Raw genomic sequence first — 108,807 nt, 5'->3', positions numbered from 1 at the left:
GCAGGAACGGTCATCGCGCGTCAGTCGATCGAGCCGCCGCTGTGGTGACCACCGCTGTCGGGATGGCCACCGTGCGCTGGCGGGATGCCGGAATGGGAAGTGCCGGAGGAGATTCCGAAGTCGTCGAATGAGCCGCGGCGCCGGCTGCGCGGCCGGCGGTCACGATGCGCCACCGCGGTGACCATGACGTAGCCGAACAGCACTGCGAAGAATCCGAGCACGACCACCAAGAAAATCGTCACCGGCGCAGCGTGCGTCGCGACCCGGCCGGTGTCAATGCCGAAAATCCGGTCGACCGCGGACGGCACCCGCGACACGCCACAACCGACAACTTCGACTGCCTTGACAAATATTTTTGTCGGTGAGATTCTGGGTTCGTGCTGGACGTCGCTGTGATCGAAGAAGCCGCCGCGGCCGAGGCTTCCCTGGACCCGACCCGGTCCCGGATCCTCGCCGCTCTCGCCGAGCCGGGCTCGGCCGCCATGCTCGCCGTTCGGCTCGGGCTGCCCCGGCAGAAGGTGAACTACCACCTCAAGGAGCTGGAACGACACGGGCTGGTCGAGCTGGTCGAGGAGCGGCGCAAGGGCAATGTCACCGAGCGTGTATTCCAGGCCACGGCAGCCTCTTATGTGATCTCCCCCAGCGCGCTGGGTGCGGTCAGTCCGGATCCGGCGCGTTCGCCCGACCAGTTGTCGGCGCGGTGGCTGCTGGCGCTGGGCTCGCGGCTGGTGCAGGAGGTGGGGGCGCTGCTGACCGGCGCGGCCCGGGCGCAGCGGCGCGTCGCAACCTTCGGGATCGACGCGCAGGTGCGGTTCGCCTCCGCGGCCGACAGGGCGGCGTTCGCCGGGGAGCTGGCACAGGCGGTGACGACACTGGTCAGCCGCTACCACGACGAATCCGCACCGGGCGGGCGCGACCACCGGGTGGTCGTCGGCATGCACCAGATACCCACGGAGCGGAAAGACGCCGAATCCGAAGCAGGACAGGAGAACTGACCATGGGGCATCCGTTCGAGATCGAGCTGGAGGCGACCCTGCCCGCGAGCCCGGACCAGGTCTGGGAGGCGATCGCGACCGGGCCGGGGATCGACTCCTGGTTCATGGGGCGCAATGAGGTCGAGGCGCGGACGGGCGGCATCGCCGCCATGGATACCGGTGGCCGGCGAGAAGAGTCGGTGATCACCGCGTACGAGTCGGGCAAGCACTTCGCCACCCGCACCGGGACCGACGAGGACGGCCGGTTCATGGCTTTCGAGTATCTGCTCGAGGGGCGCGAGGGCGGCAGCACCGTCCTGCGGGTGGTCCACAGCGGCATGCTGGGCGACGACTGGCAGGACGAATACGACGCCCTGCGCCGCGGCTGGCCGTTCCACCTGAACACGCTGCGCGAATACCTGACCTACTTCCCGGGCCGGATCGCGGTTCCCGTATTCGCCGTCGCCACGGGCTCTTCCGGGCAGGCGGTGCGGTCCGCGCTCATCCGGGCGCTGGCGCTACCGGACCCCGTGGCGGTCGGCGTGCGGGTGCAGGCCGAACCGGCGGGCCTGCCGGCACTGGACGGTGAGGTGGTGTGGGCCGACGACGAGCGTTTCGAGATCCGCACCGCCGACGGGCTCTACACCTTCCACCACGCCCCCGCCGGACTCGCGCTGATGTTCCATCACCTCTTCGGTCCCGCCGCCGGGGCCGAGGCCAGGTGGCAGCAGTGGCTCACCAATCTGCTGGGCTGAACCAGCCCCGGCCGAACCATTCGAATCACGAACCGACACACCACATATCAAGGAGCAGAACAATGCGCACTCTCATCAGCACCGCCTTCATTTCCCTCGACGGCGTCGTGGAGGGCCCGGGTGGCGAACCCGGCTACCGGAACTCCGGCTGGACCTTCAAGGACGTCGAATTCGTTCCCGAGGCCTACGAGATCAAGGGACGGGAGCAGGAGGAAGCCACCGCGATGCTGATGGGCCGCGTCAGCTATGAGGCGTTCAGCCCGGTGTGGCCCGACATGGCGGATTTCGCCGGGTACAAGGGCATGCCGAAATTCGTCGTCTCCACCACCCTCACCGATGCCGACCTGGTGACGAACTGGGGCGAGACCACCATCCTGCGCTCCATCGACGAGGTGGCCGCCCTGAAGGACACCGACGGCGGCCCGATCATCATCCACGGCAGCGCCTCCCTCAACCGTGGCCTCTCCGACGCGGGCCTGATCGACCGCTACCACCTGCTGGTCTTCCCGCTCCTGCTCGGCGCGGGCAAGCGCCTGTTCTCCGAGTCCGACAAGGACGCCCAGAAGCTGAAGCTGGTCGAATCCGCCACCTACTCCAACGGAATCCAGAAGAACATCTTCGACGTCGTCCGTTGAGGCATCCAGCCTGATCGGGCAGTTCTCTGAAGGACTCACCGGTTGGCCCACGGCATACACGGGCCGACCGGGCCTCACTCCACCGTTGCTCGGACGGAGCGTCGAAGTTCGCCGAAGATGCTGACTACGAGGCGAATTCGCCCCACCGGGCGGAAGGCTGCCCGATGGGGCGGGGATAGGGTGTGTGGATGACTGAGACTCCCAGGTTGCCGGGTTTGGCTTTGGCCGAGGCTGATTGGTTGGTGGCGGCTGCGCTGCGAGTTGGGGCCGAAAGTGAGTTTCCGCCACTTGCAGTGGCGGTTGTCGATGTCACCGGGTCGGTGATCGTGTTGCGCCGCGCGGACGGCGGGATGCCGATGACGAGCCGGATTGCGGTGGCGAAGGCTCGCACGGCGTTGCTGACGCTGCGGGCGTCGGGGGTTGTCGAATTGCCGGGGGCGATCACCGGCAGCATCCAGCATCTTTATGGCGGTGATTTCGTGCCGTACGCCGGCGGCGTTCTCGTGACCGAGAACGGGCTGATTCTGGGCGCGGCGGGGGCCTCGGGTGCGCACGCCAAAGAAGATGAGTTGGCTGTGCGAACTGCTGTCGAGCAGTGGCACGAAGACCGTTCTCACCCGGCCTGACTGGGCGCCGGGCCCGCACCGAGGGTGATTCGACGCGAGCCCGGCCGGCTATTTCCGGCGGATCTCGCGCAATCCGTTGTTCGGTGTCCACCACCGAATGACCAGTTCGTCGCCGTCGACCGTGGTGTGCACGGCTTCTCGGATATCGAGCCGGAACGAATTGCCTTCCCTCACCGGGATTTCGACCGCGACGCCCGAAACTTTGCCGTCGCCGCCGTCCATGGAACCGTCGCCGGGGTTGGCGTGCAGGGCGCAGCGGCCGTCGCGTTGCAGGTCGCGGACCTTCACGGCGTCGGCCATCGATCCGAATTTCAGGTCCTTGTCGGTGAACTCGACCTCGGTGCCGCTGACCCGGGGTGCGCCGTCGCGGCGGATGGTCGCCAGCACGTGGTGTTTGGTCGCCTCGAACCTGGCCCGCACGGCGGCGGCCAGTTCGGGCGTGGCATGCTCGAACTCTCTCCAGGTGGCCATCGGTCCACCATGTCACATCGATCGGCTAGTGTCTCGCGCCAGGAATCCGTTGAAGATGGGGTTCCGGACTGGTGAGATCGCGTATTCAACTGTCGCGGGTTGTTGATGGTTTCCAACCGGTGGGTGACCGGAATCTGGGGGCGGTGACGTAGCGGCTCCAGGTCGCTGCTGCTTCGGCGGCGAGTTTCGTCATGGTGACGTGGTGATAGCTGAGCGCGTCGGCGACGACCGGGGCGGGCATCTGCTGGACGTGCTGGCGCATGGCGGAGGTTCGGCCCGGAACATTGTGGATTCCAAGCACTTTCAGCAGACCGCCCAGGGTTTCAGGGTGCATCGGTGGCTAGACCCGGGACTTCGCCAGCGAAGTGTGCGCCCCTCGGGCGAATTTGAGGCGGCTCTCAAAGCCGACGCCGCGGAAACCCACCTAGTGTCTCGCGCCAGGAATCCGTTGAAGATATGAGGCGAGTCGTTCGAGAATGTCGTCGGCGGTCTTGGTCCAGGTGAACGGTTTCGGGTCGGTGTTCCATCGGGTGATCCAGTCGCGGATGTCGCGTTCGAGGGCCTGGATCGACCGGTGGGCGCTGCGGCGGAGTTTCTTGTCGGTCAGCAGGCCGAACCAACGTTCCACCTGGTTCAACCACGACGAGTAGGTGGGGGGTGAAGTGCATGTGGAAACGGGGATGTGCCGCAAGCCATTTCGCGACTACGGGCGCCTTGTGGGGGGAGTAGTTGTCGCAGATCAGGTGCACGTCCAGCTCGGGTGGCACCCGCTTGTCGAGGGTGATGAGGAACTTCTTGAACTCGACCGCGCGGTGACGTCGGTGGATCTCGCCGATGACCTCGCCGTTGGCGATGTCGAGCGCGGCGAACAGGGTGGTGATGCCGTGGCGGATGTAGTCGTGGGTGCGGCGTTCGGGCATGCCGGGCATCATCGGCAGCACCGGCGCCGACCGGTCCAGGGCCTGGATCTGGGACTTCTCGTCCACACACAGCACCAGCGCCTTCTCCGGCGGATCCAGATAGAGCCCGACAACGTCGCGGACCTTGTCCACGAACTGCGGATCGTTGGAGATCTTGAACTCGTCGACTCGATGCGGCGCCAGCCTGAACGCCTTCCAGATCCGGCCCACCGTCGACTTCGACAATCCACTCTCGGCGGCCATCGACGTCCGCGACCAGTGGGTGGCGTCGGCGGGCTGCCGTTCCAGCGTGGCTACCAGCACCGTCTCGACCTGCTCATCGGTGACCGTGCGCGGCGCGCCCGGCCGCGGTTCGTCGACCAACCCCTCGAGCCGGCGGGCGATGAACCGGTTGCGCCACTTGCCCACCGTCTGCGGCCAGATCCCCAGCTCGGCCGCGACTTCCTTGTTGGATTTGCCTGCCGCACAACCCAATACGATGCGGCACCGCTGCGCCAGAGCCTGCGACGACTTCGCTCGCCGCGCCCACCGCTGCAACGTCTGCCGCTCCTCGTCGGTCAACACCACCTCGGCCACCGGCCGACCCGTCCGCGCCACCAGAAGAGCCTACAACTCAGTTATTCAACGAATTACTGGTTCAGCACACTAGTTAGGCGGTGCTAGTGATCTACGACGCCGGCGAGGATGCCGAATTCGCGACCCCACGCGGCCATTGCGGCGATGACAGGTTCGAGGGTCCGCCCAGCGTCGGTGAGTTCGTATTGGACCCGGGGTGGCACTTCGGCGAATGCCTCACGTGCCACGAACCCAGCAGCCTCGAGAGACCGGAGTCGATCTGTCAGCGTTTTCGGGCTGATCCCGCTCAAGGAGCGGCGCAATTCGGCGAAGCGCTTGGTTCCCGATAACAGGTCCCGGACGATCAGAATCGTCCACTTCCCCTCCAACACGTCGAGGGTGGCCTCCACCGGACAGAGCTCGTCGCCGCAATAGACAGCTGCGCTGTTCATGGCCAATAGTATAGGGCGGGAACTAGATTCAGATTGACAACCGATCCCGCTCGCGACCTACCGTCCGGGTATGAGGTCTCTTCGCGTGATTCTGATGGTCATCGCCGTGTCCCAACTTGTTCTGGGTGTCTTGTTCGTGGCCGCTCCTACCCTGGTGCACACCATCTTTCAGTTCACTCCCGCCGAGCCGGGGTGGGCCGATTGGCTCATGGTCATGATGGGCGGCCGGTTCCTCGGCTTCGCCTACGGTATGTTCCTTGCGGCCCGAGATCCGCGCAAACACGTCGCCTGGATCAACGCCATGATTCTTGTTCAGGCAATCGACTGGATCGCCACCATGGCCCACCTGGCTACGGGCGACGTCCGTCTGATGCAGGTCCCGACGACCGCCGTGATGCCTGTCGTGGCTGTCGCGGCCTTGTTGTGGCTTCATCCCCGACGCATCCGCGAGCCCGCCGCCATCGAGACCCAGCAGGTCTATTAACGGAACCCGACTGTGACCCGCTATTGCTGGCCTTCGGGCCGCGCGCGGAGCGGGACATCGGGGGCAGCGATGAGCTGAGGAGCGGGCTCCCTAACGGGGTCAGAACATTCCGCCGCTGGCGTGGAGGGCCTGGCCGGTGATCCAGCGACCGGCACCCGACGCGAGGAAGGCGACCACGTCGGCGGCCGGCGGGCTCGGCGAACCTGCCGAGTGGGATGTCGGCGGCGATCGCGGAGATCTTGTCGTCGGGAAGTGTGGCCGCGACCGTCTCGGTGCGGGCCGGGCCGGGCCGCACACTGTTCACGGTGATTTGGCGTCGGAATTCGGGGTTCCGATCTAGTGAGATCTCGTTTTCAACTGTCGCGGGTTGTTGGTGGTTTCCAACCGGTGGGTGACCGGAATCTGGAGGCGGTGACGTAGCGGCTCCAAGTGGTTGCTGCTTCGGTGGCAAGCTTGGTGGTAGTGACAGGGTGATAGCCGAGGGCGTCGGCGACGACCGGGGCGGGCATCTGCTGGACGTGCTGGCGCATGGCGGACGTTGCCGGGACGTTCGAGACACCCAGCGCCTTGACCAAACCGCCCAGCGAGTCTGGGTGCATGGGTTGCCCGGCGCGGCGGCCGGGGAACAGCCAGCGCGCGCCGCGGTTGGTCGCGGTGTTCATGTTGGTGCGGTTGTCGATCCAGACGAGCAGGATGTGGGCGACGGGTTCCGAGACCGGAGACGGAGGTTCGCCGAGCCGCAGGAACATGTGGTCGCCGTCGCGGATGACGTGATCGACGGTGAGTCGAGTGACGCGACTGAGGGGCTGGGCGTAGAGCAGAACGATCACGGCCGCCGCGCGGGAACGCAATGGCTGGCCCTCGTCGGCGAGCACGCGCCCTATCAAGTCGATGCGCTCTTCAGGCGGCATGGGTGATGCCCGGTAACGCTCTTTGGTGGGCAGGTGGAAACGCTGCGTGAGCTTGCTGTCGATGCACCACAGCAGAAAGGTGCGGAGGAGCTGACGGCGGCCCGCGCTGTTCTCGACGTGCCAGGATACGATGTCGGACTGACGGCAGGCGGAAAGCGAAAGCCCTTGATCTGCAAGCCATTCCATAAACCGGGTTGCGTGCATGACCTGGTCGTGAGCATGGCGGCGGTTCGTCGGGTTGATCGGCTTGCGCCCGGCCTTGGCGCGCAGCTGAGGCAGACGATGCCAGGTCGCGAAGCGGCGGACGATCTGGGCATGGTCCGGGTCGGCGATGGTGGCAAGGTGGCCGATCAGCCAGCGTTCGAACCCGCAGATCTGTTTGTCGACGGCGGGCAGAACACCGCAGGCCATCAGCATCTCCCGCAGATGCGCGGCGGCGCGCCAGGGCTCGAGTGTATCGAATGGACCGAAGCGAAGCCGAGCTCACCAACCAGGCGCCCGACGCCCTGTAGCCGCGTACCGCGCTGACCGAACCGGCCAGCGCGACCCTTCTGAATGCATGTGGGACTGTCGTTTTGGGGTACCCCCTGGCGACGAAGCTCGTCAACGAACTGGTCGAGGCCGCCGACGAGAAGCAGCTGACGCTATGGCCGTGTCGACCTTTTATGCATCGACGAACTCGGCTACATGGAGCTCGACAAGCACGGTGCAGAACTGCTGTTCCAGGTTCTGACCGAGCGCGAGGAGAAGAACAGCGTGGCCATCGCCTCCTACGAAGCTTTCGGCGGCTGGACCAAGACCTTCACGGATCCCCGGCTCTGCACGGCGATCGTCGCCGGTTGACCTTCAACGGCACGATCATCGAGACCGCCACCGACTCCTACCGCCTCGCTCAGACCCGGGCCAGGGCAGAACAGGCCGCCGCGACCTGAGCAAACCCGGGGACCCGTGCGGGAGAACGGTACTCAGCGTCCGGTCCCCGGCCCTGCTCGGTCTTCGTTCCAGAACTCAGTCTGCGTTCACAGCTCGCGTTCCAGCAGCGCGGCGACCTGCCGATACCGGCTGACCGGCACCAGATGCACGCCATCGAACGCGCCGCTGTCACGGATGGCCAGGATCTGTTCGCATGCTGCTGCGACACCGGCGTCGCGGTCGCGTTCAACGTCGGCGACCAACTGCTCGGGGATGTCAATGTCGGGGATCTTCGCCGCGAGGTTACGGGCCATGCCGGCGCTGGCCAGCACCATCACCCCCGCATACACCGGCACGCTCAGCGAAACACTGTCACGCCAGCGCAGCAGACCCTCCAACGAATAGCTGACCTGCACGAACACGAAGTCGGCCGCACTCTTCCACCCCGGGAGCGGACGCAGCCCGGAGGTGACCCCGGCCCGGAAAGGATCGCAGCCGCGGAATGCCGGGTCCTCCGCCGCTGCCCGCGTCTGTTCGATCATGGCGCGGACGGTCAGCTCGCTGGTCCGGCCTCCCGCGCTGGGCTTGTCGCCATGAACGAACAAGAACCGCTCCACCCCATAGGCGGCGGCCGTCAGCAAGTCCCGCTGAAAACCCAGCAAGTTGCGATCCCGTGAGTTCAGACAGGCGATGGAACGTGCGCCCATGGCCCTGGACGCGGAACAGAATCAGCGTCCGAGACCCGCTGGCCGCCAACAACCTTCCGCCTCTGAAAGACGACGACATGCGGATGGGCGACATGCTCCATGTCAGCGGCACCCTCGACAAGACCAGAAACTACCAGCCCTCCGCCATCGTCGACGACCTACCCGCGCTAGCAGGGGGTAGTGGCGCACCCGGCCAGGAACCGGCGCTAACGCAGCGATGCCCCGCGTGTAGATCCCAGGGCATCGCGAAAATGGTTGTGGTTGTTGCTATTTCTTGCCGGATCCGCTGGCGTTGGTCGCGGCTGCGGACTGGGCCCGGCTGGCGAACCCCGATGTCGCCGTTGCGTTGCTCGGATTGCGAGCACCGGCGCTCTGGATCGCGAGGCCCTGCTGGCGGTCATCCTGCCGCCGCTGGCGTGACTACCGCCTTTGCCGCTGGACTTCGACATCGCGCTACCTCCTTCGGACTTCTCACCCCGCCCAGGATCAGATCTCATCGTCCCGGTAGCCGAGGAAGCCCCGCAGGCGCTGACCTGGCGATTCGGTCCTCAGTTATCAATAAACTCCGGCCTCACTCGGGCTCGGTCCGGGCCCGGTGTACCGGTGAATTTTGACGTCACCCGGCGTGTCCGGGCTCGGGCGTGTCAGAAGGGCGCGTGGTCGAGTCCGCGCTACTGAGCCGAATCGATCTGTCCGCCGACGATATGACCTCGGTCACCTCCGCCGTCGACGGCCATTTGATCGGCGCCGCACCGCAACTCGCCGAGGAACCGCGGATGCGCGACCGCACCGGCCTGCGCACCGACGAACAACGGGCCGAGGCCGCGACCCCGATCATGGCCAACCTCCTGGGCGATGACCGCTATCCGGCGTTCCGGCACCGACGCGACAACCGCACCTCGACCGGTTCCGCCGATCCGATCGAAGGGACGCCGGCCTGCCTCCTGGACGGCATCACTGCCCGGCTCAGCCTGCCGAAGTAAGGCGACGCCCCCGAAACTTGGGGCGGGTAGTCGCACTCCGCCTGTGGGACGGTCGTTTTCGGCCCCCTTGATGGGGAATTCTGTTGGCACATGAGGAGATTCGCCATGATCGACTCGAAGAAGTTCGCCGCGGCGGCACTGACATCCGGTGCGCTGATCGCCGCCATCGGCCTCGCGGCACCCGCCGCACAGGCCGACATCAGCAGCGTGGACGTCGCACCCGGACTCAGCTTCGGTAGCTCGGGTTCCTACGGCACCGGTTGCTCGTACAAGGTCACCGCAAGCGCCCCACCGGACGACGCGCTGATCTTCGTGGACGAAACCGCGAACGATCGCACTACCCAGACGCTCAACCCGCACTACCTGGCCACCGATGTGGACGGCAAGGCGACCGTCACCTGGACTCCGACAACAACGGGCGCGCACCGCATCTGGGTGATCGAAAACCACCAAGGCGCAATGCCGGTCACCGCATCGGTGACCGTAGGCACCGGCATCCAACTCGGCCCTGTCTGCCTCGTACTCCCGTAACCACACCGTGCCGATGCTCGCGCCCGCTGCGCCCCGGACCGGGCCGGGCCGGGGTGAAGTATCGACGACGACTCGCTCGCCCTCGCCCTCGCCCTCGCCCTGAAAGAGCGAGGCATCCCGATTCCCGAGATCGCGAAGAAGCTCACCATCAAGACCGGGAAGAACACGGGCAAGCACCCCTCGGTCGCTTCGCTCTCCCGCACATTCGCAGAGGACGAGCAAACCACCGACGACAACCAGCCGATCCGGCCCTCCCCTGCCCGGATCCGCCGCCCCGGTGACACCCGAGGAAGCCGACCTCCGTCAAGTAGGCGAAACTACTTTGCGGCTCGGGCCAGCTTCGGGATTCCGGTGCCGTTTCTGGCTGAATACGCTGGGCAGTCGCTGCTGTGCGGGTTCGACGAGCGCGGCCTGGCGGACGGCTTCATCGGCGAACTCGACCCGCTGCCTCCAGCGGCGATCGCCGAGATCGCCACCGGCTACCTGCTCGCCCCGCCCGCACCCGGCCCTGGGCCGGACCTCGACGAGGGATGGCTCGACCGTGGAATCACCTTGGCGGGCGGGCCAAAAAGGTTCTCGACGAGCTCGATGACCGTGCCGACCGAACGCAGTGACATAGGTCAATGCCCGGCAGGCACGGCTTCGGTGTCCATCTGGACATATTCGAAGAGTCGGCCGTCGGGATGACGAACGAACATAAAGGTCCCCACTGGTTTTCCGCCGCTCATCGGGCCTCGCGTGGGTTCCTCGATCACCGTGCAGCCGCGGGCGCGTAGTTCGCCGCGCCAAACGGTCAGATCGTCGACGATGTAGGTGGCCTCCAGGTCGCGTCGTGTGGCCAACGCATCGGTCCCACCGCCGATCAGCAGCATGGAGCCTATGAGGACAAGGTCGAGAGTGCCCGCCGGGTTCCTCAGTCGCGCCCGCACCGGTACACCGAGAAGATCGGTGTAGAAATCGATGGCCGCAGGCAGGCTCACGGATTCCACCGTGAGTACCGGTGCCGTGGTTGCGAGTATGCGCATGATGTCCCATCCGTTCGGCGATGCAGATCCGCCCTTGCAGCGTACATTTGTACGCTCATTGCCGTACAGATGTACGCTGGGTGCATGATGTCATCGGAGCGCGGGCGACAAGCGGTGGTGAATCGAGCGGCCGATCTGGCATCGATGGTGGGACTCGAGGGCCTGACCTTCGGGAGCCTGGCCTCGGAGACCGGCTATGCCAGAAGCGGCGTCTCCAGCATGTTCACCACCAAACAAGAGCTCCAGATCGCCACCATCGCGGCTGCGGAGAACATCTTCATGAACGGCGTGTTCCGCGACGCCGCCATTGAAGAACCGGGACTGCAGCGGCTCACTGACATCCTCGACCGCTGGCTCGACTACCTCGGCTACTTTCAAGGTGGTTGTTTCTTTGCCGCCGCGGTCGCCCAGAACCAAGGACTCACCCCCGTGCGTGAGGCGCTGATCGCCGCCATTGGTCGCATCCGCGACGCCTTGATCGCGGAAATCGCGCTGACCCAACGGCTGGGTGAACTGTCCTCTGACATCGCCGCACCTCAACTGGCCTACGAACTTCACGCGATTATTCAGGAGGCCAACTACCTGTGCCGACTCGACCAATATGACGACGCCATCCAGACAGCCCGGCTTGTCATCGGCCGACGACTAGCAAAGCCGCGTCATTGACGGCAGCGGTCAACCACACTGGCGAACAGACCCTGCACCGAAGATGGCCCGGCGACCGGTTCGGATTGCCGGAGCACCGATGTATAGGTCGCTACATGTGTCAAATGCCCGTGGCTCCAACATATTTCGGGTCTGGACGGCGGATCCATATCCCATACCATCGTTGGATGTCCCTCGATGTCATCCTGGCAAACGTGTTGGCTCACTGCGGTGGTGATCGTGAACAGGGCGCCCGCCACCTGTCTCGTGCGATCGCATCCGCGCCGTCCGACGCCGAGGTCTACGCAGCTGCGGTCGAGTTGCTGCCCGCGTTCGGTGAGTTGTCCGCCGACGACTCGACGGTCGCGCCGATCCTGGCCTTCGCCCACTTCTTGGACGGTCGGATGGACGATGCCGCGCTTACCCTCGGTGCACTCAGCGGCGTCAGCCCGCATATCGCATGGGCTGACGCTCCTTGGTTCGCCAACGCGTCCTTCCTGTCAGGGGTAAGCATCGAAGCCGTGCGCGAGGCGGTGTATCTACTCTTCGACCATGCGGCGGTGCCCGATGACGCCGCCGCCCGCCCCTGGTTGCGGGCGGTCGAGACGATTACGTCTCGACCGGGTGCTGTCGAGCGATTCGGAAAGAGGGTTGGCGGATGAGTGCGCCTCCCTCGAGTGCGCCTCGAACATGAAGTCAGCGGCGCGGACGTCGGCCGGATAACGTTGAGCCACGCCAACTTTGGTTGTACAGACCCGGCCAATCAAGTATGTGCCCGGTTCACACCCCCAGTGGCCGCTTCGACCGAAACAGGAAACCTGGAGCATGCCCAGCCACACCGTCAGCGGCGCCCCACAGGTCGGCCTTCTCAACCGGTCGGTGCCTGATCGTGGCCGACTGACGATGAGGTCGTTACCGGCTCCCTCATCCTGTCCGCCTGCCATCGATTTACGACACCTCACCCGCCGAAGGCGAAGACCCTGGTCGAGTCGATCGAGCGTGTGTCGGAAAAAGTGTCGAAAACCCTTGGTGTCCAACAAGTCCTGTCGGACCTTTCTCGTACGGTCACGGCCATGACCGACACCTTCGCCGCGGCGCCGGCGCTCGTTCTCGACGGTGATGCCCTCGACCCGATCGGTGGAGGCGGCGCGCTCGTCGGCTACGCGCGGGTCTCGACCACCGGCCAGCTGCTCGACCGCCAGCTGCTCGCCCTGCGCGAGGCCGCATGCCAGAAGATCTTCTCCGACAAGAAGTCCGGCAAGAACGTCGAACGCGAGGAACTACACAAGTGCCTCGACTACCTGCGGCCCGGCGACACCCTGGTGGTGCCCGCCCTGGATCGGCTCGGCCGCTCCCTGCAGGATCTGATCGCGATCGTCGCCGGGCTCCGCAAGCGCGGCATCGGATTCCGGTCCCTGCACGAAACGCTCGACACCACCACCCCGGGCGGGCGCCTGGTCTTCCACGTCTTCGCCGCGCTGGCCGAGTTCATCCGCGAGCTGATCGTGGACGTCACCAACGAGGGCCTGGCCGCCGCCCGCGCCCGCAGGCAACGGCTGGGCCGGCCGCCGGCCATGAACGCCGAGCAGATCCGCCAGGCCCGCGCGCTGCTCACCCGCCCGGACGAATCGGTATCCTCGATCGCCCGCATGCTGGGCGTCTCTCGGTCCACGATCTACAAGTACGTGCCCGAGATCGGCACGGGCCGAGGCCAACTCGATGCCGGGGAGGCGTAGCGGTTCAGCTCGTCCGGAACCCCTGCATGCGCGACCATCGAACGTCGCCCCCATCGTCGCGGATCTCGCAACCAGCGCTTAAACAAGACTCTGAGCGACTCGTGTGCGAGCTGTCCGCTGACGTTCCGTTTCGCCACCCAACTCGATCGCGCGGCGTAGGTCGTTGACGTAAGCCGCGGGCTGTTCCCAGGCGGCGAAGTGGCCGCCGGCTGGGTGTTCCACGTAGTCGCCAATGTTCAGGAAGGCTTCGGCGTAGCTGCGTGGCTCCGGTTTGAGGTCGTGCGGGAACACGGAGAGCACGGTCGGTGTGTCGATCCGGACGGGAAGCGTGCCCGGTTCAGCGTAGGTGGCGAACGACGTGCCGATCGTGCCGGTGATCCAGTATGCGTTGACCCAGGTGAGCAGCTCGTCCGTGGTGAAGGCGGATGCGTCGGACCAGGATTCGAGTTTCTCGATGATCCACGCCGCGAGCCCGGCGGGTGAGTCGCCGAGGGCGACGGCGAGGGTGTTCGGACGCGTCGACTGCGTCGAGATGTATCCACCCTCGGTCCGGAACCATTGCGCCGCACGGTCGAGGTAGGCGACCGCGTCGGGCGAGAGCTTCGCCCGGTCGGCGGTGAGCGCACGCAGCGGGGCAATGTTGGTGAGGTGCAGGGCGGCCACTCGATCCGGATGTTCGCCGGCCAGGATTTCCGCGACCGTACCGCCCACGTCGCCGCCGGACACCGTGTATCGGGAGTAGCCGAGCCCATCCAGAGCGTTCGCGACGATCCCGGCAATGCGATTGACCGACATACCGGCTGTGGTGAGCGGGGTGGCGAACGGGAACCCCGGCAACGCGGGAACCACCACGTGCATGTCCGCGAGCAACGGCAGGACGCGCTCGAACCGCAACACCGAATCCGGCCAACCGTGCAGCAGCACGACAGCCGGGGCATCGGCGTCCGCGGACCGCTGGTGGATCACCCGCAGTTCGGTATCGTCCACTTGCACTGTCACCCAAGGGAACTCGCCGATGCGGCGTTCGTGCGTACCCCAGTCGTACCCATTCGCCCAGCGGTCGAGCAGTTCATCGAGTCGAGCGCCGGTGATACCGCGCGTTCCGTCGTCATTCCACGGCGTCGTGACCCGCCGCGTCCGCCGGAGTCGTTCCCGCGCCTCATCAATCATGTGTATCAGCGTACACATAATGTGTATCCTCGTACACATGACTCTTCGCAACGCGGCCGCTACCAGGCAGCGGATCCTGGAGCACGCGCAACGCCAGTTCGCCGAGCACGGGTTCACGGCGATCACGGTCAAGGGCGTGGCCGACGCGGCGGGTGTGTCACCCAACCTCATCACCCGCTATTTCGGCGGCAAGGACGGCCTTTTCCTTGCGGCAACCCAGGTGGAGATCCCGGTCTTGGACTCGTTCGACGGCGACCGCGCCACCCTGGGTTCGCGCCTCGCGGCGAGCATCGTCCAGCGCTGGTTCGATGCACCAGGGCAGGATCCGCTGCTTGTGCTGCAACGCGCGTCCGGCGAACGCCCCGAGGCGGCAGAAGCATTGGCCGCGTTCCTCGATAGCAACTCGCTGGAGCCGCTGCACCGCTACCTGCGCAACAGCGGCCTGGACGACGCGGACGCCCGCAACCGCGCCGCCGCGATCGATGCCTTTGTGCTCGGCGTCTCGACCCGCCGCCGAGTCCTGCGAGCCGAACTCGGCGACCCCGCCGATCTCCAGGCTTGGCTCGGCTCAACCATTCAACGCCTCGCTGACGGGTGATGCTGCACAACAGTCGGATTCACACGCCTGATAACCCCGGTCAGCCGTCGGCTGGACTCCTCCGACAACTCGCGACAGTTGAATACGAGATCTCACCAGTCCGGAACCCCCACTAACACGGCATTTCGGCCGTTATGAACAGCACAGCAATCGCGGCCTCGGGGCTGCGGAAGGCATACGGGGACAAGACGATCCGCGACGGTATTGATCTGAATATCGGTGCGGGAACGATCTTCTCGCTGCTCGGGCCGAACGGCGGCAAGACCACGACGGTGAACGTGTGGACCACGCTGCTGAAGGCGGACGGCGGGACGGCCCGACTCGAAATCGGGCCTTGGGCTTGTTGGATTCCCGCCCGAAGGGGAGTCGGCCAGGGCTAGCATCGGAGTCGAAATCATCACCATAGCAATCGATTTGGATCATGTTGGTCCCGAGGAGGGGTGCTTCGATGAGTGATAGGTCCGACGTCAGCATGGGCGCGGCGGTCAGCGCCTACGTGTACACATATCCACTGGTTTCTATCGAGGTGACGCGGCGGCAGTCGACGAACGTGCCCTACCCGAACGAGTACGGATGCGCGCCGATGAACCAGTTCGCCAACATGCGCACCGTTCCGGACGCGTCGTTCACCAGCGTGGTGCGCCCGAACGTCGATACCTTGTACTCGTCGATGTTCTACGACGTGTCCGTCGAACCGCTGATCATCGGCGTGCCGGACATGCGGGGTCGCTACTACTTGTTCCCGATCCTGGACATGTGGACCAATGTGCAGGCCTCGCCCGGCACACGCACGCTCGGTGACCGAGGCGGCTATGAATTCGCCATCACCGGGCCGAACTGGCATGGCACCTTGCCCGAGGGGGTGCTCGAGTACCCGATGCCCACCGACAGCGGCTGGATCATCGGCCGCATCCAGGTCGACGGGCCTGCGGATGTCGCGATTGTGAACGACATCCAGGATCGGCTCACGGCGGTGCCGCTGAGCGCTTACGGGACCGCCTATGTTCCGCCGGAGAACACCGACCTGCACCCGGATTGGCCCACTGGACAGGAGGTCCCCGCCTATATCGCCGGCCTCACCCCGCAGCAGTACTGGGACCTGTACTACTCCAGTCTGTCGCACCGACAGCCCCTCCCCGATGACAAGGAAATACTCGCGCAACTGGCCGAAGCAGGCTGGACACCGGAACAGAAACTGAACCTGAACGAACTGCCCGCCGCCGATCGTGCGGTGTGGGAGTTGGCCTGGCCAGAAGCGCTTTCCAAGATCGAAGTGCCCTTCGATGCCGCACCCGAGAACGGCTGGCAGACCACCCGGTCCGGGATAGGCTTCTATGGCACGGAGTACCTGTTCCGCTCCACGGTCGCCTACGGTGGTCTGGGCGCGAACCTGCCCGAGGACGCGATCTATCCCGCCGCGTACGTCGACGGCCGATCAGCGCCGCTGTCCGGCGACAACGACTACATTCTGCGGTTCGACGCCGATCAGGTGCCGCAGGTAGGTGGATTCTGGTCATTGACCATGTATGACGAGAACGGCTACTTCATCGCCAATGATCTGAACCGCTACGCGGTGCGCGGCGAAGACCTGGGGGTGAACTCCGACGGGTCGGTCGAGATCTACATTCAAAGCCAGAACCCTGGCCCGGAGCAGGAATCCAACTGGCTGCCCGCACCCGGGGCAGGCGAGTTCAATCTCATGTTGCGTCTTTACTGGCCCGGCATCGAAGCCCTCGACGGGATCTGGAACCCGCCGGCTGTGCACATCGCACCCTGACACCGGCGTCTCCCAGCAATGCCAGGCCCCGTACTTCGGAGCCTGGCATCGCCATTCGCGACGGGCAGCCGACCACCGTGTCCGTCGCTCGGCACACCATCGAGGCCGTGTTGCCGGGAGGCCGCACAGGAGACGGTGCTGGCGGTCGCGCACGTGCTCGAGCAGCAGAGATACACCGCTGGTCAAGCCATTGTCGTTGTCTTTCACGCGCAGTCCGGGACCCCATCCGACAAATCGGTCACTTCCACCGGCCGACCCGTAACAGAAGAGCCTGCAACTCACTTGTTCAACGAATTACTGGTTCAACACACTGGACGGAGGAGATCACGCCAGCGCGCCCACGGGCGAAGAACAGCGGCGTGGATTACTGTGGCCGCGTGGGCTTTACCGAATATGGTCCGGGCGATGTCGTGTACTTCCCGGAGGGGCCGTTCATCGGAATCTGCGGCGTCGTGCGTACCGTCGACAAGGGCCGGGAAGAACTACGCATCGATTTCAGTGAGGGCCTCCTCCATCGGGAGGGCGGCGTCCTGAGCGAACGCCGCCACAGCTTCACCGTCCGGTTCGACGAGGTCGAACTCGTCTGACCCGCAGCGCGCAGTCCGCCGAGGCGGGCTCGGAAGGCCGGTGTTCGGCCTGGTGCGTCGGGAGCCAGTGGCTGCCCGAGCTCGCTTTCGCATCGATCTCGCAGCGGCCTCGCACGGCGCTAGCTCTTCAGGAACCTGAAGTAGAAGGCTGCGAAGATCAGGACGATGCCGATGTTCACCATCAGGCGTTCCCAGAAATGGTTTCGGAAGAAGAGGATGTCCACGCCGACGACCACGACTATCAGTGCGAGAACGTAGAGACCGACCGTTGGCGCTCTTCCCATGCGGTAGTTGTACTACGCAATGCCGCCGCGGGGGTGGACGCTGAGCTTCGGGTCGGCGAATTCTCGAGCCCGGGTCGCGGCCAGCAGTTGCGGGCGGATGGCGGGCCATTCGGCGGCGAGGATGGAGTAGTACGCCGAATCCCGGATGGTGGCGTCGGCGCCGGCGAAGTCAGCGCGGAGGATGCCGTCGAGGCTGGCGCCGAGTCGTTCGATGGCCCGGCGGGAACGGGCGTTTCGGACGTCGGTGCGGAAGCGGACCCGGTGGACCTGCCAGTCGGTGAAGGCGTGGTCGAGCATCAGGAGTTTGGCTTCGCGGTTGGCGCCGGTGCGCTGGGCAGACTGCGCCAGCCAGGTGGAGCCGATCTCGACGGCGTCGGGGGTGTCGGGCCGCGCGGTGACGTGGGCGGGCCAGGGCCACTGTTCGAGGTGGAAGCTGCTGGTGCCGAGGACGTCACCGGAACCCGCCCGGCGGATCACCAGCGGCACTTGCCGATCGGCCGCGCGGGCGGCCAGCGCCTGGTCCACCCAGCGCCGCATACCCGCCCTGTCGGCGGGGACATGGGCGTGGGTGTAGGAGGTGCGCGATTCGCCGGCCGCCGCTGTCAGCGGCGCGACATCGTCCACTGTCAGCTCGGTCAGTTCGACGATCGTCCCCGACAGCATCAACACCATACCCACCCCTGCACGATTGCCCCACATGACTTTTCGCCGCTCGCCCCAGCCCTACGACCCCCGGACCCGTAGCTCTCCAGCGGCCCGTCGGCCGAGATCCTTCGCCACGTGCACAGCCCGGTCCGGAGCGGCGGGATCGGGTCAGGCGGGCGGCGTGCCCAGGATCGTCGTGGGTTCCTTCTCGTCGTGCCCCTCGCGGTCGGCGTCGTGGACCGCCTCCTTGCGGGCCACCAGACCGGATACGTCCGCCAGGGGAACATGTGGAATCAGCAGGGCCACAACGAAAGCGATCGCCAGGCCGGGGAGCAGGTACGCGAACACGGGAACCAGCGCATGGGCGTAGGACCCGACGATGGCATCGCGCAGCGCCGCCGGAAGCTGGTTGACGACCGCCGGCGGCAGGGCCGCCGGGTTGACCCCGGCGGACAGCACGTCGCCGGGGTGCTCCCGGAAGGCGGCGTCCAGATTGCCGGTGAGCCGGTGGGTGAAGATGGAGCCGAAGATCGCGACGCCCAGCGCACCGCCCATCTCACGGAAGTAGTTGTTCGCACTCGTCGCCGTCCCGACATCCGTTGCGGGAACGGCATTCTGGACCAGCAGCACCAGCAGCTGCATGACCATGCCGATCCCCAGTCCGATGACGAACAGCATCGCCGATACCACCCACGCCGGCGTGTGCGCGTCCAGGCGCGTCATCCAGATCATGCCCGCGGCGATGATGACCACGCCCAGTAGCGGATACACCCGGTAGCGGCCGGTGCGCGTCACCGCGCCCAGGGTGACGGACACGGTCAGGAACATGCCGATGGTCATGGGAATCGACAGCAGCCCGGACGCCGATGCCGAGACGCCCGTGGCCATTTGGAGAAACGTCGGCACGAACGCCACCGACGCGAACATGATCAGCCCCATGGTGAACCCGAGCAGCGAGGTGGTCGCGAAGGTGCGGTTGCGGAACAGTCCCAGCGGGAGCATCGGTTCGGCGGCCCGCGATTCCACGCCGATGAATACCGAGATCACCACCGCCACCGTCAACATCATGGCGAGCATGGTCGGTGAGCCCCACCCATAGCGTTTGCCGCCCCAGTCGCTGATCAGGATGAGCAGGGTGGTGCCCGCGCTCATCAGCGCCGCCCCGAGATAGTCCGGCCGCACGGTCGGCCGTTTGCTGGGCAGGGTCAGATATCGCGCGGCAATGATCAAGGCCGCCAACCCGATCGGCACATTGATCCAAAAACACCACCGCCAGCCGAGGTGATCGGCGAACTCGCCCCCGAGGATGGGCCCGCCGACCGCGGTGAGCCCGAAGATCGCGCCCATCGGCGCACCGAATTTGCCGAGTTCCCGGGCCGGCACCACATCGGCCATGGTGGCCTGGGCGAGAATCATCAGCCCGCCGCCTCCCACGCCCTGCAGTGCGCGGAAGGCGATGAACTCCCAGAACCCGGTGGACATCGCCGCCCCGAACGAGGCCGCCGTGAACACGGTGATGGCGAACAGGAAAAGCCAACGCCGCCCGAACAAATCGCCGAATTTGCCGTACAACGGCATGACGAGGGTGGTGGCCAGCAGGTAGGCGGTCGTGGTCCAGGCCATGTGCGGGACGCCGCCGAGCTGACCGACGATGGTGGGCATGGCCGCGCCGGTGATCATCTGATCGAGGCTGGCGAGCAGCAGTCCGGCGGACAGGGCCGCGAAGATGAGCCAGATGCGCCGCTGCGTCATGACGAGGGGCGCGGAATCGGTGGTGGCGAGAGCCATATCGTGAGTCCTCGGTGCTGAAGGGTGGTCACCAGCGCACGGGCAGCGCGGTCAGTCCGCCGGTGAAGACCTCGTCCCGCTCGGCGAGGGTGGCCGGGTCGACGGCGAGGGTCAGGGTGGGGAATCGGCGCACGAGTTGCCCAAAGGCGACCTGCAATTCGAGCCGGGCCAGCGGCGCGCCCAGGCAGTAGCGGGGGCCGTAGCCGAACAGGAAGTGCGCGGCCTCCTGCCGGGTGATGTCCACGCACTCGGGATCGGTGAACAGCGCCCGGTCGTGATTGGCGGAGGCGATGCCCAGCAGCACCAGATCGCCGGCCGCGATCTCCACATCGGCGACCTCGAGTGCGCTGCGCGCGTACCGGGGCAGGCTGCTGGCGTCGCAGGCGCGTAGCAGCTCCTCGGCGGCGGATGCCACCAGTTCGGGCCGTTCGTGCAGCAGCCGCCACTGGCCGGGATTCTCCAGCAGCATGCGCACCCCGACCCCGATCTGCACCGCCGAGGTCTCGTGCCCGGCGAACAGCAGAACCATGGCGTGCGTGGCGATTTCGGTGTCGTCGACGCCGTCGATCGCGCACAGCCGGGACACGACGTCGTCGCCGGGATCGCGCCGCTTCTCCCCGACCAGCTGCAGGCAGTAGGCGAACAGCTCGGCCACACCCTGCTCGACCTTGGCGCGGTCGGTGACATTGCCGACCGCATCGACCCAGTCCCGGAACAGGTTCCGGTCGGTGTACGGCACCCCGAGCAGCTCGCAGATCACCAGCAAGGGCAGCGGCAGGGCGAGCGCGGCCTGCAGATCGGCGGGCGAGCCCCGGTCCGCCATCGCGTCGAGCAGCTCCGAGGTGAGTTGCTCGACCCGCGGCCGCAGCTCCCGCATCCGCCTGGGCGAGAAGTGCGGTTGCAGCAGGGTGCGCATGCGCGCGTGATCCTCGAGCTCGGTGTCGAAATTGCCGATCGGCCCGCCCGAGAAGGCCGACTCCCCCAGCCGCGCCGCGGTTTCCGGCGTGCGATGCGCGCGGCCCAGCCGCGGATCGGTGAACAGGTCGCGCACCAGCTCGTAACCGGTGGCCAGCCAGGCCGGATCGCCGGTGGGCGTGGTGACCCGGGTGACCCCGGATCCGACGATCCCGGTCACGGGGCAGATGGACGGAGGGGGCGGCATGGTCATGGCGGTGCTGTCCTCAGGGGAGTTCGATCAGAACGGCGTGGTGTTGAACGGTTGCCGAGTGGGGGTGAAGGCGCGGTCCAGGGCCTCGAGGGCACCGGTGGTGATCTCCTCCACGCGGCCGGCGCGCGCCAGCTCGCCGAGGGTGTGCGCACCGAAATAGGCGGTGGTGAGTTCCAGCGGGCCGATGCGGACATCGGCCGCGGCCTTCTCGACGGGCGACCAGCTACCGTGACCGCCGGCGACGTCGAGCAGGTAGGCGCCGGAACTCAGGCCCCACGGGTCGGCGACCTCGACCACCCCGTGGAAGTCGCCGCGGAACTCCCGCGACGCGATGGCCTTGGGCAGGTTCAGGATCCACATCCACAGGCCCGCGTCGATCCCGGTCACCGCGGCCGCGCGGGAGTCCTCGAGCAGCAGCGGGGTGGGGTCGTCGAGCGCGGCGTCCATCCGGATCTCCGTGTACTCGCCCTGTCCCAGCAGGCACCGCAGCAGTTCCCGGTGCGCGGCTACGGTCAGCGCACAGAAGTCCTTGACCAGCACGGTATTCCCGGCCAGGTCGTAGATCACGTAGCCGTCCGGGTGCACGATGATGAAGGACTGCGGGCTGATGGCACTGGCCCACCAGGATTCGCCGCGATCCAGTGCGCCCGGGGTGGCCTGCTGCCACAGCGCGTAGATCTGCCGCAGCTCCCCCACCGATTCCGCCAGCCCGACCTCCCGCACCGAGGCCGAATCCCGCTCGGAGACCCGCAGTTTCGCGCGCCCCCGGTCGATGCGGAGGTGCCGGGTGTGCGTCGTGACCCCGACATAGGCGTAGCTGCCGCCCGGGCCGGGCATGGCGGCCAGCACATCCGCTTCGGTCTCCATGGCGATGGTCATGAGTTCGGCCTGGACCTTGGCGTAGATGCCGCGCTTCTGGTGGGTGGTGGCGACCATGCCCTGCGCGCACGCCGCGACCGACAGCTGCGCACCGCCGGGCACGGTCACCGTGGTGCGGATGATCGCGGCGGTCCCCACGATGCGCGGTTCCCGCGCTACCGAGACGTCCTCGACCACGGCGATGTCCTCGAGCCGGAACTGCCGCTTCCACGCCTCGAAGTCGTGGGTCTTCACCCCGCCGAACGCGCGGGCGTAGCGGCCGCGCAACTCCTCCCAGTCCGATTCGACGGCCCGGCGGGTGATGATGCCGTCGATGATGCGGCTCTCCCAGTCCGCCATGAGTTCCGATGTCATGCCATGCCTTTCGGGTCGGGGGCCGGGTGTGCGGGCAGGTCGGCGGCGTGGGCGCGCACCTTGTCGAGCGCGGTCAGGATGTCGTCGACGTCGCCGCGCCGGCCCAGCAGCACGCTGTGGTGCAGCAGCAGGGTGTGGTCGCGGTAGTCGTCGGCTCCGGGGAAACGGCGACCGGCGGCGCGTTCGACGGCGTCGGCCCACCAACGCGCGAAGCGGGGTTTGGTGTGCGGGCGCAGCAGAGAGCTGCGGTGCAGGGGCACGCGCGGCGGGTAGACCTTGGTGCCCAGTTCGGCGGTGAGGGCCGCGGCCACCTGGTCGACGGTGGCGTCACCGAAAGTGCCTGGCGTGAATCGGATTCCGTATTCGTAGACGGCACGCCGGTCCACCGGAGCGGGCACCGGGACGGGTGCCAGCCCGGGGATTCCGGGCAGCCCCGCTTCCAGTTCCTTGGCGCGCGTCTCGCGGATCGTGTGCTGGTCGTCCAGGCGTGGCAGCTGGTCGAGCAGCAACGCCGCGGTCAGCTCGGACATGCAATAGTTCGCGCCCATGACCGTGCCGTCCTCGACGAGTTCGTACTCCCCGGGCGCGGGACCGGAGTCGGTGTATCCGCGGGAATCGGCGCGCAGCATGAGCATTCGCCGGTAGAGCTCGTGGCTGCCGGTGATCGCGGCCCCGGCCTCCCCGGCGGCCAGGGATTTCGCGGCACCGAGGCTGAAGACGCCGATCTCACCGAAGGTACCGACCGCGCGTCCGGCCCATCGGGTGCCGTGGGCCTGCGAGCAGTCCTCGATCAGCGCCAGCCCGGCGGCGTCGGTGGCCGCGGTGATCCGGTCGAGTTCGGCTGCGGTACAGGCCAGGTGCACCACGATGACCGCTCTGGTGCGTGCCGAGATCGCGGCGCCGAGGTGGTCGGCGGTGAGGCAGCCGGTGGCGGGATCGACGTCGACGAGCACCGGGACCGCGCCCACCCGCAGCACCGCGGTGGCCGGGGCGACCCAGGTCATGGCGGGGACGATCACCTCGTCGCCGGGGCCGATGCCGAGCGCTTCGAGCGCGATGACAAGGGCGCTCGAGCCGTGGTCGACGCTGACCCCGTAATCCGCGCCGTTGTAACGGGCGAACGCCTCCCCGAACAATCGTTCCCGGGACTTGCCGCCGCTCGGGCTGTACCAGGTGACCGACCAGCGCGACGAGTGCAGTGCGGCAAGCAGTTCCGCGGCGGTGCGATTGTCGTACTGGGGCCAGCGCGGCCACGGACGCGCCGAGCGCACCGGTGTGCCGCCGTGTATCGCGAGCATGGCGGGCCTACCCGACCACGACCGGCGCGGACGCCGACGGCTGGGCGATCACGTCGAGGGCGGCGCGGATCTCGCGCACCGCCACCGGCACCAGCGGCAGGTCGCCGGTGCACTCCGGGCGACCGAGCGCGCGCAGCAGCACGAACGGCACCAGATCGGGCCGGGGCGGCAGATAGCCCTTCTTGTTGTCGTCGGCGACCACCGTGAGCACATCGTCGATGCGTACTGAATCCGGCAGCGCGGGCTCCACTCCCAGACCGGTGACGATCTCGTAGTGGACGCTCACCTCGTCGTCGGACAGCCACCCGCGCGCGTGCGAGATGTGCGCGGCCACCAGCATTCCCAGCGCAATCGCAGCGCCGTGCGGCAACCCGGCCGCGCCGCGCACGCGATGATCGCAGATCTCGATGGCGTGGCCGACGGTGTGCCCGTATTCGAGGACCAGGCCGGCGCCTCGCTCGTACGTGTCGTCGCGGGTGACCGCGGATTTCGCGGCAATGCTGGCGTCCAGCAGCCACAGCAGCGAATCGGGTGCGGTCATATTCCCGATGACCTCCCGCAACCCCGCCAGGGCGGACGGGTCGATCGCGAGGCAGTTCTTCGCCATTTCGCACAGGCCCGAGCGCAATTCACGCTCAGGCAGGGTGGTGAAGAACTCGACGTCGGTGAATACCGCCTCCGGCGCGTAATAGGTGCCCAGATGGTTTTTGCCCACGCCACTGTTGATGGCCTGCTTGAGCGAGAGCACCGAATCCATCGCGGCGATGGTCGTGGTCGGCACGTGCACCAGCCGCACACCCCGGAACAGCAGATTCGCCATCAGCCCCGCCAGATTTCCGGGCACGCCACCACCGAAGGACACCACCACCGAACGCCGCGTGACGCCCGCGCGCAAAGCGGTTTCCAGGTGGCCGGACAGGCATGTCAGCGTTTTCATCGACTCGCCGGACGGATGCGAAAGGATCAGGGACGGAATCGATCCGGCCAGCCGGTCGATATCACGGCGGTAGCGGGACAGCACCTCGTCATCGGTGATGAATACCAGCCGGTCCGCGCCCAGCGCGGCGATGGCCGCACCGATCTCGGTGACGCAGTCGCGGCCGAAATAATAGGGAAACGATTGTTCCCCGATCACTATCGGGCGCGACCGCAGCCCCGATTCGTCGCCCGACAATGAATTACTGGCCATTTCCGGTGCCGCTCCTCGCTATTCGCCGATACCGCCCCATCGACTCCCCGGCCGGCGCCGCTGCCGTCCCTCGCACGGCCAATATCGAATGCGAGCTCGCCGTTTGGCAACCGCTCGGATACCCCAGTCATGAGCACGCGAATTCGCGAGCACCACTGCGCGAAACAGGCTTCCTCACCGCGACCACCGGCGGTGGTACCGCCGAGTCAGGGCACCCCGGCTCGTCGTTCCACCGCACCCGGCGGCGGGCGGGCACCTAGGGTGGAGGCACGCTGATCTGTTCGAGGGGATGCCGTTGGCCGACAACGAATTCGGGCTGCTGACCGCCGAGGGGCTGCGCGCGCCCACGCTGGCCGAGTTCGTGCGCGAACGGCGCGCACGGGCCACCGGCCGGCATCCGGCGGGCCTGACCCGGAAGCAGCTGGCCGAAGCCACCCACGCCAGCCTGGGCTATATCGCCAAGATCGAACAAGGTGAGGCGCTCAATCCCGGCCCGGCCATTCTGGATTCGCTGGCGGCCGTGCTGGAACTGGATGTGGCCGAGCGCATCCACCTCTACCACCTGGCCCAGCAGCGCCCGGCCGTGTCGTCCGTGCGGGCGCTGCGCGGCGGGGATCCGGCGGTGCGCCCGATGCGCACAATTCTGGACGCGCTGCTGCCGCATCTGGCGGCGGCCCTCGACGACGGCTGGCACGTGGTGGCATCCAACAGCGCCTTCGACGCGGCCCTGCCGGGATTGTCGCGGCAGGGGCACGTGCTGCGGTGGATGTTCACCGACCCGCGGGCACGCCTCGTGGTCGAGGAGTGGGAGCGCGAGGCCCGGCTGATGGTCGGGCGCTTCCGCGCCTACGCCGCCGGGACCCGCGACCGCGACGGTATCGACCGGCTGCTGCGGGAACTGGGCGAGCAGCCCGACTTCCGGCGGCTGTGGACCGCGGGGCATGTGCACATCGGCCGCCACGACCCCACCTTCACCCTGCGCGATCCGCGCACCGCCACCGTGTTCGACGTGCGGGTGCAGCGCTATCGCGGGACCGCGCCGGGCCCGGCGCACCAGCTGTTCCTCGGGCTGGTCGAGACCTGATCAGGACGGCAGGGCGGCGAGGAACTCCCGCAGCAGCGCGTTGACCTCGCCGGGGTGGGTGAGGTTCGGTGTCATGGCGGCCCCGGCGATGGTGTGGACCGGGGCCGGACTGCCCAGCGCGGCAGCCAGTTCCGCGACCTCCTCGGCGCTCGTGGCCTGATCGGCCAGCCCGCGGATCACCAGCGCCGGACAGGCGATGTCGCCGAGCAACTCGCGCACCGAGTCACGGTTGACCAGGCATTCGCCCGCCAGCCGCATCCGATTACGCGGTGCGGTGGCCCATTTCGCCCGCCACGGCTGCTGATCGTCGGCGGTGGCCCCGATCATGAGCGAGCACACCATCTTGATGGTGGGCCCCGGTGTCGCGCTGCTCGCCCACATGTCGAGCACCTCGCGATACCCGGCGCGCCGCTGCGGCGTCATGGCCTCCGCGCTCGACCCGATCACGATCAGCCCCGCCACCCGTGGCCGCGCCAGCAGCGCCATGCGCACGGCCGTGAACCCGCCGTGCGCGACCCCGCCCGCCACGACGCGCTCCAGGCCCAGCTCGTCCACCACCGCCCAGGCGTCACGGGCGAGATCCCAGTAGCTGAACGGGGTTTCGTCGTCCTCGCTGGCCCCGTGCCCACGCGAATCGATGGCGATGATCCGGTAGTCGGGCGCGAGCGCGTCCATCTGCGGGGCGAACATCTCCTGGTCCATGAACAGGCTGTGCCCGAACACCACCGCCGGCCCCGGCCCGCCGGTATCGGTGTAGTGGATCTTGACCGATCCGCGGCTCGCAAACGGCATTCCGAAACTCTTTCGCTTCACCCGGCAGGAAGCGCTCACCGTAGCGCAGATTCCAGCTCGGATGGATGGCGTTGCGAGATGCGTCACGCAGGCGGCCGGGCCGGGCCTTTCACCACGAATGATGTTCTGCCCGTGGAAAATACGGCTAGACGCGCGGCTCCAACAGATACTCGACCAAGGTGATCAGCGATTGCAGGCACGGATTGCGGTCCCGGGCGTCGAGCCGCATCAGCGGCGTGCCCTGGTCGAGGTCCAGCGCATCGCGGACCTCGTCGAGCGAATGCTTGGGCGCGCCCTCGAAGTCGTTGACGGCCACCGCGAACGGCACACCGCGCTCCTCGAGGATGGACAGCGATTCGTCGGCCTTCTCCAGCCGGCGGGTATCGACCAGCACCAGCGCGCCCAGCGCGCCGACGGCCAGGTCCTCCCAGATGGGCACGAAGCGGCGCTGGCCGGGCGTACCGAACAGGTACAGCGCCAGACGCGGATTCAGGGTGATGCGGCCGAAGTCCATGGCCACCGTGGTGGTGGTCTTGCCCGGCAGCCCGGCCATATCGTCGACGCCGACGCTGGCCTCGGTGATCGTCTCCTCGGTGCGCAGCGGCCGGATCTCCGACACGCTGCCCACGAACGTGGTCTTCCCGACGCCGAAGTTTCCGGCCACCAGCAACTTTACGGTGCGGGTGACGGTCTGCGGCACATAGTCGACGACGCGCTCATGCGGAGAGAGCGCGGAGTCCATCGAGTACCTCCTCCAAGAGGGCTTTGCCCGGCAGCGCTTCCACCGGGGTCGGGACGGCCAAATGGCCGCTGTCCAGCAGATCCGCCACCAGGATCTTCACGACCGACGGCGGCAGGTCCAGATAGGCCGCCAACTCGGCCAGCGTCAGCACGCCGCGGCGGGCGAGCTGGATGATGCGGCGGGCGTCGGGCGACGCGCCGGGAGCCGGATCGGCCACCGCGACAACCAGACTGACCAGATCCAGCACCCGCGTCGGGCGCGATCGGCCGCCGGTGCGCACATACGCCCGGACCAGATCGGGGTCGCGCCGCGGCCGACTCATGAGCGCGGCAGATCCGCCCTGGTCCGCGACATACTGCCGAGCTCGCGCCCGACCCGCAGGGCCAGTTCGTTCATCCGGTGCGCGACCAGGCTGACATCGACGTCCTGGGTGGTCGAAACACCCAGCAGCGCACCGGCTCCGGCGGCGGTGATGAAGATCATGCCGTCGGCGTACTCGGTCATGTTCTGGCGCACCGCATTGTCGGAGGTGCCGCCGCAGAACTCGGCGAGCGCCTTGCCTAGGGCCCGCAGGCCGGAGGCGGCCGCGGCGAAACGCTCGGCGTCGTCGATGCTCACGCCACCCGTGTGGGCGATGCGCAGGCCGTCCTCGGATAGCAGGACGGCGAACCGGACCCCCGGCGCTTCGAGATCGTCCAGCAACCAGGCCAGCCGGTTGGTGTCACTGACGGCCGTCGCGGGCGTACCGGTCACGATGTCATCCCTTCGGAGTGCTCGAACGCGGCCGCTCGACCGCGCTGGGAGCCGCTGTGCCAGGCAGCGGCGATGTCGGGTCGCGCGGATGTCGAATCCACGACGACCGGGCGCACGGGTGTCGCCACCGACACCGACGCCGAGCGGCGGCGCCGCTTGGGCAGGCCGCCGGGAGTGAGTTCCTGAGACACCGAATCCATCGCCACCACCGTGGGTTCCGGGTCGGGTGCCGGAATCCGGGCGGGCGCCGGCACGGGGGTCGGGGCAGCAACGGCCACGGGTGTCGGGGCGGGCGCGGCCAGCAGGGTCTCCGGAATGAAGACCATGGCGCGCATGCCGCCGTACATATTGGGGCCGTCGATGTAGACGGAGAAGCCGTAGCGGCGCGCGAGTGCGGCCACGCCGGGGAAGCCGACGCGCGGGGTCGGGCCCAGCGCATGGATGTCGACGAGCTGGTCGCCCGCGAGGACGCGGCGGGTCTCCTCGAGCTGCTCGGGATTCATCCGCACACCGGCGTCGTCGATGATCACCGTGATGCCGTGGTGGCCCTCCTGGAAACCGATGTCCACGTAGGAGGTCGGCGGCGAGTAGCGCAGCGCGTTGTCGAGCAGCGTCGCGACGGTGTGCACCAGCGGCTCCACCGCGCGGCTCACGACCGGGCGGTCGAGTTCGGTGGCGCGCACCCGGGTGTAGTCGCGGACCCGGCCGGTGGCGCCGCCCACCACGTCGGTGAGGGTCTGCTGCGGCCAGCGGCGGCCGGGCAGGCCACCACAGACGATCACATAGGACTGCGCCTGGCGGATCATCTGCTGCACGGAATGGTCGATGCGGGTGAGCGTTTCGAAGGTCTCGTCATTGCGGTGCTGACGCAGCGCGGCGCTGAGCACCTGGCTGACGTCCGCGCCGAGGCTCACCACCGAGGCGCCGAAGGCGCGCACCGCGGCCGAGGTGGCCTCGCGGGCGGAGCCCTCCACCTGGGCGCGGGCGCTGTCGGCGGCCTCGGCGACCGCGCTGCGCGAGGCCTCCCCGGCCTGCGCGACGGCGACGCGGGCGGCCTCCTCGGCCTGGGCGATGGTCAGCTGAGCCACCTCCTCGGCCTGGGCCACCGCGGTCTCACGCTCGGATTCGGCCTGCGCCACCGCGAGCTGCGCTTCGGTCTCGGCCTCGCGCCGGACCCGGTCGCTGGTCTCGGCGGCCACCTTCTGCAGCTCCTCGCCGCAGCGGGCGGTCCACTGCCACACCAGCTCCGCGATGCGCGACTGCTCGAGCACGATCGGCAGGTCCACGGTGGGGTTGTCGGGGTCCGAGCGACGGACGGCCGCGCCGATGGCGGGCACGACGTTCTCGGTCAGGTTCACGATCATGTCCTCGACCGCGACATCGCGGTTGGCCTGCTCCTCGCGCAGGGCGGCAACCCGCCCGCGTTCGGCGCGCATGGCACGCCACAGAAACAGCAGCCCGACCACGGCGAATAGCAGCGCGGCAGCAAGAACCCAGGAAAGCAGCACGGCGTTGTCTTGATTCATCAATTCTCTTGTCGTCCGGCCGATCCTGAAATCGGCGGAGCCACCATAGCAGAATCCTCTGTCTCCCCTAACCTTTCGGTATCTCCGAGCAAACCGCAACCCGGAGCCCCTGCAGCTCACAGCATTTCCCCCGATTTGCATCCTGAAGCCCCGGTGCGGAAGGACCCGTTCAGCCGGGCGACCCGAACCCGAGGTCCACGGCCTACCAACTGGTCACTCGACCACCGCCCCGGGTTCCGCGCTCTCCCCGCCCCTGGTGCGCGCCCCCAGCCCTGCTCGCACGCCAGCAACCTCCCGGTTGCGGCAGCAAAATGGCCAATGGCATTCGGTGGAGACCGCTTCGGCAAATCGTCTCTGCCGGATGCCACGCGGCGACGGGCGCTGCTCGTGCGGCCTCAGCCCGCGGCGGCCGCCGTCGTGGCAGTGACAGCATCGGCGATCCAGGGAACGACCGCACATCGATCCGCCGGGGCAGCAAGCCGTTGGCCGTCAGCAGGTCCGCCGCGCGCTGTTGCTCATCGAGGAACTCCGCGGTCACCGGACCGACGCCGAAGGGCCGGCCACGCGGGGGCGGCCTCCCGGGCGTCGAGTTCACCGCTGCGCAGCAGGTTTCCACCATCGTGGATATCGGTGTCCACCGGTTCGATTTCGGCCCAGCCGAGACCGGGTCCAGGGCGAACAGCAGCAGGGTGGTCTGCCGGGACCCGTGGGCGATGCCCACCCGCTTGCCCTTCGGGTCCGCGACGGTCTCGATGCCGCTGCCGGCCAGGGCGACCAGGCGGCCGTTCTCGATGCGCGCCCTACGACGAGGGCACCACCCGATCCGCCTCCACCCCGGCCGAACTCCGGCGCGAGCTGGTCCGCACCCGCGAACGCGGTTACGCCTACAACGACGAGGAACTCGACCCCGGCTTCCGCACGCTGGCCGCCCCATCCAGACGCCCGGCGCGCCCTGCCGGTTCGCGCTGAGGCTGCGCGGAACGACCACGCTCATGAGTCCCGAACGGCTCCCGTTCCTGGTCGATCTGGCCAAGATCACCGCCGCCGACTGGCAGGTGCGCCGATCCATCTGGCAATCAATGGATTTCATTCGAATTCGGATTGGTCGGTGGCGGGCGCGGCTGACACGATGGGCGGCATGCGTGAACAGCGGCTCGGGAATGGTGTGACGGTGTCGGCGATCGGCCTGGGGTGTATGGGGTTCTCCCAGGGGTACGGGGCGGCCGACGACGGCGAGTCCGCCGCGGCCATCCGGGACGCGGTGGACGCGGGGATCACCGTGTTCGACACGGCGATGAGCTATGGGCGCGGGCACAATGAGCGGCTGGTCGGACAGGCGCTGGCGGGGACGAACGCCCTGGTGGCCACCAAGTTCGGGATCGTGCGGACCGAGACCGGCGTGGGACTCGACGGCAAGCCCGAGCATGTGCGCGGCTACTGCGAGGAATCGCTGCAGCGGCTCGGGCGCGAGGTGATCGACCTGTACTACCTGCACCGGATCGACCCGGAGGTGCCGGTGGCCGAGACCGTCGGAGCCATGGCGGAATTGGTGAAGGCCGGAAAGGTGCGGCACCTGGGCATCTCGGAGGCCACCCCGCAGCAACTGCGGGAGGCGGTGGCGGAGCACCCGATCGCGGCGGTGCAGTTCGAGTGGTCGATGCTGTGGCGCGCACCCGAACGCGATATCGTCCCGGTGGCACGCGAACTCGGGGTCGGGATCGTGCCCTACAGCCCACTCGGGCGCGGATTACTCACTGCCACACTGGATTCTGCCACGGTCGCCGACAGCGACTTCCGGCGCAATGACCCGCGCTTCCAGGGCGAGCATCTCGACGAGAATCTCGCGCAGGTGGCGGCGCTGCGGGACCTGGCCGCGCGCCTGGGCATCTCGGCCGGGCAACTGGCGCTGGCCTGGCTGCTGGCGCAGGGACCGGACATCATGCCGATTCCCGGCAGCCGCCGCTCGGCGCGCATTCTGGAGAACGCCGCTGCCGCCGCGGTCGAGCTCAGCGCCGAGGATCTCGCCGAGCTCGACAAGCTGGTCCCGCCCGGAGGCTGGTCGGGCGACCGCGCCTCCTTCGCGGTCCCCTCGACGACGCGCCACCCCTAGTCGGTCCCGGCCGGCCGGTACAGCAGGGTCATCAGGCTCGAACCGGCGAGGCCGCCGACGATCTGGGCCGCGGCGAACGCGGGCACCGAGGCCGGGGCGATGCCCGTGAAGGAGTCCGAGAGCATGCGGCCCACGGTGAGTGCTGGGTTTGCGAAGGAACCCGAACTGGTGAACCAGATGGCCGAGCCGAGGTACGCGGCCAAGGCCGCGGCGCTCGTACCGCGGCCTTGGCGGGCGGCGGCGAAGCCCACGGTGATCAGCCCGGCGGCGGCGAGGATTTCGCCGAGCAGGTGGCCGCCGGTGACACGATGGTGCGTCGCGATCTGGAGTGGAGTGCGGTCGAACATGGCGTTGGCCAGCAAGGCACCGACGATCGCGCCCGCGCACTGCGCCGACATGTAGGCTCCCAGTTCCCGGATGCCGAGCCCGGTGCGCTGCCGCCGCCCGCCGAGCCAATCCGCCAGTGACACCACGGGATTGAGGTGGGCGCCCGAAATCGGGCCGAACGCCAGGATCAGCACGGCCAGGCCGAGGGCGCTCGCGGTGGAGTTCTCCAGCAGCTGCAGTCCGAAATCGCCGGGCGAGAGCTGTTCGGCCGCGATCCCGGAGCCGATCACGACCGCCGCCAGCTCCGCGGTTCCGGCGAACTCGGCTGCCGAGCGCCGCGCCAGCGACAGTCCGGCCTCGGCGGGCGCGGTGTCGGAGGCGGGATCGATCAGCGGACGTTCGTGGTTCGGCACCCGGACACGGTGGCAGACCAGCGCTTGCGCAGGACCGCATCGCCGCAAGATATTTCGTATATCAGGCGCGGCCGGGTTCGGCGATCAATCGACCCCGCCGCCGACCTCGGGCAGACCCTCGGTGACGCGCAGGCGATCGGCCATGGAGGTCAGCAGGTTCTGGGACTCCTCGCTCAGATCGAAGGCCCGCGTGGACAGTTTGCGCAGGCCGTGGAACTGCAGCCCGGCGATCAGTTCGGAGTCCCGGTCGGCGGCGGTGGTGTAGGCGTCGTCCGCGAAATAGGCCGACCGGACCCGGAAGAAGCGGGCCAGCGCGGCAATCGTCTCGCGAGAGGGGTCGGTGCGCACGCCCGAGCGCAGCTGGCTCAGATAGGGCTTGGAGATGGGGTGGCCCCACGCGGTCAGCTGGGCGGCCACCTCGGAGTTGGTGTGTGGGCGCTCGCCCGGGGCGGGCACGACCTCGAAGAGCCTGTTGAGCCGGGCCGCGAATCCGGGCGCGGGGACGGTGGTCGGGGTGGCGTGCAGTTCGGCGACGCGGTGCGGGATGCGGGCGTAGAGCCGTTGCAGCGCGGGCTCGTTCAGCGACGACCGCTCGAGCAGCTCGGCGATGCGGGCCACCGGGTCCGGGGCGCGGTCGGGGCTCATTCGGCCGCCTCCTTGCCGTCGAGGCCGGTCATCCAGCCGTGGTCGCCTTTCAGTCGGGCCCAGCGCTGTTCGACCGCCTTCACCGACGGGAAGTCGAACAGATGCTGGACTTCACGGCCGGTCAGGCCCATGGCCTTGCCCCACACCAGCCCGCGGTCGCGGTCGCCGAGCTCGGCCAGGCGGCTGCGGAACGCCAGCCGGTCCACCACCGAACCGGCTACGTCCTCGGCGGAGGCCAGCACCTCCATCAGGTCAGGGCCATCCTCGGTCACGATGGTCACCGGGGCCGCGGCCTGGAACTGGTAGAGGTCGCCCGTGCGGCGGCTGCGGCGGAAGTGCTCGACGAAGGCCAGCACACACGCGCCGATGAAGTAGCTGCCCAGGCTGAGGCCGCGGTCGGCATTCCAGCCGTCGCCGTCGCGGGCATTGCGGCGGAAGCGCTCCAGCGCGCGGGTGATGGTCTCCTGCACGAAGTCCTCGGTGAAGCGGGTCTCCACCAGCAGTCGTTCCTGCGCGGTCGGGCGAAGCGGCATGCGCTTCTGCTCGGCCACCGAGAAAATCCAGCCGCTGCGTACCCACGGCCCCAAAACGGCCAATGCGTGGCGAACCAGACTGTCCGCCAGCAGTTTCCAGGCCGGCCCCTCGAATCCGGCCTTGCGGACCAGCTCGAACAGCTCGTGCTCGGCCACGCATCTCTCGGGATCGGTCATGTCGTCGGTGTCCTCACCCAGCACCTCCTGATCGCTGACGACCACGTTATAGGTGCGGCAAACCCGCCGCCCCCCTTTCAGCTAATGGCCAGTATCCGCGAGTGTGTAAATCCTTCCTTGACAGAAGTTCTCGCGTAAAGGCAGCATTTACACATGAGTGATCCCCGACACAGAGACCCCGCCGACGAGCGCGCGGTCCTGGCAAAACTGTTGTCCACCAATGCCGAATTCGTCGCCGAGGTGCTGCGGCCCGGCGACGGCAAGCCCGCACCCTCGGTCATGGCGGCGCTGCGCGCGGCCCGCAGCCTCGACGGCGTCGTCGACGACGTACTGCGCTCCCTGGTCCGCCAGGCCCGCGACGAGGGCCGCACCTGGGCCGAGGTCGGCGAAATCTTCGGCACCTCACGCCAAGCCGCATTCCAGCGCTTCGGCGGGCCCGCCGCGGGTATCCAGATCCCGCCGGTACCGCCGGTCCCGCCCATGCCCGAGATGCCACCCATGCCGCAGCCGCCCGACTGGGCGAAAATGCCTGGCATGCCGAAGATTCCGGGCTGGCCCTTCGGCGGGCCCGGGCAACCGGGCGGTCCGGACCACCCGCAGCACCGCGGCCCCGGCCGACCGGGCTGGGGCCCGAACCCGCGCGGCGACGAGCCCGCCGAGTGAGCGTCCTCGCCGTGTCCGCCACCGAGACCGCGCGCGCCCGCCTATACGACCTGCGGGAATCCGGAGCGGCCCAACGTGTCTCGTGAACGATCGTTCCCGAGACATGGGTGCCGTGCAGGCATTGCACCATGAACAGCGTGGCCCGTGCGAGTTGCCAGGTGGGGCTACTTCCTCGCCGGAGTCGTAGGCGCAGTGGCGCTTCGTGATTTCCTCAGACCGGCACGCACGAATGCGTCCGGTTCGGCCCGTCCAGTCTCGCTGAAGCTGAGGCAGTCTCGTTGATCTGAGGTATTCGCCGATTCGTCTCGTGTGCTCGAGGCGCCCCGGTCGAGGAGTCGGCCGCTTCGTGTAGCGACGAGGTCCGGTCTGCCATTGCGGCTGGTGATCCAGCGGCGAGCGTGATCCAGGAAGACTGCCAGGGCCGGCGAATCGGTTTCCGGCAGCCAGGCCAGGACCGCGGTGGTCAATTCGGCATCTGCGACCGGCAGGCAGACCAGGCTGCGCGGGACCTGGCCTGCGGCGGACTCGGGAAGAAGTGCCGTGGCGCGGTGTGCGGTGACGAGGTGAGTGAGCTCGCCGGTGTCGCGGATCAGAGGGCGATCTTCCGTGCCCGGTCCGGGAGTCGTCTCCGGCCACCGGGCGATCGGTTCGCCCGCGAGATCGGACATGGACACCATGTCCCGCGACGCCAGCGGATGATCGGGGGCCAGGATCGCGATCTGGGGCTCGGTGATCAGGTCGAGGGTGCGCAGCCCGGCGAGATCATTATTCGGTCGATGCAGCAGCGCCACATCGGCGCGGCCGCCGTGCAGCATCGCTATCCGCTGGTCGACACTGTGCACGGTCTCGACAGGTACTGCGGAACCCACGCTGCGCACGATCTCGCCGATCACCCCGGCGCCGGTGCCCGCCTTCATTGCCAGTACCAAGTGGGTGTCCGTGCCTGCGCGCCGCGTGCGGCAGACGGCCGCGGTGACAGCGTCGAGCGCGCGAGTTCCCTCCCGCAACAAGACTTTTCCGCCGTCGGTGAGCTCGACATGCCGGCTGTTGCGGTGCAGCAACGCCACGCCCAAGCGCCGTTCCAGCCGGGCAATCGCCCGTGACAACGCGGGCTGGGCGATACCGACTCTTTGCGCGGCCCGCCCGAAATGCAGTTCCTCGGCGACGGCGACGAAATAGACCAGCTCCCGAGTCTCCAGCAGATCCATTCCTCCAAGGTATCGGTGCAGACCAACTCGGTCCTGGTGCCTGCGGCGCTGCTGTGTTGAGCTGGCGATATGACATCAGAACACACGCCGATCGCATTGATCACCGGCGCCAATCGCGGTATCGGCTACGAAATCGCCGCTGGACTGGGACATCTCGGCACGGCAGTGCTGGTGGGTGCTCGTGATTCGGACCAGGGCGAACGAGCCGCTGCCCGGTTGCGTAGCGACGGCATCGACGCCCACGCGATCCGGCTGGATGTCACTACAGCTGACGACCCCACCGCCGCGGCCGAGTGGATCGCCACGCGACACGGGCGCCTGGACGTGTTGGTGAACAACGCCGGTATCGCCGGCCCTCGCCGAAACCAGCAGCCCGGCTCAGTCGAACTCGACACACTCCGAGCGGTGTTCGCCACCAACGTTTTCGGCGTTGTCGCCGTCACCGAAGCAATGTTGCCGCTTTTGCGACGTTCACGCCGCGGCCGCATCGTCAACGTCAGCTCCGGCCTCGGCTCGATCAGCCGCATGTCCGACCCGGAGGACTACTTCACCGGCCTGCCCGCGAATGTCGCCTACTCTCCGTCCAAATCCGCTCTCAACCACATCACCGTCCAATACGCCAAACACCTTGATGGCGACGGCATCAAGGTCAACGCCGCGGATCCCGGTCCCTGCGCGACCGACTTCACCAAGGATCTCCCCGGCGTGACCCGCACCGCCGCCGACGGCGCCCGCATCGCGATCCGCCTGGCGACTCTCGACGACGACGGGCCCACCGGCGGATACTTCGACGACGCCGGCCGGGTTTCCTGGTGAGCGGCGACGAGCCCGGTGCGCGGTCAGCTTGGCGCGCTGGCCTCCCGCTATCTCGACGTCGTGCCCGGACCGGACTATTCGGCCGAACCCCGGGTCGTGTGGGCGCGCGTCGGCAATAATGCCGGACGCCTGCCCGATTCGCTGCCTGCCGAATGAGGAGACCATGCGTACGCACGCCCGCCGCCATGCCGTCGCCGCCCTCGCCGTGGCCGCCACCGCTCTGCTCGCGACCGGCACCCCGGCCGGAGCGGCGCCCGCCCCGTCGGACCTGCCCGCACTGGGCTCCGACTTCCACTGGGGTGTGGCCGCGGCGGGGTTCCAGAACGAAGGCCATGCGCCCGACAGCAATTGGCGCCGGTACGTGGACACCCACCCGGATTACGACCGCTACGGCGACAGCGTCGACTTCTACGACCGGTATACCTCCGATATCGCGCTGGCTGCGAATCTGGGCGTCGACACCTACCGGCTCAGCATCGAATGGGCGCGGGTGCAACCGCAGCCGGGGGTGTGGGACGAGGACGGATTCGCCTTCTACGACACGGTGATCGCGGCCATCCGGGCCGCCGGAATGCGGCCGATGATCACCCTCGACCACTGGGTGTATCCGGGGTGGGAAGCCGATCGCGGCGGGTGGGCGAATCCGGGCATGGTCGAGGACTGGCTGGCAACCATGCGCACGGTGGTCGACCGCTACGCCGGCGACGACCCGATGTGGGTCACCATCAACGAGCCCTTCGCCTACATCATGAACGAGGTCCGCAACGGGGGGCTGCCCGCCGCCGACGTGCCGGCCATGCAGGCGCGACTCGCGCAGGCGCACAACAGCATCTACGACTACATCCACGCCCGCCAGGCCGACGCCATGGTGACCAGCAATGTCGCCTACGTGCCCGCCGCGGATCCGATCGTCAACGGCGCCATGCTCGATGCGATCGCAGCCAAGCTGGATTTCGTCGGCATCGACTACTACTACGGCCTGTCCCCCGACACGGCCGCCGAGTACACCAACTTCGCCTCGTCGGCGCTGTGGAAGCTGCCGCTGCAGGCCGATGGCCTGTACTACACGTTGCGCCACTTCGCCCACCGGTTCCCCGGGAAGCCGCTCTACATCGTGGAGAACGGCATGCCCACCGAGAACGGCGCGCTGCGCACCGACGGCTACACCCGCGCCGACGACCTGCGCGACACCGTCTACTGGCTGCAGCGCGCCAGGGCCGACGGCATGAACGTCATCGGCTACAACTACTGGAGTCTCACCGACAACTACGAGTGGGGTTCCTACACACCGCGTTTCGGCCTCTACACCGTCGACGTGCTGACCGATCCGAGCCTGACCCGCCGCCCCACCGATGCCGTGGACGCCTACCGCGCCATCACCCACGACGGCGGCGTGCCCGCCGGTTACCTGCCGACCCGCCCGCCCGCGACCTGCTCGCTGGTGGACGCCTTCGACAGCTGCGCCGACCCGGTCGCCCTGCCCCGCTGACTCCGTGACACGCTCGAACGCCGGCTGGTTGCACCGGACTGTGACTCCCCCTCGTGGAACTGCTTGGGCCACAGGCCGGTACGACTCGAACGGTAGGCGTGTACCGACCGGCTCCGACACCGCGGATCGCGCGCAGGCGGGTAATGTGGCTGGTGACGGCCCCGCACGGCTTTTCCGGACCGGAAAACCGGACGCCGACCGGGGGTCGGGGAGACCGGTCCCACACCGCGACACGCCCGCCGCTGCCCCGGAATTCAGTTAACCAGCAGCTACGCTCCGATTCGGGACATTCCTACCACCCGTCCCGGAGGAGGAGCCCCGATGCGCAGACGACTGCACCGCCTCGTCCTGGCCTCGCTCGCGGCCGCCGCGATGCTGCTCCCGGTGGCGAGCATCGCCCACGCCACCCCGGCCACGCCGCCGCCCGCGGCCGGCACGCGCGGCAGCCTGGGCCCGGACTTCCTGTGGGGCGTGGCCGCGTCGGGATTCCAGTCCGAGGGGCATGCGCCCGACAGCAACTGGATGCAGTACATCGACGCCAATCCCGGCTGGGACCGCTACCGCGACTCCATCGACTTCCGCTCCCGCTACCCCAGTGACATCGCCCTGGCCGCGAGCCTCGGGTCGAAGGTGTTCCGCATCGGCATCGAATGGGCACGGCTGCAGCCCGAGCCCGGGGTCTGGGACGAGGACGGGTTCGCCTTCTACGACCGGCTCGTCGACGACATCGTGGCCAATGGCATGGAACCCATGCTGACACTGGACCATTGGGTGTATCCGGGCTGGGAGGCCGAGCGCGGCGGCTGGCGCAATCCGGGCATGGTGGACGACTGGCTGGCCAATGCCCGCAAGGTGGTCGACCGCTACACCTCGCGAAATCCGGTGTGGGTCACGGTGAACGAGCCGGTCGCGTACATCATGCACGAGGTGCGCCACAACGACACCGACGCCGACCAGATGCTCGACGATGTCGCCCAGGTGCACAACCAGATCTACGACTACATCCACCAGGTGCAGCCCAAGGCGCTGGTCACCAGCAATGTCGGGTATGTGGCCGGTTCGGAGTCGCAGGTCAACGGCCCGCTCATGGACCGCATCGGCGGCAAGCTCGACTTCATCGGCGTGGACTACTACTTCGGCCTCGAGCCGCCCAGGTCCAATGCCGTCAACCTGCCCGACGGTTCGGGCGCGCCGCCGGCCGGGATGTGGGAGCTGCCCATCCGGCCCGAGGGCATCTACTATGCGCTGCAACACTATTCGCAGAAGTTCCCGGGCAAGCCGCTGTGGGTGGTGGAGAACGGGATGCCCACCGAGAACGGCAAGCCCCGCGCTGACGGTTACACCCGCTCGGATCACCTGCGCGACACCGTCTACTGGCTGCAGCGCGCCAAGGCCGACGGCATGAACCTCGTCGGCTACAACTACTGGAGTCTCACCGACAACTACGAGTGGGGTTCCTACACACCGCGTTTCGGCCTCTACACCGTCGACGTGCTGACCGATCCGAGCCTGACCCGCAAACCCACCGACGCCGTGGACACCTACCGTCAGATCATCACCGCCGGCGGCGTGCCCTCCCGTTACGAGCCGGTGCGCTTCCCCTCGGACTGCCATCTGGTGGATCCGCCTGCCAGCTGCGATTCCCCCGTCACCGTCCCCAGCGCGGCCCCGGTCCCCGCGCCCTGATCCGGCCGCCGCGGCGGGGTTCAGCGGCGCGGTTCACGCACCGCGCGTTCGATCTCCTCCACCAGGGTGACCCCGCCGACCTCACGGGCCGCGGCCCGGAACCGGTCGCGGAAGCGGTCGAGATCCAGGTCCACGCCCTCGCCGCTGTACTCCGCACCCGAGGCCTCGCGAATGACGCGGATCATCTCGTCGGCCAGGGTCGCGATATGGGTGCGGATCAGCTTGCGCAGTACGCCCGACAGGGCGATGTCGGTGCCCACGTCGTAGAGGATGAGCGCCCCGGTGAGCATGGCCGGTTCGGGCACCCGCCAGCGCTCGCCCACGCACTCCAGGTAGCCCGCGGCGAGCAGATCGTCGAGGATTTCCGGGCGGCGATCGCCGAGCAACTTGGTCAGGGCCTCGTCGTCGAGGATCGTGCCGGTGTCGACCTCGGCGCTGTAGCGCGGATCGAAGACCTCACGCCAGTCGCCGTCCGCGGGTACCTCGGCCTCGAACACCTCGCGGATCGCGTCCAGGCGCAGCCCGCGCGCCTGCATGGCGGTGATGGCGCGCAGCCGCTCGAGGTGTTCGGGACCGTAGACGGCTTCCTTACCGGCCCGGCCGGGCCGGGGTAGCACGCCGACCGAGTGGTAGTAGCGGATGGTGCGGGCGGCCACACCGCTGAGTTCGGCGAGTTGCAGACGGCTGTATCGATCCACCCGAACAGCATAGATACCGCTACCAATGGACGTTGACAGTTACAACTGTCCGCATTAGCGTAACCGCCGCCACACTGTCGACGACGACAAGGGAGATTCCATGACCCAACGCGACACCGATTTCGACGTGCTCATCGTCGGGTCAGGATTCGGCGGCAGTGTGAGCGCACTGCGCCTGACCGAGAAGGGCTACACCGTCGGTGTACTCGAGGCCGGTCAGCGTTTCGCCGACGACCAGCTCCCCGACACCAGCTGGGACCTGCGCAAGTTCCTGTGGGCGCCGAAGCTGGGCTGCTTCGGGATTCAGCGCATCCACCCGCTGCGCGATGTCCTCATCCTCGCGGGCGCGGGCGTGGGCGGCGGCTCACTGAACTACGCCAACACCCTCTACGTGCCCCCGGCCCCGTTCTTCCAGGACCCGCAGTGGCGCGAGATCACCGACTGGCACGACGAACTCATGCCCTACTACGACCAGGCCCGCAAGATGCTCGGCGTGGTCACCAACCCGCACATGACCCCCGCCGACGAGGTGTTCAAGCAGGTCGCCGAGGACATGGGTGTCGGCGACACCTTCGTGCAGACCCCGGTCGGGGTGTTCTTCGGCGAGGCGGGCAAGACCGTGCCCGACCCGTTCTTCGGCGGCGCGGGCCCGGACCGCACCGGCTGCATCGAATGCGGCGAGTGCATGACCGGCTGCCGCCACAACGCCAAGAACACCCTGGTCAAGAACTACCTGTACCTGGCGGAAAAGGGTGGCGCGCAGGTGTTCCCGATGACGACGGTCACCACCGTGCGCCCGCTGCCCGACGGCACCTGGGACGTGGAGACCGAGCGCACCGGCGCCTGGCTGCGCAAACAGCCCAAGACCTACACCGCCAAGCACGTGGTGCTGGCCGCCGGCACCCGCGGCACCCAGCAGCTGCTGTTCGCCATGCGCGACCGTGGTGTGCTGCCACAGCTCTCGCCGCGGCTGGGCGTGCTGACCCGCACCAACTCCGAGTCCATCGTGGGCGCGGCCACCCGCAAGGTGAACCCGGATGTGGACTTCACCCGCGGCGTGGCCATCACCTCCTCCATCCACCCCACCCCCGACACCCACATCGAGCCGGTCCGCTACGGCAAGGGCTCCAACTCGATGGGCCTGCTGCAGACGCTCATGGTCGACGGCGGCGGCAAGATCCCGCGCTGGCTGCGGTTCCTGTGGACGGTGCTGCTGCACCCGCTGACGCTGCTGCAGTTCCTGTCGGTGCGCAACTGGAGCGAGCGCACCATCATCTCGCTGGTCATGCAGCATCTGGACAACTCCATCACCACCTACACCAAGCGCGGCCTGTTCGGGCGCAAGCTGACCTCCAAGCAGGGCCACGGCGAACCGAATCCGACCTGGATCCCGGTCGGCAACCAGGTCACCCGCGCGGTCGCGGACAAGATCGGCGGTGTCGCCGGCGGTTCCTGGGGTGAGGTGTTCAATATCCCGCTGACCGCCCACTTCCTGGGCGGCGCGGCGATCGGCGCGGACGCCGACCACGGTGTCATCGACCCCTACCACCGCGTCTACGGCTATCCGACCCTGAGCGTGGTCGACGGCGCGGCGGTCTCGGCGAACCTGGGCGTGAACCCGTCGCTGACCATCACCGCGCAGGCCGAGCGCGCGGCGGCACTGTGGCCCAACAAGGGCGAGGCCGACACCCGCCCGTCCCAGGCCGCGGGCTACACCCGTATTGCACCCGTTGCACCGGTACAGCCGATGGTCCCGGCGAGCGCCCCGGCGGCGCTGGTGCTGCCGATCGTCGAGATCCGCAGCGGCGGGACCGAATCCACCCCCGCCTGATCCGACACCGGCTACAGCACAGGCCCGTCGATCGTTTCCGATCGGCGGGCCTGTGCCGTCGCGCTGGTCAGCGCCGTGACACTGCGCTGGTGAGCGCTGTGACACCGCGTGGATCACCGGGCGTGGATGTGGGCGAATCCCATTGGGGAGGTGGGCGGCGGGACGTCGCCGACGGGCGCGCGGAATTCCTGCAGCGCGGCAAGCACATCCACGTGGCGGGCGGCGTAGCAGCGCACCTGTGGCAGGGCGTGGGCGACCTCGCTGCGCTCGAGCGGTTCGGCGTCGATGTAGCCGACCTGGTCCAGGCCCACGCCCAGGGTTTCGGCGATGCGGGTGATGGCCGCGGACTTGCGGCCCCAGCCGACCTCGACGGCGGCGAAGCGCTCGGCCACGCCGTGACGGCGCAATTGCTCTACCGTCCAGGCCCATTCGCCGCGGGAGGCGACGGCGTGCATGACGCCGCGCTCGTTGAGGATGCGCAGTGAGCGCGCGGCCTCGGCGCGCAGCGCGCCGGCGGTGGAGTCGCAGACCACCCCGTCCCACAGGGTGTTGTCGCACTCCCACACAAGCAATTTCACAGTCGCGGCGTTCATTGTTCCCCTGCCAGTCAGCAACCATCCGGTACCAAGGGTGCCGGGCGGTCCCCTCTTTCACGAACCGCCCTGCGCGTGACATCGTAGGTGCTGTCTGGGCCAATGCACCAGCGCAGGCGTACTCGGAACGCCGACGTTCCTAGCTACCCGCGAGTACGGTATGCGCGTAATCGCCGCTGGTAGCGTCGGATCCAGGCAGGACCGATCGGAAGGAAGGGGCGAATGCCCATGCGGCGGCGCTGGAAACTCGCGGGTGGCTCGCCCGTGCTCGCGCTGACACTGGTACTGACCGGTTGCGGGGCGGCCGAGGATTCGCCGCCGGTGGTGGTGAGTTCGCTGACGCTGGCGCCGCACCCCTCGACGGTCGCCGTCGCCCCGCCCTCCGCGTCGTCCCCGGCCACCGGCACACCCCAGCCCACCGGTTCGTCCGCGCCGATCACACCGGGGGTGCCGACGGTGGACCCGTTCCCGGATCAGGCGCTCATCGACCACACCGAATGGACCGACGACTCCGACGGCCGCCGGTTACGGGTCTATCCGACGCAGGCCGGGCGCGCCGACACCTTCCCCGCCGCGCTGGGGCGGGCCTGGCAGGAGGTGCTCACCTCCGCGCCCGACGCCGACACTCCCGGCATGTACGACCAGTTCCGCTGCCACTGGGAGTGGGCGCGGGTGGTCGCACCGGACAAGACCAGCTGGAATCTCGAACCGTGGCGGCCCGCGGTGGGTTACGACGCGACCGTGGCGGCCCTGTGCAATCCGGGCGGACCCGACCGCTGAGCGGTCGTTCGATGCGGTCACGAAGCCGTACCGACGAAAGCTGTTGCCCGCGAGAACCTTCGAGCGCACCGCAAATGTGCGTATCGTTGGTGGCGTCCAGCGCGAACTCCTGGGAGGGAGGGTTCTGGTGCGCGCCTCCGCATCCGCGACCTCTACGCCCACGCCGCCGGCCGCCGCCCACGGACCGGCGCGCCCGCCGCTGCGCGGGCTCTTCCCCGCGCTGACCGAAACCTCCGACGTCTACCTCGATTCGGCGTCCACCACCCAGAAGCCGCTGCCGGTGATCCGCGCGGTGCACCGGTATCACAGTGAGCGCACCGCCAATGCCGGACGCGGCACCTATCCGTGGGCGAACAGCCTGACCCATCGCATCGAGGCGGTACGCGAGCGGATGGCCGAATTCATCGGGGCCGCACCGGATGAGGTGGTGTTCACCGGCGGGTCCACGGCCGGTCTCAATGCGGTGGCACTGTCGTGGGCGCTGACGGCGCTGCGCGACGGCGACGAGATCCTCTACAGCCCACGCGATCACGCCTCGAACGTGTATCCGTGGCATCACCTGCGGCGGTTGCTGGGCGCGTTCGGGCGCACGATCCGGCTGGTGCCCTACCGGGTCACCGAGCTGGGCGAGGCCGATGTCGAGGATGTGGCCGCGCGGATCACCCCGCGCACCCGGCTGATCACCGTGGGGCATCTGCATCACGTGTTCGGGGCGCTGACCACACTCGAAGAGTTGCGCGGGCGCATCGATCCGGCGATCGCACTGTGTTTCGACTGCAGCCAGTCCGGCGGGCATCTGCCGGTGCGAGTGGCGGAGTTGGACGCGGATTTCGCGGTGTTCTCCGCGCACAAGATGTTCGGGGCGCCCGGGACCGGTGTGCTGTACTGCCGCCGCCGGCGCCATGGTGAACTGGCACCGTTCCTGCCGGGCGGCAATTCGGCGGTGTCGCTGGGTGATTCGGGGCTGCTGGCCGGTTCCATGCCGCGGTTGCTGGAGGGCGGCACCCACAATATCCCCGGCATTCTCGCGCTCGGCGCGGCCCTCGAGGTGCTCGACGACCTGGGCCTGGACGCCGTCGCTGCCCACAATCGGGCGCTGACACAGCGGCTGATCGCGGGCCTGCGCCCGATACCGGGCGTGGAGTTCCTGCCGGGTCCGGCGCACGCGCCGTGCGAAACCGGCTACGGGATCGTGTCGTTCACCCTGGAGGGGATCAGCGCCACCGATCTCGGGTTCGTGCTCAGCGAGCTCGGGTTCCTGGTGCGCACCGGCGCGCACTGTGTGCCCGCCGACGATGTGCCGAGGGACGAGGACTCGGTGCGGGTCAGTACCCACGTCTACAACACCGTCGACGAGATCGACCGGTTCACCGAGTGTGTCGCCACGATCGCCGAGGAGGTCTCTTGACCATGTCCGGCCCCGAACCCCGCTACGACCGGCGTGCCGCTTCCCGGGTGCTGGCCGCGCTGGCCCGGCCCGGCCTGGGCGCGCCCCCGGTGCTGCCGCCACCGCGGCGCGTCGAATACACGTGCGCGGCACTGCAATCGGAACCGGGCTCGCATCTGACGCTGTCGCAGCGGCTGTACCTGGAACGGTTCATGCGCCCGTGCCGCGCCGACCAGGTGACCAGCGCGACCCATCGCATCGCCTGGACCGACAGCGACGGCATCCCCAATACCGGACACTACCGCGTGGGCGGTCTGGGCCCGATCGTGCCCATCGCCATGCGCGAGACGGTGCTGACGCTGTGGCATGCGCTGCAGGCCGATACCGCACTGGCCCGGCGCATGTCGGAGCTGACGCCGCGTAACCAGGCGGTGCTCGAGGGCACCACCACCGATCACGAGCCGTCCGACATCTTCCGGGTGGGTATCGAGGCGGCGGGGCGGGCGCTGGCCCAGCACGCGCTGCTGGCGCGGTGGACGCCGTATCGGACGCCGGCCGAATTCGCCGCCGGCATGCGGGATTCGGGGATATACGGGGCGGTGGCGACGCGCTGGTATTGGGAGCTGCAGGCCTCGAGCTACCGGCGCGGCATGATCGCGGTGACGTTGACCACCCAACCCGATGGGACCGTACGGTATTCGGCGGAGACGGTGGCGACGCTGCGCGCGATGAAGGACATGACCATCGCGGACGCGCACCGGGTCATGCGCCGCGCCACCCACACCGAGGGTTTGAGCGTGGCCGCGGCCATCACCAAATACCACGACGAGCTGGATCTGATCTCGCGTCAGTACGCGCTGCTGCCGCCCGGGACGCGCCCGGCGTGCCTGGCGGCCATGCCGCATCAGCTCGACGGGGAGCACTACAGCATCCTGCCGGTGGTCATCGATACCTTCACCAACGTGTTCATCCGCATCGTGGACCGGGTCACCGTCGCCGAGGTGGCGGCCGACACCGGTTCGGACACCATGGAACTCGCCGCCGAGGACCGGGTGTTCTATGTGCCCGACATGACCTGCAAGCACTGCATCCGCACCATCAGCGGGGTGCTGGAGTCGATGAGCGTGGGCGTGCAGGACATCGACTTGAGCAGCAAGCGGGTGGTCGCGGAGTTCCGCAGTCCTCGCAACCGCCATCGTGTGTTCGAGGCCTTGCGCGACAGCGGCTACAACCCGACCGCGGTCACACCCGCGACCACCGAATCCGCCGTATGACGGCTGCCGCACCGCCGGGGTTGCCGGCGAAGATGCATGCGCTCGTGCGGGAGTTCGTGGCCGCGCCGGACGCGGTGGCCGACGCGGTGGCCGAGTTCGGGTCGCCCGCACATCTGGTGTTTCCGCAGGTCTTCGCCGAGAACCTGGCGCGGTTGCGGGCGGAGCTGGCGGACCGGGTGCCGGGGTTCCGGATCTGCTACGCGCACAAGGTGAATCAGTCGCGGGCGTTCGTGGAGGCGGCGCGGGCGGCGGGCGCCGGGATCGACGTGGCCTCGGCGGCCGAGCTCGACAGTGCGCTGAAGGCCGGGTTCGAGCCGGAGCGGATCGAAGTGACCGGGCCCAAGGGCGAGGGGTTCGTGCGGGAGCTGGTGGGTAGCGGGGTGACGATCAACGTGGACAATGCGTGGGAGCTGGAACGCGTTGCGGCGCTGGCACCGACGCGGGTTCCGGTGCTGGTGCGGGTGTGCGGGTTCGCGGGGACACCGGTCAGCCGGTTCGGGGTGCCGCTGCATCGCATCGATGCCGTGCTGGCGCTGTTGGCGGCGCAGCGGGAGCGCATCGATTTCCGCGGGTTCGCCTTTCACCTGGATTCGGGGGAACCGGCCGAGAGGGTGCGGGCGGTGGAGGGTTGCCTGTCGTTGACCGAACGCGCCTACGGATACGGGCTAGCGCCGTCGGTGCTCGATATCGGGGGCGGGTTCCGGCAGGTGTTCACCGCGGACGCGGATGCGTTCGATGCGTACGTGCACGCGCTGCGGGAATCGCTGGTGGGGCGCGGGGAGCCGATGACCTGGGGCGGCAACACCTTCGGGTTCCATCTCGAGGACGGCGCGGTGCACGGGACACCGGTTTTTCACAAATATGCCAACATTGTGAGTGCCGACCGGATGCTGACAGATCTGCTGGATACGGGGTTGGAATCCCAGGGGGGCCGCACTTTTGCACAGCTGGCTGGGGAGAACTCGATCGAGATCTGGCTGGAGCCGGGCAAGGCGCTGGTCGACCATGCCGGAATCACGGTGGCGCGGGTGGAATTCGTGAAGGAGACCGCGGACGGCAGCACGCTGGTGAATCTGGATCTGAGCCGCGATACCGTCACCCCGGCCGATCAGGAGGTGATGGTGGACCCGATCCTGGTGCCCGCCCGCGATTCGGCCGACGCGAATTCCGGTGCGGTGGGAGTGTTCCTGGCCGGGCGGTTGTGCCTGGAGCGGGATCTGATCACCAATCACAAGGTGTGGCTGCCGAGGCTGCCCGCTCCCGGGGACTTCGTCGTCTTCCCCAATACCGCTGCCTACCACATGGATTTGTCGGCAGCGCGTGCATCCATGCATCCGGTGCCGCCGAAACTGGCCGTGGTGCAGCGGTCCGGGACGTTTTCGGTGGGCCGCGACGTCGACTGGTACGAGGTGCACTGATGCGCTACGACCACATCACCGAGCTGATCGGCAATACCCCTCTGCTGCGGCTGGATCCGGCCGTGCACGGGCTCGCGCACGTGGAGCTGTACGCGAAGCTGGAGTTCTACAACCCGTTCGGGTCGGTGAAGGACCGGGTGGCGTGGGGCATGATCCGCGACGACCTGGACGACATCGTCGCGCAGAAGAAGACCCTGATCGAGGCCTCGAGCGGCAATACCGCCAAGGCGCTGCGCATTCTGGCGGCCATGCACGGGATCGGGTTGCGGGCGGTGACCAATCGGATCAAGGTCGCCGAGGTACGGGAGTTGTTGCAGCTGCTGGGCACCGACATCGAGGAGCTGCCCGGATTATCGGAGTGCCCGGATCCGACCGCGCCCAACGACGTGTACTCGATCATCGAATCGACCATGGCGCGCACGCCCGGGGGCTGGTATCACCCATCGCAGTACACCAGCGAGAAGAACATCGAGGCCCACCATCACGGGACCGGGCGGGAGATCCACGAGGATCTGGCGCGCGACGGCATCACCCGGGTCGACTATCTGGTCGGCGGGCTGGGCACCACCGGGTCGACGCGCGGCACGGCGACGTTTCTGCGCAAACACAATCCGGAGTTGAAGACCATCGCGGTGGTGTCCGAGCGTTCCGATTTCATTCCCGGTATCCGCTCGGAGACCGAGATGTGGGATGTGGGCCTGTTCCAGCCCGATTTCTACGACCGCATCATGGCGATCGAGGCCGGCCGCGCGGTCGACGCGACGCTCGAACTGGCCACGACACACGGTGTGCTCGCCGGCCCCACCAGCGGCGCGACCTATGCCGCGGCCCTGGAGTTCCTCGGGTCCCTGGAACAGCCCGCCGCCCAGGCCGATCCGCTCATCGCGGTCGTCATCGTCTGCGATCGCCTGGAACCGTACCTGACCTACATCCGCAAACGTCGCCCGGAGCTGTTCGGCAGACCCGGGCGCGCGCCCGCCCCGACCGCGGACGAATTGTCGGCCACCCCGGCCCTGTCCCCCGATGAGCTCGAGCAGCTCGACCGCACCGCCCGCCCGACCATCGTCGATACCCGGGGCGCCATGGCCTACCGGATCGCGCACGTGCCGGGCGCAGTGAACATCCGCGACGATCACCTCGACGACATGCTCGCCCAGGGCGTCCCGTTCTCGCGTTCGCGCCCCGTGGTTTTCGTCTGCCCGGTCGGAGAGGTGTCGCTGCGCTTCGCGGCCCTGGCCCGCCGCGCCGGATACGACGCGCGCAGCCTCGCGGGCGGCATCACCGCGTGGCGGGATGCGGGCAAACCCATGGAATCCGCGCCGCGTCCCGAATGAGCTACGGGGCAGCCGATTCTCGGGCGGCCCCGACCGGTGCGGGCGTGTGCCGTAGTCGCAGCCGAGGGCGACCAGGACGGCGATGACGAGGGCATCGACCGCGAGTTGCCCGGCCCGGTCGCCCATTCGGGCGCAGCCGCCGATGGCCGGTAGTGCTCGGCATCCACGCGCATCGGTCCCGACCCGCGAATCATGTTGAGCAACACGGTAACCGGGATCGGGCCGCGGTCCGGTGCGAAGTCGGTGAACTCGTGGAATCTGCACTTCGGCATGCGGGGCGCTAAGGTGCCGGGGGTCGAATTCACCAGCGTTGCCAGGAGTTTCACCATCAGCATCGAGCCAGCCGCCGGTCCGGACACCGACCTGCGCATCACTCTGACCGTCTGTCATGCCACCACCGTCGTGTGTTTCTCGGCGGGTGTCGTCTCCATCCTGATCGGTGCCTATACCGATGCCGGGACCGTGTTCAACCTGGTCGGCGTGGTGCTGTGGCTGGTGGCGCTGGCCGCCCGGTTCGGGGTCTTCGCGATCACCCGGTCGCGGTCCGGGCACGCGGAGTAGCTCCGGTCTCGCGATGAGGTGAGTCCCGGCCGGGTTCGTTCCGCGCCGGTGGCCGGGGCGGGGTTGTTCGCCGGTGGCGAGCCGATGGCGGAATCGAACACGGCGGCTGGCACGATGATCTCGTGGAGTGGGCGTTCGGACTCGTATTGCTGGTGTCGGTAGCGGTCGCATTGGCGGCCGGCGCGCGCCGGCTGGGGCTCGGTGAGCCGTTCGTGCTCACCGTGGCCGGGGTGATCGGCTCGTATCTGCCGCTCGTGCCGGAGTTCGATGTCGAACCCGAACTGGTGTTGCTGGGGTTGCTGCCGCCGCTGCTGTACACGACGGCGATCCGCACGTCGCTGGTGGACTTCCGGCCGAAGAAGACCACGATCACCCTGCTGTCGGTGGGATTGGTGCTGTTCACCGCGTTCGCGGTGGGCGGGGTGGTGTATTGGTTGCTGCCGGTGCCGTTCTCGGCGGCGGTGGCGATCGGCGCGATCGTGGCCCCGCCCGATGCGGTGGCGGCCACGGCGGTGGCGCGCCGGGTCGGAATGCCGCGCCGGATCGTGACGCTGCTCGAGGGTGAGTCGCTGTTCAACGACGCGACCGCGCTGGTGACCCTGCGCACCGCGGTGGCCGCCATGGCCGGCAGCGTGACGATGTGGGAGGCGGGCGCGAGTTTCATCGGCGCGGCCGGTGGTGGCGCGCTCATCGGCGGGGTGGCGGCGATGGTGCTGGCGTTCCTGCGCCGCCGCATCAGCGATCCGGTGCTGGACACGAGTGTGTCGCTGCTGGCGCCGTGGATCGCGTACCTGCCCGCCGAAGGGGTGCACGCCTCGGGTGTGATCGCGGTGGTGACCTGTGGCCTGATCCTGGGTCACGGCGCCCCGCAGTGGCAGAGCGCGGCCTCGCGCATCGCCGAGCACACCAACTGGCGCACCATCCAATTCCTGCTCGAGAGCGCGGTTTTCCTGCTGATCGGCCTACAGGTGCGGCATCTGGTCGAGAATGCCTGGCACAGCGGGCTGTCGCATTCGACGCTGCTGTGGACGTGTGCGGCGGTGCTGGTGACGGTGATCGTGGTGCGCCCGGTGTGGGTGTTCCCGGCGACCTACGCTGCCTGGCGGGTCGAAGGGCGGCGGCAGGGAAAACCCAAGCCGGAGTGGACCGGTCCGGCGGTGGTGGCGTGGGCGGGCATGCGCGGGGTGGTGACGCTGGCCGCGGCGCTGCTGCTGCCCGGCGATACCCCGGAGCTGGCGACGCTGCGGCTGCTGGCGGTCGTGGTGGTGGGCGGAACGCTACTGCTGCAAGGCTTGTCGCTGCCGTGGCTGGTGCGGGTGCTGCGGTTGCGCGGGCCCAGTCAGGCCGAAGACCTCCTGCAGGAAGCGAATCTGCTGCAACAGGCCACCGTCGCGGGATTGAAGGCGCTCGAGGAGAACATCGCCCCCGAAACCCCGCCGGACGTGGTCGACGCCCTGCGCAATCGCGTGGTGGTGCGCGCCCAGTCGGCGTGGGAGTTGCTGGGCCGCTCCGAATCCCAGCGTGTCACCCCCAGCGGCGAGTACCGGCGTCTGCGTCTGGCCATGCTCGCCGCCGAACGCGAAGCCGTGCTGCGCATCCGTGATTCGGGCCAGGTCGATCAGGAGGTCCTGCAGGCGGTCATGGCCACCCTCGACATCGAGGAGTCCACCATCGATCGTGTCGCCGAGGCCGACGAGGACGACGGCACGCCGCTGCGCTCCCCCGTCACCGCCGGCGCCTGCGAGCACCTGCGCGAGGCCCCCTGTGTCCGCACCCCCGACACCCCCGATGCCTGCGGTGAATGCCTCGACGAGGGCCTGGTCTGGGTCCACCTGCGCATGTGCCTGGACTGCGGGCACGTCGCCTGCTGCGACTCCTCCCCCGGCAATCACGCCACCAAGCACTTCGACAGCACCGGCCACCCGGTCATGCGCAGCGTCGAGCCCGGCGAATCCTGGCGCTGGTGCTATCTGGACGAACTGCTGGGCTGACCGCGAGGTCGACGGCGGGCTGAGCCGCCGAAGGCCAACGGCACGAACAACATCAGTGCGACCGCCTGCGTGGCGAGGGTGAACACGACGACCGCGGTCACCGAACGACCGTAGAGCACGCCGATCAGCGTGGAGCCGGCCAGCCAGGCCAGACCGTAGACGGCGGTGAATGCGCCGTATCCGGTGCCGCGGCGTGCGGCGGGGACCATGTCGGCGACCGCGGCGCGCAGGGTGGATTCGTGGATGCCCATCGCCGCGCCCCACACGATCGCTCCCGCCCACACCGGACCGGCATGGGTCGAGAACGACAGCAGCGGCACCGCCGCCGCGAGCGGCAGCGCAATCACCAGCCCCCGCAACCCGATCCGGTCGTAGAGGTGCCCCGAGGCGAGTGCGGCCAACGCCGCCGCACCCATGGCGGCGGCGTAGGTGACCGGGATCAAACCGTCGGGGAGCACGTGACGGGCCTGCAGATGGAACGACAGCACCCCGAACGTCGCGAACCCGGCCATCGAGGTCGCGGTGAACGCCGCGTAGAGCCAGAATCGGCCCGGTAACCGGCCATCGGCGCGCACGGCGGTCCCGGCGTCGTGATGCCCGGTTTCATAGGCCGCCGGCCGGGGCGCCGCGCGCCGCAGCCAGGCCAGGGTGAGCAACGCCAACGCGCCGGGAATGGCGAGTACGGCGAATGCGAGCCGGAAGCCGGAGAGCACGATCATCCCTGCGACCAGCAGCGGTCCCAGCAGCGCCCCGGATTGGTCGAGTGCCTCGTGCACCGCGAACGCCTTCCCGCGCCCGATGCCCGCGCTCGCGGCCTGGGCGAGCATGGAGTCGCGCGCCGGGGTGCGCACGGCCTTGCCGAACCGTTCGGCGACCACCAGCCCGGCGGCGGGCCACAACCAGGTCGCCAGCGCCATCAGTGGCACCGACACCACCGTCAGCGCGTACCCGGCGATCGACAATGCCCAGTGCCGGCCGGTGCGGTCCGACAACGGGCCTGTCACGAGGCGGAACACCAGCGCGACCGCCTCCCCGGCTCCGGTGACGAAGCCGACCAGCGCGGCCGAGGCGCCCAGGGTGGCCAGATACGGGCCGGTGATCGACCGGGCCCCCTCGTAGACGATGTCGGCGAGCATGCTCACCACACCGAACGCCGTCACGAACCGCAGGGGCGACAGCCGGTTCACCCCGGCCGGCCGATCCGCCGGCCCCCACTCGATCTCGTCCGCCATGAGCGACAGTCTCCCCTGCCGGCCGCCCTCAAGCCGGGCGGTCGCGGGCGGGTCGGTTGGGAGAAGGGTGGTCGGCGCTTCGGGCCGGACGTCGCAGCATTCGATCGGGGGCGGCGATGTGGCGACCGCCCCAGCGGGTGCTGTGAATCATGTTCGTGCGCAATGCTCTTCGCGGTGCCGGACCCGGAATGCCCAGTCGGCCACCAACCATCCCTTGACTTTCCTAGTAGGAAAGTAGATGCTTACTTTCCTACTAGGAAAGTGAGGGGTCGGCATGGACGGCATTACTCCGGATCAGGCCCGGGCGGCGCTGGATGCGGCGGGGCGGGCGCGGCGGCAGGTGGCCGAGGAGGTTGGGTTGCCGCGGGGGTACTGGTGGGGAATGGGTTGCGGCTGGGTGGTTTTGGGGGTGATCGGTGATTTCGGGCCAGGGTGGCTGACGGCGGTCGCGACGCTGGCGTTCGGCGCGGGGCATTCGGCGCTGGCGTCACGGTTGCTGGATGGGCGGCATCGCACCGGTCGGGTTCAGGTCAGCACGGAGGTCGCCGGGCGGCACACACCATTGGTCGTGATCAGCATGCTGCTGGTCCTGGCCGCACTGACCGTGGTGGCGGCCCTGCTGCTGGACGCCGATGGGGCCGGGCATCCGCGGACGTGGTCGGCGGTGTTGATCGCGGCTGTCATCGGGTTCGGCGGGCCGGAGATGCTGCGGGTGGGGCGTCGGTGGGTGCGCACATGAGCGTGGCCCGCTTCGATGAATTGATCCATCCGAGTACGCGATTGACTCTGGTGGCGACATTGGCCGCGGCGGATTGGGCGGAGTTCGCCTTCCTCAAAGAGCGGTTGAATCTGTCGGATTCGGCGTTGTCGAAACAGTTGGCGACGCTGGAGGACGCCGGGTATGTGGCGACCGAACGCCGCCTGGAGGGCAGTCGCCGCAAGGTTCGGGCCCGCCTGACCCGCGCCGGGCGTGACGCCTTCGACGGGCATGTCGCGGCGCTGCGCGAGATCGTCGCCGGGGCGACGCCGCCGGAGAATCCCGCCGGCTAGGCAGCGCCGGCCGGGGATCAGTCGGTGATTCGCCATTCGTTGCGGTCGGCCATGGCGCGCGCCGACCAGCGGATGGCGTAGCCGATCACGAAGCAGGGCAGCGAGGTCAGCACGAACACCGCCGTCGCGACCACGAATCCACTGACCAGCCCCATGATCAGCGACTGCCAGCCGGGGTCGCAGCGGCTGGTGAACCCGCTGACCGCGGCGCAGTCACCGAAGGTGGCCTGCCCGTAGAGGCGCGCCCACAGCGTGATCGCGGCCCAGATCGACAGCGCCAGCAGCACATTGGCGATGTACCAGCAGCGCACCAGTTTCCGGACGAAGATCAGTGCGCCGAGTTGCCCGGCGTCGAGACCGTCGGCGACATCCTCGTTGATTCCCAGATGGCGGCCCCAGCTGGAGGGCTCGGGCACGTCGGCGACGACGGGTTTACTGGCGTACCGGCTTGCGGTCATACAGGGCGATCCTTCTGCACCTCGAACAGTCCACGGGCACAGGTTGATTCGCGGTGCCGACCCGAACTGAAGACAAATCCGGATCGATCATTGCAGCACCGGCCGGTTTCCGATGGTTTTGCGGCGGAATCGTGGTCGATCACTGTCACGATGCCGGGGAGGTGTCGCGGCCTCGAATTGCGGTGCGGCGGCGCCGAGGCCGGGATCGGGGGTGGCCTCGGCGCCGCCGTGTTCGCGGCGCCGCCTGATGCGGGGACGCGGGTGCGAGTCCCGGGGAAGAGACTCGCGGGCATCCGATGCCGTGGGCGTCTGCGCGTGTCCGCCCAGGCACGATTCGGATATCCGAAACGGTAGCGACAAGATAGCTGTATCGCTCGACGAGCACGCGAATTAGGGGATCGTTAGGGGCATCGAACTTTTCGGGCCGATCGGTCGCAGCTGGACGATAACCGCTGATCATGAGGCCGGGACGACCACCCGGACGGCCGGAACGAGTAGCCCGATACGCGCGTGCCGGGGGTCCTGAACACCGACACTGGTGGAATGCGCCATTGGCGCGAAAGATCCCATTCCTCCGTTCATCTGGGGAGATGATCGACGATGATCCGGTCACGGAAGTCGGCCCTCACCGCATTCACCACCTTCGCCGCCGCAGCCGCGGCGCTCGTGCTCGCCGCGCCGCAGGCGTCGGCGTATGTCACCAGTGTCAGCGTGTCCAGCGGGTCGAGCATCGGCGGTGGCTACGGCACCAACTGTTCGTACACGGTCACCGTGAACGGCAGCCCATACGAATACGTCTGGCTCTACGACAGCAATACCGCCACCTTCGGTCAGCAGCAGTTCAGCCTCGGCAGCGGCGGCACCGGCACCTCCAGCTGGACGCCGACCTCGACCGGAGTCCACTACATCCAGGCCTGGACCTACAACGGCTCGCAGTGGGCGTTGGTGACGGTCAGCACCGGCATCAATCTCGGCAGCGCCTGCGTGGTCACCGGCTAGCGACGCGGGCGGGTCCGCGCGAGTCCCCGGTAGTCCGGTGCCGGGTGTGCGATCACATCCGGCACCCGGCGAATGGATTCGGCCCTGCGCCAATCAATCACGCGGAAGCGGGTAGTCCCGGTGATCGGACCAGATGCCGGCCACCGCGCGGACGGTCGGGCACGGCCACACCGCCGGTTCGTGGTCGCCACGGGAGTCGGGCTGCCGGCACACCGAGCAATGCCCGCCCGCATCGGGGGTGTGCTGGCCGAGGATCAGCCGCAGCGCCGCTTGGTTCCGCAACAGTTCCTTCGGGGTCGGTGCGCCGGGCAGGAACACCGACGACGGGGCGGTGCGGCTGCCGCGGCGGCGTACGTGACGCACCCATTCGTATTTGATCACGCGGCCGGTGTCCCGGAAGTCACGCTCGAGTTTCAGAGCGAATTCAGCGGCTTCCTGCTGCTTGTCGAGGCGGCCCGCGATGAACGCGCTGATATCCATCTACTCACGGTAGTCGGCATTGTCGACATCGCCGCGAATCGGCCCGGCACCGGTCGGACCGCGTCGATCAGCGCCCGGAACGGGCACCGATGCCGCGCCCCTCCGCGGGTCGCACGGCTCACGCACCGAACACCCGCCGATGCCGGGTGCGCGATCCCGCCCGGCACCGGGCATTACTCTTGACCCGGTGCACACCGAGCAGCCTCCCTCCGACGCCGAGCCCCGTATCTGGGGTGGAACGACCCTCACCGAACGCCGTGAGGCGCGCCGGGCCGCGCTGCTCGAGGCCGCACTGGACCTGATCGGCGAGTCCGGGGCGGGCGCGGTCACCATGCGCGCGGTGTGCCGGCGCGCCAACCTGACCGACCGCTATTTCTACGAATCCTTCGCCAGCCGAGACGAACTGCTCGATGTGCTCTATCGCCAGATCGCCGAGGAGTTCCTGGATCCGATGACGGCCTTCGCGGTCGTCGACGATCCGGACCGGGATCGCGCGCTGTCGGAGACGCTGGTGGAGAAGGTGCTCGAGGATCCGCGCAAGTCGCGGCTGTTTCTGGTGGAGCCGTATTCCTCGACGGGGCTGGGGCAGACGACGATCGCGGTGATGCCCGCGTTCACCCGGTTGATCCAGGATCACCTGTTCGCCCACATCGAGGATCCGGTGCGGCGGCGGCTGGCGGCGGTCACCATGGCCAGCGGTAATGCGGGCATGTTCTCGGCGTGGCTCAATGGCACGCTGCGCGCCACACGCGAGCAGATCGTCGATCATCTGGTGGAGACCATCGACGCCTACCGCGGCGTGTATCGCGGCTGAGCCTGGTCGTCGCCCCCGCCGGGTCCGCTCGCGGCGCAGCGGGTTCGGATCGTCGGATCAGGCGGCCGGTATACGTACGACATGGCTGCCGAAGCGCATGCCGAACTGCGGCAGACCAGCGAATGCCGCTACGCCCTCGACCAGTCCGCGGCCCTGGTCGACGCGGCCCCCGACACCGCTTTGCCCGCCTACGTCTATGATCGGGCGCTCGCGGCCGGATTCGCCGCCGAGTGCCTGATCAAGCTCGGTGCCGGCGGTCCTGCTGTCGCGGCCGCCGAACGCTGCTGCACGCTCATCGACCCCGCGTTCAGCCTTTCCAGGGGTTTCGCCGATGTCGGCCACGCCCTCGCCCTGGCCCTCACCGACGAAATCGGCGAAGCCGCCGCCATCATCACGGCACGTGGGGTCCAGTGGCGCGAAAAGTCGCGCTGAGGACCCGATGGGGTCAGATCGACCGGGATTCGGGTGATTGCTGAGCGTTGTTGCGGCGCTGGTGGTTTCATGAGCGGCTGTGCGGGATGAGAGCGCGCGCGGGGGCATTGGCTCTCAACTCTCTAGTCGTTGCGTTCGGGCCATGCCAGTCCAGCCGTAGTGAGTGCATCCGGGACCCGCCGCATCTGCGCGAGATCTACGCCCGCGATGGCCGCAGATAATGGGCCGTTATCTGCGGTAGGTCCTTAGCGTGACTTTTCGCGGACCTGGACCCCACATGCCATCCACGGGCGCTGAACCTACCCGGCTTCGGTCTCGGCGGCAGAGGTCTCGCGTGCTGAACCCACGGCGGACTGATCAATCCGGTTGAGCCGGGTTTCGCGTATCCGGGGGGGGCTCAGGCTGGACGGGCGAGCGAGGCGATGACCCGCTGGACGTCGGCCAGTCGCACGACGGCGCCGGTGCCGGCACCGGTGACCCAGGCTTGCAGGATCTCCCGCATCAGCGTGGTCGCTCCGATGCCGCGTTCCTCGGCCAGATCGCGCAGTTGCCTGTCGAGGTCGAGGATGCGCAGCGAGCGGGTGATCATCGCCACTCGGCTCAAATCAGCGCCCATCTCGCACACGGCGAGCAGGCCCAAGCGGGCCCGCGAAACACTCACCGCCGCCGCAGTCAAGCCCGCTCCCGAGGTAGCCGCGAGCAGCCCGCACAACCAACACCCGGGAAGTCCGGCTGGGGTTACTGGTTGGCTAATGGGGTGTGTTCGGGACCCATTGGCTGATGGAGGGTTCGGTGCCGTGTCCGCTCTGGTAGTGCTCGTAGTTCAGGGTGAACATGGTGCGCCATTGGTCGACGATCATTTTGGCGGCATTGGGGTGCGTTGCTTGTTGGTCTGTGCCGTCGGGGGTGCGGGAGAGCCATGCTCCGGTCGGTGAGTAGATGTCGAGGAAGTAGTCGGACTGTTGGGGCGTGTGGCCGCCCGAGTGCCCGAGTATGTAGATGTAGCCCTTCATCTCGGCGGCGATGTCGAGGTAGGTGACGTTTGGGTCGGGGTCGTTCAAGGCCGTGGTGGCGTTCCAGTAGTGCACGTTCAGGCGGGAGTAGTCGTGCTGGTCGACGGTGATGCGGAAGGAGGTGTCGCTGACGGTGTCCGTGAGCAGCCATGTTGCGCCGGATTGCAGCACCCGCACCGTCACGGTCGGGGTCAGGGTGCACATGGCGGGCAGCGTGATGCCGCGATCGTTTTCCAGGGCTGACCGGAGGCTGTCGGGGATCGTGCCCTGGGCGAGGCTGGTCTCGACGCTGCTGTCGATCTGGTAGCCGTTTCCGGTGACTTTGACGTCCGCGGCTTCGGGCAGGTAGTAGCCGTGCTGTTTGAACTCGTCGAGGATGTCGGTCGAGACCGCGCTGATCCGCAGCATGCTGAGGTCGCCCGCGGCCAGGTTGAACAGGACTTTGGTGTCCTGGCTGACCGGCAGCGCGCCGCCCTCGCCGAGCGAGACCTGGTAGACCGCGCCGTTGGTGGTGTCGTCGATCGTCCACTGGGTCGAGAGGTCTTCGCCCGTGCCGAGTGTGACGTCGAATGAGCCGTTGGTGTGGGAGAGGATGTAGTAGGTGTCACCGGCGTCGATCCGATACCCGGACGAGAGGGCGACACCGGCGTTGCTGAATGCCTGACGCAACGGTAGCGGGGCCAGCCCGGCGTCCAGTGTCGTCGCGGTGTCGGCGGATGGTGACAGGTTGGGCAGGACGCCGCCGTCGAAGCAGTGGACCGGGTTGCCGTTGATGTCGAGGGCCTGGATGCGCTGGTTGATGCTTTCCAGGATCAGGATCCGGCCGTCCTCGGTGACCGCCAGCCCGCACGGGCCCGACATCAATCCCTGGCGGGTGCCTTCGCCACCGAGCGTCAGCGCCGGCATGGCTTCGGAGTCGTCTACTGGTGAGGCGGGTAGCTTCAGTACCTGTATTTTGCTGTTGGCCCAGCTTGCCGCGATGACATATCCGTTCGGGTGCACGGCGAAGGCGTCCATGTGGGGGATGGTGAAGTAACCGAACGTTTTTCGGTTGGGCTGGCCCACGCCGAACGGGGTCGTGTCGTCGAGAACGATCTGTCGTAGGAAGTAGTTGATCTCTTCGTTGACCAGCTTGGGCTCGGCGTAGAAGTTGTTGGGGCTGAAAGGCGGTTGTGGCCAGGGGTAGACCTGTATCTGGTCGGTGACGCGCCTGATGTCGTAGGTGGTGGTGTCGCCGATGGCGATGCTCCATTCGGCCGAGGCGGTGATCACCGTGATGGTCGCGAGGGACTCGTCTTGGCTGTTGGTGATCGGGTAGTTCGCCGCGGCGAACGCGTTCTGGATGGTTTGGCTGACTGTGCTCGCGTCGAGGTCGGACTCGGTCTCGGTGGGGAGGGTGAACAGCGGTGCCGGACCGAATTGGTCGTAGACGATGAACGGTTGGTCGCTGAAGCCGCATTCGGAGAATTTGTAGCCCACCGAGAGGTCGGCCAGGGTGCTGATGTTGGCGAAGCTCCACGACTGGCCGGTCTCTGCGCACCCGGGGCCGGGATAGTTCTGGCCGGAGGCGCTCCAGCAGTAGCCGAGCATGTAGGCCTTGTCGTTGAGGGTGACATCTGCCAGACCACACAGGTTGTCGCCGGTGTTGGAGCAGTTCAGATCCCCTGCTACCGCGGTGGGTTGATCGCCGGTGTGCCACACGTAGGAACCTTGCCCGGCGTCCCAGGTGGTTTTCTGCTTGTAGTGGTACTGGGTCTGAGCGGTCAGCGGTACCAGGTTCTCCTGGATCGATCCCTCGATCGTCAGCTGTTGTTGCTGCTGCGGCACGACGGCATCGACCCAGGCGCTTTGCCAACGTCCGGCCAGCCAGTCGCTGTCGGAGTACACGCCGAAAACGACCTGCAGTTTACTGCCGGCCGGCAGGTCGGTGAAGGTGGTCACGACGGGGTCGCCGGCGTGCCCGGCGACTGGCAGCGCACCGGTCTGGTGGTAGTTGGTGCCGTCCTTGTATTGCACGATCGCGACCCAGTGATCGGCCTCGGTGGGCCAGACCGCGTCCTGCGCCGTCCGACCGTGTGTCGGGTCGGGGTGGACGGTGAGCTGCAGCTGGAATTGACGCTTGACTTCGACGGTGTAGGTCGCGGGAGATTTGAGCACCTCGACAGTGGTTTCGGTGATCTGAGCACCGTCGATGGCCATGTCCACCGCCCGGACCGCCCACCCCACGAACGGGATGGCGTCCTCGACCTCAGCGACCACGATCTGGGTGAACACCCAGGTAGCGAGCTTCTCCACCGCTTGGTCGACCAGGATGCCGGAGAGCTTGTCGGCGAGCGTCGCCAGCGCCTTCTTCATCCCGTCCTCGGCCCACTGGTAGCCGACATAGCCGGCGAACACGAACGCGGCCGCCGCCTTGAGCGCCCCCATCAATTCCTTGTCCGCGGCCAGAGCCTTGTACCAGCCGCTACTGGTGATGGCGGCTCCTGCCGCGAGAAACAACACCGGCACCCCGTATTGGAAGATCCCTGTCGCGACGGCCCCCACGAGGTCGATCTCGGTATCCCAGTCCGACCTGCCGATCCCGCCCCACAGCAGATCGGCTGCGCTTGCCTGCTCAGGCCAGGAGAACGAGAACTTGGTCGGGTCTGTCGGCGTCGGTATGCCCAGGACGGCGTTGACCGCTGACACCGTGCCGCAGAAGTACTTCCCGTTGTCAGGGTGATCGAACATACCGCCCCAAATTCCGGAGAAGCCATCGACATTGGTCAGCACCGCGCCGGCGTCGTCCCGGAACCGCACATATGTCGAGACGGTGCGCAGGTAGTCGTTGCGGGCGGCGATCGAGAACGTGCCGTCCTGGAACGAGAGCAGGTCAGGAGGAACATCCAGGCCGTGTCCGGGTGTCTTGTTGTCGAGGGTGAACGTGTAGCCGTCGGTGCCCGCGGCCTCGCCGAACGCACCGGCGGCAGCGAATCGCGGAGGTGTGACGCCGGCGGCCTGGGTTGTCGCCGGCCGTCCCGGGTTGACCGACCACTTCAGGTTGCGCAGCCGAAGATCGTCTTTGGTCTTACGGATCGCTTCGCACATGGGCCCCTGCCCGCTCGCGCCCGCAGTCTCGTCACTCAACTTGTAGTGGTAGACGGTCTTCCCGGCCTGGGCCCAGGGCCCGTTCGGGTTGTAGGTGTAGGGCTGGTCGTGTCCATCGGTGGAAGCGGTGATGGTGGCGAATCCACCCGTTGTCGTGGCGGCGCCCTGGCTGGAAATGGTGAGCGCGAAGTCGTGGATGCCGCCGGTGTTCGCGATCGTGTCGATCACGATCGCTGCCGTGGCGCTGTCGAGGCTGGCCAGTTCGGGATGATGGAACAAGATCGACTTCGCCGTCTCGATCGGGGTCATCAGACAATCGGCGTCCAGTGACATCGACAGCGTCGCCTCCGGCACACCATAGGCAGCCAGGGTGGCGTTCGGGATGGCGATCTGCTCAGCGATCTTCCCGAGGGCCGGTGTCGTGGTTCGTGCCGCGACGCGTGCGCGCTGCGGGACGTGGATTGTCATCGCCACCAATGCGGGCAATGCCGTGTCGCCGTCCTGGTAGTGGACGCGCACATGATGCGGTGACTCTTCCGAGACCACCACGTCCTCGGCGTAATGAGTGAACCGCGCAAGCTCGTTCTCGGGCATCGCGGCCAACGCCGCGTTCTGCCTGCGGGCCTGCGCGAGCGTCTGCGCGGTGTGCGCCCGGACCGGATGCCTACTGCGATAGCCCTTGACCCAGTACTCACGATGCCCGGCCCCGGAATCGTGGCTCAGATCGAGGTGGAACGTGACACGCGTGGTGGAGCGCACGGGAAGTCCTTTCATCAGCAGACGGTTTGCACTGTCCGATCCGACCCCGCCGACGGCATCACCCGCCCGTCTGCCCATTCCCGACGGTCGTGGAGCATGGCGAGATCATATTTCGACACCAACGCTCGATTTGCGATGCGCGGAGTGCGGCGGGGCCATTGTCGCGGCTTCGCCTGGACTCGCAGCGTTGCATTGTTCGCTGGTTCCTATCCAGCTGTGATGATGGTGGCGTGCACGACGCACCAGAAATGCTGATTCGCCGCCACGCCCATCCGGCTGCCGGTTACCTGAGATAGCACCAGTTGTTTTCTGATGGCACGCATGCCGGAGGATGGGGTGGCTCTGCGGCGGTCATCAGTGTCTCGACATCGACCCCATGGTTGCGCTGGGACCACCGCATACCATTGGGACATGTGGTGTCATCGTCGATCGCCGCCGTGAGTCCGACTGTTTCGCTGAATTGGGGTGCCTGCTGTATTTGCTCGTTGTCTGCGTCATAGGCGATGACCAGCAGCGGCGGGCTCCCGTATACACGGATGGTATTCGGTTGACCGGTGGGCAGGATGAGAGAGAAAGTGCCGTACGTCGACTGCAGACCGGATGTTCCGGACTGGTCGTAGTTGTCGATCGACCACTGCTGCCCGGTTTCGACAACGGTGATGGTGGCCGTGGCGATCAACGCGAACCCGGCGCTGGAGAACGCGTTCTGGACGTCGGTGCTGAGTTTTCGCTGGTCCAGGTCTGAAACCAGGGAGGTATCGGTACTGTCGAACAACGGCACGCCGACAAACGTCTCGGCCGGGCCCTGGATGCTCAGTGCGACAGCCGCGTTCGTGAGATCGGCACCGGGCAAACTCGCGCCGGTCAGGTCCGTACCCTGCAGCGACACGAATGCCAGCGATACAGCCCGGTCGTTGTCGCCACGACCCAGTGATGCCCCCCTGAGGTTGGTGTTGACCAGGTTCGCATACGACAGAGCAGCGCCGTCCATGTTCACCTGACTGAGGTCCATCGTGGCGAGGTTGGCCTTGGCGAGGTCGGCGTTGCGCAAGTGGGCGGAATCGGCCTTGGCATTCGACCCGTACAACTGCACGCCCGACAGGTCGACCGACACAAGGTTCGCCGAGGTCAGATCCGCATTGGGCATGAGTGCATTGACCAACACGGCAGCCGGTAGCCCGTCGTCGGCAGCGAACCGGGCACCTTCGAGTTTGGCGCTCTCCAGAATGGAGTTGGACAGATCGCAGCCCACGAACGACACTCCTTCCCCGCCGGCGAGCGCGCTGACCTCGCTCAGATCCGCACCCGCGAAGTCGGCGCTCCTGATCGTTGCCTGGTTCATGTTCGCGCCACGCAGGGTAGCGCCGGAGAAGTCGGCCCCCGACAGGTCGGCGCCGGCGAAGTTGACGCCCTTGGCCATGACCTGGCGCAGTTTCGCGCCCGAAAGGTTGGCGCCGGACAGGTCCGCGTCGGTCAGCACCGCACCGGAGAGATCGGCATTGGACAGGTCGCACGCCGGCAGTTTGATGCCGGTCAAATCGACACCCGCGAACGATACCCACCGCAGGTCGAGCCCCTGGCCACCACCGGAGGCAAGCAGATCGGCCAGGCCGGGGGTGAGGACCTGGTTTTCGAACAGCATGCTGTCGTTCGTGGACTCTCCGTAGTACACACCCACCAGGGTCATCCCCTGCGCGGACATGTTCATGCCTCCGCTACCGGTGGAGCACTGAACGAGAAAGGCGCCGTTGCCTTGGTCCAAGATAAGGAAGGGCGAGTCCAACTCCGGGTCCAGGTGGGGTTCGTCGGCGAGCCAGTATGTCGGCGGCATCCATGTCAGGTAATTTCCATTGCCAGCCTGAAGCAGGAACCCCCAATCACTCGGGTCCAGTGAGCCATACAGATTGAGTCGCTGCTCGTCATTCGGTGACGAATCGAAGCCGGACATGCACATCTGCTGCGATCCGAGGTCCACGGTGACGGCGTTGCCGGAATTAGTGAGCGCCCACTTGCCGAGAAACGGGAGAGATGAGCCGCTCATAACCCCGACGGTCCCATGCTCGCGAAGCCATTCAATGCGACGGTAACCATACGATAAGTCCCCTTCGTTTTCGTTGGATAATTCCCACATCCGATGTCCGTACTTCTCGAACTTCACCGATAGAGCAACCGGCGGCGCGCACACTCCGTCGGTCTCGTCATGAGATTCCATGGGTCTCGCGCGCATAGCGTCGATATGAGATGGGGGATGCGGTCAAGTAACTGTGCCCACGATGCGACCGCGTTTCCGACTCGACTGACCCACGGCCGACAGTAGTGAGACCCAGCGAGATCCTGCGCTGGAACAGCGCAGATCCCGCGCATTTGGCACGAATCGAGAGTGTTGACGGCACGAAAAGTCGCAGGTTTCTACAAATTTGCTACTGCTCGAGCTGGGCGGAATGGCACCGATCGTGTGGGCATTACCGCGGCTGTCTCGAGCCCTGCAGCGCTGGGACACGAGGAGACCGATGCCGTGATCGCGCTGGTGTCGGCCGAACCCGATCCGGCGGTCGGCCTGCGACGCTGCTGGGCGCGGCCCTGTCGCATCCGCAGCGGAAGCTCGCGGTGCTGCTGGCCGGCGCGGCGGATCCGCTGGTGGAGCCCGTGCCGACCCGGGTCACCCTGCGCCGTATCGAGTATCCGGCCGAACTGTTCACCCCGCTCGGTTTCGACGACCCCGTGGCCGAAACATCGCGCGGCACTGGCATATTCGGCGTATCTGGGCACGGGTCCAGCTGTGGCGGACGATGCGTGGCACGCTACCGGCCGACCAGGAGGCCTGGAAGTCCTACGTCGACGAGATCCGGCGGGTGCTGACCGCCCCGAGTCCGAGCGGGCACGAAACCGGCGTCGACCGGCCCGGAGTCGTCGCGACATTCGGGTTAGGCGCTCAGGGTCGCACCGCGACCGTGGGTGATGACCAGGTCGAGCAGGCCGGGGAAGCGGGCTTCGAGATCCTCGGTGCGCAGCCGGTTGAGGCGGCGGGTGCCCTCGTCGCGCTGACGGATGACGCCGGCTTCGCGCAGGGTCTTGAAGTGCCCGCTCTGGGTGGATTTGCTGATCGGCAGATCGAAGGTGGTGCAGGCCAGTTCGCCGTTCTCGGCGGCGGCCAGGCGGGTGACGATGGTGAGCCGGACGGGGTCGGCGAGGGCGGCCAGCACGGTGGTGAACCGCAGTTCGTCGCGGTCGGGGTGGACCAGTTCGGTCGCGGTTCGGCTCGCCATGGTGTCCAGACTAGTCCGCATGTTCACAAATTCCGAACATCCTGTTATGTTCGGAAATACCGAACATGTCTGTGCCGGGAGGACGCCATGACCATCGAGCAATCCACCGCAGCCGCTTCCGATCGCGCTGCCGCCCCGCAGGATTCACCGCCCGGGAGCGCTGCGCGGTTCCGGGGCACCGCCTACACGCTGTTGATCCTGTTGACGGGCACGAATGTGGCCACGCCGCTGTATCACGGTTATGCGCATCGGTTCGGGTTCTCGCCACTGGTGATGACGCTGGTGTTCGCGGTCTACATGGGGGTGCTGATTCCCGCGCTGCTGATCGCCGGTCCGGCCTCGGATGTGCTGGGGCGACGCCGGATTCTGCTGCCCGCGCTGGTGCTGGCGGCGCTGGGCACGCTGGGTTTCGCACTGGCCACCGATGTGGCGTGGTTGTTCGCGGCCCGAATCCTGCAGGGGCTGGCGGTCGGGGCGGCCTCGGGTGCGCTCACCGCCGCACTGACCGAGCTGGAGCCGCACGGTAGCCGCCGCCGGGCCGCGCTGGTGTCGGCGGTGGCCTCGGCGGGCGGTATGGGTCTGGGTCCGGTGCTGGGAGCTGTTCTGGCGCAATATCTTCCGGCTCCGTACGTGACACCGTTCATGGTGGAACTGGCGCTGCTGGTTCCGGCCGTGGTGGCGATGGCGGCGCTGCCCGAGACCGCGGTGGTCAGCCGGTGGCGGCCGCGACGGCCGAGTATCCCGGCCGGGATGGGTGCGGTCTTCGCGGCCGCGGGCACGGGCGCGTTCCTGGGTTTCGCGGTGGTCGGCGTCTTCCTCACCCTGATCCCGACCTATGCCGCGACCCTGTCGGGCAGTACGAATCTGGTGATCGGTGGTGCGGCGGCCGCGCTGCTGCCCACGGCGTGGGCGGTGGCGCAGCTGGTCGGCTACGGAAAACCCGAACGGGCCCTGGACTTCACCGGCTTCCCGCTGCTGGCGGTGGGTCTGGTGCTGCTGGCGGGCGCGGGCGCGGTCTCCTCGCTGCCGTTGCTGTTATTCGCGACCGTGCTGGCCGGGGCCGGTCACGGCCTGGTGTTCCTGTCGGGATTGACCGCGATCAATGCGGCCGCGCCTGCCGATCGTCACGCCGATGTGCTGTCGACCTATTTCGTGATGGCCTACTGCGGCAGCGGCGGCCCGGTCATCGGTGTCGGCCTGCTGGCGGGCGCGACCGGTCTGCTGGCTGCGGTGCAGATCTTCGCCGTGTCGGTGGCGGTGCTGTGTGTGGTGCGGCTGGTGGCGCGGGTCGCGGTCGAGGCGCGACGCTAGCGGCTGCACGAATGCGACGGCGCTCACGTCGGGTTGCCGATCGTGGCGGGCCGGTGTTTACTTCTGGGCGCAAGGTGCCGTCGTTAGCTGAGGCTCCTTCACGGATACAGGCCGGCGATCCCGAACGTCGAGAGACGCCCCGGATCAGGACAGGTTTCCCCGAGCTAAGGGGATGCCCCGACCGGCTCCCGCCATCCGTGGCGGGTTTACGCCGTGGAGTGCTGAAGGTCTTACGAGGGGTGGTACCCGTACCGGCGAGTTCACGCCGGTCCCACTCCCCCGGCATGCGTGCGTGTGGCGTCGAGGAGGTGGTGGTCGTGCCCGATGGACCGGAGCGCGTTCCGTTAGCCAATCGTTCACTCGGCGACACTCCTGCAATCCTCTGGCCGCTACCTGTACCCCGGTAGCGTCCGAGTCCGGAGTGCGCCGTCATGCGCTGGGAGATCGAGATGACCACGTGGGAAATGCTGCTGCGACTCGGCACGGGTGTCGGGTTGGGCGCGGTGATCGGGTTCGAGCGTCAGTTCCGGGCCCGGATGGCGGGACTGCGCACGAATTCGCTGGTCGCCGCCGGGGCGACCTTGTTCGTGCTGCTGTCCGCGCACGGCTTCAACGGTGCGTCGGCGGATCCGACTCGTGTTGCGGCGCAGATCGTTTCGGGTATCGGGTTCCTGGGCGCGGGTGTGATCCTGCGCGACGGGTTCAATATCCGCGGCCTGAACACCGCGGCGACGCTGTGGTGTGCGGCGGCGGTGGGTGCGCTCGCGGGTGCGGGCATGTATTCGACCGCGGTGGCGGGCACGGTGGCGGTGGTGGTGGTCAATACCGCGCTGCGCACGGTGGCGCGCACGGTGGATCGCCCCGGTATCGACGAGGTCGAGGTGCAGGAGGCGTTGTACGGCTTCCACGCCGACACCGACGACGCGCACGAGGCGCATGTGCGGGCACTGCTGGTGCAGTCGCTGACGCGCACCGACTTCCGGCTGGTGTCGATCTCGAGCCACGACACCTCCCCGGGCCGGGTGCAGGTGCGGGCGGAGCTGACCGGTGACCGCCGCGACGACCGGCAGATGGAGGCCGCGGTGAGCCGGTTGAGCCTGGAGCCGTCGGTGACCAGCGTCGGGTGGCGCACGGTGCCGCAGCTGGCAGCGGCCGAGGAGTGAACCTCGCGCTGCGGTCGGATACGCCGACCCCGCTCGCGGTGCCGCTGCCGGATGCGTCGGTGGGGCGCGATCGCGGGTCCGCCGGAGCTGGTGTACGGCAACGACGGTCGCGCCGACCTGCCGGTGGTGGCCGGCGAGCTGAATTTCGAGACCGCCGACCTGCGCGCCTGCTGATTCACACCATCGCCGACGGGACCACCGTGGTCAGGCCGCCATCGACGAGCAGGTCCTGACCGGTGATGTAGGACGCCTCCCCGGAGGCCAGGAACGCGACGGCGGCGGCCACCTCGTCGCTGTCGCCGACCCGCCCGAGCGCCACCCGCGCCCCCGCGGCGGCCTGCGCTGCGGCGGAGGCCTCGGCCCGGAAGGCGGGGGTGTCGATGTAGCCCGGGCTCACCGAGTTCACCCGAATCCCGCGTGGCGCCAACTCCGCCGCCAGCGTCCGCGTCAGACTCTGCACCGCCGCCTTCGTCGCCGAATACAGTGCGGCGCCGGGCGCGCCCCGATACGAGGCGAAGGAGGCGTTGAGGACGATCGCACCCCCGTCGACCAGCATCGGCAGCACCTGCCGCACGGTGAAGAACGCGGCCTTGAAATTGATCCCCACCACCCGATCGAATTCGCCGGCGGTGACCGCCGAAACCGGCTGGAACGCACCGATTCCCGCATTCACGAACACCACATCCAGCCGCCCGAACCGCTCGGACACCACCCGCGCCAGCGCCTCGAGATCCTCGGCCACGGTAGCGTCCCCGGCCACCCCGACCGCCCGCTCCCCCAGCTCGGCCACCGCGGTATCGAGCCGGTCCTTGTCACGCCCGGTGACGATCACCCACGCCCCCTCCCCGAGGAGCCGCCGCGCAGCGGCCAGCCCCATCCCACTGCTACCGCCGGTGATGAGCGCGACCTTGTCCTGGAACCGAAACCCGTTGTGTGTCATGACTTCAGCCTGCCGGGCCGCACTGTGGGTAAACAGTGCGCATCTATCGTGGGTGTGCCACCACCACCTTGCCGAGCGATGTGGCCGAACCGGGTCCAGGGCGCCGTTGCCTTCGACGATGGCCGCCAGAGTCGAGTTAGCGCTGCATGCATCACCGGAAATGTGAGCAGGGCCAACATGGCTCGGCCGTGGCCCACGAACGCGATACAGAACGTGTGCTCTGCGGGATCCACACGGCCGGAACAACATTCGAGACCATTCGGCGATTCCGATACAAAGCGACGCTCACCCGCCGGGAGCCACGCGATCAGGATCAGGGAGTCGTCACTGCCGGCTCAGGCGGGTGGGGCGAGGCGGAGACGGTGGAGCTGGTCGAGGCGGGCGGCAGTGTCGGTGCCGGCGCGGGGGTTGTAGAGGACCAGGTGGCGGTCGGATCGGTCGGCGAGGGTGAGGGTGGTGGCGTCGAAGTGGAGTTCACCGGCCTCGGGGTGTTGCAGGGCGTTGACCGCCTGCCGGGCCGGGCCGACATCGTGGCGGGACCAGAGGCGGGCGAATTCCGGGCTGCGGGAGGCGAGTTCGGTGATGACGGAGTCGAAGCCGGGGTCGCCGGGGCAGAGTGCGGAGTCGGCACGGTAGGCGGCCACGACAGCGGGGGCGGCCTCGGACCACGTCTGTGGCACGGCCAGGTAGCGCGGGTTGGTGAAGTAGGTGACCAGGCAGTTGTGGCCGGGACCGTCGTAGCCGAAGACGGCGCGGGCAGTGTCGTTGTAGGCCAGCACGTTCCAGTAGCGGTCGCGCAGGACGGCGGGGCGGGGGTTCCAGGCGTCGAGGAGGTTGCAGGTCTCGACGGTGATGTCGGTGCCGCTGTCGGTGGCGGGGCAGGGTGGGTTGAGGCCGGCCAGGACGTAGAGGTGGGCGCGTTCGGGGGCGGTGAGCCGCAGGGCGGCGGCGATGGCGTCGAGGACGTCGGTGGAGACGGTGATGTCGCGGCCCTGTTCGAGCCAGGTGTACCAGGAGACGCCGACGCCGGCGAGGACGGCGACTTCTTCGCGGCGCAGCCCGGGGGTGCGGCGGCGGCCCGCGGTGGGCAGTCCGACCCGGTCGGGGGTGAGGCGGGAGCGTCTGTCGCGCAGGAACTCTCGCAGATGCTCGCGTCGTCGGCCCGCTGTGTCCATACCTCACGCTAACAATGGTGAGCACCTCACCACCACCGGTTCCCGGCCGCCCTGAGACCCGGAAATGCCGTGTGGCCCACCCGGAAGCGTTTCCGGATGGGCCACACGGGTTTTCGGGTCAGTGGACGACGGCGGGCGCGTCGGCCCCGGCGGGTACGGCCGGTTTGGCGCGGGGCAGGAAGAATGCCGGGATCAAGGTGGCGGCCAGGAGGCACAGCGCCACCACGAAGGTGTGGGCGAAGGCGCGCGCGGCGAGGTCGAAGCCCTCGTCGAGCAGGGTGTGCGGCAGATGCGCGAGCTGGCCGTTGTAGCGCGACCCGATGGCCGCGTTGGCCAGCGACGGGTCGGGGGCGCCCGGGGGCAGCTGCACGCCCTTGCCGCCCAGGGTGTCGCCCCGGTTGAGCAGGCTGGTCAGCACCACGGAAATGGTTGCGGTGCCGATGGATCCGGCGGTCTGGTTGACGATGTTCATCAGCGTCGACCCGCGCGCGACCTCACTGTGGGTCAGCGTCTGGATGGCGGCGGTCATGGTCGGCATCATGGTGCAGCCCATGCCCAGGCCCATCACGAACAGCACCCCGCACAGCAGCGCAAAGGGGGTGTCGGCCTTGACCTGGGTCAGGAACGCCATGGACACCGACATGACGGTGATTCCGGTGAGCACGATCTTGCCGGGCCCGATCTTGTCGACCAGCCGGCCCGCGATCGGCATGGTGAGCATGGCGCCCAGGCCCTGCGGGGCGATGAGCAGACCGGCGGCCAGCGTCGATTCTCCGCGCACCTGCTGCAGATACGACGGCAGCAGCAGACCGGAACCGAAGAACGCCATGGCGAACAGGGTCATGGTCATCACCGCGAAGCGCAGCGACCTGTTCGTGAACAGCCGCAGCTCGATCAGCGGGTGCTCGGTGCGCAGGGCGTGGAAGACGAACCCGATCAGCAGCGCCAGGCCGATGATCGCGGGGATGAGCACCTTGGCCGATTTGACGGTGCCCTCACCGGGAATCGAGGACACGCCGTAGAGGAAGGCGGCCAGACCGGGTGAGGCCAGCAGCATGCCGAGGAAGTCGAAGGTCTGCGAGGGTTCGGGGTTGTCGCGCGGGAAGACCACGAACGCCAGGATCAGCGCGATGATGCCGATGGGCAGGTTGATCAGGAAGATCCAGTGCCAGCTGAAGGATTCGATCAGCCAGCCGCCCAGGATCGGGCCGGCGATCGGGCCCAGCAGCATCGGCACGCCCAGGACCGCCATGACGCGGCCGATGCGCTGCGGGCCCGCGGCGTGGGTCATGATCGTCATGCCCAGCGGCATGAGCATGCCGCCGCCCAGGCCCTGGATGACGCGGAAGGCGATGAGGGACTCGATGTTCCAGGCCGTCGAGCACAGCACCGAGCCGAGCACGAAGAACACCAGCGCCATCATGTAGAGGCGTTTGGTGCCGAACCGGTCGGCGGCCCACCCGGTCAGCGGGATGACGGTCGCCAGGGCGAGGGTGTAGCCGGTCATCGACCAGGCGGCGATGGCGTAGGTGGTGTCGAAGTCGTGCTGGAAGGTGGGGATCGCCACGGTCACGACGGTCACGTCGAGGATCGACATGATGGCGCCGAGCACCACGACGCCGGCGATTTTGAAGACGCCGATGTCCAGCTTGTCGTCGGCGGAATCGGCCGCCACGGTATCCGGAGGTGTGGTCACCGGTTCAGCCTGCCAGCCGGTCGGTTACGAAACCAGCACATATTGGTATCGGCGTTTCGCGGCATTCGGGCAGCATCGTCATCGCGGCTCATTCCGACGGTGGCGGCCGGCCGTCGTCATTGTCATAGAAGTTCTCCGCGGCCGCGTCGGCGGCGGCCTCGGCCCGCATCTCGAACTCGGAGGGGTCACCCGGATCCGGTTCGCGCACATCGCTTCTGCCCTCGGAATCGGTGGGATCGACGGGGATGCGATCGGTGCTCACGGGAGATCCTCTCTGCAGCGCGATGGTCGCCAGGAGTCGGATCACCCGATCATACCGAGAGACAGCTAATGTCCGGCGATTTCCCAGGGGCCTCGGTCGGCCCCTTCGGCGCGCGTACGCTGGCGTTCTCGAGCGATCCAGTCGAGGAGTTCATTCGCGATGACCGACCCTGTAGTGGGCCTGACCGGTACGCTGACCTCGCCGATCCGGGGCAAGGGACTCCTCGGTGAGGTGCAGGTCGCTATTCGAGGGGGAACCGAGCTCTACATTGCCCGCGCCGAGGAGCCGTTACCGGCCGGCGCGACCGTGCTCGTCGTGGCCGTGCATCCGGGGCGCATCGTCGATGTTGTTGCGTGGATTCCCCTTCCGGGCGATCGATAGATCGAGAACTTCTTTCCACGAGTAGAGGGAGACAGCGATGCTCGGGTATCACGTTCCGGCTCCGGACCAGGCGATGCTGGTCAGCGGCGGCCGCGGCGGCAAGGACAACGCACCGTTTCGGGTGATCATCGGGCACGGCGCGTGGGTGGTGCCGTTGTTCCGCAAGGTGCGGTATCTGTCGCTGGCCATGTTCGAGGCCGAGATCGGCGAACGCTGCGTCACCAAGCAGGCCATCCAGCTCGATGTGCGGGCGGTGATCGCGTTCAAGGTCGCCAACGACACGCAGTCGATCGTCAATGCGGCACAACGGTTCCTGTCCGAGCAGGAGCGGGAGATGAGCGTGCTGACCGGGCGCATCTTCTCCGGGCATCTGCGCTCGATCGTGGGGTCGATGACGGTGGAGGAGATCATCCGCGAGCGCCAGAAGCTCGCCGACGAGGTGCTGGTGGCCTCCAAGGTGGAGATGAGCAATATCGGGTTGTGGGTGGACTCGTTCCAGATCCAGCACATCGACGACGGCAACCTCGGCTACATCGCGGCCCTGGCCGCCCCGCACAATGCCGCGGTCAAGCGTGACGCGCAGATCGCGCAGGCCGCGGCCGCGCAACTGGCGGCGCAGGCCGAGCAGGAGTCCCAGCGCAAGCAGGCCGAGTATCAGCGCGAGACCGCGATCCTCAAGGCGCAGTATCAGCGCGATATCGACAAGGCCAATGCCGAAGCGGCGCAGGCGGGTCCGCTCGCGCAGGCCACCGCCCTGCAGGAGGTGCTGTCCGCACAGGCCGAGCAGGCGCGCAAGCAGGCCGAGCTGCGTGAGCAGCAGCTGCAGGCCGAGGTGGTGAAACCGGCTCGGGCAGAGGCGGATCGGGTGCGGATCCTGGCCGAGGCCGAGGCCGATCGCACGCGCATCCAGGCCGAGGCGGCGGCGTCGAACAACCGGATCGCGCTGGATCAGCTGCTGATCGAGCAGTTGCCCGAGATCGTCAAGCAGGCGTCGGTGGGCTTGTCGAAGGCGAACCTGACCGTGCTCAATGGTCCCGATGGGGTCTCGGAGATCGTGAACGGCATGGTGGGCCAGGGGCTGACGGTCTTCAATTCGTTGCAAAAGGCACTTTCTTCCAACAACGATCAGCCCGCGGACTAGAGTGACCGCCAGAGGGACGCGGCGACGAGGAGCGGGTGTTTAGGTGTCCATCGGGAAATTGGTGTCGTTCGACAGTTCTCGGGGTTTCGGATTCATCCGTCCGGAAGACGGTGGTCCGGATGTGTTCGTGCACGTCAACGACATCGGGCTGGACGAGGACGAGTTGCGCCAGGGGCGGGTGTTCGAATTCGATGTGACCGAGGGTGATCGGGGTCCCAAGGCGATCAACCTGGCGGTGGTACCGGGGCAGTCGGCCCCGGCGCGGCACACCAAGGGCAAGGATCATCGCGGGTCCGGGCAGTTGAGTGCGGCCGAGCATCGCCGGCTGATCACCGAGTTGCTACTGGATGCCTCGCCGCAACTGACCGCGGCGGAGATCATCACCATCCGGGACCGGCTCACCGCCTTCGCCGATCAGCACGGGTGGATCGAAAACTGACCGGTTCGCATTACGATCGGTCTCGGGTCCCCCGCGAACCGAGGAGGTCGTGTGCAACTGCCCGTCATGCCACCGGTCAAACCGATGCTGGCCAAATCGGTCTCGGAGCTGCCCCGTGACGCCGGGTTGCTGTTCGAGCCGAAATGGGACGGCTTCCGCTGCATCGTGTTCCGCGACGGCGACGAGATCGAACTGGGTTCCCGCAACGACCGGCCCCTGACCCGGTACTTCCCCGAACTGGTGGAACTACTGGGTCGGGCGCTGCCGGACAAGTGCGTGGTGGACGGGGAGATCGTGGTCGTCACCGAGAACGGCCTGGATTTCGACACGCTGCAGAACCGGCTGCATCCGGCGGCGTCGCGGGTGAACAAGCTGGCGGTGGAGACACCGGCCAGCTTCGTCGGCTTCGACCTGCTGGCGCTGGGTGAACAGGATCTGACCGATCGCCCCTTCGCCGAGCGGCGGCGGATGCTGGAGACCGTGCTCGACGGACAGACTCCGGGCACGCATCTGACGCCGATGACCGAGGACCCGCAGCTGGCGGTGGACTGGTTCACCCGTTTCGAGGGCGCGGGGTTCGACGGGGTGATGGCCAAGGCGGCGGATCTGCCGTACCTGCAGGACAAGCGGGTGATGCTCAAGATCAAGCATGAGCGGACCGCCGACTGCGTGGTGGCCGGGTTCCGCTGGCACAAGGACGGGCAGGGGGTGGGGTCGCTGCTGCTGGGATTGTTCGACGACGAGGGGAACCTGCATCATGTCGGGGTGGCGTCGAGTTTCACCGCGGCGCGCCGCAAGGAGCTGGTGGGTGAGCTGGAACCGTTGCGCGAGAACGCGCTCGAGCAGCATCCGTGGCGGTCGTGGGCCGATGCGGCGGCGCAGGCCAAGGCGGACGGGAAGATGCCGGGCGGGGTGAGCCGCTGGACCGGCGGCAAGGATCTGTCGTGGGAGGCGCTGCGCCCGGAGCTGGTGGCCGAGGTGCGCTACGAGCACGTGATGGCGGGCCGGTTGCGGCACGGTGGCCGGCTGGTGCGGTTCCGCACCGACCGCACCCCCGAATCGTGCACCTACGCCCAGCTCGACGAGGTGGCTCCCGCCGAGCTGGGCGATATCTTCGCCGCGGCCAGGAACACGAAAGGGACTGCGCGGTGAGCGATTCGGTGGAGCTGGAGGTGGCCGGGCATGCGGTCGGCGTCTCCAATCCGGGGAAGGTGTACTTCTCCAAGCGTGGGGAAACCAAGCTGGATCTGGTGAATTACTATCTGGCCGTTGCCGATCCGATCATGCGGACCATCGGTGGGCGGCCGGTGCTGCTGGAACGCTATCCGGACGGGGCGTCCGGTAAGTCCTGGTTCCAGAAGCGGGTACCGAAGTCGGTGCCGGACTGGCTGCAGACCACGGTGGTGTCGACTCCGAACGGGACCACCAGCGACGCGCTGGTCGCTGTCGACATGGCGCACATCGTGTGGGCGGTGAATCTGGGCTGCTTGGGTTTCCACGTCTGGCCGACCCATGCCGGCGCCGAGGCCGCCTCCACGTTTCCACCGGTCATGGACGCGGCCGGCACCGTCCTGCCGCCGACCGGTGTCACCGATGAGTTGCGCATCGATCTGGACCCCTCCCCCGGCATCGGTTTCGACGATCTGCGTGCGGCCGCTTTCGCCACTCGCGAGCTGTGTACCGAGCTGGGTATCGATGTGCGCGTGAAGACGTCCGGCTCGCGCGGCCTGCACCTGTACGCGCTGCTGCAACCGAAGTGGGACGGCTATCAGGTCCGGGCCGCCGCGGTCGCGCTGGCCCGCGAGCTCGAACGCCGCCACCCCGACCGCATCACGGCCGCCTGGTGGAAGGAAGAGCGCGGTTCGCGGGTGTTCGTCGATTTCAACCAGAATGCTCCGCACAAAACAGTTTTCGGCGCCTGGTGTGTCCGCCCGAAGGTCGGCGCGCAGGTGTCCACCCCGATTTCGTGGGATGCGCTGGAGGCGATCGTCCCCGACGAGCTGACCATCGCGACGGTCCCGGCCCGGGTCGCCGAACTGGGTGACCCGTGGGCCGATCGTGCCCCCCAGTCCCTGGAACCGCTGCTGGAGATGTCGGAGAAGGACATGGCAGCGGGCCTGATGGACGCGCCCTGGCCGCCGGTCTACCCGAAGATGCCCAACGAGCCGCCGCGCGTGCAGCCGAGCAAGGCGCGCAAGGACGCCGCCGAATAGCGGTGTGCTGGTAGAGCTCTCACCGCACAGCCCCCGGCGAGTCGGACTCGCCGGGGGCTGTCCCGTTGTGCGATGTCTCTTGGTGGCGGACGACGGGTTGTGGAGTTACGGTCTTCGGCGACACGGCCGGCGACTCGCGCTATATCTGGAATGTCGTACTGTCCGAACAGTTTCCGACACAACAGTTTCCGACACATCACCGCCGGGCACATCACCGACAGGCACATCACCGACAGGCAGGGACATTCGATGGACAGCAGTATCGGGCGCGTGGCGTGGGACCGCCCGGCGGCCGCCGCGTATGTGAGTGCGGCAGGCGATGCCGCAGCCCTGCTGGGCGCGGCCAAGGATCACGCGCACACCGTCGCCGGTATCGACCTGTCCGGGCTGGGGACCCTCGGCAACGGGTTCGCGGCGGCCTGGGCGTCGGCCTGGACCACCCACGGCGGCCACCTGCGGACCGCGTCGGCGCTCACCGGCGCCTACGGCCAGGCCATCACCAGGTGGGGGAACACGCTCGGCGGGGTGGACACCGAGTCCGCGGCCAGGATCGCGGGCGCGGTCCCCGGCATCGACGAGATCCAGGCGTAGGCCCGTCCGAGGATCAGGGGGACAACCGATATGCAGACCGGCATTCGGGGCGCAGACCTCACCGTGGTGGAGGAACCCGCTCTGGTCACGGCCTTGGTCGCGCCGCTGGTGAAGCTGCGCGCGGCCCTGGGGGACGGGACCCGCCCCGACGGGACGGCCCTGGCGGCGCTGGCGGCGGTGGCGGGCACCGTGCGCGCTGCCGAGGACGCCCACCGCGGCGGGATCACGCAGCTGGCGTCCACCGAGACCGCCTCGGCGGCGGTGCCCGTCCTGAAGCGCACGGGCGATGAGGTCTGCGCCCTCGCCGATGTAGCGGAAACCCTTGCGCCGCTGTTGACCTCGGCCTACGCCACCCGCGACAAGGCCGCCGCCGACCTGGACGCCCTCATCTCCGATTTCCGGACCCAGGCCGCGCCGCTGGTGAAAGCCGCACGCTCGCAGGCGGATCTGGACTCGGTGGTGAGCCTGGCCGCGGACTACGTGCGCGACGGGGTGAGCGTGGCCAGGGTCGCCGACGGCCACATGGACACCCTCACCACCCAGATCACCACCCTCGATCGGTCCGGGGTCACCGTACCCATCGGCCTGCGGATCGACAACGACATCAGCACACGGCGTGACGGACAGGCGGGCACGATCTCATGAATTTGTTCGGCGACCTGCCCGGTTTCGCGGGCGGACCGATCGTCCCCCTGCCCGATACCGCGGATTCGGTGCCCACATCCGGCCCCGGCCTCGACGCGGCGCCGCCCGAGACCGAGGAATTCGAGGTCACCGGCGATATCCGCGATCACAGCTGGGACGACCTGCCGACCGCGCGGCCCGGCCACCGGACCACCCTGTGGGGCGATCCCGAGCAGGCCGAGGCCCTGCAGGGCCCGCTCGCGGCCACCGATCCCGTGCTCGGGGCCGACACCACCTCCGAGGCCGGCACCGCGCGCATCGACGAGCACACCACCTACCACGAGATCGAAAAGCATTCCGCCGCCGAGTATTCGGTGACTCTCACGATCCAGATCAAGGCCCACCCATGACCGACCCTGACGTTCCGGTGTTCACCACCACCAGCAGCAACCGCACCATTGTCGTGACCGCCACCGACGCCGGCCAGATCATCGAACTCCGTTTCGAGGCCGGCGAATACGCCCACGGCGCTGCCGCCCTGGCCGCCGAGATCGTGCGCCTGGCCCGACGCTGCACCCTGCTGGCCCGCGCCCGCCGCCGCGAAGCCCTGGCCGACGTAGGCCTGGCCGAGGTACTCCTGAACCGCCTCGGCCTGCCCGATCCCGAGACCGTCGCCGCCGAACTCGCCCGCCTGGACGCCCCCACCGCCGACACCGCCCCGCGCAGCTGGGTCCGTGCGCTATGAGCGCCGACATGCAGGCCCTCATCGCCCAGGTCGGCGACCAACTCGAAGCCCTCACCCTCGCCGTCGACGGCCTGACCCGCGTGACCGGCCACGCCACCGGCCTGGACGGCACCATCACCGCCCGAGTAGCCGGCGACGGCACCCTGACCGCCCTGACACTGGCCGAGTCCATCGCCGCCCACCCACCCGACCAAGCCGCCGCCGCCATCCTGGCCACCATCACCGCGGCCACCACCGCCGCCGCCCGCCAGCGCGCCGAACTCCTGGCCCACCTCAGCGACACCCTCACCTAGCCGTCCTGGCTGCCGTCCCCGAACAGGGCGAGCTGACGTGACGAAACGACCGATCCCCCGATCTTGCGCAGACACCGGGCGCAGCTGACCTCCGCCCGGGTCGGTTCCAGTGCGGTCGGGGACCACCCGGCAACACCGGTGTGGCACAACAGTTCCGGAGCTTGCTCGCCTTCGACCCAATGGCCGAGGCTGACCGCGTGCACGGTCCGCCCGGACCGTACGACGGCGTGCACACCCGGGTCGCCGAATACCGCGCGGGCGGCGGAGGCCAGAGGAGCGATGTCGGTCATACGCCCACACGATAGAGCCGGTCACCGACAGACAGGCGCCCGGCCAAGACTCGAACGAGCGACATCCCGGAGTCAGGTGACCGGCGAGTACTGCTGCAGCAGTGGCGGTTTCATGGCCATCATCCCATCCCTGCCACGTTCCTGGAGGGTGTTGGACAGCTCGATCAGGTGCTCGAGGGAACGGCCGAGGCGGTCGAGCTCGGTCACCACCAGTTGGTCCTTGGGTCGGTTGGCCACCAGCAGCGCCTTGGCCAATGCAGGGCGGGAGGCGAGTTCGCCGGAGGCCTTGTCCATGAATATCGGCTCGCAGCCAGCTGCGGTGAGCGCGTCGTGCTGGGCTACGGGGTGTCGGTCGCGGTCGGGCCTGGTGTCAGTCCACGAGTTTCGCGTACGCGGCTGCGTCGAGCAGGTTGTCGGTCGAGGCCCCGGCGGCCAGCTTGATCCGGAACAACCACGCCCCATAGGGATCGCCGTTGACGTCTTCCGGGGCGTCCGTAACGTCGGTGTCGATCTCGACAACCTCACCTGTGACCGGCGAGTAGATGTCTGAGGCTGCCTTGACCGATTCCACCACGCCGATGGCATCGCCTGCTTTGACCTGCGTGCCGACCCGAGGCAATTCGAGGAACACAATGTCACCGAGCGTCTGCTGGGCATAGTCGGTGAGTCCGACGGTCACGCGGCCATCGGACCCGGTCTGGACCCACTCGTGTTCGTCGGTGTACTTGAGGTCGGCCGGTACTGAGGACATCGCTAACTCCATCGGTAGTAGTTACTAGTCCCTGCGGGGGCTGACCCCGGTAGAGGAAAGGGTAGCGACGGACGAAGGACACTGTGCGGCAAACGGATCGCTTCGGGAGCGCCGGAACACGGTGTGGTGGCAGGGATCTCGCCGTGAGGACGGCGCCCGTGGGCCCGGGTTCTGCCGGTAGGAGCCGGCCAGATGGTTGGAAGTGCTCGAACGCCCGGACCCTCGGTAGCCAGCGCGTGTGGAGTCGCAGATTGCGCCGGGCAGTGGCTATCGCGCGTCGACGATGATCGTCGTGCTCAGCTCGGGTCCATACGAGCGGTGGGCACCGTCTGCGAACTGCAATGTGAGGGTGTGCTGGCCTGGGGGGATCTTGATTTCCGTCTCGGTTTGCGCCCTGCCGTAGCACAGCGAGCGTTCGCCGGCGGGGACGACGTCTCCCTTGGGTACGGGTCTTCCATCGATGAGCAAGGAGTGATGACCCGTATTCGGGGTCATGTCCCCGGCAGGCCGGACCTGCATGCCCTCGACACCGAACTTCACACACGGACGGGGTTAACGACTGTCGCACCGTCGGCCGGCTCGACGAGGTACACACGCGTTTCCATCGCACTCTCCTACTGTTGGGGTCGCTGGATGTCTGACTCGAGAGATCAGCCGCGCTGTAACGATGAACCATACGCTGCGGGAGCATGCTTCGAAGCACGATCGGCGCAGCGGCCCACTGTGCTCAAACCGGCCTACCGTGACTTTTCGGCCGGGTCGACCTGATGGGCCTAGATGCGCCCGATTTTCGGCCGAACTACGTGACATCGCCGCTGGTCAAGCCATTGTCGTTGTTTTGGCGCGAAAACTTCCGGGACCCCGACCGTCGCACCCGCACAGCCGACAACCCCACCACCGCCCTGCTTCCCGTTCCAGACGTCCTGCTGATCGCACGACGCTGAGACCTCCAGCGCCACTGGAGGTCTCAGCTCCTGAACGGAGTTGTTCGCACCGCGTTGGGTAGTCACGCAGGGTCGGTGGTGGGGGGGTGATGTCGAGGCTTCGGTCGTACCAGGGGGAGACCTCCTCGAGGATCTCCAGCACGACGACGTTGTCGGCGGGGGTGAGCAGAGCGTCCAGTACGGGTTCGTCGGTCTGCCAGACCTCGGTGTCGACCACGGCGCCGGCGGGGCCGCGCATCACCATCTCCAGGACCTCGCCCGCGGGGGCTGTTCGACGGCTACCGGCGCCGCCGGTGCTCGGGTCGGCCAGCAGACGGACACGGGCACGGATGAACCAGTCGCGTTCGGCGGTGACGTCGGCGGCCATCAGCGGGAGGTCGTAGACGTTGTCCCTGTTGTCTTCGTGGATCCGGGTGTCGAGTCGTTTCGCGTGCTGTCGTCACGGAATAACGGGCGTATCGTCCGGTTAAGGGTGACGGTATGCCCATGACCTGCCGGTGGTGCGGTGCCTGGCTGCCGAACGGGCGGGCCGGGGTGCGTCGCTTCATCCTGCCGTGACGTGCCGGAAGCTGGCATCTCGCAGCGCACCCGCCCCGAACAGCTCTTACGCTGCATTCTCCGTCGACAGACCCCCGAAACTATGTCGACCCCAGGATGTCGCTGCTACAAGATGTAAGGCGGCCCGCCTCTGAATTCCGGAGCGAATTCCGGGCCCTATGAAGGAGCAGGAAGTGGCCCCCGACGATGGGACCTTGGAACGGCGCATGGCCGACGGGCTGGACGCGATCACCGAGATGTTCGCAGTCGACGCGATGGAGATAGGCAAGCCATACAAGGACAGCTGCCTGGCTCGCAGGGACGACAACGGCCAGCGTCGGCTGGCATGCGATTGGCGGCAGTATCCAGCCGACAAACTGCACGACGAGGCACAGAGCCAGCTCGTGCAGGCCAACGATCACCTGCGGATGCTCGCGTGGGCAATGCTCGAGCCGCAAATCATCTACAGCCTGTTCACGCTTGCTCACGGCGCGATGGTCGCCAGCCGCGCCCAGGCGTCCCACCTCATCGACCCCAAGAGCAGTGTTTCCGATCGACTCCGCCGACTGCTGAACCACTTCTACGCGGCGAATATCGTACTGCGGACGATGCTCGTCGGGGTTCCCGCCGACCCGGACCCTGCCAAGCTGGCACAGCTCGGGCAGGAGCTCGGCGAACTGGTGCGCTGGGCTGCGCAGCAACGCAAGTTGCGCATCAAGTATCCGAAGGACGACACGTCCAAGACCCCGGTGTACTTCGGGGAGCCGATCCCCTGGGAGCCGATCCCCTACAGACTGTTCTCGACCGGTGTGTACGCCCAGCCACACACACCCACGATCCTGTTGACAGGACCGTCGGTGTCGGTCGTGAGGGATGACGCCAGGGCAGCGGGGGGCGTCGATGGTGACGCTGGCCGCCATCGCGTCGACGGCAGCCGCCGGGTACCTCGCCGCGTGCGAGCGAACGATGGCGTATTTCGTGGTCTTGGTAGTAATCGCGCGGAAAACAACGAAGTTCGCCTGACCTGGGCTGTTGGTAATGCGGCTGCTAGCAGCCGCATTACCAACAGCCCAGGAACATGCGAGCCAGCGCTCTGACCAGCTGCGGCCCGTCCTGCACCGACTTTGACGCGGCTTCGCGACCTGCGGTTTCTCGGCTCGTTTGCGGCTGGTGACGCGAATCTTAAAGGCGGGTCAGCCGTGGGTTCAGCCGGACTGACGGAATTTCACCGGCAACTCACGTGGGTTCGCGTCCTCGGGGCCGGATTCGCGGTGAGTTCGACGGCGATCCACGCGGTCTCGTGAGCGGCCTAACCGGGGAGGCGGACTGGCATGAGGACGTAGGTGAGACTGCGGCGGGTTTGTTCTTCGGGATCGTGATTGGCCGCGCGGAGGTTAGCCGCTCTGGTTGGTCCGTTCAGTGCGATCTCGACGGATTCGGCGTGCGTGGCGGTCAGTCCTTCGATCAGGTAGCGGGGGTTGAACGCGACTGTCAGTGGCTCGCCATCGAACTCGCAGGTGATGGTCTCCTCCGCGTTGCCTTCGTTGTCGCCCCCGGCGGATAGGCGGGCCGTGGCTGCGGTGAAGGTCAGCTGAACTTGCGTGCCGCGCGACGACAACAGCGACACTCGCTTGATCGCTTCGACCAACACAGCACTGTTGAGCTGGGCGGTCGCCGTCCGGTTGTCCTTCAGATAGCCCTGGTAGGGGGCGTAGGGCATGTCGAGCGTCCGCAGTGTGTGGTGCTGGCTGCCGGTTGTGAGGCCCAGGATGGTTTGGCTTGGGCTGGCAGCGATTTCGATCCGCGGTCCCGACAACGCTTTGCTGGTCTCAGCGAGGGCGCGGGCCGGCACCAGCATGCTGGCGAGTTGTCCGTCATCGAACGAGTTGACTGGCTGCCAGTCGAGTTCGCGGATCGCGATGCGGAACCGGTCGGTGCTCACCAACCGCAAGAAACCGGCATGAAATTCGAGGTTGACCCCGGTCAGCATCGGCAGCGTATCGTCTCGCCCGGCGGCAACGGCAACCTGAGCCACCGCTTCGCAAAAGTCTGTGTGGTCGACAGCGCCCGCAATGGGAGGTGTCGACGGAAGTTCCGGGTAGTCGTCGACAGCCATGAGCGGCAATGCGAATCGCGATTGACCACAGACGATTTCGAGACGGTCTCCGTTGTCGGACAAGTCGACCGGGCGAGCGGGCAGGGCCTTCGCGATTTCGGTGAGCAGCCGTCCGGAGACCAACACCTCGCCTGGCTCGTGCACCTCGGCGCCGGCGATCAGCGTGTGCGAGGAGATCTCGTTGTCGAACCCGGCGACCGACACCGAATCCGGTTCCGCTCGCAGTCGAATGCCCGCCAGAACCGGGACCGGCGGACGGCGGGGAACCGCTGGTCCGACGACTGAAACCGCATCGGCAAGGCAGTCGCGTTCGACACGTAGTTTCATCGGGTTTCCTCCTCGTCCAGGGTTCGGTATTCAAGGCGGCGGTGCAATGCGCTGGCCCGAGCGTGAGCGGCTTGCTTGGATCGGTGGCCGAACGCTTCGGCGATCCAGCTCCAGCTGTTGCCGTGCTCACTGGCAGCCCGCATCAGCTCCAGTTCCAGGCGATCGAGCTCGGTCCGCGCGGCCATCAGCAACACGACCGAGGCGTAGATGACGCGGTGCGGCAACTCGACCTCGTCATCGGCGGCCAGCCGGTCCAGCACTGCGCGCACGACCGCCGCAGGGTTGTCCTGGGGCGCATCGCTCGACGCTGGTGAGGTCGCGTGCAGCCACTCGTCATCGGCGACTTTCCGCACCCATGCGAGACTCCTGCGGCGGAACTGATTCCGGCACTCCAGAGCTACGCAATGTCGGACTGAGCCCGAATTCGCGAGGTGCCGGTGTCGCCTCGGCAGTGACACCGGCACCTCGCGAACTACCCGGCCTCGGTGAATCGCTCGGCCGCGTCGCCGCGCAGCCTCCCCGCGGGCAGCGTCCGGCCGCACAACACCAGCAGCAGATCCTGCGCCGAGCCCGCGAGCACCGATCCGCAGCCGTAACTGAAGTCGAGATCGTCGGCCCGCAACTCGATCCCGTCCAGATCGACGCCGAAGAAATTGACGCTCCTCGGCGAGAGCGCGCCGAGCACCAGACGCATCCGATCGGCCGGAACCACCCGGTCCAGCCCCAATGCCACGGTGATGTCCATACCGTGAATGACGTCATGACTCAGCGCACCCGCGAACCCGCCCCCCGGCGGCTTCCACGGATGATTCACGTTGTCCCGCACCGCGGCCACCAATTCCTCGGCCGTCAGCACCGCTGCGTCCGCTCGCGCTCTGGTATCCGCCATCTTGTTGAAATTCCCACGCGCCTTGAGCATTTCGAGTGCGAACCGCGGCGTAGAAAGCCGAAACGGCATGGTCATATGCGCGACGACCTCCCGCACCCGCCACCCCGCGCACAATGTCGGCGCATCCCACTGCTCGGCATCCAACCCGGCGAGCAGATCCGCCAATTCACCCCGCTCCGCCTCGATCGCCTTGCGCACCTCGGTATCCGTCATGAGCCTCCTCCAACCATCCGATCTACACCCACCCCATGACCTGAGACGAATCTCCACCCCGAAACTCATCGGTACCGATGAGCTGTGGACACTCACAAACTGTTGTCAACGGTACGAAGGAAACCTGGTTCTAGCAGAGATAACAGCACCTGACGACGCTGCCGCCACATGAAGAACGTCTCGTCGGCCAGCGGTGCCGGCCCGGCGGGGAATCCGCTCAGCCACTGCGAGACTCAAGGGCGTGGCGGGTGGCATCACGATGAAGCCCTGCCGACCATAGAACGCGGCCAATCCTCTGTCTTCGATGAGGAATTGGCCGTACAGGATCCCCACCCCGCCCCGGTAGGCGGCCGAGGTCGCGGCCCTGACGAGGAACTACACAAGTGCCTCGGCTATCTGCGGCCCGGTGACACCCTGGTGGTGCCCGCGCTGGATCGGCTCGGCCGCTCCCTGCAGGACCTGATCACGATCGTCGCCGGACTCCGCCAACGCGGCATCGGATTCCGGTCCCTGCACGCAGCGCTCGACACCACCACCCCCGGCGGGCGCCTGGTCTTCCACGTGTTCGCCGCACTGGCCGAGTTCATCCGCGAGCTGATCGTGGACGTCACCAACGGGGGCCTGGCCGCCGCCGCGCGCCCGCGGGCAACGGCTGGGCCGGCCGCCGGCCATGAACGCCGAGCAGATCCGCCAGGCCCGCGCGATGCTCACCCGCCCGGACGAATCGGTGGCCTCGATCGCCCGCATGCTCGAGGTCTCTCGGTCCACGATCTACAAGTACGTGCCCGAGATCGGCACGGGCCGAGGCCAACTCGATGCCGGGGAGGGGTTCCGGTAGGTCACGCTACTGACATTGTGGTGACGAGACCCCCTGACATCGGATGACGAATTCGCAGGTCAGCTCGCCGTCGGCGCTCGGACGGCGGATGCCTGCGGCGACCCGTTCCACGAATGGTCATGGGGTGCACGCCGCTGCGATGGAGACACTGTTCTCGTACAAGTGGTGCCGGGTGATGCGCCCGCCCTCGACGGTCAGTCGCAATGCGAAGGGCCCCTCGAACAGCTTGCCGGTGGCGCGCACCGTGCCGGAGAAGTGTCCGAAGAGAACAGCGTCCGTGCCGTCGACGATGAAGGTGTCGATACTGACATCCTCCGGGACGGTCTGCGCCAGCAGTTCCTCGAACTGTGCCGCACATTCCGCGGCAGTCCGGCGCGGCTTGATCCACGGAACAGCGGGGTTCTCCGCGAGCAGCCAGTCGACCTCGTCGGCGAACAAGGCGGTGAGGTTCTCGGTGTCGGCGTTGGCACGGGCGACGAGAAAGGCGTTGACGGTGGTTCGGGTGGCCTCTGCTGTGGCGGTGCCGGTCATGTGTCCTCCTACGGGCTTCGCCGGATTGCTTGCCCGCACGACCTTCACACGACGCCGGTCGCTTCGTCGATGACCTCGGAGGTCAAGGGCGGCTGCGAGATCCACGACATCGTGTACCCCAACCGATCTGAGCCCGCACCGGGACATCACCGACCTGCCCCGACATTGGGCTGGCACCGCGCTCGGCTCAGTCGCGCCTACGTCGAATCCCTCGAGAACCAGATCCGCACCGCCACAACCACACCGGGCAACGACCAGACCAGCTTGTGACGCGTGGGCAAATCCAGCAGGCTGCGGGGCGGCTCACATACACAGTCCGTCGGACAGCGCCGGGGAGATCGGAATCTCGTAGCCGTACACCAATGAAGGGTCGTCATCGGCCGTTTTCGGTACGCCCGGCCCGGTTTCGTCGACGCGCAAGCAGAAGTGCTGATCGTCGGTAGCGAGCGTGAACTCGTGGGTGGTGCCATGGCTGTGGGCGTCGATGATCGATACCTTCACCGGGTAGTCGTAGAGGCCGACCGCGGCGGCGTCGATTTCGATCAAGCGTTGTAGGTCGGCCTGGACGTCCTTCACGGGCGGATTCGGATTCAGCGGCATGGTCAGCTCCGCAGACGCGAACACGCTCTTGCCCATCTTCTGCGTGATCTTCTGCGCGGCGGCGCGGGCGTCGCTGTGGCCGGCGCCGCCCTCCGACGCGTGCGTGTTGACCGCGACTCCGGTGAGGATCAGCACGGCCGCTGCGACCTCCCGGCTCTGGCTTCTTGACCACCCCCGGGAAGAACCGGACGAAAACGGACCGGGGATTCATTGCCGAACTGCCACCGCTGGACGGTTACTGGATATAGCGGATGTCACAACAAGATCGGCATCCGTTGTGGTACAACCATTTTCACCTTCCCTCAGGAGGGATACCGATGTCTCCCGTTCTCACTTCGCTCACGCCCAATTCCGGCCCTCGGGCGGGTTTCAACTCTGTGGTGATCACCGGCTCCGGGTTCAGCGGTGTCGGTTCCTTGACCGTGCGGTTCGGTGCGACGGCAACCACATTCACCATCGACTCCGATACCCAGATCACCGCGATCGCCCCGGCTGGGACGGGCGCGGTGGACGTCACCGTCACCGCAAATCTGGACGGCACGAGCAACCCGCTGCCCTACACCTTTGGCAGCGTTCTCTTTGTCACCGATGGCCTCAACCCGGGCACGGTGTATTCGGTGCCGGCATCCGGCGGCGTGCCAACCGTCCTGGCGACCGGCCTGAACAAGCCTCGGGGCCTGGTTGTCTCCGGTAACACCGTCCTCATCGCCGATTCCGGGAACAACAGGGTGGTGTCGATGCCCACCACCGGCGGCCCGGTAACCCCCTTGGTGACCGGTCTGTCGAGCCCTGACACTGTCGTCGTTTCCGGGAACACCCTCTACATCGCCGAAGAGGGGATCAACAGTGTGGTGTCGGTGCCGATCGGCGGTGGTAGCCCCACCGTGGTCGCCACCTTCCCCACCAGCGCCGTCGGTGTTGCGATTCAAGCTCAGTGAGGGGGTTGAGGGATACCCGTGCGATAAGGCGGTTGAGGGCCGGTTGCCCGAAATCCGGCGTTAGCGACGAAACGCTCCGTCTATCAGTCGCTTTGGTGAGGCATTGGTCCCAATCTTCGAAATCCGGCGCCGCCGTCGAGAAGGTGCTGTCCTCGCCCCGCTCGATCCGCGATGTCTTGATGCGGGTCCGCGACAATGCTCGACGTCGGGCAACTGCGCGGCGGCGTGGCCGAGCCGGTACACAACGGCCTCGCTTACCTGGCCCACAGGACCGGCCGCCGCTGACCTTCGGTCTCCCGTGTGGTGTCTCGGTGGCAAGCCGGCACATGCGGTCCACTGCCGCCGCGCGACCGAGCTCACCGCGCGACCGAGCTCACCGCGCGATCGATGCGCCGCGCGACCTCCACCGCCACCACGAGAGCGAGCAGCAGCACCAGCAGCAACACCGCCATCTCGGTCGCGGCGTCCCCTGCGGCCGGGCCAACGGACCGGTGACTGCGCGGCCTGCCCACGCCGGGGTTGGTCAGCAGCGGTTTCGCCACATCCCCGAACACATTCGGGTGCGACGCCCGCGACGGGCCGCCAGCGCTGGGTAGCCCGTTCGACCTGCGCCGACCGGGTCAGTTCCTTCGCCGCCGCCGCGAACGCGCCGGGCTGCTCGCCTTGCTGACTCAGAACTCTCGCATCCGGTCATTTATGAGAACGACCGACGTTCTCTCCGGCGTGGGCAATAGTGGCCCAATGGATGCCTGCAGTGCAGGGGGCATGACCTGGTGCAGAGTGGCTAGTGCCCGCGCCGCGTCGTCTCCGAGGCCGAACATCGTGCTGGGCGCGGTCTGCAGGGCCACCGCGACCGCGAGGGCCTGGTCGTGGTCGAACAGCAGTGGCGGCAGAGTGTGCCCGGCGCCGAGCCGGTAGCCGCCGTCGGGGCCGTGGATCGTGGTGATCGGGTAGTCGAGCCGGCGCAGTGTTTCTATGTCGCGGCGGACGGTGCGTTCGCTGGCTCCGAGCCGGGTGGCGAGCTCGCGCAGCGGCCACTGCCGTCCTGATCCGAGCAGGGACAACAGTCGCAACGCCCGGTGGGAGGTGTTCGCCATCGTCCCATCATGACCGGTAGTGGCCACTCGGTGGCCACTACCGGTGTCAGGGTGGGTTCTGTTCAACAGGCAATGGCGGAAAGGACGGTCGGGTATGCGTGTGGTTGTGGTCGGTGGCGGGATCGGTGGGCTTGCACTGGGTGCGGGGCTGCGTCGCCGGGGGTTCGAGGTTGCGGTATTCGACCGCGATATCGATGTGGCGGCGACGGGTGGTTACCACATCACCCTGGACGAGCGGGCGCAGTCGGCGCTGAAAGATCTGGTGGATCCGAGGATCATGCAGCGGTTGTTGGCATCGGGTTCGGCGCTGCGGCTGCGGGAGCGTGACGCGTTCTGGGACCGGCGTGGCCGGCTGCTCGGCCATGGGCCGGATCTGAGCGGCAGCGGCAGTGTCGACGTCGATCGGATCACCTTGCGGATGCTGCTGGCCGAATCAGTGGGTGATGACCTGCACCTGGGATGCGCCGTGTCCGGTGTCGGCCATGACGACCACGGCGCTCCCCAGGTGCTGTTCACTGACCAGGCGCCGGTCTCGGCGGATCTGGTGGTGGGCGCGGACGGCGCTCATTCGGTAGTAGCCCGCCACCTGGCGGGCGGCCCGACCAACAGCCCCGCGGGCATCATCGGGTTCTCCGGCCGCACCCTCCTGCGAGACCTCAGCCCCGGCGAGCAGCAGCGGCTCAGGCCACGATCGGGGACGGCGATAGGCCCGCGCGGGGCAGCGCTCTATGTCGGCTTCCTCGACCCGGTCGGCAACGCCGCGCTCGACGCTCCCGAGCTGCGGATGTCGGTCACCACCGGACCCACCTATATCTGGGGCGCCATGTTCGCCGAATCCGCCGGCACCGATTCCCTGCGTGACCTCCGTGGCGGCGAGCTGCAGACCGCACTGCTGGACCGGTTTCGCAAACGAGGCTGGGCCGAGCACACGCTCGAGGTCATCGCCCGGGCCGACCCGCACAGCGTGGCCGGGTTCCGTTTCAACGCCGCCTCCACCCGCGCGGACGATCTCGCGCCCTGGCCTGCGGGTCGGATCACCGCGCTCGGCGACGCTGTCCACGCCACACCACCCACCGCCGGAATGGGAGCGGGCGCGGCCATCCGCGACGCCGCCAGCCTGCTCGAGCACGTGAGCGGCGCCGCCGGTACCGCCACCCTCACCGACGCCGTGCGCGATTTCGAGGCCGGCATGCGCCAGCGCGGCAGCGAGGTCCTCACCTTGGCCATGAAGACTGTGCGGTGGATCCTGGCCACCGACACCACACTCGGCGCCGCGGCCACCGCCGTGAGCACCCCGATTCTGGCCGCAGCCGCCCGGCTACGTCACTGACGAGCCGCGCGAACGCCCGTGTCGCGTGGGCTCGAATACGTTGGCTGGTGGCCAGGTCAGAACAGGGTGTCGCGTCCCCGCAGAGGCCGATAGCCGGTCGGTCCCAGCTGGGCGAGTTCGGCGTCGATGTCGACCTCGATCGCGCCGAAGAAGTTGATGTTCTCGCTGGCGGCCGGCGAAGACGCGGGCGAAAGTCGTGATGGCGGAGTCGAATCGGGGATCGGCGGTGCCGTGCACCCCGGCGGGCAGTCCGGCAGCGGTGGCGGAGCTGGAGGTCGTCATCGATCCACGGTAGCGGCGCGGCGACCACCCCGACAAGATGTGTCTGGGACAATTTTCCGGCGTGGTGGAGAGTTCGGATGTCGGTACCGTCTGCCACAGTGACGGTCATGGATCCGGTGACCTTCCCCGACGCCACCGCCTTCGACGCCTGGCTCGAAGCCAATCACGCACGCCCGGAAGGGGTTTGGATCCGCATGGCCAAGAAGGGCTCGGGTATCGCCACGCTCACCGAGGACGAGGCGGTCGATGTCGGGCTGTGCTGGGGCTGGATCTCCGGGCAGCGCAAGGCCTTCGACGCCGACTACTACCTGCAGAAGTATGTGCCGCGTCGCCCGCGCAGCCACTGGTCGCAGGTCAACGTCGACAAGGTCGCGCAACTCACCGCCGCCGGGCGCATGCGCGCGCCCGGACTCGCCGAGGTCGAGACGGCCCGCGCGGACGGGCGGTGGGCCGCGGCCTATCCGTCGCAGGCCAACTTCGCGGTGCCGCCGGATCTGGCTGCCGCGCTGGCCGATCGGCCCCGCGCCCGCACAGCCTTCGACGCCTTGGATCGGACACGCCAGTACGCGATCGTGCTGGAGTTGCTGCGATCGAGAACCGCGAAAACCCGCGCCTCCCGCCTCGGCAAGGCGCTCGACGGCCTCGAATCACACTGAAACCGGCCGATTCCGGGACCATATCGACCCGGAATCGGTTCGTTCCGGAGTCAGTTCAGTCGTTCGGCCAGCAGCGGCGCGAGGGTGCGCAGCACCTCCAGGTAATCCCCGCCGACGACCTGCGGCGCGACATGGTTCGCGCCGGCCTGCACGTGTTCGGCCAGCCGGTCGGCGATCTGGGCGGCGCTGCCGTGCGCGACAACCGCGTCCACGAACCGGTCACTGCCGGGCTGGATCAGGTCGGTCTCGTCGAAACCGAAGCGGCGCAGGTTGTTCACGTAGTTGACCAGGCCCAGATAGAACCCGGCCTTCTCGCGGCCGCTGACCCGGGCCCGCGCGGCGTCCTCGTCGAGGACCACCTTGTGCTCGGCGACCAGCAGCTTGTCGGGGCCGAGGATGCCGCGCAGCTCGGCGGTGTGCTCGGGCACGGTCAGATACGGCAGGGCGCCGGCACTGCGGTCACGCGCGAGTTTCGCCACCCGCGGGCCCAGCGCGGCCAGGGCGCGGCCCTGCTGTGGGACGCCGCGCGCGTCGAGGACGTCGAGGTAGTTCACCAGGGCGTCATAGGGTTTGGTGTAGGTGCCGGTGTGCTCGGGGTGGCCGACGCCGATGCCGAGCAGGAACCGGCCGGGGAACTTCTCCTCGAGCCGCAGGTAGGTGTCCGCGGCCGCTTCGGCGGTGGAGCCCCACACGTTGACGATGCTGGTGGCCACGACGATCGATTCGGACCCGGCGAGCAGTTCCTCGTAACCGTCCCAGTCGGCGGGCGGCGATCCGCCGAGCCAGACCGCGCCGTAGCCGAGGTCTTCGAGTTCACGCACCGCTTCGGGGGTGAACTGCGTGTAGAACTGCCATGCACCGAACTTGCCAAGGTGGTCGAATGCCATATCAGCGGCCAACACGTCATGGTCGTGGCGCATTCCCGGCGGCGCTGTCGAATTCGGCGCGCGCGGCGAGCACCTCGTCCATGTGGCCCTCGGCCCACTGTTGCAGCCGGGTCAGGATCACCAGCAGGCTCTGCCCGAGCGGGGTCAGCGAATAGTCGACGCGCACCGGCACTTGCGCGGTCATCCGCCGCGCCACCAGGCCGTCGCGTTCGAGGGTGCGCAGGGTCTGGGTGAGCATCTTGTTGCTGACCGCGGCCACGGTCGCGCCGATCTCGCCGTAGCGGCGCGGGCCCGGGCCGAGCGCGGCCAGGATCAGGCAGGTCCACTTGTCGCCGATGGTGTCGAGCATCTGATTGGTGGGGCAGGCGGCGAGGAAGGCGTTGTACTCGACTTTCGCCTGTTCCCGGCGTTGCGCGGCGGTGGTGGTCGGCATCGTCACTCCCCTGGTGCGGGCCCGGCCCCGAGCCCCGATCGACAACTGATTGTGCAGCTACAGCCGATGCGGTGGCGCGCGCATTCCCGCCCGCGGCGACCGGTGCGGGTCGCGATCCGCGCTCTCGCCGGTGACCTGGGTACTTTTCGGTGCCTACTGGCCGGGTGCCCGGGCGCCGACCTACGGTGAAAGCACGCCCCGCACCGCCGGTTACCCGGCGCGGCGGCGTTCCACCGGTGGACCTCATTCCTTCGCAGTCACAGGAGCATTCCCATGCGTGCTGTTGCTTTCTCCCGTTTCGGCGGTCCGGAGGTCCTCGACCTGATCGACATCCCCGCACCCGTCCCGGGACCGGGTGAGGTGTTGGTGAAAATCGCTGCCGCCCCGGTCAATCCGATCGATATCGGGGCGCGGGCCGGGGCGTTCGCCGCGCTGCTGCCCGAGCGCGACCATTATGTGCCCGGCGTCGAATTCTCCGGCTGGATCGAGGCGACCGGTCCGGGTGTGGCCGACGCCGAGCCGGGGCGGCCGGTGGTCGGGCTGATTCCCTGGCTGGCCACCTTCGACGGCGCCTGCACCGAGTACGTCACGATTGCGGCCGATCTGATCGCGGCCGCCCCGACCGGCGTCGATCTGACAGCCGCGGCGACCCTGCCGCTCAATGCGATCACCGCGGACCTGGCGGTGACGGCGGCCCCCGGGCAGCGGGTTCTGGTCACCGGCGCGGCCGGCGGCGTCGGCGGCTACGCGGTGCAGCTGGCCGCGGCGCGCGGCGCGACGGTGATCGCCGTGGCCGGGCCCGGGGACGAAGACCTGGTGAAGTCACTGGGTGCGAGCGAATTCGCTACGCGCGGTGAGGATCTGGCGCAGCGTGTGGGTGCGGGCAGGGTCGACGCCGTCATCGATACCGCGCTGGTGGGTGCGTCGCTGCTGCCGGTGGTGCGCGACGGCGGCGCGTTCGTGGCATTGCTGCCGCCGGCGACCCCGCCCGCCGAGCGCGGGATCACGGTGACGACGGTGCAGCAGACCCCCGACGGCCGCCGCCTGGCCGAACTGGTGGATCTGGTCGAGTCGGGCACGCTGACCCCGCGGGTCGCGGAGACCTTCCCGCTGACCGAGGCCGCCGCCGCGCATGCCCGCTTCGAGAAGGGTGGCCTGCGCGGGCGGCTGGTGCTGCTCCCCTAGGCGGCTTCGGGTCGACCCTGGGCGCGGAATTGTCCTGGCGCCACCCCGAATTCGCGTTTGAATGCTTTGGCGAACGCGTATTCGGAGGTGTAGCCGGACTTTTCCGCGACCACCCGCAGGAGTGCGTCGGACTCGCGCAGCACCCGCGCCGCGCAGGTCATGCGCCACCAGGTCAGGTAGGTCAGGGGTCCGATACCGAGGGTGGCGGTGAAGCGTTGCGCGAACACCGAGCGCGACACCCCGGCGCGGGACGCGAGGGACTGCACCGTCCACGGCGCGCCCGGCTCGGCGTGAATGGCCTGCAGGGCGGTGTGCACGGCCGGATCACGCAGCGCCGCAACCCATCCGGTGCCGGTGGGGTGGGCGTCGTGCCAGGCGCGCAGCATGAACAGCAGCAGCACCTCCAGCAGCGGCGCGATGGCGCCGGACCCGTCCTGGGTGTCGAGTTCGTGGCCGAGCAGATCGATGGCGGCGCGCAACGGGCTGTGCTGGCCGACGCGGGCGGGCAGATGGATCACATCGGGCAGTTCCGCCAGCGCGGGGTGGACGCGCGAATCGTCGAGATAGTAAGCGCCACACAGCAACACGGTCTCCGCGCCGGTGTCGGTCGCCGTACGTTCCCCGCCGGGGTGGTCGGTGATGGCGTGGCCGTGGCTGCGCGGCATGAACGCCACGTCCCCGACCTGCAGGTGCACCGGTTCCCCGCCGTCGGGCACCAGCCAGCACGAACCCTGCAGCACCACATGGAATCCGGCACTGTTGCCCTGCGCCGGGAAGTGCGTGCGCCAGGGCGCGTGCTTGACGGTCCGGTTGGAGTGCGGGGTGCCCAGCCGCATCGCGGCGACCGCGTCGCTGAGAATGTCCACCACCCCACCGTACCGGCAGTGCCGGCCGCTCCGGACGATCGGATATCAGGGCCGGAGTTTCGAGCATGGATCGTCCGGACCGGACTCCATAGTGTGAATCGCGAGCCGATTCCGGTTCGTGTCCCTTCACTCGATGGAGTTGTCTCCCATGCGTATTGCCGTGCACGGCGCCAGCGGTTTCACCGGTTCCCTCGTCGTGGCCGAGCTCGTCCGCCGCGACCTCACCCCGGTCCTGGTCGGCCGCGACCCGAACCGCCTGCGCCGCATCGCCGACCAGGCTGGCATTCCCGACGCCGAGATCCACCTCGCCCACCTCGACGACACCGCGGCCCTCACCGCCGCGTTCGCCGGAACCGACGCCGTGATCAATGCCGCCGGACCCTTCACGCTCTGGGGCGAACCGGTCGTGCGGGCCGCCATCGCCGCGCGCCGCCCCTACCTCGACACCACCGGTGAACCCGCCTACCTGCACAAGATCCTGAGCACCTACGACGAACCCGCGAAACAGGCCGGGATCGCGGTCGTTCCGGCCGTCACCGACGACGGCGTGCCCGGAGACCTCATCGCCGCACTGACCGCCGCCCGCCTCACGGCCCCGGTCAGCGAGGTCGTCATCGCCGACCTGCGCCGCCCGGGCGCCGCGTCCCGGGGCACCGCACGCTCGATGGCCGCCATCATGGTCGACGAGCAGATCGAATACCGCTCCGGCAGCTGGCAATCGGTGCAGGAACCGTCGTCGACGATGCTCGAGCCCGGCGAGACCGCACCGGTGCCCATGAGCCCCATCGCCCTGCCCGGCGTCTACACGATCCCCCGCCACGTACAGACCCCACGCGTGCGCGGCCTGATCCGCGGCGAGGTCGGGGAGCTGTTCGCGGCCCTGAATTCCGAAGTCGCCGAAACCCTTCCGGAAGTCCCCGACCCGGCCTCGCTCGACGCCGCCCGCTGGTTCATGCTCGCCGAGGCCACCGGCGCGGACGGCCGCCGGGCCCGCGGCTGGGTGAGCGGGTTCAACGCCTACGCCTCCACCGCGGTCATCGCCGTGGAGGCCGCGCGCCGGCTCGTCGCCGACGGCGCCCCGGCCGGAACCCTCGCGCCGGCACAGGCCTTCGACGCCGCGAGCTTCCTCGACCACCTCGCCACCACCGGGGTGACCTGGCAGGTCGAGGAGCTCGCCGCCGTCTGAACTCCGTGCCCCACCCGGGGATCAGCGCCCGGCGTCGACCTTCGGGAAGGTATCGCTGACCAGCGTGAGCAGCGCGTCCGCGAGCAGGTGGTGCACCTGCTCGCGGGTCAGGCTGCCGCGCACGATCCACTCGCGCCCGGCCGCTTTGACCAACCCGCCGTAACAGCGCACCAGCGCCCGCAATTCGGCCGAGTGCAGCGACTCGCTCAGCCCCATCATCTGGACCATGCGGTCGGCCGCGGCATAGTCGGCCTCGTCGAGGATGCGCTGCACCTCGGGGTCGTCGCCGACGCCCTCGTGCCCGGTGACCTTGACCCACGTGCTGCCGTGCTCGCCGATGGTGTCCAGCAGCCACGACACGCTGGCGTCCACCCGGTCCCGGGTGGACCCGGCGGGCACGATCATCTGCTCCGGCCGCGGCAGCGTCACCATCCGCCGCACCACCGCGAGATACAGGTCCCGCTTGTTGCCGAAGTAGTGATTGATCAGCCCGCGCGCCACCCCGGCCCGCTGGGCCAGCTCGGCGGTGGACACGGCCGCGTACGGGCGTTCGCCGAACATGTCGATGGCGCAGGACAGGATCTGCGCCCGGCGTTCGTCGGGTTCGAGCCGGCGACGGCGCGACGGCGCGTCCCCCGCGTCCTCGGACGCGGGCGGCTCGATGGTGGTGTCGATATCAGAGTGAGCGGGCAATGAGATCCTTCATCACCTCGTTGGCTCCCGCGAGGATTCGCAGGACCCGAGCGCCGGTGTACAGCTGGGAAATCGGGTATTCGGTCATGTATCCATAGCCGCCGAAGAACTGCAGGCAGCGATCCACCACATTACCGAGTTGGTCGGTCAACCAGTATTTCGACATGGCCGCGGTGGGGATGTCCAGCTCACCACGCAGATGCTTGGTGATGCAGTCGTCGAGGAACACGCGCCCGACCTTGGCGATGGTCGCGCACTCCGCCAGCTCGAAACGGGTGTTCTGCATGGCGAACAGCGGCTTGCCGAACGCCTCGCGGCCCTTGGTGTAGTCGACGGTCAGCTCGACCGCCTTCTCCGTCATCGCCACCGCCATGATCGCGGTGACCAGGCGTTCCTGGGCCAGCATCTGCATCATCTGATAGAAACCCTGGCCCTCGGCGGCGCCCAGCAGATTCGAGGCCGGCACGCGCAGGCCGTCGAAGAACAGCTCGGCGGTGTCCTGCCCCTTGCCGCCGATCTTGCTCAGGATGCGGCCGCGGGTGAAACCCGCAGTGTCGTCGCCCACTTCGGCGAAGATCAGCGAGACACCGGCCGCGCCCAGGGCGGGGTCGGTCTTGCAGGCGATGATGATGCCGTCGCACAGCCACCCGTTGGAGATGAAGATCTTCGAGCCGGTGATGACGTACTCGTCGCCCTCACGCACCGCGCGGGTCTTGATGTTCTGCAGATCCGAGCCGGTCCCCGGTTCGGTCATGCCGATCGAGAGCACCATCTCACCACTGGCCGCCTTCGGCAGCACCCGCGTCTTGAGCTCCTCGGACCCGAACTCGTGGATATAGGGCGCGATGATCGAGGAGTGCACCGACATGCCCAGTGAGCCGTCGCCGCAGTGCGCCTGGGCCTCGATGATCGCCGCCTCGTGGGCGAAAGTGCCACCGCCACCACCGTATTCGGACGGGATGGCCGCACACAGCAGGCCCAGTTCACCGGCGCGGTTGTACAGCGCGCGGTCGGGGTGCCCCTGGGCGATGAACTTCTCCTCGTGCGGAATCACCTCCTTCTCGAAGAAGGTAGTCGCCAATCCTCGTACCGCCTCGACCTCGTCGTCGCTCCATGCGGGACGTGCCATCGTCCGTTCCTCGCTTGCCTGAAAGGGTGCGCCTCGGCGCCTCACCCCTCAGGGTGCACGGCTATTGGCGGCGTGTCAACAATGCGTCAACAATCGCCCGACCGGGACTGATTCACCTCGGCGAAGGTCGAGAAGATCGGCCTGTCCGCATCCGCCTCGATCCCCTGCCGCCGCAGGAACCCATCGATCAGCCCCCACACCAGCTCCGTCGCCCGATCCACGAACTCCGCGGTCTGCTCATCCGACGGCGCATCCGAATCCGACAACCACAGATCCGTCATCGACACCACCGCCCCCACCAGCGCCCGCGACAGATAATCCATCCCCGCGGTCTCCAAGGGCACCGCCTCGGCCACCGACCGCGCCAGCTTCTCCAGCCGCCGCGCCGCATCACGGCCCAGATCCAGCTGCAGCACACCGGCTCCCGACTGCTGCAACACCGGCGCCTGCCCCAGATACCGGAACACATTGGGATGCTCCAGAATCCCCCGCGCATACTCGGTGACGATGCGCCGCAACGCCACCCGCGGCGGCTGCAGCATCAACGTCATATCCGCACCCGCCGCCGAGAACGCCTGCCGCGACATGCGCGCCGCGATCTCGGTGAACAGATCCCCCTTGTCGGCGAACTGCCGATACAACCGCGGCTTCGTGATCTGCGCTTCCCGTGCGATGTCGTCCATACTCGGGCGCGGACCCGCCCGATCGATCACCCGGATCGCCGCATCCACGATGTCCGCACGGGTCACCGACCGGGTCCCGGCACTGCTACGAGCCACGGCCGAAGTGTACACGTACCGCCGGTACGGGACCGGATCCGTCACGCCTCCCTAACAATCCACGGGTCATCGGCCAGTCGCGTGACACAGGCCACAACCAAGGTCGACAATCCCGCATTGATTCCATCCAGACCGTACTGCCAGTATCGAACTCCGTACCGGCAGTACGCACGACGGAAAGACGCCGATGTCCAACGCAGCACGCCAACTCAGCGACACCCTGCGGGCACCCCTGCCCGACGCCTTCGACCAGCTCACCGACACCGACCTGGCCGAACTCGACCGCCACCTCCAGGCCACCATGGCCCGCCGCCGCGAAACCCTCGACGCCGCCATCGGCTCCTCCCTCGACTTCGTCCCGCGCCTCATGCGCCCAGCCATCAAGAAGGCCCTCGGACTATGAGTGAACACCTCGCCGCCGTCGCCGAGATCACCAAACTCGCACGCCTGTTCGGAATCACCGACCCCACCGAACTCGACTTCCTCGCCGACCTACCGCCCGCCGCCGTTCGCGAATACCGCGAACGCGTCACCGACCGCCTCTTCGATCGGGATGCCAAGCGCCTCAAAGGAATCGCCACCACCAGCAAGATCGTCCCCGTCGGCATCAGCTCCAAAATCGCCGAACGCGCCTTCGGACCGCTACTCTGCGCCGCCATCGCCAGCGCCGTCGAACCCCAGCGCGCCGTCGACATCGCCAAAGCACTCAACTCCACATTCCTCGCCGAATGCGCCGTCCAACTCGACCCCCGCCGCACCGCCGCCATCATCGCCGCCGTGCCACCCAAAATGGTCACCGACGTTGCGCGCGAACTGCTTTCACACGGCGACCACATCACCATGGGCCGCTTCGTCCACGTCATCACCGAACCCGCCCTGCGCGCCGCCGCCCCCGTCATGAGCGACACCGACCTGCTGCGCATCGCGTTCTTCCTCGAGGACAAGACCGCCATCGACAACGTCCTGCACGTCGTCGCCGACCGCGTCCCCGGCGTCATCCGCGCCGCCCACGACCACCAGATGTGGGCCGAAGGCATCGACCTGCTCGACTCCATCGCACCCCACAACCACGCCTGGATCGGCGACATCATCGCCGCACTCGGCGGCGACGTCCTCGACGCCCTCATCACCGCCGTCGCCGAACTCGACACCTGGTCCACCCTGCTCCCCATCACCAACGCCATGAGCCACGACAGCCTGCGACTGTTCGCCGAACGACCCGCCATCCACACCGACACCGTCCTCGCCGCCCTCATCACCGCCGCCGCCGACCACGACCTCTGGTCCCAGGCACTACCACTCGTCGACGCCCTCCCCGACACCACCAAACCCACCCTCGCCGCCCTCTTCGGCGACCTCACCCGCGAACAACTCCTCGCCGCCGTCCTCACCGCCTCCCGCGGCGACAACATCCACACCCTCGTCGACCTCGCTCTCGCCCAGGACCAAGAGGGCCGCACCCGGGTCCTGGCCCTCATCGACGACATGGACGGCATCGAGGAATTCCTCACCGCCCTCACCCCCGACACCCCGGACACCATGTGGCAGGCCCTCATTCAGGTCCGCGACGACATCCCCGCCCGCCTGCAAACCCTGCTCGCCGAACGCGCCCTCGAACTCGGCCGCGACGACGACGCCGGCGAACTCGCACCCCTGGGCACCACAGCCAACTGAACACACCCCACCCCCGCAACACCCGGCCTTGCAACGGCCGGGCGCCTCCCATATCCGGCCCTTTGAGAGAATGGCTCGTCCACCACCCCGCGCACGAAGGATCACCACAGCTTCCGATGGCCGAGCAGAACACCCCGGCACCACAGTCCGACGCACCGGCCATCGACCCCGGCGACCTGGCCATCTGCCTGCGTGTCCTCGAACAGGCCGGACAGCTCGACAAGGAACACCCGGACTCCGTCACCGTGCAGCGGGCCGTCGCGCACATGTTCAAGAAGTTCAAGCGCAACAAGCGCGTCGCCGCCCGCGACGCCATCTCCGAAGCCGACCGCGAAGTCGTGGCCGCCACTGCCACCGGCTCACCCAACCGCATCGACGACGAAACCGCCGGCATCCCGATCAGCTCCACCACCACCGGAGCCAGCGCCGGAACCCTGCTGCGACCGCGCCCCTGCTACATATGCAAACAGCGCTATACCCGCGTGGACGCCTTCTACCACCAGCTCTGCCCCGACTGCGCCACCAAGAGCCACGCCAAACGCGACGCCCGTACCGACCTCACCGGCAAACGCGCCCTGCTCACCGGCGGCCGCGCCAAGATCGGCATGTACATCGCCCTGCGCCTGCTCCGCGACGGCGCACACACCACCATCACCACCCGCTTCCCCAACGACGCCATCCGCCGCTTCGCCGCTCAGCCCGACAGCGCCGACTGGCTGCATCGGCTCCGCATCGTCGGCATCGACCTCCGCGACCCAGCACAGGTCGTCGCACTCGCCGATGACATTGCCGCACAGGGCCCGCTCGACATCCTCATCAACAACGCGGCACAGACCGTGCGCCGCACCGCCGGCGCCTACAGCGCCCTGGTCGAAGCCGAGAACGGGCCCCTGCCCGCAGGCGAACTGCCCGACGTGATCAGCTTCGGCAAGACCATGCAGGCGCACCCCACCGCACTCACCGCCTCCCTCACACCCGACCTCACCGCGGCCGACATCACCGACCTCGCCCTGGTCGCCGGGTCGGCCACGCCGGAACGCATTTCGCAGGGCGTCGCCATCGACGCGGGCGGACTCGTTCCCGACCTCGCCCACACCAACAGCTGGGTCCAGACCGTCGGCGAGGTCGACGCCACCGAACTGCTCGAAGTACAGCTGTGCAACTCCGTCGCGCCGTTCATCCTCATCTCCCGGCTGCGCCCGTCCATGGCCGCGGCGGCGGCCCGGCGCAAGTACGTCGTGAATGTGTCCGCCATGGAGGGCGTTTTCGCCCGCGGCTACAAGGGCGCCGGCCACCCGCACACGAACATGGCCAAGGCCGCACTCAATATGCTGACCCGCACCAGCGCGCGCGAGATGTTCGAGGGCGACAAGATCCTGATGACCGCCGTCGACACCGGCTGGATCACCGACGAGCGGCCGCACTACACCAAGATCCGCCTGGCCGAGGAAGGCTTCCATGCACCCCTCGACCTGGTCGACGGCGCGGCCCGCGTGTACGACCCGATCGTGCGCGGCGAGGCCGGCGACGACCTCTACGGGTGCTTCCTCAAGGACTACGAAGCCTCCAATTGGTAACTCACCTCACCTCGGCCTGACCAGCCCCTCCCCTCTTGGCTTTTTTGAGGTGATGGGGCTGGTACAGGACTTTTTTGTGCAGAAGGTGATACATATTTAGATGCGCATATTTCCGTAGCGATATGTTCTATTTCCAATTCAACGTCTCCATGCCGATTCAGGCTTCCTTTCCAGTCGCAGGAGACTCCCGATCCGCGCTCGGACCCCTTCGTACAGCACCCCGCCCTACCCCAACGTCCCAGCGCAGGACCATAATCGACGCACTCCCCACTAGGAGAACGGGCGATCTCATGAGTGGAAAATCCTTGACCACCATGCTGCGGGAGCGACTGCCGTTCCTGCGCTGGTCGGTGATTCGATTCGCTTTGGGCGGGCCGACTTTCATGCGGACCGGGCAGGTGGGCGATGGTCGCGAGGCTGCCGCCCGAGACTACGTACTCACCCACTCCACCGTGGACGATCCGGACAGCGTGCTCGCGGCCTACGACGGCTTCGCCCGCACCCAGAGCATGCTGGTGAACGTCGAGGACGAGAAGGGGCTGATCCTCGACGCCGCCGTGCAGCGGGCTGCGCCGAAACTGGCGCTCGAGTTGGGCGGTTACTGCGGGTACAGCGCGGTGCGGATCGGGCGGGCGCTCGCCCCGGGGGCGCGCCTGGTCTCGGTGGAGCTCAATCCCGACAATGCCGAGATCGCCCGGACCCTGCTCGCGCATGCCGGGCTCGCGGATCGAGTGAGCGTGGTGGTGGGCATGATCGGCGACGGCGGGGAGACGGTCGACCGACTCGCGAGCGAGCACGGATTCGGCTCCGGCGCACTCGATTTCGTCTTCATCGACCATGACAAGAGCGCGTACCTGTCCGATCTGAAGACCATCCTGGCGGCCGGCTGGCTGCATCCGGGGAGCATTGCGGTCGCCGACAATGTGCGCATCCCGGGTGCCCCGGAGTACCGTCGATACCTGCACGAGGCCGAGGGCACGGGCTGGCGGACCATCGAGCACGACACCCACGTCGAATACCAGTCGCTGCTCAAAGATCTTGTCCTGGAATCGGAGTACCTGGGCTGATCACTTATATCCTGGGGTCATGGGCTACCGGCTGCTGGCCGATGCGACCGCGATCGCGCACTTCCTGTTCGTGGCCTATGTCGTGGTGGGCGGTTTCATCGCCTGGCGCTGGCCGCGCACCATCTGGCTGCACCTGCTCGCCTTCGGCTGGGGTTTCAGCACGGTGCTCTTCACCATCGAGTGCCCGCTGACGAATCTGGAGAACTGGGCGCGGCATCGGGCGGGCGAGGCAGGTCTGCCGTCGAGCGGGTTCATCGACTACTACATCACCGGGGTCCTCTACCCGCGCAGCGCGTTGACGGAAGTTCGTGTCCTGGTGGTGATCTGTGTCGTGGTGTCCTGGGTCGGCCTCTACCTGCTGGCGCGGCATCGTCGGCACCGGACAGTGGTGCGGTAGGTGGCCACCAAGGAGGTGTTTGCCCAGCTGGGTGCACCATTCGCTCCGCGCAAGGCTCATATCGCTGGCCTTGACGGGGTATCGATCCAGGGTCCGTGATCACTGCTGTAGGCCCGCGATTGATGGTGCGGGGGTGACGTGAATCTGCGGTGGGCCGCTGGTGTTTTCGTCCGTCCTGTGCCGGCTTGTCCAGCCGGTTCTGCCATGTCTTGGCAGGTTCTCGGCAGGATGAAAACCGATGCCTGAACTGCTCGAACAGGACTCATTCGCAACTGGATTCGTCCGCCCAAACAGCCCCGTCAGACCAGGACCCTCACCCGGTTCGGCGGCGGTCATGAAGGCAGGTCTGTCGGAACCACAGCGTCATATGCGAAGTCCGCTCTGCCCGAGATCGTGGCGGTGCTGTCGGTCGTGACGGGTGAGCCCCGCCCGCTCATCTCGACGAGAGCGGGCTAGATCATCGGATCCGAGAACGTCGGCAGCTCATCACAACGCGCGGCCGGGATCCCGTGCCCTGCAGGATCACGGGGGTTCGATCGGCCGCGCAGCATTGGTCACCTGCCGATCTCCTAGCCCAAAGTTCGAAGCGCATGAGAACCGCTGTTGCACCGATGATTCAGCGGGCTCAAAGGGTAGACACGACTCCCCCATCAACAGGACACAGGCTCATGACTTCAGGCTCCTCCAACCCGAATCCCACTCGGCAAGCGCCACGGCACGGTGTTCGATGGAACAGGCCATCACAGGATCGGGAACCAGCACAGGCGCTGTCGCGCGGCGACCGTTATCCGCGCAGCACGACTGCACCGAGACGGGACGTCACCGTGGGAATCGACATTGCCTGCCCGCTATGTGGCCATGACGGCAAGACCGGCGGCACGACCGCGACATACGTGAAGTCCGACATCCTCGAGGTCGCCGCCGCCCTCTCGATCCTCACCGCAGAACCGCACCCTCTGGTGTCGAACCCGGAAAGCCACGTCCGAGCCATCGACTCCATGTGACTGACCGCGCGCTGCCATCGAGCTGTGCAGCCGTCTGATTCCGTACCTACTGCCTCGGCCGGATTTCTGCGGCCGAGGCAGTGTCATGCCTGCGAAGACTCGCCCCGGGAATTCCGTTCGACCAGCGAGAGGGGCTGTGTGACAGCACGACTCGCTGCATCGCGTGGAGACGCATTCACACCATCCCCAGCGACGGTAGTAAGTCTCATCGTTTCGGAGAAGATCCCATTAGCCGCAACCAGGTTACCATTGAATACTATTTCGGCACAGCCGATTTCGATGACTCTGGCATGCTCCGCTGGTTGGCGAGGAAGACGCTGATGGCTACCGTGAGTTCCGGGGCGGTCAGTGCGGTCCAGTGGTTTCCCGGCACGTGGGCGAATCGCGCGGCGGGCAGGAGGGCGGCGAGTTCGTCGGCACAGGCGTGGTCGTGGTCGTGGTCGCCGACCACGACCAGTGTGGGGGGTTGGGATCTGGCGCAGGGCCGTGTGGGGGGTGGAGACGAGTGAGTTCAGGACGTGGAGGAGTGCTTTCGGGTCACCGCCGTGGTGGGTGATCCAGTGTGCGGCAAGGGCATCCGGTGATCCGGGTGTGATGGTCTCTCCGCGCGCGAGGGCGGTCAGCACGCGTCGGTTGGTGCCGCCGGTCGCGGGCCAGCTGACCGCGGCGAGTCCTTGGCCGGCCACGATCGCACGAACCGGGCGGGCGCCGCGAACCAGCATCCGCAGCACGATCCGGGCGCCGAGGGAGTAGCCGCCCAGGTCGTAGTCGTGGAGTTCGAGGTGATCGATCAGTGTGAGGCCGTCGTCCGCGAGGATGTCGGGCGGGTAGGCGGCCGGGTCGTGTGGCCGGGCGCTGGCGCCGTGGCCGCGGAGGTCGGGGAGGATGACGCGATAGCCGCACTTGGCCAGGGCGTGGGCGGGACCGTGGTCGAGCATCTGCGCCGCGGTGGCGGTGAAGCCGTGTAAAAGGATCAATGGTCGGCCCTCGCCGATTTCACGGTAGGCCAGCTGCTGTCCGTCGCTGCCGGTGTATAGACGGGTGGGTGAGTGGGTCATCGGATCCCGGTTTCGACGTGCAGTGATGTGGCTTGCTGACCTCGGAGTTGATGGCGTGCCGGCCATTTGTCAGTTGCGTCCGAAGTAACCGTCGAGGCGTCCGCGGGCAAGGACGCCGCCGGCAGCGGTAAGGACCTCACGTGGCTTGGCGGTGTGCAGGGCAGCGCCGCGTGGTCCTGTGGTGAGGGGTGTGGCCAGGGCGAAGAGCTGGAACACATACCGGTGTGGGCCATGGCTTTTCGGCGGTGCCATCCCGAAGTAGCCGCTGCCGATGCTCGAACGCAGGATCTGCATGCCATCGCTCGGATCGGTGGCATCGAGCGCCCCCTGCGCCAGCTGCGTCATCGAGGTGTCGAGCAAGGCCAGGCAGTGGATGAACGGCGTGGGTGTGGGCGCGTCGGGATCCTCGACGACCAGCAGTAACTGTGCGGTGTCGGACGGGGCCGGCGACCAGTGCAGGGCCGGCGACAGATCCTTGCCGCCGACTCGTGTCGCGGCGTGCACGGCCGGAATCGTGTCCTCGTGATCGAAGTCCGGACTGCTCAGCGTCAGTGTTACCGGACCGGCGAGATTGGTTGCGTTCCAGGCGAGCCCGCCCATCCGCGCTCGCCGGTTCTGGGGTGCGTCGGCGTGCGTTGTCATCGTGTTGTTCCTCGCTGAGGGTTGTCGCGCAGGTGGGCGAGTTCGTCGAGGGTGCTGCGTTCCGAGCGTTCGATGAACCGCAGCAGTGGGTCCAGTTCCTCGGTGCGGAAGACCTCGAGGTCCTCGTGTGTGCGGATGGCCAGCCCCTCGAAGAAGGCCGCGATGCGCGTCAGGCTCTCGCTGGTCGGTTCGATCAGCACGCGCCGCCGATCTTGTGGGTCGTCGACCCGCCTGATGCAGCCGGCGGCATCCAGGCGGTCGATCATCCGTGACACCGACCCCGGTGTCAGCCCGACGCGGCGAGCCAGTTCGGCCGCGGTGGCGGGACCGTGCTGGTTGAGCACGTGCAGACAGTCCAGGTCACTGGGCGCGACCCCCATCCGATCGGCGATCAGCCGATTGAGTTGCGCGAGGGCGTTGACCCAGCCCGGTAGTGCGGCCAGCACCTGATCCTCGACTTCACGCCGCGGGTTACTGCTCACCTCGACCTCCCTGTTGGTGTGTGCGTCGACCAACTGTATCCAATATTAGTGTGTGACACAACTATTGTGTCACACACTAAGTGTGTGCAACACTCATTGTGCCACGCACTTAGTGTGTGGCGCACTAAATCAGAAGGATGTTGATGCCAGAACCAATCACCGGATCCACCCGCACGATCGCCCTGGTGGTCGTGCTACTCGCGGCCTTCATGGACCTGATGGACGTGACGATCTTGAACGTGATGCTGCCGACGATCGAGGCGGATCTACACGCCGGACCGGCCGCGCTGGAGTGGATGCTGTCCGGCTACACCCTCACGCTGACCGTCGGGCTGATCAGTGGCGCGCGATTGGGCGATCTACTGGGGCACAAACGCGTGTTCATCATCGGCGTCGCAGGGTTCACCGCTGCATCGGCGGCGTGCTCGCTCGCGGTCGACCCCGGGATGCTCGTCGCGGCGCGCGTGGGGCAGGGCTTGTTCGCGGCGACGATGATCCCGCAGGTGCTCTCACAGATTCAATTGCTCTACCGCGCCGAGGAACGCGGTCCCGCGATGGCCGCGTACTCAGCGTTGTCGGGCATCGCGGCGACGATCGGACCGATCCTGGGTCCGGTGCTACTGGACTGGAACCTCGCCGGCCAGGGTTGGCGACTGGTCTTCTGGGTGAACGTGCCAGTCGGGGTGTTCGCCACGCTCGCCGCGGCCCGGCTGCTGCCCGAAGGACACACCGATCGCGGCCAGCGCCTGGACCCGATATCGGTGCTGCTGGCCGGTGCAGGACTGGCCCTGCTGGTGTACCCGCTCATCACTGCCTCGGGCGGCAACCGATGGCCGGTGTGGTCCTACCCTGTCATCGCTGCCGGACTCGCCGTGCTCGTCGTGTTCTACCTGCGCCAGCGCCGCATCGCGGCGCACGGAGACCGGCCCCTGATCGACGTCGCGCTGTTGCGCGGGCGTGCGTTCGCCAGCGGGCTCGCTGTCCAATTTCTGTTCCTGGTGCCGATCATGGGGTTCTTTCTCACCGTGATGCAGTTCCTGCAACACGGACTCGGGATGAGCCCGCTGCACGCGGGGCTGACCCTGCTGCCCTGGTCGGTCTTTGTGACCGTGTTCGCGGGCGTGTCCGCCGCGGTCCTGCTGCCGCGGATCGGCCGAGTCACCGTTCAGCTCGGACTCGTGGTGACCGCGATCGGGCTGGCGCTGTTGGCAGTGGTCGCCGCCTCCGCGGACGATCACACGGGAACGCTGGATCTATTGCCGGGCATCGTGATCGGCGCGACGGGAATGGGTCTGATCGTGGCTCCCATCGCCCAGCTCACCCTCGCCGGTCTCGTGCCCGCGCAGATCGGCACCGGCTCCGGGCTGTTCAACACCGTCAGCCAACTCGGCGCCTGCATCGGTGTCGCCGTGATCGGCACCCTGTTCTTCAACCGGCTCCACCAGCACACCGGCACGGGACAATCGGGCACCTACGGCCACGCGTTCGCCCAGACCCTCTGGATCAGTGCGGGGTTGCTCGTGGCTGCCCTGGTGATCAGTTTCGCCCTGCCGCAACACGACCCATCGGCTGCCCACGCCGATGCGACGCCCCGGACCGCAGCACCGACCGCCCACTGACCCGACCACGCACCGAACTTGTTCGACATATCAACCACGACAGGAGAATTCATGCCCATCACGACACTGCGCATTCCCACCCTCGACGGCAGCGCCGACGCATTCGCCGCCATCCCCGACACAGGTGGCAGGCACCCCGGAGTGCTGATGTACCCCGACGCCTTCGGCGTGCGGCCCGAACTGGAAGACAAAGCCAGCGAACTGGCCGCACACGGCTATTACGTACTCGTCCCCAACCTCTACTACCGGCACGGTCCGGCACCGGTGATCGAACTGCCCGACCACATCAGCGAAGACGTCAGGCCCTCAGTCTTCGCGCAACTGTGGCCGCTGATCGAGGCGCACACCACCGAAAGAATCCTGCGCGACGCGCCCGCGTACCTGGAATTCCTCACCACCCAGCCCGAGGTCACCGACGGACCGGTCGGCGTGGTCGGCTACTGCATGGGCGCCGCCCTGGCGATGCGCACCGCCACAGCCCACCCCGACAAGGTAGCCGCCCTGGCCGGGTTCCACCCAGGCTTCCTGGTCACCGACGCACCCGACAGCCCGCACCTGCTCATCCCCGACCTCACCGCCCGCGTCCACCTCGGCCTCGCCGTGGGCGACATGTCACCGGCGTCACTCGGCAAACTCGAGCAGGCCCTCGAGACCGCCGGTGTCGACTACAGCATCGAGATCTACCCCGACACCATCCACGGCTACACCATGTCCGACACCGATGCCTTCAACCCCGCTGCCACGCAACACCACTGGAACCACCTACTCCCGCTCCTCGACCGCACACTGGCAACACACTGAAACGCGGCCACCAAACCGAGCCCAGCACAAGCTGTCCGCGCCGAGCGATCGAGAACTCGCTCGGCGCGGGCGCTACCCGACGGCCTCGCCGTGACATTTGTGGCCGGCGATCCGATCGGGCCCGCTCGGGATCAGCGCCCGGGTCCGGCTGCAGATGTCAGGGCAGCGGCGCACCCGTCCGATGAACATAGATCCGCACTTCAGCGATCGCCGCCAGTTCGAGTAGACGATCGACCTTGTCTGCCGCGATGAAGCCCAGAGTGAACCCGTCCCCGTCGACGTAGACGCCGACGACTGCGGCACCGAGCGCGAGACAGCGGTCGGCCAAGGGCCACAAGAAGTTCTGGAGATCGTCGGGATCCCAACGACCGTGGTCGCTCCAGTCGTACCACTCCCACGTCAGTTCCGGCGGACAGAGGGGCAACCGCGCCAGGTAACTCCGTGGGCCGTCCCCGATGAATGAGTCCACTTGGTATTAGAGTCCCTAAGATCGGAGATGTCCGGGTTCGTTGCCTGGATGCCCAGGTCGGTGGGG

General features: G+C 67.7%; 124 protein-coding genes, 4 pseudogenes and 1 riboswitch (1 of these 129 only partly in view). Of the genes and pseudogenes, 66 read left to right on the top strand and 62 right to left on the bottom strand.

The window, feature by feature from the left end; all coding sequences use genetic code 11:
• On the bottom strand, nt 1–14 hold the start of the coding sequence (locus ACIRRA_RS35305) for a hypothetical protein (RefSeq protein ID WP_402777219.1). It extends 517 nt beyond the left edge of the window; only the first 14 of its 531 coding nucleotides appear in the window; it begins with the start codon at nt 12–14; the stop codon falls past the left edge of the window.
• Nucleotides 15–20: 6 nt separating this feature from the next.
• The gene (locus ACIRRA_RS35300) at nt 21–308 is read right to left on the bottom strand and encodes a hypothetical protein (RefSeq protein WP_402777217.1); all 288 of its coding nucleotides are present in this window, start codon (nt 306–308) and stop codon (nt 21–23) included.
• 69 nt (nt 309–377) lie between these two features.
• Here ACIRRA_RS35300 and ACIRRA_RS35295 point away from each other — a divergent pair, with 69 nt between their 5' ends.
• The 4 genes from ACIRRA_RS35295 (at nt 378) to ACIRRA_RS35280 (ending at nt 2,990) form a co-directional block, all read left to right on the top strand.
• On the top strand, nt 378–995 hold the full coding sequence (locus ACIRRA_RS35295; RefSeq protein ID WP_402777215.1) for an ArsR/SmtB family transcription factor: 618 nt from the start codon (nt 378–380) through the stop codon (nt 993–995).
• Between the two features lie 2 nt (nt 996–997).
• Nucleotides 998–1,729, top strand: coding sequence for an SRPBCC domain-containing protein (locus ACIRRA_RS35290; RefSeq protein WP_402777213.1), 732 nt, complete (start codon nt 998–1,000; stop codon nt 1,727–1,729).
• Nucleotides 1,730–1,791: 62 nt separating this feature from the next.
• A complete protein-coding gene (locus ACIRRA_RS35285; protein WP_402777211.1) occupies nt 1,792–2,364 on the top strand; it encodes a dihydrofolate reductase family protein in 573 nt (190 codons plus the stop codon).
• 188 nt (nt 2,365–2,552) lie between these two features.
• On the top strand, nt 2,553–2,990 hold the full coding sequence (locus ACIRRA_RS35280; RefSeq protein WP_402777209.1) for a heme-binding protein: 438 nt from the start codon (nt 2,553–2,555) through the stop codon (nt 2,988–2,990).
• A gap of 48 nt (nt 2,991–3,038) precedes the next feature.
• Here the strand turns inward: ACIRRA_RS35280 and ACIRRA_RS35275 are convergent, their stop codons facing one another.
• From ACIRRA_RS35275 to ACIRRA_RS35260, 4 genes and pseudogenes are all read right to left on the bottom strand, one after another.
• A complete protein-coding gene (locus ACIRRA_RS35275) occupies nt 3,039–3,461 on the bottom strand; it encodes a pyridoxamine 5'-phosphate oxidase family protein (protein ID WP_402777207.1) in 423 nt (140 codons plus the stop codon).
• Nucleotides 3,462–3,546: 85 nt separating this feature from the next.
• Nucleotides 3,547–3,795, bottom strand: a complete 249-nt coding sequence (locus ACIRRA_RS35270; protein ID WP_402777205.1) for a hypothetical protein — start codon at nt 3,793–3,795, stop codon at nt 3,547–3,549.
• 90 nt (nt 3,796–3,885) lie between these two features.
• Nucleotides 3,886–4,978: pseudogene (locus ACIRRA_RS35265) on the bottom strand (IS630 family transposase).
• 62 nt (nt 4,979–5,040) lie between these two features.
• A complete protein-coding gene (locus ACIRRA_RS35260; protein ID WP_402777203.1) occupies nt 5,041–5,388 on the bottom strand; it encodes a winged helix-turn-helix transcriptional regulator in 348 nt (115 codons plus the stop codon).
• Between the two features lie 85 nt (nt 5,389–5,473).
• Here ACIRRA_RS35260 and ACIRRA_RS35255 point away from each other — a divergent pair, with 85 nt between their 5' ends.
• Nucleotides 5,474–5,872 carry a hypothetical protein gene (locus ACIRRA_RS35255; protein ID WP_402777201.1) on the top strand — a complete coding sequence of 133 codons (399 nt, stop codon included), beginning with the start codon at nt 5,474–5,476 and terminating at the stop codon, nt 5,870–5,872.
• A 353-nt stretch (nt 5,873–6,225) separates the two neighbouring features.
• On the opposite strand, the gene ACIRRA_RS35250 is transcribed toward ACIRRA_RS35255, so the two are convergent.
• A complete protein-coding gene (locus ACIRRA_RS35250; RefSeq protein WP_402777199.1) occupies nt 6,226–7,194 on the bottom strand; it encodes a hypothetical protein in 969 nt (322 codons plus the stop codon).
• Nucleotides 7,195–7,364: 170 nt separating this feature from the next.
• Between ACIRRA_RS35250 and ACIRRA_RS35245 the strand changes: the two are divergent.
• Nucleotides 7,365–7,715: pseudogene (locus ACIRRA_RS35245) on the top strand (ATP-binding protein); the annotation flags it as partial.
• A gap of 87 nt (nt 7,716–7,802) precedes the next feature.
• Here ACIRRA_RS35245 and ACIRRA_RS35240 read toward each other — a convergent pair.
• Nucleotides 7,803–8,402, bottom strand: coding sequence for a methylenetetrahydrofolate reductase (locus ACIRRA_RS35240; RefSeq protein ID WP_402777197.1), 600 nt, complete (start codon nt 8,400–8,402; stop codon nt 7,803–7,805).
• Between the two features lie 656 nt (nt 8,403–9,058).
• Here ACIRRA_RS35240 and ACIRRA_RS35235 point away from each other — a divergent pair.
• Complete coding sequence (locus ACIRRA_RS35235; RefSeq protein ID WP_402777195.1) at nt 9,059–9,385, top strand: hypothetical protein; 327 nt, start codon at nt 9,059–9,061, stop codon at nt 9,383–9,385.
• Nucleotides 9,386–9,490: 105 nt separating this feature from the next.
• Nucleotides 9,491–9,916: a hypothetical protein gene (locus ACIRRA_RS35230; RefSeq protein WP_402777193.1), complete on the top strand. Its 426-nt coding sequence runs from the start codon at nt 9,491–9,493 to the stop codon at nt 9,914–9,916.
• 620 nt (nt 9,917–10,536) lie between these two features.
• Here the strand turns inward: ACIRRA_RS35230 and ACIRRA_RS35225 are convergent.
• Nucleotides 10,537–10,896, bottom strand: a complete 360-nt coding sequence (locus ACIRRA_RS35225; RefSeq protein WP_402777191.1) for a VOC family protein — start codon at nt 10,894–10,896, stop codon at nt 10,537–10,539.
• A 129-nt stretch (nt 10,897–11,025) separates the two neighbouring features.
• Between ACIRRA_RS35225 and ACIRRA_RS35220 the strand changes: the two genes are divergently transcribed.
• From ACIRRA_RS35220 to ACIRRA_RS35210, 3 genes are all read left to right on the top strand, one after another.
• A complete protein-coding gene (locus tag ACIRRA_RS35220; RefSeq protein ID WP_402777189.1) occupies nt 11,026–11,607 on the top strand; it encodes a TetR family transcriptional regulator C-terminal domain-containing protein in 582 nt (193 codons plus the stop codon).
• 167 nt (nt 11,608–11,774) lie between these two features.
• Nucleotides 11,775–12,248 (top strand): hypothetical protein, encoded by a 474-nt coding sequence (locus ACIRRA_RS35215; RefSeq protein WP_402777187.1) that lies wholly within the window; start codon nt 11,775–11,777, stop codon nt 12,246–12,248.
• Nucleotides 12,249–12,659: 411 nt separating this feature from the next.
• Nucleotides 12,660–13,322 carry a recombinase family protein gene (locus ACIRRA_RS35210; RefSeq protein WP_402777185.1) on the top strand — a complete coding sequence of 221 codons (663 nt, stop codon included), beginning with the start codon at nt 12,660–12,662 and terminating at the stop codon, nt 13,320–13,322.
• A 78-nt stretch (nt 13,323–13,400) separates the two neighbouring features.
• Here ACIRRA_RS35210 and ACIRRA_RS35205 read toward each other — a convergent pair whose 3' ends face one another.
• On the bottom strand, nt 13,401–14,492 hold the full coding sequence (locus tag ACIRRA_RS35205) for an epoxide hydrolase family protein (protein WP_402777183.1): 1,092 nt from the start codon (nt 14,490–14,492) through the stop codon (nt 13,401–13,403).
• A gap of 37 nt (nt 14,493–14,529) precedes the next feature.
• On the opposite strand from ACIRRA_RS35205, the gene ACIRRA_RS35200 reads away from it, so the two are divergent.
• From ACIRRA_RS35200 to ACIRRA_RS35185, 4 genes are all read left to right on the top strand, one after another.
• On the top strand, nt 14,530–15,090 hold the full coding sequence (locus tag ACIRRA_RS35200) for a TetR/AcrR family transcriptional regulator (protein ID WP_402777181.1): 561 nt from the start codon (nt 14,530–14,532) through the stop codon (nt 15,088–15,090).
• 134 nt (nt 15,091–15,224) lie between these two features.
• Entirely contained in the window at nt 15,225–15,470 is a 246-nt protein-coding gene (locus tag ACIRRA_RS35195; protein ID WP_402777179.1) for a hypothetical protein, read from the top strand.
• Nucleotides 15,471–15,538: 68 nt separating this feature from the next.
• On the top strand, nt 15,539–16,867 hold the full coding sequence (locus tag ACIRRA_RS35190) for a DUF1254 domain-containing protein (protein ID WP_402777177.1): 1,329 nt from the start codon (nt 15,539–15,541) through the stop codon (nt 16,865–16,867).
• Nucleotides 16,868–17,244: 377 nt separating this feature from the next.
• Nucleotides 17,245–17,454, top strand: a complete 210-nt coding sequence (locus ACIRRA_RS35185) for a hypothetical protein (RefSeq protein ID WP_402777175.1) — start codon at nt 17,245–17,247, stop codon at nt 17,452–17,454.
• A gap of 119 nt (nt 17,455–17,573) precedes the next feature.
• On the opposite strand, the gene ACIRRA_RS35180 is transcribed toward ACIRRA_RS35185, so the two are convergent.
• The 7 genes from ACIRRA_RS35180 to ACIRRA_RS35150 all read right to left on the bottom strand — a co-directional run bounded on the left by ACIRRA_RS35180 (nt 17,574) and on the right by ACIRRA_RS35150 (nt 25,059).
• Entirely contained in the window at nt 17,574–17,738 is a 165-nt protein-coding gene (locus tag ACIRRA_RS35180) for a hypothetical protein (protein WP_402777174.1), read from the bottom strand.
• 12 nt (nt 17,739–17,750) lie between these two features.
• Entirely contained in the window at nt 17,751–18,410 is a 660-nt protein-coding gene (locus tag ACIRRA_RS35175) for a GNAT family N-acetyltransferase (protein WP_402777244.1), read from the bottom strand.
• Between the two features lie 141 nt (nt 18,411–18,551).
• Nucleotides 18,552–20,171, bottom strand: coding sequence for an MDR family MFS transporter (locus tag ACIRRA_RS35170; RefSeq protein ID WP_402777172.1), 1,620 nt, complete (start codon nt 20,169–20,171; stop codon nt 18,552–18,554).
• Nucleotides 20,172–20,199: 28 nt separating this feature from the next.
• Entirely contained in the window at nt 20,200–21,306 is a 1,107-nt protein-coding gene (locus tag ACIRRA_RS35165; RefSeq protein WP_402777171.1) for a cytochrome P450, read from the bottom strand.
• Between the two features lie 60 nt (nt 21,307–21,366).
• On the bottom strand, nt 21,367–22,572 hold the full coding sequence (locus ACIRRA_RS35160) for a GNAT family N-acetyltransferase (RefSeq protein ID WP_402777169.1): 1,206 nt from the start codon (nt 22,570–22,572) through the stop codon (nt 21,367–21,369).
• Nucleotides 22,569–23,870 (bottom strand): DegT/DnrJ/EryC1/StrS family aminotransferase, encoded by a 1,302-nt coding sequence (locus tag ACIRRA_RS35155; protein WP_402777167.1) that lies wholly within the window; start codon nt 23,868–23,870, stop codon nt 22,569–22,571. The genes ACIRRA_RS35160 and ACIRRA_RS35155 overlap by 4 nt, the downstream gene beginning before the upstream one ends.
• A 7-nt stretch (nt 23,871–23,877) precedes the next feature.
• Nucleotides 23,878–25,059 (bottom strand): 2-deoxy-scyllo-inosose synthase, encoded by a 1,182-nt coding sequence (locus tag ACIRRA_RS35150; RefSeq protein ID WP_402777165.1) that lies wholly within the window; start codon nt 25,057–25,059, stop codon nt 23,878–23,880.
• A gap of 295 nt (nt 25,060–25,354) precedes the next feature.
• Between ACIRRA_RS35150 and ACIRRA_RS35145 the strand changes: the two genes are divergently transcribed.
• A complete protein-coding gene (locus ACIRRA_RS35145) occupies nt 25,355–26,143 on the top strand; it encodes a helix-turn-helix domain-containing protein (RefSeq protein ID WP_402777163.1) in 789 nt (262 codons plus the stop codon).
• On the opposite strand, the gene ACIRRA_RS35140 is transcribed toward ACIRRA_RS35145, so the two are convergent.
• The 6 genes and pseudogenes from ACIRRA_RS35140 to ACIRRA_RS35115 all read right to left on the bottom strand — a co-directional run.
• Nucleotides 26,144–26,935, bottom strand: coding sequence for an alpha/beta fold hydrolase (locus tag ACIRRA_RS35140; RefSeq protein WP_402777161.1), 792 nt, complete (start codon nt 26,933–26,935; stop codon nt 26,144–26,146).
• 145 nt (nt 26,936–27,080) lie between these two features.
• Complete coding sequence (locus tag ACIRRA_RS35135; protein ID WP_402777159.1) at nt 27,081–27,677, bottom strand: GTP-binding protein; 597 nt, start codon at nt 27,675–27,677, stop codon at nt 27,081–27,083.
• Nucleotides 27,652–27,999 carry a DUF742 domain-containing protein gene (locus ACIRRA_RS35130; RefSeq protein ID WP_357008692.1) on the bottom strand — a complete coding sequence of 116 codons (348 nt, stop codon included), beginning with the start codon at nt 27,997–27,999 and terminating at the stop codon, nt 27,652–27,654. Before ACIRRA_RS35130 ends, ACIRRA_RS35135 begins: the two co-directional genes overlap by 26 nt.
• Complete coding sequence (locus ACIRRA_RS35125; protein ID WP_354832976.1) at nt 27,996–28,430, bottom strand: roadblock/LC7 domain-containing protein; 435 nt, start codon at nt 28,428–28,430, stop codon at nt 27,996–27,998. The genes ACIRRA_RS35130 and ACIRRA_RS35125 overlap by 4 nt, the downstream gene beginning before the upstream one ends.
• Complete coding sequence (locus ACIRRA_RS35120; protein ID WP_402777156.1) at nt 28,427–29,956, bottom strand: ATP-binding protein; 1,530 nt, start codon at nt 29,954–29,956, stop codon at nt 28,427–28,429. The genes ACIRRA_RS35125 and ACIRRA_RS35120 overlap by 4 nt, the downstream gene beginning before the upstream one ends.
• Nucleotides 29,957–30,351: 395 nt before the next feature.
• Nucleotides 30,352–30,752: pseudogene (locus tag ACIRRA_RS35115) on the bottom strand (ABC transporter substrate-binding protein); the annotation flags it as partial.
• A 59-nt stretch (nt 30,753–30,811) separates the two neighbouring features.
• Between ACIRRA_RS35115 and ACIRRA_RS35110 the strand changes: the two are divergent.
• Together ACIRRA_RS35110 and ACIRRA_RS35105 are read left to right on the top strand one after the other, a co-directional pair.
• The gene (locus tag ACIRRA_RS35110; protein WP_402777242.1) at nt 30,812–30,925 is read left to right on the top strand and encodes a hypothetical protein; all 114 of its coding nucleotides are present in this window, start codon (nt 30,812–30,814) and stop codon (nt 30,923–30,925) included.
• A 169-nt stretch (nt 30,926–31,094) separates the two neighbouring features.
• Entirely contained in the window at nt 31,095–32,066 is a 972-nt protein-coding gene (locus ACIRRA_RS35105; RefSeq protein WP_402777154.1) for an aldo/keto reductase, read from the top strand.
• Here the strand turns inward: ACIRRA_RS35105 and ACIRRA_RS35100 are convergent.
• From ACIRRA_RS35100 to ACIRRA_RS35090, 3 genes are all read right to left on the bottom strand, one after another.
• A complete protein-coding gene (locus tag ACIRRA_RS35100) occupies nt 32,063–32,806 on the bottom strand; it encodes an aquaporin (protein WP_402777151.1) in 744 nt (247 codons plus the stop codon). The two genes, ACIRRA_RS35105 and ACIRRA_RS35100, sit on opposite strands and share 4 nt — an antisense overlap.
• Before the next feature lie 84 nt (nt 32,807–32,890).
• Entirely contained in the window at nt 32,891–33,331 is a 441-nt protein-coding gene (locus tag ACIRRA_RS35095) for a helix-turn-helix domain-containing protein (RefSeq protein ID WP_402777240.1), read from the bottom strand.
• Between the two features lie 116 nt (nt 33,332–33,447).
• Nucleotides 33,448–34,206, bottom strand: a complete 759-nt coding sequence (locus tag ACIRRA_RS35090) for a hypothetical protein (RefSeq protein ID WP_402777149.1) — start codon at nt 34,204–34,206, stop codon at nt 33,448–33,450.
• Between the two features lie 108 nt (nt 34,207–34,314).
• On the opposite strand from ACIRRA_RS35090, the gene ACIRRA_RS35085 reads away from it, so the two are divergent.
• On the top strand, nt 34,315–34,824 hold the full coding sequence (locus tag ACIRRA_RS35085; protein WP_402777147.1) for a hypothetical protein: 510 nt from the start codon (nt 34,315–34,317) through the stop codon (nt 34,822–34,824).
• Between the two features lie 164 nt (nt 34,825–34,988).
• Here ACIRRA_RS35085 and ACIRRA_RS35080 read toward each other — a convergent pair whose 3' ends face one another.
• Nucleotides 34,989–36,032, bottom strand: a complete 1,044-nt coding sequence (locus ACIRRA_RS35080; protein WP_402777145.1) for a LysR family transcriptional regulator — start codon at nt 36,030–36,032, stop codon at nt 34,989–34,991.
• 69 nt (nt 36,033–36,101) lie between these two features.
• Between ACIRRA_RS35080 and ACIRRA_RS35075 the strand changes: the two genes are divergently transcribed.
• The 4 genes from ACIRRA_RS35075 to ACIRRA_RS35060 all read left to right on the top strand — a co-directional run bounded on the left by ACIRRA_RS35075 (nt 36,102) and on the right by ACIRRA_RS35060 (nt 40,023).
• Nucleotides 36,102–36,848 (top strand): SDR family NAD(P)-dependent oxidoreductase, encoded by a 747-nt coding sequence (locus tag ACIRRA_RS35075; protein WP_402777144.1) that lies wholly within the window; start codon nt 36,102–36,104, stop codon nt 36,846–36,848.
• Between the two features lie 15 nt (nt 36,849–36,863).
• On the top strand, nt 36,864–37,004 hold the full coding sequence (locus ACIRRA_RS35070) for a hypothetical protein (RefSeq protein ID WP_402777142.1): 141 nt from the start codon (nt 36,864–36,866) through the stop codon (nt 37,002–37,004).
• Between the two features lie 7 nt (nt 37,005–37,011).
• A complete protein-coding gene (locus ACIRRA_RS35065; RefSeq protein ID WP_402777140.1) occupies nt 37,012–38,337 on the top strand; it encodes a family 1 glycosylhydrolase in 1,326 nt (441 codons plus the stop codon).
• A 321-nt stretch (nt 38,338–38,658) separates the two neighbouring features.
• Nucleotides 38,659–40,023, top strand: a complete 1,365-nt coding sequence (locus ACIRRA_RS35060) for a family 1 glycosylhydrolase (RefSeq protein WP_402777138.1) — start codon at nt 38,659–38,661, stop codon at nt 40,021–40,023.
• 20 nt (nt 40,024–40,043) lie between these two features.
• Here the strand turns inward: ACIRRA_RS35060 and ACIRRA_RS35055 are convergent, their stop codons facing one another.
• Nucleotides 40,044–40,721, bottom strand: coding sequence for a MerR family transcriptional regulator (locus ACIRRA_RS35055; RefSeq protein ID WP_402777136.1), 678 nt, complete (start codon nt 40,719–40,721; stop codon nt 40,044–40,046).
• A gap of 100 nt (nt 40,722–40,821) precedes the next feature.
• On the opposite strand from ACIRRA_RS35055, the gene ACIRRA_RS35050 reads away from it, so the two are divergent.
• Nucleotides 40,822–42,552 carry a GMC oxidoreductase gene (locus tag ACIRRA_RS35050; RefSeq protein WP_402777134.1) on the top strand — a complete coding sequence of 577 codons (1,731 nt, stop codon included), beginning with the start codon at nt 40,822–40,824 and terminating at the stop codon, nt 42,550–42,552.
• A gap of 113 nt (nt 42,553–42,665) precedes the next feature.
• Here the strand turns inward: ACIRRA_RS35050 and ACIRRA_RS35045 are convergent, their stop codons facing one another.
• Nucleotides 42,666–43,130, bottom strand: coding sequence for a hypothetical protein (locus ACIRRA_RS35045; protein WP_357008657.1), 465 nt, complete (start codon nt 43,128–43,130; stop codon nt 42,666–42,668).
• 237 nt (nt 43,131–43,367) lie between these two features.
• Here ACIRRA_RS35045 and ACIRRA_RS35040 point away from each other — a divergent pair, with 237 nt between their 5' ends.
• From ACIRRA_RS35040 to ACIRRA_RS35010, 7 genes are all read left to right on the top strand, one after another.
• The gene (locus ACIRRA_RS35040; protein ID WP_402777133.1) at nt 43,368–43,925 is read left to right on the top strand and encodes a DUF2599 domain-containing protein; all 558 of its coding nucleotides are present in this window, start codon (nt 43,368–43,370) and stop codon (nt 43,923–43,925) included.
• Between the two features lie 127 nt (nt 43,926–44,052).
• Complete coding sequence (locus tag ACIRRA_RS35035) at nt 44,053–45,333, top strand: aminotransferase class V-fold PLP-dependent enzyme (RefSeq protein ID WP_402777132.1); 1,281 nt, start codon at nt 44,053–44,055, stop codon at nt 45,331–45,333.
• A gap of 2 nt (nt 45,334–45,335) precedes the next feature.
• Nucleotides 45,336–46,586, top strand: coding sequence for a heavy-metal-associated domain-containing protein (locus ACIRRA_RS35030; RefSeq protein WP_402777238.1), 1,251 nt, complete (start codon nt 45,336–45,338; stop codon nt 46,584–46,586).
• A complete protein-coding gene (locus tag ACIRRA_RS35025) occupies nt 46,583–48,004 on the top strand; it encodes a decarboxylase (protein ID WP_402777130.1) in 1,422 nt (473 codons plus the stop codon). Before ACIRRA_RS35030 ends, ACIRRA_RS35025 begins: the two co-directional genes overlap by 4 nt.
• Nucleotides 48,004–49,338, top strand: a complete 1,335-nt coding sequence (locus tag ACIRRA_RS35020; protein WP_402777128.1) for a pyridoxal-phosphate dependent enzyme — start codon at nt 48,004–48,006, stop codon at nt 49,336–49,338. Before ACIRRA_RS35025 ends, ACIRRA_RS35020 begins: the two co-directional genes overlap by 1 nt.
• Nucleotides 49,339–49,530: 192 nt before the next feature.
• Nucleotides 49,531–49,899 (top strand): hypothetical protein, encoded by a 369-nt coding sequence (locus ACIRRA_RS35015; RefSeq protein WP_402777126.1) that lies wholly within the window; start codon nt 49,531–49,533, stop codon nt 49,897–49,899.
• A 122-nt stretch (nt 49,900–50,021) separates the two neighbouring features.
• Nucleotides 50,022–51,890 (top strand): Na+/H+ antiporter, encoded by a 1,869-nt coding sequence (locus tag ACIRRA_RS35010; RefSeq protein ID WP_402777124.1) that lies wholly within the window; start codon nt 50,022–50,024, stop codon nt 51,888–51,890.
• Here ACIRRA_RS35010 and ACIRRA_RS35005 read toward each other — a convergent pair.
• Nucleotides 51,866–53,122, bottom strand: a complete 1,257-nt coding sequence (locus ACIRRA_RS35005) for an MFS transporter (protein WP_402777121.1) — start codon at nt 53,120–53,122, stop codon at nt 51,866–51,868. The two genes, ACIRRA_RS35010 and ACIRRA_RS35005, sit on opposite strands and share 25 nt — an antisense overlap.
• A gap of 274 nt (nt 53,123–53,396) precedes the next feature.
• Between ACIRRA_RS35005 and ACIRRA_RS35000 the strand changes: the two genes are divergently transcribed.
• Both ACIRRA_RS35000 and ACIRRA_RS34995 read left to right on the top strand, forming a co-directional pair.
• Nucleotides 53,397–53,861: a hypothetical protein gene (locus tag ACIRRA_RS35000; protein WP_402777119.1), complete on the top strand. Its 465-nt coding sequence runs from the start codon at nt 53,397–53,399 to the stop codon at nt 53,859–53,861.
• Entirely contained in the window at nt 53,858–54,172 is a 315-nt protein-coding gene (locus ACIRRA_RS34995; RefSeq protein WP_402777117.1) for a winged helix-turn-helix domain-containing protein, read from the top strand. Before ACIRRA_RS35000 ends, ACIRRA_RS34995 begins: the two co-directional genes overlap by 4 nt.
• Before the next feature lie 17 nt (nt 54,173–54,189).
• On the opposite strand, the gene ACIRRA_RS34990 is transcribed toward ACIRRA_RS34995, so the two are convergent.
• A complete protein-coding gene (locus ACIRRA_RS34990) occupies nt 54,190–54,630 on the bottom strand; it encodes a hypothetical protein (protein ID WP_402777115.1) in 441 nt (146 codons plus the stop codon).
• Between the two features lie 600 nt (nt 54,631–55,230).
• Between ACIRRA_RS34990 and ACIRRA_RS34985 the strand changes: the two genes are divergently transcribed.
• Nucleotides 55,231–55,629, top strand: coding sequence for a hypothetical protein (locus tag ACIRRA_RS34985; protein ID WP_402777113.1), 399 nt, complete (start codon nt 55,231–55,233; stop codon nt 55,627–55,629).
• A gap of 93 nt (nt 55,630–55,722) precedes the next feature.
• Here the strand turns inward: ACIRRA_RS34985 and ACIRRA_RS34980 are convergent, their stop codons facing one another.
• Nucleotides 55,723–56,109: a DUF6221 family protein gene (locus ACIRRA_RS34980; protein WP_402777111.1), complete on the bottom strand. Its 387-nt coding sequence runs from the start codon at nt 56,107–56,109 to the stop codon at nt 55,723–55,725.
• A 187-nt stretch (nt 56,110–56,296) separates the two neighbouring features.
• On the opposite strand from ACIRRA_RS34980, the gene ACIRRA_RS34975 reads away from it, so the two are divergent.
• Together ACIRRA_RS34975 and ACIRRA_RS34970 are read left to right on the top strand one after the other, a co-directional pair.
• Complete coding sequence (locus ACIRRA_RS34975) at nt 56,297–56,923, top strand: TetR/AcrR family transcriptional regulator (RefSeq protein ID WP_402777109.1); 627 nt, start codon at nt 56,297–56,299, stop codon at nt 56,921–56,923.
• Between the two features lie 81 nt (nt 56,924–57,004).
• Nucleotides 57,005–57,355, top strand: coding sequence for a hypothetical protein (locus tag ACIRRA_RS34970; protein WP_402777107.1), 351 nt, complete (start codon nt 57,005–57,007; stop codon nt 57,353–57,355).
• 397 nt (nt 57,356–57,752) lie between these two features.
• Here ACIRRA_RS34970 and ACIRRA_RS34965 read toward each other — a convergent pair whose 3' ends face one another.
• The 4 genes from ACIRRA_RS34965 to ACIRRA_RS34950 all read right to left on the bottom strand — a co-directional run bounded on the left by ACIRRA_RS34965 (nt 57,753) and on the right by ACIRRA_RS34950 (nt 65,480).
• Entirely contained in the window at nt 57,753–58,031 is a 279-nt protein-coding gene (locus tag ACIRRA_RS34965) for a hypothetical protein (RefSeq protein WP_402777105.1), read from the bottom strand.
• Between the two features lie 73 nt (nt 58,032–58,104).
• Nucleotides 58,105–62,229, bottom strand: coding sequence for a hypothetical protein (locus ACIRRA_RS34960; protein ID WP_402777103.1), 4,125 nt, complete (start codon nt 62,227–62,229; stop codon nt 58,105–58,107).
• Between the two features lie 268 nt (nt 62,230–62,497).
• The gene (locus ACIRRA_RS34955; RefSeq protein WP_402777101.1) at nt 62,498–64,372 is read right to left on the bottom strand and encodes a pentapeptide repeat-containing protein; all 1,875 of its coding nucleotides are present in this window, start codon (nt 64,370–64,372) and stop codon (nt 62,498–62,500) included.
• A 766-nt stretch (nt 64,373–65,138) separates the two neighbouring features.
• Entirely contained in the window at nt 65,139–65,480 is a 342-nt protein-coding gene (locus ACIRRA_RS34950) for an ArsR/SmtB family transcription factor (RefSeq protein WP_402777099.1), read from the bottom strand.
• Nucleotides 65,481–65,567: 87 nt separating this feature from the next.
• On the opposite strand from ACIRRA_RS34950, the gene ACIRRA_RS34945 reads away from it, so the two are divergent.
• The 3 genes from ACIRRA_RS34945 to ACIRRA_RS34935 all read left to right on the top strand — a co-directional run bounded on the left by ACIRRA_RS34945 (nt 65,568) and on the right by ACIRRA_RS34935 (nt 68,128).
• On the top strand, nt 65,568–66,791 hold the full coding sequence (locus ACIRRA_RS34945; RefSeq protein ID WP_402777097.1) for an MFS transporter: 1,224 nt from the start codon (nt 65,568–65,570) through the stop codon (nt 66,789–66,791).
• 72 nt (nt 66,792–66,863) lie between these two features.
• A riboswitch (M-box (ykoK) riboswitch) is annotated at nt 66,864–67,039 on the top strand.
• A gap of 201 nt (nt 67,040–67,240) precedes the next feature.
• Nucleotides 67,241–67,954 (top strand): MgtC/SapB family protein, encoded by a 714-nt coding sequence (locus ACIRRA_RS34940; protein WP_402777095.1) that lies wholly within the window; start codon nt 67,241–67,243, stop codon nt 67,952–67,954.
• 51 nt (nt 67,955–68,005) lie between these two features.
• Nucleotides 68,006–68,128 (top strand): hypothetical protein, encoded by a 123-nt coding sequence (locus ACIRRA_RS34935; RefSeq protein WP_402777093.1) that lies wholly within the window; start codon nt 68,006–68,008, stop codon nt 68,126–68,128.
• Between the two features lies 1 nt (nt 68,129).
• On the opposite strand, the gene ACIRRA_RS34930 is transcribed toward ACIRRA_RS34935, so the two are convergent.
• From ACIRRA_RS34930 to ACIRRA_RS34915, 4 genes are all read right to left on the bottom strand, one after another.
• Nucleotides 68,130–68,894, bottom strand: coding sequence for an SDR family NAD(P)-dependent oxidoreductase (locus tag ACIRRA_RS34930; RefSeq protein ID WP_402777091.1), 765 nt, complete (start codon nt 68,892–68,894; stop codon nt 68,130–68,132).
• 335 nt (nt 68,895–69,229) lie between these two features.
• Nucleotides 69,230–70,069: a helix-turn-helix transcriptional regulator gene (locus tag ACIRRA_RS34925; RefSeq protein WP_402777089.1), complete on the bottom strand. Its 840-nt coding sequence runs from the start codon at nt 70,067–70,069 to the stop codon at nt 69,230–69,232.
• 118 nt (nt 70,070–70,187) lie between these two features.
• Nucleotides 70,188–71,765: a DHA2 family efflux MFS transporter permease subunit gene (locus tag ACIRRA_RS34920; RefSeq protein ID WP_402777088.1), complete on the bottom strand. Its 1,578-nt coding sequence runs from the start codon at nt 71,763–71,765 to the stop codon at nt 70,188–70,190.
• An 88-nt stretch (nt 71,766–71,853) separates the two neighbouring features.
• Nucleotides 71,854–72,027 (bottom strand): hypothetical protein, encoded by a 174-nt coding sequence (locus ACIRRA_RS34915; RefSeq protein WP_402777086.1) that lies wholly within the window; start codon nt 72,025–72,027, stop codon nt 71,854–71,856.
• Between the two features lie 159 nt (nt 72,028–72,186).
• Here ACIRRA_RS34915 and ACIRRA_RS34910 point away from each other — a divergent pair, with 159 nt between their 5' ends.
• The 10 genes from ACIRRA_RS34910 (at nt 72,187) to ACIRRA_RS34865 (ending at nt 78,454) form a co-directional block, all read left to right on the top strand.
• The gene (locus tag ACIRRA_RS34910) at nt 72,187–72,408 is read left to right on the top strand and encodes a hypothetical protein (protein ID WP_364611276.1); all 222 of its coding nucleotides are present in this window, start codon (nt 72,187–72,189) and stop codon (nt 72,406–72,408) included.
• A gap of 37 nt (nt 72,409–72,445) precedes the next feature.
• Nucleotides 72,446–73,549 carry an SPFH domain-containing protein gene (locus ACIRRA_RS34905; RefSeq protein ID WP_354833064.1) on the top strand — a complete coding sequence of 368 codons (1,104 nt, stop codon included), beginning with the start codon at nt 72,446–72,448 and terminating at the stop codon, nt 73,547–73,549.
• A gap of 43 nt (nt 73,550–73,592) precedes the next feature.
• Entirely contained in the window at nt 73,593–73,988 is a 396-nt protein-coding gene (locus tag ACIRRA_RS34900; protein ID WP_402777083.1) for a cold-shock protein, read from the top strand.
• A 51-nt stretch (nt 73,989–74,039) separates the two neighbouring features.
• Nucleotides 74,040–75,140, top strand: coding sequence for an ATP-dependent DNA ligase (locus tag ACIRRA_RS34895; RefSeq protein WP_402777081.1), 1,101 nt, complete (start codon nt 74,040–74,042; stop codon nt 75,138–75,140).
• Nucleotides 75,137–76,201, top strand: a complete 1,065-nt coding sequence (locus ACIRRA_RS34890; RefSeq protein ID WP_402777079.1) for a DNA polymerase domain-containing protein — start codon at nt 75,137–75,139, stop codon at nt 76,199–76,201. Before ACIRRA_RS34895 ends, ACIRRA_RS34890 begins: the two co-directional genes overlap by 4 nt.
• 249 nt (nt 76,202–76,450) lie before the next feature.
• Nucleotides 76,451–76,792 carry a hypothetical protein gene (locus tag ACIRRA_RS34885; protein WP_402777077.1) on the top strand — a complete coding sequence of 114 codons (342 nt, stop codon included), beginning with the start codon at nt 76,451–76,453 and terminating at the stop codon, nt 76,790–76,792.
• A gap of 30 nt (nt 76,793–76,822) precedes the next feature.
• The gene (locus ACIRRA_RS34880; RefSeq protein ID WP_402777075.1) at nt 76,823–77,437 is read left to right on the top strand and encodes a hypothetical protein; all 615 of its coding nucleotides are present in this window, start codon (nt 76,823–76,825) and stop codon (nt 77,435–77,437) included.
• Complete coding sequence (locus ACIRRA_RS34875) at nt 77,434–77,826, top strand: hypothetical protein (RefSeq protein WP_402777073.1); 393 nt, start codon at nt 77,434–77,436, stop codon at nt 77,824–77,826. Before ACIRRA_RS34880 ends, ACIRRA_RS34875 begins: the two co-directional genes overlap by 4 nt.
• On the top strand, nt 77,823–78,161 hold the full coding sequence (locus ACIRRA_RS34870) for a hypothetical protein (RefSeq protein ID WP_402777071.1): 339 nt from the start codon (nt 77,823–77,825) through the stop codon (nt 78,159–78,161). The genes ACIRRA_RS34875 and ACIRRA_RS34870 overlap by 4 nt, the downstream gene beginning before the upstream one ends.
• Nucleotides 78,158–78,454, top strand: a complete 297-nt coding sequence (locus ACIRRA_RS34865) for a YbaB/EbfC family nucleoid-associated protein (protein ID WP_402777069.1) — start codon at nt 78,158–78,160, stop codon at nt 78,452–78,454. Before ACIRRA_RS34870 ends, ACIRRA_RS34865 begins: the two co-directional genes overlap by 4 nt.
• Here the strand turns inward: ACIRRA_RS34865 and ACIRRA_RS34860 are convergent.
• The 5 genes from ACIRRA_RS34860 to ACIRRA_RS34840 form a co-directional block, all read right to left on the bottom strand.
• A complete protein-coding gene (locus ACIRRA_RS34860; protein ID WP_402777067.1) occupies nt 78,451–78,744 on the bottom strand; it encodes a hypothetical protein in 294 nt (97 codons plus the stop codon). The two genes, ACIRRA_RS34865 and ACIRRA_RS34860, sit on opposite strands and share 4 nt — an antisense overlap.
• A gap of 72 nt (nt 78,745–78,816) precedes the next feature.
• Nucleotides 78,817–79,206 carry a recombinase family protein gene (locus ACIRRA_RS34855; RefSeq protein WP_402777065.1) on the bottom strand — a complete coding sequence of 130 codons (390 nt, stop codon included), beginning with the start codon at nt 79,204–79,206 and terminating at the stop codon, nt 78,817–78,819.
• Entirely contained in the window at nt 79,115–79,495 is a 381-nt protein-coding gene (gcvH, locus tag ACIRRA_RS34850) for a glycine cleavage system protein GcvH (protein WP_402777063.1), read from the bottom strand. The genes ACIRRA_RS34855 and gcvH overlap by 92 nt, the downstream gene beginning before the upstream one ends.
• Before the next feature lie 267 nt (nt 79,496–79,762).
• Nucleotides 79,763–80,035: a DUF4399 domain-containing protein gene (locus tag ACIRRA_RS34845; RefSeq protein WP_402777061.1), complete on the bottom strand. Its 273-nt coding sequence runs from the start codon at nt 80,033–80,035 to the stop codon at nt 79,763–79,765.
• A 279-nt stretch (nt 80,036–80,314) separates the two neighbouring features.
• Nucleotides 80,315–80,806 (bottom strand): hypothetical protein, encoded by a 492-nt coding sequence (locus tag ACIRRA_RS34840; RefSeq protein WP_402777059.1) that lies wholly within the window; start codon nt 80,804–80,806, stop codon nt 80,315–80,317.
• A 364-nt stretch (nt 80,807–81,170) separates the two neighbouring features.
• Here ACIRRA_RS34840 and ACIRRA_RS34835 point away from each other — a divergent pair, with 364 nt between their 5' ends.
• Nucleotides 81,171–82,073 (top strand): hypothetical protein, encoded by a 903-nt coding sequence (locus ACIRRA_RS34835; protein WP_402777057.1) that lies wholly within the window; start codon nt 81,171–81,173, stop codon nt 82,071–82,073.
• 212 nt (nt 82,074–82,285) lie between these two features.
• On the opposite strand, the gene dnaN is transcribed toward ACIRRA_RS34835, so the two are convergent.
• The 3 genes from dnaN to ACIRRA_RS34820 all read right to left on the bottom strand — a co-directional run bounded on the left by dnaN (nt 82,286) and on the right by ACIRRA_RS34820 (nt 84,521).
• The gene (gene dnaN, locus ACIRRA_RS34830; protein WP_402777056.1) at nt 82,286–83,419 is read right to left on the bottom strand and encodes a DNA polymerase III subunit beta; all 1,134 of its coding nucleotides are present in this window, start codon (nt 83,417–83,419) and stop codon (nt 82,286–82,288) included.
• Entirely contained in the window at nt 83,416–83,772 is a 357-nt protein-coding gene (locus ACIRRA_RS34825; protein ID WP_402777054.1) for a hypothetical protein, read from the bottom strand. Before ACIRRA_RS34825 ends, dnaN begins: the two co-directional genes overlap by 4 nt.
• Nucleotides 83,773–83,891: 119 nt before the next feature.
• Nucleotides 83,892–84,521, bottom strand: coding sequence for a maleylpyruvate isomerase family mycothiol-dependent enzyme (locus ACIRRA_RS34820; protein WP_402777052.1), 630 nt, complete (start codon nt 84,519–84,521; stop codon nt 83,892–83,894).
• Between the two features lie 168 nt (nt 84,522–84,689).
• On the opposite strand from ACIRRA_RS34820, the pseudogene ACIRRA_RS34815 reads away from it, so the two are divergent.
• Both ACIRRA_RS34815 and ACIRRA_RS34810 read left to right on the top strand, forming a co-directional pair.
• Nucleotides 84,690–85,100 (top strand): annotated as a pseudogene (locus tag ACIRRA_RS34815) (recombinase family protein); the annotation flags it as partial.
• A gap of 91 nt (nt 85,101–85,191) precedes the next feature.
• Nucleotides 85,192–85,359, top strand: a complete 168-nt coding sequence (locus ACIRRA_RS34810; RefSeq protein WP_402777050.1) for a helix-turn-helix domain-containing protein — start codon at nt 85,192–85,194, stop codon at nt 85,357–85,359.
• 117 nt (nt 85,360–85,476) lie between these two features.
• On the opposite strand, the gene ACIRRA_RS34805 is transcribed toward ACIRRA_RS34810, so the two are convergent.
• On the bottom strand, nt 85,477–85,890 hold the full coding sequence (locus ACIRRA_RS34805) for a nuclear transport factor 2 family protein (protein WP_402777048.1): 414 nt from the start codon (nt 85,888–85,890) through the stop codon (nt 85,477–85,479).
• Nucleotides 85,891–85,959: 69 nt separating this feature from the next.
• Between ACIRRA_RS34805 and ACIRRA_RS34800 the strand changes: the two genes are divergently transcribed.
• A complete protein-coding gene (locus tag ACIRRA_RS34800) occupies nt 85,960–86,160 on the top strand; it encodes a hypothetical protein (RefSeq protein ID WP_402777046.1) in 201 nt (66 codons plus the stop codon).
• A 33-nt stretch (nt 86,161–86,193) separates the two neighbouring features.
• Here ACIRRA_RS34800 and ACIRRA_RS34795 read toward each other — a convergent pair whose 3' ends face one another.
• On the bottom strand, nt 86,194–86,625 hold the full coding sequence (locus ACIRRA_RS34795) for a hypothetical protein (protein WP_402777044.1): 432 nt from the start codon (nt 86,623–86,625) through the stop codon (nt 86,194–86,196).
• Between the two features lie 116 nt (nt 86,626–86,741).
• Between ACIRRA_RS34795 and ACIRRA_RS34790 the strand changes: the two genes are divergently transcribed.
• Nucleotides 86,742–87,428, top strand: coding sequence for an IPT/TIG domain-containing protein (locus ACIRRA_RS34790; RefSeq protein ID WP_402777042.1), 687 nt, complete (start codon nt 86,742–86,744; stop codon nt 87,426–87,428).
• Nucleotides 87,429–87,784: 356 nt separating this feature from the next.
• On the opposite strand, the gene ACIRRA_RS34785 is transcribed toward ACIRRA_RS34790, so the two are convergent.
• Entirely contained in the window at nt 87,785–87,970 is a 186-nt protein-coding gene (locus tag ACIRRA_RS34785; RefSeq protein ID WP_402777040.1) for a hypothetical protein, read from the bottom strand.
• A gap of 129 nt (nt 87,971–88,099) precedes the next feature.
• Nucleotides 88,100–88,525 (bottom strand): helix-turn-helix transcriptional regulator, encoded by a 426-nt coding sequence (locus ACIRRA_RS34780; RefSeq protein ID WP_402777038.1) that lies wholly within the window; start codon nt 88,523–88,525, stop codon nt 88,100–88,102.
• Nucleotides 88,526–88,619: 94 nt separating this feature from the next.
• On the opposite strand from ACIRRA_RS34780, the gene ACIRRA_RS34775 reads away from it, so the two are divergent.
• Nucleotides 88,620–89,855 carry an FAD-dependent oxidoreductase gene (locus tag ACIRRA_RS34775; protein ID WP_402777036.1) on the top strand — a complete coding sequence of 412 codons (1,236 nt, stop codon included), beginning with the start codon at nt 88,620–88,622 and terminating at the stop codon, nt 89,853–89,855.
• Nucleotides 89,856–90,214: 359 nt separating this feature from the next.
• Nucleotides 90,215–90,793 (top strand): YdeI family protein, encoded by a 579-nt coding sequence (locus tag ACIRRA_RS34770; protein WP_402777034.1) that lies wholly within the window; start codon nt 90,215–90,217, stop codon nt 90,791–90,793.
• Between the two features lie 50 nt (nt 90,794–90,843).
• On the opposite strand, the gene ACIRRA_RS34765 is transcribed toward ACIRRA_RS34770, so the two are convergent.
• Complete coding sequence (locus ACIRRA_RS34765) at nt 90,844–91,680, bottom strand: LLM class F420-dependent oxidoreductase (RefSeq protein WP_402777236.1); 837 nt, start codon at nt 91,678–91,680, stop codon at nt 90,844–90,846.
• A gap of 16 nt (nt 91,681–91,696) precedes the next feature.
• On the bottom strand, nt 91,697–92,113 hold the full coding sequence (locus ACIRRA_RS34760) for a winged helix-turn-helix transcriptional regulator (protein WP_402777032.1): 417 nt from the start codon (nt 92,111–92,113) through the stop codon (nt 91,697–91,699).
• Nucleotides 92,114–92,386: 273 nt separating this feature from the next.
• Here ACIRRA_RS34760 and ACIRRA_RS34755 point away from each other — a divergent pair, with 273 nt between their 5' ends.
• Nucleotides 92,387–93,298 (top strand): NADP-dependent oxidoreductase, encoded by a 912-nt coding sequence (locus ACIRRA_RS34755; protein WP_402777030.1) that lies wholly within the window; start codon nt 92,387–92,389, stop codon nt 93,296–93,298.
• On the opposite strand, the gene ACIRRA_RS34750 is transcribed toward ACIRRA_RS34755, so the two are convergent.
• On the bottom strand, nt 93,295–94,164 hold the full coding sequence (locus ACIRRA_RS34750) for an AraC family transcriptional regulator (RefSeq protein WP_402777028.1): 870 nt from the start codon (nt 94,162–94,164) through the stop codon (nt 93,295–93,297). The genes ACIRRA_RS34755 and ACIRRA_RS34750 overlap by 4 nt on opposite strands.
• A gap of 148 nt (nt 94,165–94,312) precedes the next feature.
• On the opposite strand from ACIRRA_RS34750, the gene ACIRRA_RS34745 reads away from it, so the two are divergent.
• Nucleotides 94,313–95,350, top strand: coding sequence for a saccharopine dehydrogenase family protein (locus tag ACIRRA_RS34745; protein WP_402777026.1), 1,038 nt, complete (start codon nt 94,313–94,315; stop codon nt 95,348–95,350).
• 21 nt (nt 95,351–95,371) lie between these two features.
• Here ACIRRA_RS34745 and ACIRRA_RS34740 read toward each other — a convergent pair whose 3' ends face one another.
• From ACIRRA_RS34740 to ACIRRA_RS34730, 3 genes are all read right to left on the bottom strand, one after another.
• Nucleotides 95,372–96,043 carry a TetR/AcrR family transcriptional regulator gene (locus tag ACIRRA_RS34740; protein ID WP_402777024.1) on the bottom strand — a complete coding sequence of 224 codons (672 nt, stop codon included), beginning with the start codon at nt 96,041–96,043 and terminating at the stop codon, nt 95,372–95,374.
• Nucleotides 96,027–97,172: an acyl-CoA dehydrogenase family protein gene (locus ACIRRA_RS34735; protein ID WP_402777022.1), complete on the bottom strand. Its 1,146-nt coding sequence runs from the start codon at nt 97,170–97,172 to the stop codon at nt 96,027–96,029. Before ACIRRA_RS34735 ends, ACIRRA_RS34740 begins: the two co-directional genes overlap by 17 nt.
• Nucleotides 97,173–97,258: 86 nt before the next feature.
• Nucleotides 97,259–97,951, bottom strand: coding sequence for a TetR/AcrR family transcriptional regulator (locus ACIRRA_RS34730; RefSeq protein ID WP_402777020.1), 693 nt, complete (start codon nt 97,949–97,951; stop codon nt 97,259–97,261).
• Between the two features lie 187 nt (nt 97,952–98,138).
• On the opposite strand from ACIRRA_RS34730, the gene ACIRRA_RS34725 reads away from it, so the two are divergent.
• The 6 genes from ACIRRA_RS34725 (at nt 98,139) to ACIRRA_RS34700 (ending at nt 103,670) form a co-directional block, all read left to right on the top strand.
• Nucleotides 98,139–98,354, top strand: a complete 216-nt coding sequence (locus ACIRRA_RS34725; protein ID WP_402777018.1) for a hypothetical protein — start codon at nt 98,139–98,141, stop codon at nt 98,352–98,354.
• Complete coding sequence (locus ACIRRA_RS34720) at nt 98,351–99,625, top strand: hypothetical protein (protein WP_402777016.1); 1,275 nt, start codon at nt 98,351–98,353, stop codon at nt 99,623–99,625. Before ACIRRA_RS34725 ends, ACIRRA_RS34720 begins: the two co-directional genes overlap by 4 nt.
• A gap of 116 nt (nt 99,626–99,741) precedes the next feature.
• Nucleotides 99,742–101,202 carry an SDR family NAD(P)-dependent oxidoreductase gene (locus ACIRRA_RS34715; RefSeq protein ID WP_402777014.1) on the top strand — a complete coding sequence of 487 codons (1,461 nt, stop codon included), beginning with the start codon at nt 99,742–99,744 and terminating at the stop codon, nt 101,200–101,202.
• Between the two features lie 290 nt (nt 101,203–101,492).
• On the top strand, nt 101,493–102,269 hold the full coding sequence (locus ACIRRA_RS34710) for an O-methyltransferase (RefSeq protein ID WP_402777012.1): 777 nt from the start codon (nt 101,493–101,495) through the stop codon (nt 102,267–102,269).
• Between the two features lie 19 nt (nt 102,270–102,288).
• Nucleotides 102,289–102,666, top strand: a complete 378-nt coding sequence (locus tag ACIRRA_RS34705; RefSeq protein WP_402777010.1) for a DUF2784 domain-containing protein — start codon at nt 102,289–102,291, stop codon at nt 102,664–102,666.
• A gap of 824 nt (nt 102,667–103,490) precedes the next feature.
• Entirely contained in the window at nt 103,491–103,670 is a 180-nt protein-coding gene (locus ACIRRA_RS34700) for a hypothetical protein (protein WP_402777008.1), read from the top strand.
• 83 nt (nt 103,671–103,753) lie between these two features.
• On the opposite strand, the gene ACIRRA_RS34695 is transcribed toward ACIRRA_RS34700, so the two are convergent.
• From ACIRRA_RS34695 to ACIRRA_RS34685, 3 genes are all read right to left on the bottom strand, one after another.
• Entirely contained in the window at nt 103,754–104,608 is an 855-nt protein-coding gene (locus tag ACIRRA_RS34695; protein WP_402777234.1) for an alpha/beta fold hydrolase, read from the bottom strand.
• Nucleotides 104,609–104,797: 189 nt separating this feature from the next.
• A complete protein-coding gene (locus ACIRRA_RS34690; RefSeq protein ID WP_402777006.1) occupies nt 104,798–105,370 on the bottom strand; it encodes a YbhB/YbcL family Raf kinase inhibitor-like protein in 573 nt (190 codons plus the stop codon).
• On the bottom strand, nt 105,367–105,852 hold the full coding sequence (locus ACIRRA_RS34685; RefSeq protein WP_402777004.1) for a MarR family winged helix-turn-helix transcriptional regulator: 486 nt from the start codon (nt 105,850–105,852) through the stop codon (nt 105,367–105,369). Before ACIRRA_RS34685 ends, ACIRRA_RS34690 begins: the two co-directional genes overlap by 4 nt.
• A gap of 143 nt (nt 105,853–105,995) precedes the next feature.
• On the opposite strand from ACIRRA_RS34685, the gene ACIRRA_RS34680 reads away from it, so the two are divergent.
• Both ACIRRA_RS34680 and ACIRRA_RS34675 read left to right on the top strand, forming a co-directional pair.
• Nucleotides 105,996–107,471 carry an MFS transporter gene (locus ACIRRA_RS34680; RefSeq protein WP_402777002.1) on the top strand — a complete coding sequence of 492 codons (1,476 nt, stop codon included), beginning with the start codon at nt 105,996–105,998 and terminating at the stop codon, nt 107,469–107,471.
• Nucleotides 107,472–107,522: 51 nt separating this feature from the next.
• Complete coding sequence (locus tag ACIRRA_RS34675) at nt 107,523–108,272, top strand: dienelactone hydrolase family protein (protein ID WP_402777000.1); 750 nt, start codon at nt 107,523–107,525, stop codon at nt 108,270–108,272.
• Between the two features lie 157 nt (nt 108,273–108,429).
• Here ACIRRA_RS34675 and ACIRRA_RS34670 read toward each other — a convergent pair whose 3' ends face one another.
• Nucleotides 108,430–108,741 (bottom strand): hypothetical protein, encoded by a 312-nt coding sequence (locus ACIRRA_RS34670; RefSeq protein ID WP_402776998.1) that lies wholly within the window; start codon nt 108,739–108,741, stop codon nt 108,430–108,432.
• Nucleotides 108,742–108,807: the final 66 nt, after the last annotated feature.

It is taken from the genome of Nocardia sp. NPDC101769 (assembly GCF_044766925.1).
Lineage (GTDB): Bacteria > Actinomycetota > Actinomycetes > Mycobacteriales > Mycobacteriaceae > Nocardia.
The sequence above is the reverse complement of the archived record's forward strand: the minus strand, read 5'-3'. Positions and strand labels throughout refer to the sequence as shown.

What these genes read in the sequence shown, in the direction of transcription:
- ACIRRA_RS35290 (WP_402777213.1), top strand. Translation starts at nt 998, where the DNA reads ATGGGGCATCCGTTCGAGATCGAGCTGGAGGCGACCCTGCCCGCGAGC.
- ACIRRA_RS35285 (WP_402777211.1), top strand. Translation starts at nt 1,792, where the DNA reads ATGCGCACTCTCATCAGCACCGCCTTCATTTCCCTCGACGGCGTCGTG.
- ACIRRA_RS35280 (WP_402777209.1), top strand. Translation starts at nt 2,553, where the DNA reads ATGACTGAGACTCCCAGGTTGCCGGGTTTGGCTTTGGCCGAGGCTGAT.
- ACIRRA_RS35275 (WP_402777207.1), bottom strand. Translation starts at nt 3,461, where the DNA reads ATGGCCACCTGGAGAGAGTTCGAGCATGCCACGCCCGAACTGGCCGCC.
- ACIRRA_RS35270 (WP_402777205.1), bottom strand. Translation starts at nt 3,795, where the DNA reads ATGCACCCTGAAACCCTGGGCGGTCTGCTGAAAGTGCTTGGAATCCAC.
- ACIRRA_RS35260 (WP_402777203.1), bottom strand. Translation starts at nt 5,388, where the DNA reads ATGAACAGCGCAGCTGTCTATTGCGGCGACGAGCTCTGTCCGGTGGAG.
- ACIRRA_RS35250 (WP_402777199.1), bottom strand. Translation starts at nt 7,194, where the DNA reads ATGGCCTGCGGTGTTCTGCCCGCCGTCGACAAACAGATCTGCGGGTTC.
- ACIRRA_RS35240 (WP_402777197.1), bottom strand. Translation starts at nt 8,402, where the DNA reads ATGGGCGCACGTTCCATCGCCTGTCTGAACTCACGGGATCGCAACTTG.
- ACIRRA_RS35230 (WP_402777193.1), top strand. Translation starts at nt 9,491, where the DNA reads ATGATCGACTCGAAGAAGTTCGCCGCGGCGGCACTGACATCCGGTGCG.
- ACIRRA_RS35220 (WP_402777189.1), top strand. Translation starts at nt 11,026, where the DNA reads ATGATGTCATCGGAGCGCGGGCGACAAGCGGTGGTGAATCGAGCGGCC.
- ACIRRA_RS35215 (WP_402777187.1), top strand. Translation starts at nt 11,775, where the DNA reads ATGTCCCTCGATGTCATCCTGGCAAACGTGTTGGCTCACTGCGGTGGT.
- ACIRRA_RS35210 (WP_402777185.1), top strand. Translation starts at nt 12,660, where the DNA reads ATGACCGACACCTTCGCCGCGGCGCCGGCGCTCGTTCTCGACGGTGAT.
- ACIRRA_RS35205 (WP_402777183.1), bottom strand. Translation starts at nt 14,492, where the DNA reads ATGATTGATGAGGCGCGGGAACGACTCCGGCGGACGCGGCGGGTCACG.
- ACIRRA_RS35200 (WP_402777181.1), top strand. Translation starts at nt 14,530, where the DNA reads ATGACTCTTCGCAACGCGGCCGCTACCAGGCAGCGGATCCTGGAGCAC.
- ACIRRA_RS35195 (WP_402777179.1), top strand. Translation starts at nt 15,225, where the DNA reads ATGAACAGCACAGCAATCGCGGCCTCGGGGCTGCGGAAGGCATACGGG.
- ACIRRA_RS35190 (WP_402777177.1), top strand. Translation starts at nt 15,539, where the DNA reads ATGAGTGATAGGTCCGACGTCAGCATGGGCGCGGCGGTCAGCGCCTAC.
- ACIRRA_RS35180 (WP_402777174.1), bottom strand. Translation starts at nt 17,738, where the DNA reads ATGGGAAGAGCGCCAACGGTCGGTCTCTACGTTCTCGCACTGATAGTC.
- ACIRRA_RS35175 (WP_402777244.1), bottom strand. Translation starts at nt 18,410, where the DNA reads ATGGTGTTGATGCTGTCGGGGACGATCGTCGAACTGACCGAGCTGACA.
- ACIRRA_RS35170 (WP_402777172.1), bottom strand. Translation starts at nt 20,171, where the DNA reads ATGGCTCTCGCCACCACCGATTCCGCGCCCCTCGTCATGACGCAGCGG.
- ACIRRA_RS35160 (WP_402777169.1), bottom strand. Translation starts at nt 22,572, where the DNA reads ATGACATCGGAACTCATGGCGGACTGGGAGAGCCGCATCATCGACGGC.
- ACIRRA_RS35155 (WP_402777167.1), bottom strand. Translation starts at nt 23,870, where the DNA reads ATGCTCGCGATACACGGCGGCACACCGGTGCGCTCGGCGCGTCCGTGG.
- ACIRRA_RS35150 (WP_402777165.1), bottom strand. Translation starts at nt 25,059, where the DNA reads ATGGCCAGTAATTCATTGTCGGGCGACGAATCGGGGCTGCGGTCGCGC.
- ACIRRA_RS35140 (WP_402777161.1), bottom strand. Translation starts at nt 26,935, where the DNA reads ATGCCGTTTGCGAGCCGCGGATCGGTCAAGATCCACTACACCGATACC.
- ACIRRA_RS35135 (WP_402777159.1), bottom strand. Translation starts at nt 27,677, where the DNA reads ATGGACTCCGCGCTCTCTCCGCATGAGCGCGTCGTCGACTATGTGCCG.
- ACIRRA_RS35130 (WP_357008692.1), bottom strand. Translation starts at nt 27,999, where the DNA reads ATGAGTCGGCCGCGGCGCGACCCCGATCTGGTCCGGGCGTATGTGCGC.
- ACIRRA_RS35120 (WP_402777156.1), bottom strand. Translation starts at nt 29,956, where the DNA reads ATGAATCAAGACAACGCCGTGCTGCTTTCCTGGGTTCTTGCTGCCGCG.
- ACIRRA_RS35105 (WP_402777154.1), top strand. Translation starts at nt 31,095, where the DNA reads ATGCGTGAACAGCGGCTCGGGAATGGTGTGACGGTGTCGGCGATCGGC.
- ACIRRA_RS35085 (WP_402777147.1), top strand. Translation starts at nt 34,315, where the DNA reads ATGAGTGATCCCCGACACAGAGACCCCGCCGACGAGCGCGCGGTCCTG.
- ACIRRA_RS35080 (WP_402777145.1), bottom strand. Translation starts at nt 36,032, where the DNA reads ATGGATCTGCTGGAGACTCGGGAGCTGGTCTATTTCGTCGCCGTCGCC.
- ACIRRA_RS35075 (WP_402777144.1), top strand. Translation starts at nt 36,102, where the DNA reads ATGACATCAGAACACACGCCGATCGCATTGATCACCGGCGCCAATCGC.
- ACIRRA_RS35065 (WP_402777140.1), top strand. Translation starts at nt 37,012, where the DNA reads ATGCGTACGCACGCCCGCCGCCATGCCGTCGCCGCCCTCGCCGTGGCC.
- ACIRRA_RS35060 (WP_402777138.1), top strand. Translation starts at nt 38,659, where the DNA reads ATGCGCAGACGACTGCACCGCCTCGTCCTGGCCTCGCTCGCGGCCGCC.
- ACIRRA_RS35050 (WP_402777134.1), top strand. Translation starts at nt 40,822, where the DNA reads ATGACCCAACGCGACACCGATTTCGACGTGCTCATCGTCGGGTCAGGA.
- ACIRRA_RS35040 (WP_402777133.1), top strand. Translation starts at nt 43,368, where the DNA reads ATGCCCATGCGGCGGCGCTGGAAACTCGCGGGTGGCTCGCCCGTGCTC.
- ACIRRA_RS35030 (WP_402777238.1), top strand. Translation starts at nt 45,336, where the DNA reads ATGTCCGGCCCCGAACCCCGCTACGACCGGCGTGCCGCTTCCCGGGTG.
- ACIRRA_RS35025 (WP_402777130.1), top strand. Translation starts at nt 46,583, where the DNA reads ATGACGGCTGCCGCACCGCCGGGGTTGCCGGCGAAGATGCATGCGCTC.
- ACIRRA_RS35020 (WP_402777128.1), top strand. Translation starts at nt 48,004, where the DNA reads ATGCGCTACGACCACATCACCGAGCTGATCGGCAATACCCCTCTGCTG.
- ACIRRA_RS35015 (WP_402777126.1), top strand. Translation starts at nt 49,531, where the DNA reads ATGTTGAGCAACACGGTAACCGGGATCGGGCCGCGGTCCGGTGCGAAG.
- ACIRRA_RS35005 (WP_402777121.1), bottom strand. Translation starts at nt 53,122, where the DNA reads ATGGCGGACGAGATCGAGTGGGGGCCGGCGGATCGGCCGGCCGGGGTG.
- ACIRRA_RS35000 (WP_402777119.1), top strand. Translation starts at nt 53,397, where the DNA reads ATGGACGGCATTACTCCGGATCAGGCCCGGGCGGCGCTGGATGCGGCG.
- ACIRRA_RS34995 (WP_402777117.1), top strand. Translation starts at nt 53,858, where the DNA reads ATGAGCGTGGCCCGCTTCGATGAATTGATCCATCCGAGTACGCGATTG.
- ACIRRA_RS34990 (WP_402777115.1), bottom strand. Translation starts at nt 54,630, where the DNA reads ATGACCGCAAGCCGGTACGCCAGTAAACCCGTCGTCGCCGACGTGCCC.
- ACIRRA_RS34985 (WP_402777113.1), top strand. Translation starts at nt 55,231, where the DNA reads ATGATCCGGTCACGGAAGTCGGCCCTCACCGCATTCACCACCTTCGCC.
- ACIRRA_RS34980 (WP_402777111.1), bottom strand. Translation starts at nt 56,109, where the DNA reads ATGGATATCAGCGCGTTCATCGCGGGCCGCCTCGACAAGCAGCAGGAA.
- ACIRRA_RS34970 (WP_402777107.1), top strand. Translation starts at nt 57,005, where the DNA reads ATGGCTGCCGAAGCGCATGCCGAACTGCGGCAGACCAGCGAATGCCGC.
- ACIRRA_RS34960 (WP_402777103.1), bottom strand. Translation starts at nt 62,229, where the DNA reads ATGAAAGGACTTCCCGTGCGCTCCACCACGCGTGTCACGTTCCACCTC.
- ACIRRA_RS34950 (WP_402777099.1), bottom strand. Translation starts at nt 65,480, where the DNA reads ATGGCGAGCCGAACCGCGACCGAACTGGTCCACCCCGACCGCGACGAA.
- ACIRRA_RS34945 (WP_402777097.1), top strand. Translation starts at nt 65,568, where the DNA reads ATGACCATCGAGCAATCCACCGCAGCCGCTTCCGATCGCGCTGCCGCC.
- ACIRRA_RS34940 (WP_402777095.1), top strand. Translation starts at nt 67,241, where the DNA reads ATGACCACGTGGGAAATGCTGCTGCGACTCGGCACGGGTGTCGGGTTG.
- ACIRRA_RS34935 (WP_402777093.1), top strand. Translation starts at nt 68,006, where the DNA reads ATGCGTCGGTGGGGCGCGATCGCGGGTCCGCCGGAGCTGGTGTACGGC.
- ACIRRA_RS34930 (WP_402777091.1), bottom strand. Translation starts at nt 68,894, where the DNA reads ATGACACACAACGGGTTTCGGTTCCAGGACAAGGTCGCGCTCATCACC.
- ACIRRA_RS34925 (WP_402777089.1), bottom strand. Translation starts at nt 70,069, where the DNA reads ATGGACACAGCGGGCCGACGACGCGAGCATCTGCGAGAGTTCCTGCGC.
- ACIRRA_RS34910 (WP_364611276.1), top strand. Translation starts at nt 72,187, where the DNA reads ATGACCGACCCTGTAGTGGGCCTGACCGGTACGCTGACCTCGCCGATC.
- ACIRRA_RS34905 (WP_354833064.1), top strand. Translation starts at nt 72,446, where the DNA reads ATGCTCGGGTATCACGTTCCGGCTCCGGACCAGGCGATGCTGGTCAGC.
- ACIRRA_RS34885 (WP_402777077.1), top strand. Translation starts at nt 76,451, where the DNA reads ATGGACAGCAGTATCGGGCGCGTGGCGTGGGACCGCCCGGCGGCCGCC.
- ACIRRA_RS34880 (WP_402777075.1), top strand. Translation starts at nt 76,823, where the DNA reads ATGCAGACCGGCATTCGGGGCGCAGACCTCACCGTGGTGGAGGAACCC.
- ACIRRA_RS34875 (WP_402777073.1), top strand. Translation starts at nt 77,434, where the DNA reads ATGAATTTGTTCGGCGACCTGCCCGGTTTCGCGGGCGGACCGATCGTC.
- ACIRRA_RS34870 (WP_402777071.1), top strand. Translation starts at nt 77,823, where the DNA reads ATGACCGACCCTGACGTTCCGGTGTTCACCACCACCAGCAGCAACCGC.
- ACIRRA_RS34865 (WP_402777069.1), top strand. Translation starts at nt 78,158, where the DNA reads ATGAGCGCCGACATGCAGGCCCTCATCGCCCAGGTCGGCGACCAACTC.
- ACIRRA_RS34860 (WP_402777067.1), bottom strand. Translation starts at nt 78,744, where the DNA reads ATGACCGACATCGCTCCTCTGGCCTCCGCCGCCCGCGCGGTATTCGGC.
- ACIRRA_RS34855 (WP_402777065.1), bottom strand. Translation starts at nt 79,206, where the DNA reads ATGGGGCGTGGTTGTTCCGGATCAAGCTGGCCGCCGGGGCCTCGACCG.
- gcvH (WP_402777063.1), bottom strand. Translation starts at nt 79,495, where the DNA reads ATGTCCTCAGTACCGGCCGACCTCAAGTACACCGACGAACACGAGTGG.
- ACIRRA_RS34840 (WP_402777059.1), bottom strand. Translation starts at nt 80,806, where the DNA reads ATGGCCGCCGACGTCACCGCCGAACGCGACTGGTTCATCCGTGCCCGT.
- dnaN (WP_402777056.1), bottom strand. Translation starts at nt 83,419, where the DNA reads ATGAAACTACGTGTCGAACGCGACTGCCTTGCCGATGCGGTTTCAGTC.
- ACIRRA_RS34820 (WP_402777052.1), bottom strand. Translation starts at nt 84,521, where the DNA reads ATGACGGATACCGAGGTGCGCAAGGCGATCGAGGCGGAGCGGGGTGAA.
- ACIRRA_RS34810 (WP_402777050.1), top strand. Translation starts at nt 85,192, where the DNA reads ATGAACGCCGAGCAGATCCGCCAGGCCCGCGCGATGCTCACCCGCCCG.
- ACIRRA_RS34805 (WP_402777048.1), bottom strand. Translation starts at nt 85,890, where the DNA reads ATGACCGGCACCGCCACAGCAGAGGCCACCCGAACCACCGTCAACGCC.
- ACIRRA_RS34800 (WP_402777046.1), top strand. Translation starts at nt 85,960, where the DNA reads ATGACCTCGGAGGTCAAGGGCGGCTGCGAGATCCACGACATCGTGTAC.
- ACIRRA_RS34790 (WP_402777042.1), top strand. Translation starts at nt 86,742, where the DNA reads ATGTCACAACAAGATCGGCATCCGTTGTGGTACAACCATTTTCACCTT.
- ACIRRA_RS34780 (WP_402777038.1), bottom strand. Translation starts at nt 88,525, where the DNA reads ATGGCGAACACCTCCCACCGGGCGTTGCGACTGTTGTCCCTGCTCGGA.
- ACIRRA_RS34775 (WP_402777036.1), top strand. Translation starts at nt 88,620, where the DNA reads ATGCGTGTGGTTGTGGTCGGTGGCGGGATCGGTGGGCTTGCACTGGGT.
- ACIRRA_RS34770 (WP_402777034.1), top strand. Translation starts at nt 90,215, where the DNA reads ATGTCGGTACCGTCTGCCACAGTGACGGTCATGGATCCGGTGACCTTC.
- ACIRRA_RS34765 (WP_402777236.1), bottom strand. Translation starts at nt 91,680, where the DNA reads ATGGCATTCGACCACCTTGGCAAGTTCGGTGCATGGCAGTTCTACACG.
- ACIRRA_RS34760 (WP_402777032.1), bottom strand. Translation starts at nt 92,113, where the DNA reads ATGCCGACCACCACCGCCGCGCAACGCCGGGAACAGGCGAAAGTCGAG.
- ACIRRA_RS34755 (WP_402777030.1), top strand. Translation starts at nt 92,387, where the DNA reads ATGCGTGCTGTTGCTTTCTCCCGTTTCGGCGGTCCGGAGGTCCTCGAC.
- ACIRRA_RS34745 (WP_402777026.1), top strand. Translation starts at nt 94,313, where the DNA reads ATGCGTATTGCCGTGCACGGCGCCAGCGGTTTCACCGGTTCCCTCGTC.
- ACIRRA_RS34735 (WP_402777022.1), bottom strand. Translation starts at nt 97,172, where the DNA reads ATGGCACGTCCCGCATGGAGCGACGACGAGGTCGAGGCGGTACGAGGA.
- ACIRRA_RS34725 (WP_402777018.1), top strand. Translation starts at nt 98,139, where the DNA reads ATGTCCAACGCAGCACGCCAACTCAGCGACACCCTGCGGGCACCCCTG.
- ACIRRA_RS34720 (WP_402777016.1), top strand. Translation starts at nt 98,351, where the DNA reads ATGAGTGAACACCTCGCCGCCGTCGCCGAGATCACCAAACTCGCACGC.
- ACIRRA_RS34715 (WP_402777014.1), top strand. Translation starts at nt 99,742, where the DNA reads ATGGCCGAGCAGAACACCCCGGCACCACAGTCCGACGCACCGGCCATC.
- ACIRRA_RS34710 (WP_402777012.1), top strand. Translation starts at nt 101,493, where the DNA reads ATGAGTGGAAAATCCTTGACCACCATGCTGCGGGAGCGACTGCCGTTC.
- ACIRRA_RS34705 (WP_402777010.1), top strand. Translation starts at nt 102,289, where the DNA reads ATGGGCTACCGGCTGCTGGCCGATGCGACCGCGATCGCGCACTTCCTG.
- ACIRRA_RS34695 (WP_402777234.1), bottom strand. Translation starts at nt 104,608, where the DNA reads ATGCTCGACCACGGTCCCGCCCACGCCCTGGCCAAGTGCGGCTATCGC.
- ACIRRA_RS34690 (WP_402777006.1), bottom strand. Translation starts at nt 105,370, where the DNA reads ATGACAACGCACGCCGACGCACCCCAGAACCGGCGAGCGCGGATGGGC.
- ACIRRA_RS34680 (WP_402777002.1), top strand. Translation starts at nt 105,996, where the DNA reads ATGCCAGAACCAATCACCGGATCCACCCGCACGATCGCCCTGGTGGTC.
- ACIRRA_RS34675 (WP_402777000.1), top strand. Translation starts at nt 107,523, where the DNA reads ATGCCCATCACGACACTGCGCATTCCCACCCTCGACGGCAGCGCCGAC.